Origin of the sequence: Pseudoleptotrichia goodfellowii (assembly GCF_007990505.1) — a bacterium.
Lineage (GTDB): Bacteria > Fusobacteriota > Fusobacteriia > Fusobacteriales > Leptotrichiaceae > Pseudoleptotrichia > Pseudoleptotrichia goodfellowii.
This window is the reverse complement of sequence record NZ_AP019822.1, coordinates 57,672-173,014: the sequence shown is the minus strand read 5'-3', so window position 1 is coordinate 173,014 and position 115,343 is coordinate 57,672. Positions and strand designations below refer to the sequence as shown.

At 32.0% G+C, this 115,343-nt stretch carries 97 protein-coding genes and 2 tRNA genes (2 of these 99 cut by a window edge); 26 read left to right on the top strand and 73 right to left on the bottom strand.

From position 1 onward, the window contains the following. Positions 1 to 1,361, bottom strand: the 5' portion of a protein-coding gene (locus FVE72_RS00770) for an anaerobic ribonucleoside triphosphate reductase (protein ID WP_232049459.1). It extends 763 nt beyond the left edge of the window; 1,361 of the gene's 2,124 nt are visible here — the first part of the coding sequence; its start codon is at positions 1,359 to 1,361; its stop codon lies off the left edge, out of view. A 614-nt stretch (positions 1,362 to 1,975) separates the two neighbouring features. On the opposite strand from FVE72_RS00770, the gene FVE72_RS00765 reads away from it, so the two are divergent. From FVE72_RS00765 to FVE72_RS00745, 5 genes are all read left to right on the top strand, one after another. Continuing rightward, entirely contained in the window at positions 1,976 to 3,028 is a 1,053-nt protein-coding gene (locus tag FVE72_RS00765) for an extracellular solute-binding protein (protein WP_026736877.1), read from the top strand. 31 nt (positions 3,029 to 3,059) lie between these two features. Next, entirely contained in the window at positions 3,060 to 4,742 is a 1,683-nt protein-coding gene (locus FVE72_RS00760) for an ABC transporter permease (protein WP_026736876.1), read from the top strand. 15 nt (positions 4,743 to 4,757) lie between these two features. Next, positions 4,758 to 5,828, top strand: a complete 1,071-nt coding sequence (locus FVE72_RS00755; RefSeq protein ID WP_026736875.1) for an ABC transporter ATP-binding protein — start codon at positions 4,758 to 4,760, stop codon at positions 5,826 to 5,828. Positions 5,829 to 5,953: 125 nt separating this feature from the next. After that, the gene (gene guaA, locus FVE72_RS00750; protein WP_026736874.1) at positions 5,954 to 7,501 is read left to right on the top strand and encodes a glutamine-hydrolyzing GMP synthase; all 1,548 of its coding nucleotides are present in this window, start codon (positions 5,954 to 5,956) and stop codon (positions 7,499 to 7,501) included. Between the two features lie 264 nt (positions 7,502 to 7,765). Next, positions 7,766 to 8,680: a hypothetical protein gene (locus FVE72_RS00745; protein ID WP_146966311.1), complete on the top strand. Its 915-nt coding sequence runs from the start codon at positions 7,766 to 7,768 to the stop codon at positions 8,678 to 8,680. A 700-nt stretch (positions 8,681 to 9,380) separates the two neighbouring features. Here the strand turns inward: FVE72_RS00745 and FVE72_RS00740 are convergent. From FVE72_RS00740 to FVE72_RS00720, 5 genes are all read right to left on the bottom strand, one after another. Then, on the bottom strand, positions 9,381 to 12,407 hold the full coding sequence (locus FVE72_RS00740) for a type I restriction endonuclease subunit R (protein WP_026736872.1): 3,027 nt from the start codon (positions 12,405 to 12,407) through the stop codon (positions 9,381 to 9,383). A gap of 53 nt (positions 12,408 to 12,460) precedes the next feature. After that, on the bottom strand, positions 12,461 to 13,015 hold the full coding sequence (locus FVE72_RS00735; protein ID WP_232049458.1) for a restriction endonuclease subunit S: 555 nt from the start codon (positions 13,013 to 13,015) through the stop codon (positions 12,461 to 12,463). A 56-nt stretch (positions 13,016 to 13,071) separates the two neighbouring features. Beyond that, positions 13,072 to 14,289 (bottom strand): restriction endonuclease subunit S, encoded by a 1,218-nt coding sequence (locus FVE72_RS00730; protein ID WP_146966307.1) that lies wholly within the window; start codon positions 14,287 to 14,289, stop codon positions 13,072 to 13,074. Positions 14,290 to 14,704: 415 nt separating this feature from the next. Next, positions 14,705 to 15,712, bottom strand: coding sequence for a virulence RhuM family protein (gene rhuM, locus FVE72_RS00725; protein WP_026736871.1), 1,008 nt, complete (start codon positions 15,710 to 15,712; stop codon positions 14,705 to 14,707). After that, positions 15,705 to 17,285 carry a type I restriction-modification system subunit M gene (locus FVE72_RS00720; protein ID WP_026736870.1) on the bottom strand — a complete coding sequence of 527 codons (1,581 nt, stop codon included), beginning with the start codon at positions 17,283 to 17,285 and terminating at the stop codon, positions 15,705 to 15,707. Before FVE72_RS00720 ends, rhuM begins: the two co-directional genes overlap by 8 nt. A gap of 140 nt (positions 17,286 to 17,425) precedes the next feature. On the opposite strand from FVE72_RS00720, the gene FVE72_RS11625 reads away from it, so the two are divergent. The 8 genes from FVE72_RS11625 to FVE72_RS00680 all read left to right on the top strand — a co-directional run bounded on the left by FVE72_RS11625 (position 17,426) and on the right by FVE72_RS00680 (position 23,902). Then, positions 17,426 to 17,848 carry an OmpA family protein gene (locus FVE72_RS11625; protein ID WP_026736869.1) on the top strand — a complete coding sequence of 141 codons (423 nt, stop codon included), beginning with the start codon at positions 17,426 to 17,428 and terminating at the stop codon, positions 17,846 to 17,848. Between the two features lie 568 nt (positions 17,849 to 18,416). Further along, on the top strand, positions 18,417 to 18,857 hold the full coding sequence (locus tag FVE72_RS00710) for a VOC family protein (RefSeq protein WP_026736867.1): 441 nt from the start codon (positions 18,417 to 18,419) through the stop codon (positions 18,855 to 18,857). A 27-nt stretch (positions 18,858 to 18,884) separates the two neighbouring features. After that, positions 18,885 to 19,376, top strand: coding sequence for a hypothetical protein (locus FVE72_RS00705; RefSeq protein WP_026736866.1), 492 nt, complete (start codon positions 18,885 to 18,887; stop codon positions 19,374 to 19,376). Positions 19,377 to 19,394: 18 nt separating this feature from the next. Further along, positions 19,395 to 20,327, top strand: coding sequence for a dihydroorotate oxidase (locus FVE72_RS00700; protein ID WP_026736865.1), 933 nt, complete (start codon positions 19,395 to 19,397; stop codon positions 20,325 to 20,327). Positions 20,328 to 20,340: 13 nt separating this feature from the next. Continuing rightward, positions 20,341 to 21,072 (top strand): NAD-dependent protein deacylase, encoded by a 732-nt coding sequence (locus FVE72_RS00695; RefSeq protein ID WP_026736864.1) that lies wholly within the window; start codon positions 20,341 to 20,343, stop codon positions 21,070 to 21,072. A gap of 168 nt (positions 21,073 to 21,240) precedes the next feature. Continuing rightward, positions 21,241 to 22,890, top strand: coding sequence for a signal peptide peptidase SppA (gene sppA / locus FVE72_RS00690; protein WP_026736863.1), 1,650 nt, complete (start codon positions 21,241 to 21,243; stop codon positions 22,888 to 22,890). A 26-nt stretch (positions 22,891 to 22,916) separates the two neighbouring features. Further along, positions 22,917 to 23,387, top strand: a complete 471-nt coding sequence (locus FVE72_RS00685; protein WP_026736862.1) for a low molecular weight protein-tyrosine-phosphatase — start codon at positions 22,917 to 22,919, stop codon at positions 23,385 to 23,387. Continuing rightward, entirely contained in the window at positions 23,387 to 23,902 is a 516-nt protein-coding gene (locus FVE72_RS00680; RefSeq protein ID WP_026736861.1) for a GNAT family N-acetyltransferase, read from the top strand. The genes FVE72_RS00685 and FVE72_RS00680 overlap by 1 nt, the downstream gene beginning before the upstream one ends. A gap of 42 nt (positions 23,903 to 23,944) precedes the next feature. Here the strand turns inward: FVE72_RS00680 and eutJ are convergent, their stop codons facing one another. From eutJ to FVE72_RS00665, 3 genes are all read right to left on the bottom strand, one after another. After that, a complete protein-coding gene (gene eutJ, locus FVE72_RS00675) occupies positions 23,945 to 24,778 on the bottom strand; it encodes an ethanolamine utilization protein EutJ (protein WP_026736860.1) in 834 nt (277 codons plus the stop codon). A 130-nt stretch (positions 24,779 to 24,908) separates the two neighbouring features. Next, positions 24,909 to 26,210, bottom strand: a complete 1,302-nt coding sequence (locus tag FVE72_RS00670) for a type II restriction enzyme (protein ID WP_026736859.1) — start codon at positions 26,208 to 26,210, stop codon at positions 24,909 to 24,911. Then, a complete protein-coding gene (locus tag FVE72_RS00665) occupies positions 26,197 to 27,048 on the bottom strand; it encodes a DNA adenine methylase (protein ID WP_026736858.1) in 852 nt (283 codons plus the stop codon). The genes FVE72_RS00670 and FVE72_RS00665 overlap by 14 nt, the downstream gene beginning before the upstream one ends. 150 nt (positions 27,049 to 27,198) lie before the next feature. Here FVE72_RS00665 and FVE72_RS00660 point away from each other — a divergent pair, with 150 nt between their 5' ends. Further along, complete coding sequence (locus FVE72_RS00660; RefSeq protein WP_026736857.1) at positions 27,199 to 27,948, top strand: TRM11 family SAM-dependent methyltransferase; 750 nt, start codon at positions 27,199 to 27,201, stop codon at positions 27,946 to 27,948. Between the two features lie 56 nt (positions 27,949 to 28,004). Here FVE72_RS00660 and FVE72_RS00655 read toward each other — a convergent pair whose 3' ends face one another. From FVE72_RS00655 to FVE72_RS00550, 22 genes are all read right to left on the bottom strand, one after another. Beyond that, the gene (locus FVE72_RS00655) at positions 28,005 to 30,719 is read right to left on the bottom strand and encodes a glycoside hydrolase family 38 N-terminal domain-containing protein (RefSeq protein WP_051411704.1); all 2,715 of its coding nucleotides are present in this window, start codon (positions 30,717 to 30,719) and stop codon (positions 28,005 to 28,007) included. Next, the gene (locus FVE72_RS00650; protein WP_026736855.1) at positions 30,709 to 31,890 is read right to left on the bottom strand and encodes a PTS fructose transporter subunit IIC; all 1,182 of its coding nucleotides are present in this window, start codon (positions 31,888 to 31,890) and stop codon (positions 30,709 to 30,711) included. Before FVE72_RS00650 ends, FVE72_RS00655 begins: the two co-directional genes overlap by 11 nt. A 69-nt stretch (positions 31,891 to 31,959) precedes the next feature. Then, on the bottom strand, positions 31,960 to 32,268 hold the full coding sequence (locus FVE72_RS00645) for a PTS fructose transporter subunit IIB (RefSeq protein ID WP_081724155.1): 309 nt from the start codon (positions 32,266 to 32,268) through the stop codon (positions 31,960 to 31,962). 13 nt (positions 32,269 to 32,281) lie between these two features. Beyond that, a complete protein-coding gene (locus FVE72_RS00640; RefSeq protein ID WP_026736853.1) occupies positions 32,282 to 32,716 on the bottom strand; it encodes a PTS sugar transporter subunit IIA in 435 nt (144 codons plus the stop codon). After that, on the bottom strand, positions 32,700 to 34,778 hold the full coding sequence (locus FVE72_RS00635; RefSeq protein WP_146966305.1) for a BglG family transcription antiterminator: 2,079 nt from the start codon (positions 34,776 to 34,778) through the stop codon (positions 32,700 to 32,702). The genes FVE72_RS00640 and FVE72_RS00635 overlap by 17 nt, the downstream gene beginning before the upstream one ends. 235 nt (positions 34,779 to 35,013) lie before the next feature. Next, the gene (locus tag FVE72_RS00630) at positions 35,014 to 36,267 is read right to left on the bottom strand and encodes a thioredoxin domain-containing protein (RefSeq protein WP_146966303.1); all 1,254 of its coding nucleotides are present in this window, start codon (positions 36,265 to 36,267) and stop codon (positions 35,014 to 35,016) included. Between the two features lie 21 nt (positions 36,268 to 36,288). After that, complete coding sequence (gene acpS / locus FVE72_RS00625; protein WP_026736850.1) at positions 36,289 to 36,654, bottom strand: holo-ACP synthase; 366 nt, start codon at positions 36,652 to 36,654, stop codon at positions 36,289 to 36,291. A 107-nt stretch (positions 36,655 to 36,761) separates the two neighbouring features. Further along, positions 36,762 to 37,520 carry a TatD family hydrolase gene (locus FVE72_RS00620; protein WP_026736849.1) on the bottom strand — a complete coding sequence of 253 codons (759 nt, stop codon included), beginning with the start codon at positions 37,518 to 37,520 and terminating at the stop codon, positions 36,762 to 36,764. Next, a complete protein-coding gene (locus FVE72_RS00615; protein ID WP_232049512.1) occupies positions 37,507 to 38,196 on the bottom strand; it encodes a hypothetical protein in 690 nt (229 codons plus the stop codon). Before FVE72_RS00615 ends, FVE72_RS00620 begins: the two co-directional genes overlap by 14 nt. Before the next feature lie 338 nt (positions 38,197 to 38,534). Beyond that, complete coding sequence (locus FVE72_RS00610; protein ID WP_026736847.1) at positions 38,535 to 39,014, bottom strand: S-ribosylhomocysteine lyase; 480 nt, start codon at positions 39,012 to 39,014, stop codon at positions 38,535 to 38,537. A gap of 113 nt (positions 39,015 to 39,127) precedes the next feature. Further along, positions 39,128 to 40,057 (bottom strand): D-alanine--D-alanine ligase, encoded by a 930-nt coding sequence (locus FVE72_RS00605; RefSeq protein WP_026736846.1) that lies wholly within the window; start codon positions 40,055 to 40,057, stop codon positions 39,128 to 39,130. A 26-nt stretch (positions 40,058 to 40,083) separates the two neighbouring features. Continuing rightward, on the bottom strand, positions 40,084 to 41,028 hold the full coding sequence (locus FVE72_RS00600; RefSeq protein WP_026736845.1) for an Hsp33 family molecular chaperone HslO: 945 nt from the start codon (positions 41,026 to 41,028) through the stop codon (positions 40,084 to 40,086). A 116-nt stretch (positions 41,029 to 41,144) separates the two neighbouring features. Continuing rightward, positions 41,145 to 41,786 (bottom strand): DUF4878 domain-containing protein, encoded by a 642-nt coding sequence (locus tag FVE72_RS00595; protein WP_026736844.1) that lies wholly within the window; start codon positions 41,784 to 41,786, stop codon positions 41,145 to 41,147. Between the two features lie 142 nt (positions 41,787 to 41,928). Then, a complete protein-coding gene (gene lpxD / locus FVE72_RS00590; protein ID WP_026736843.1) occupies positions 41,929 to 42,933 on the bottom strand; it encodes a UDP-3-O-(3-hydroxymyristoyl)glucosamine N-acyltransferase in 1,005 nt (334 codons plus the stop codon). A gap of 63 nt (positions 42,934 to 42,996) precedes the next feature. Then, entirely contained in the window at positions 42,997 to 45,066 is a 2,070-nt protein-coding gene (locus FVE72_RS00585; protein WP_026736842.1) for a BamA/OMP85 family outer membrane protein, read from the bottom strand. A 15-nt stretch (positions 45,067 to 45,081) separates the two neighbouring features. Further along, positions 45,082 to 49,686 carry a translocation/assembly module TamB domain-containing protein gene (locus FVE72_RS00580; RefSeq protein WP_146966301.1) on the bottom strand — a complete coding sequence of 1,535 codons (4,605 nt, stop codon included), beginning with the start codon at positions 49,684 to 49,686 and terminating at the stop codon, positions 45,082 to 45,084. A gap of 24 nt (positions 49,687 to 49,710) precedes the next feature. Then, complete coding sequence (locus tag FVE72_RS00575; protein ID WP_036055957.1) at positions 49,711 to 50,568, bottom strand: ParB/RepB/Spo0J family partition protein; 858 nt, start codon at positions 50,566 to 50,568, stop codon at positions 49,711 to 49,713. A gap of 240 nt (positions 50,569 to 50,808) precedes the next feature. After that, positions 50,809 to 51,504: a 16S rRNA (guanine(527)-N(7))-methyltransferase RsmG gene (gene rsmG, locus FVE72_RS00570; protein ID WP_172966394.1), complete on the bottom strand. Its 696-nt coding sequence runs from the start codon at positions 51,502 to 51,504 to the stop codon at positions 50,809 to 50,811. 67 nt (positions 51,505 to 51,571) lie between these two features. Beyond that, positions 51,572 to 51,958, bottom strand: coding sequence for a bleomycin resistance protein (locus tag FVE72_RS00565; protein WP_039920262.1), 387 nt, complete (start codon positions 51,956 to 51,958; stop codon positions 51,572 to 51,574). Between the two features lie 116 nt (positions 51,959 to 52,074). Beyond that, a complete protein-coding gene (gene mnmG / locus FVE72_RS00560; protein WP_146966297.1) occupies positions 52,075 to 53,961 on the bottom strand; it encodes a tRNA uridine-5-carboxymethylaminomethyl(34) synthesis enzyme MnmG in 1,887 nt (628 codons plus the stop codon). A gap of 140 nt (positions 53,962 to 54,101) precedes the next feature. Continuing rightward, a complete protein-coding gene (locus FVE72_RS00555) occupies positions 54,102 to 54,764 on the bottom strand; it encodes an NAD(P)H-dependent oxidoreductase (RefSeq protein WP_026736841.1) in 663 nt (220 codons plus the stop codon). Positions 54,765 to 54,798: 34 nt separating this feature from the next. After that, entirely contained in the window at positions 54,799 to 56,391 is a 1,593-nt protein-coding gene (locus FVE72_RS00550; RefSeq protein WP_026736840.1) for a peptide ABC transporter substrate-binding protein, read from the bottom strand. A gap of 141 nt (positions 56,392 to 56,532) precedes the next feature. On the opposite strand from FVE72_RS00550, the gene FVE72_RS00545 reads away from it, so the two are divergent. The 3 genes from FVE72_RS00545 to FVE72_RS00535 all read left to right on the top strand — a co-directional run bounded on the left by FVE72_RS00545 (position 56,533) and on the right by FVE72_RS00535 (position 58,564). Further along, positions 56,533 to 57,183: a 2'-5' RNA ligase family protein gene (locus FVE72_RS00545; RefSeq protein WP_006807947.1), complete on the top strand. Its 651-nt coding sequence runs from the start codon at positions 56,533 to 56,535 to the stop codon at positions 57,181 to 57,183. Positions 57,184 to 57,303: 120 nt separating this feature from the next. Beyond that, positions 57,304 to 58,137, top strand: coding sequence for a DUF4097 family beta strand repeat-containing protein (locus FVE72_RS00540; protein WP_026736839.1), 834 nt, complete (start codon positions 57,304 to 57,306; stop codon positions 58,135 to 58,137). 145 nt (positions 58,138 to 58,282) lie between these two features. Continuing rightward, positions 58,283 to 58,564, top strand: a complete 282-nt coding sequence (locus tag FVE72_RS00535; protein WP_146966294.1) for a hypothetical protein — start codon at positions 58,283 to 58,285, stop codon at positions 58,562 to 58,564. Between the two features lie 101 nt (positions 58,565 to 58,665). Here the strand turns inward: FVE72_RS00535 and FVE72_RS00530 are convergent, their stop codons facing one another. From FVE72_RS00530 to agaB, 7 genes are all read right to left on the bottom strand, one after another. Then, positions 58,666 to 59,607: an ABC transporter ATP-binding protein gene (locus FVE72_RS00530; RefSeq protein ID WP_026736837.1), complete on the bottom strand. Its 942-nt coding sequence runs from the start codon at positions 59,605 to 59,607 to the stop codon at positions 58,666 to 58,668. Position 59,608: 1 nt separating this feature from the next. Continuing rightward, a complete protein-coding gene (locus FVE72_RS00525) occupies positions 59,609 to 60,631 on the bottom strand; it encodes an ABC transporter ATP-binding protein (protein ID WP_006807946.1) in 1,023 nt (340 codons plus the stop codon). 57 nt (positions 60,632 to 60,688) lie between these two features. Continuing rightward, on the bottom strand, positions 60,689 to 61,672 hold the full coding sequence (locus FVE72_RS00520; RefSeq protein WP_006807958.1) for an ABC transporter permease: 984 nt from the start codon (positions 61,670 to 61,672) through the stop codon (positions 60,689 to 60,691). Continuing rightward, positions 61,672 to 62,652 (bottom strand): ABC transporter permease, encoded by a 981-nt coding sequence (locus FVE72_RS00515; protein ID WP_006807964.1) that lies wholly within the window; start codon positions 62,650 to 62,652, stop codon positions 61,672 to 61,674. The genes FVE72_RS00520 and FVE72_RS00515 overlap by 1 nt, the downstream gene beginning before the upstream one ends. Positions 62,653 to 62,911: 259 nt before the next feature. Then, a complete protein-coding gene (gene agaD / locus FVE72_RS00510; RefSeq protein ID WP_026736836.1) occupies positions 62,912 to 63,709 on the bottom strand; it encodes a PTS galactosamine transporter subunit IID in 798 nt (265 codons plus the stop codon). Continuing rightward, positions 63,699 to 64,496 (bottom strand): PTS galactosamine transporter subunit IIC, encoded by a 798-nt coding sequence (gene agaC / locus FVE72_RS00505; RefSeq protein ID WP_026736835.1) that lies wholly within the window; start codon positions 64,494 to 64,496, stop codon positions 63,699 to 63,701. Before agaC ends, agaD begins: the two co-directional genes overlap by 11 nt. 21 nt (positions 64,497 to 64,517) lie before the next feature. Then, positions 64,518 to 65,003: a PTS galactosamine transporter subunit IIB gene (gene agaB / locus FVE72_RS00500; RefSeq protein WP_006807940.1), complete on the bottom strand. Its 486-nt coding sequence runs from the start codon at positions 65,001 to 65,003 to the stop codon at positions 64,518 to 64,520. 213 nt (positions 65,004 to 65,216) lie between these two features. On the opposite strand from agaB, the gene FVE72_RS00495 reads away from it, so the two are divergent. From FVE72_RS00495 to FVE72_RS00480, 4 genes are all read left to right on the top strand, one after another. Next, positions 65,217 to 66,425, top strand: coding sequence for a RepB family plasmid replication initiator protein (locus FVE72_RS00495; RefSeq protein WP_146966292.1), 1,209 nt, complete (start codon positions 65,217 to 65,219; stop codon positions 66,423 to 66,425). Positions 66,426 to 66,560: 135 nt separating this feature from the next. Beyond that, the gene (locus FVE72_RS00490; protein WP_026736834.1) at positions 66,561 to 68,246 is read left to right on the top strand and encodes an ABC transporter ATP-binding protein; all 1,686 of its coding nucleotides are present in this window, start codon (positions 66,561 to 66,563) and stop codon (positions 68,244 to 68,246) included. Positions 68,247 to 68,421: 175 nt separating this feature from the next. Next, positions 68,422 to 70,116, top strand: a complete 1,695-nt coding sequence (locus FVE72_RS00485) for a M3 family oligoendopeptidase (protein ID WP_006807965.1) — start codon at positions 68,422 to 68,424, stop codon at positions 70,114 to 70,116. Positions 70,117 to 70,130: 14 nt separating this feature from the next. Continuing rightward, positions 70,131 to 71,303 (top strand): M20 metallopeptidase family protein, encoded by a 1,173-nt coding sequence (locus FVE72_RS00480; protein WP_026736833.1) that lies wholly within the window; start codon positions 70,131 to 70,133, stop codon positions 71,301 to 71,303. Positions 71,304 to 71,384: 81 nt separating this feature from the next. Here FVE72_RS00480 and FVE72_RS00475 read toward each other — a convergent pair whose 3' ends face one another. Further along, complete coding sequence (locus FVE72_RS00475; RefSeq protein WP_026736832.1) at positions 71,385 to 71,681, bottom strand: YciI family protein; 297 nt, start codon at positions 71,679 to 71,681, stop codon at positions 71,385 to 71,387. A gap of 12 nt (positions 71,682 to 71,693) precedes the next feature. Further along, entirely contained in the window at positions 71,694 to 72,242 is a 549-nt protein-coding gene (locus FVE72_RS00470) for an NAD(P)H-dependent oxidoreductase (RefSeq protein ID WP_026736831.1), read from the bottom strand. A gap of 168 nt (positions 72,243 to 72,410) precedes the next feature. Here FVE72_RS00470 and FVE72_RS00465 point away from each other — a divergent pair, with 168 nt between their 5' ends. From FVE72_RS00465 to epsC, 3 genes are all read left to right on the top strand, one after another. Further along, positions 72,411 to 72,794 carry a winged helix-turn-helix transcriptional regulator gene (locus FVE72_RS00465; RefSeq protein WP_026736830.1) on the top strand — a complete coding sequence of 128 codons (384 nt, stop codon included), beginning with the start codon at positions 72,411 to 72,413 and terminating at the stop codon, positions 72,792 to 72,794. 128 nt (positions 72,795 to 72,922) lie between these two features. Further along, positions 72,923 to 73,834, top strand: a complete 912-nt coding sequence (gene cysK, locus FVE72_RS00460; RefSeq protein ID WP_026736829.1) for a cysteine synthase A — start codon at positions 72,923 to 72,925, stop codon at positions 73,832 to 73,834. A gap of 28 nt (positions 73,835 to 73,862) precedes the next feature. Further along, positions 73,863 to 74,387, top strand: a complete 525-nt coding sequence (gene epsC, locus FVE72_RS00455; RefSeq protein WP_026736828.1) for a serine O-acetyltransferase EpsC — start codon at positions 73,863 to 73,865, stop codon at positions 74,385 to 74,387. 158 nt (positions 74,388 to 74,545) lie between these two features. On the opposite strand, the gene FVE72_RS00450 is transcribed toward epsC, so the two are convergent. From FVE72_RS00450 to FVE72_RS00420, 7 genes are all read right to left on the bottom strand, one after another. After that, entirely contained in the window at positions 74,546 to 75,007 is a 462-nt protein-coding gene (locus tag FVE72_RS00450) for an MliC family protein (RefSeq protein WP_026736827.1), read from the bottom strand. A gap of 154 nt (positions 75,008 to 75,161) precedes the next feature. Next, a complete protein-coding gene (locus FVE72_RS00445) occupies positions 75,162 to 75,731 on the bottom strand; it encodes a hypothetical protein (RefSeq protein ID WP_026736826.1) in 570 nt (189 codons plus the stop codon). Positions 75,732 to 75,787: 56 nt separating this feature from the next. Beyond that, complete coding sequence (locus FVE72_RS00440) at positions 75,788 to 76,201, bottom strand: MazG nucleotide pyrophosphohydrolase domain-containing protein (RefSeq protein ID WP_373920378.1); 414 nt, start codon at positions 76,199 to 76,201, stop codon at positions 75,788 to 75,790. A gap of 349 nt (positions 76,202 to 76,550) precedes the next feature. Beyond that, positions 76,551 to 78,329 (bottom strand): NAD nucleotidase, encoded by a 1,779-nt coding sequence (nadN, locus tag FVE72_RS00435; protein WP_026736825.1) that lies wholly within the window; start codon positions 78,327 to 78,329, stop codon positions 76,551 to 76,553. Between the two features lie 110 nt (positions 78,330 to 78,439). After that, positions 78,440 to 79,663, bottom strand: coding sequence for a phosphoglycerate kinase (locus FVE72_RS00430; protein ID WP_006807916.1), 1,224 nt, complete (start codon positions 79,661 to 79,663; stop codon positions 78,440 to 78,442). Positions 79,664 to 79,905: 242 nt separating this feature from the next. Continuing rightward, the gene (locus tag FVE72_RS00425) at positions 79,906 to 82,311 is read right to left on the bottom strand and encodes a glycyl radical protein (protein WP_026736824.1); all 2,406 of its coding nucleotides are present in this window, start codon (positions 82,309 to 82,311) and stop codon (positions 79,906 to 79,908) included. Between the two features lie 37 nt (positions 82,312 to 82,348). After that, positions 82,349 to 83,137: a glycyl-radical enzyme activating protein gene (locus FVE72_RS00420; RefSeq protein WP_146966602.1), complete on the bottom strand. Its 789-nt coding sequence runs from the start codon at positions 83,135 to 83,137 to the stop codon at positions 82,349 to 82,351. Positions 83,138 to 83,458: 321 nt separating this feature from the next. Here FVE72_RS00420 and FVE72_RS00415 point away from each other — a divergent pair, with 321 nt between their 5' ends. Next, the gene (locus FVE72_RS00415; RefSeq protein WP_026736823.1) at positions 83,459 to 84,175 is read left to right on the top strand and encodes a transaldolase family protein; all 717 of its coding nucleotides are present in this window, start codon (positions 83,459 to 83,461) and stop codon (positions 84,173 to 84,175) included. Between the two features lie 90 nt (positions 84,176 to 84,265). Here FVE72_RS00415 and FVE72_RS00410 read toward each other — a convergent pair whose 3' ends face one another. The 20 genes from FVE72_RS00410 to pckA all read right to left on the bottom strand — a co-directional run bounded on the left by FVE72_RS00410 (position 84,266) and on the right by pckA (position 110,012). Beyond that, positions 84,266 to 85,015 (bottom strand): DeoR/GlpR family DNA-binding transcription regulator, encoded by a 750-nt coding sequence (locus FVE72_RS00410; protein WP_006807935.1) that lies wholly within the window; start codon positions 85,013 to 85,015, stop codon positions 84,266 to 84,268. A 41-nt stretch (positions 85,016 to 85,056) separates the two neighbouring features. After that, the gene (locus FVE72_RS00405) at positions 85,057 to 86,142 is read right to left on the bottom strand and encodes a glycerol dehydrogenase (protein ID WP_026736822.1); all 1,086 of its coding nucleotides are present in this window, start codon (positions 86,140 to 86,142) and stop codon (positions 85,057 to 85,059) included. A 77-nt stretch (positions 86,143 to 86,219) separates the two neighbouring features. Then, positions 86,220 to 88,427 carry a PTS transporter subunit IIABC gene (locus FVE72_RS00400; protein ID WP_026736821.1) on the bottom strand — a complete coding sequence of 736 codons (2,208 nt, stop codon included), beginning with the start codon at positions 88,425 to 88,427 and terminating at the stop codon, positions 86,220 to 86,222. Between the two features lie 305 nt (positions 88,428 to 88,732). Further along, a complete protein-coding gene (locus FVE72_RS00395) occupies positions 88,733 to 89,503 on the bottom strand; it encodes a DeoR/GlpR family DNA-binding transcription regulator (RefSeq protein ID WP_026736820.1) in 771 nt (256 codons plus the stop codon). Between the two features lie 23 nt (positions 89,504 to 89,526). Beyond that, positions 89,527 to 92,595 carry an alpha-amylase family glycosyl hydrolase gene (locus FVE72_RS00390; protein WP_026736819.1) on the bottom strand — a complete coding sequence of 1,023 codons (3,069 nt, stop codon included), beginning with the start codon at positions 92,593 to 92,595 and terminating at the stop codon, positions 89,527 to 89,529. A gap of 63 nt (positions 92,596 to 92,658) precedes the next feature. After that, positions 92,659 to 94,032, bottom strand: coding sequence for an aminopeptidase (locus FVE72_RS00385; RefSeq protein ID WP_146966288.1), 1,374 nt, complete (start codon positions 94,030 to 94,032; stop codon positions 92,659 to 92,661). A gap of 76 nt (positions 94,033 to 94,108) precedes the next feature. Next, positions 94,109 to 94,711 carry a hypothetical protein gene (locus tag FVE72_RS00380; RefSeq protein ID WP_026736818.1) on the bottom strand — a complete coding sequence of 201 codons (603 nt, stop codon included), beginning with the start codon at positions 94,709 to 94,711 and terminating at the stop codon, positions 94,109 to 94,111. 114 nt (positions 94,712 to 94,825) lie between these two features. After that, positions 94,826 to 96,181 (bottom strand): glucose-6-phosphate isomerase, encoded by a 1,356-nt coding sequence (locus tag FVE72_RS00375; protein WP_026736817.1) that lies wholly within the window; start codon positions 96,179 to 96,181, stop codon positions 94,826 to 94,828. Between the two features lie 129 nt (positions 96,182 to 96,310). Beyond that, positions 96,311 to 98,056, bottom strand: coding sequence for an acyltransferase family protein (locus tag FVE72_RS00370; protein WP_146966286.1), 1,746 nt, complete (start codon positions 98,054 to 98,056; stop codon positions 96,311 to 96,313). A gap of 5 nt (positions 98,057 to 98,061) precedes the next feature. Beyond that, entirely contained in the window at positions 98,062 to 99,489 is a 1,428-nt protein-coding gene (locus tag FVE72_RS00365) for an ATP-binding protein (RefSeq protein WP_026736816.1), read from the bottom strand. Positions 99,490 to 99,648: 159 nt separating this feature from the next. After that, a tRNA-Gln gene (locus FVE72_RS00360) sits at positions 99,649 to 99,723 on the bottom strand. 544 nt (positions 99,724 to 100,267) lie between these two features. Beyond that, positions 100,268 to 100,927 (bottom strand): thiamine diphosphokinase, encoded by a 660-nt coding sequence (locus FVE72_RS00355; RefSeq protein WP_026736815.1) that lies wholly within the window; start codon positions 100,925 to 100,927, stop codon positions 100,268 to 100,270. 25 nt (positions 100,928 to 100,952) lie between these two features. Then, complete coding sequence (gene pheT / locus FVE72_RS00350) at positions 100,953 to 103,352, bottom strand: phenylalanine--tRNA ligase subunit beta (RefSeq protein ID WP_026736814.1); 2,400 nt, start codon at positions 103,350 to 103,352, stop codon at positions 100,953 to 100,955. Positions 103,353 to 103,413: 61 nt separating this feature from the next. Continuing rightward, entirely contained in the window at positions 103,414 to 104,430 is a 1,017-nt protein-coding gene (gene pheS, locus FVE72_RS00345; protein ID WP_006807955.1) for a phenylalanine--tRNA ligase subunit alpha, read from the bottom strand. A gap of 343 nt (positions 104,431 to 104,773) precedes the next feature. Beyond that, a tRNA-Ser gene (locus FVE72_RS00340) sits at positions 104,774 to 104,860 on the bottom strand. Between the two features lie 137 nt (positions 104,861 to 104,997). Beyond that, positions 104,998 to 106,116 (bottom strand): sodium ion-translocating decarboxylase subunit beta, encoded by a 1,119-nt coding sequence (locus FVE72_RS00335; RefSeq protein ID WP_026736813.1) that lies wholly within the window; start codon positions 106,114 to 106,116, stop codon positions 104,998 to 105,000. 19 nt (positions 106,117 to 106,135) lie between these two features. Beyond that, a complete protein-coding gene (locus FVE72_RS00330) occupies positions 106,136 to 106,504 on the bottom strand; it encodes a biotin/lipoyl-containing protein (RefSeq protein ID WP_026736812.1) in 369 nt (122 codons plus the stop codon). A 51-nt stretch (positions 106,505 to 106,555) separates the two neighbouring features. Beyond that, a complete protein-coding gene (locus FVE72_RS00325; protein WP_026736811.1) occupies positions 106,556 to 106,888 on the bottom strand; it encodes an OadG family protein in 333 nt (110 codons plus the stop codon). Positions 106,889 to 106,904: 16 nt separating this feature from the next. Continuing rightward, positions 106,905 to 108,287, bottom strand: a complete 1,383-nt coding sequence (locus tag FVE72_RS00320; RefSeq protein WP_026736810.1) for an oxaloacetate decarboxylase subunit alpha — start codon at positions 108,285 to 108,287, stop codon at positions 106,905 to 106,907. Between the two features lie 141 nt (positions 108,288 to 108,428). Then, positions 108,429 to 110,012, bottom strand: coding sequence for a phosphoenolpyruvate carboxykinase (ATP) (pckA, locus tag FVE72_RS00315; protein ID WP_026736809.1), 1,584 nt, complete (start codon positions 110,010 to 110,012; stop codon positions 108,429 to 108,431). Positions 110,013 to 110,217: 205 nt separating this feature from the next. Here pckA and FVE72_RS00310 point away from each other — a divergent pair, with 205 nt between their 5' ends. Continuing rightward, positions 110,218 to 110,940: a biotin--[acetyl-CoA-carboxylase] ligase gene (locus FVE72_RS00310; RefSeq protein ID WP_026736808.1), complete on the top strand. Its 723-nt coding sequence runs from the start codon at positions 110,218 to 110,220 to the stop codon at positions 110,938 to 110,940. Between the two features lie 80 nt (positions 110,941 to 111,020). On the opposite strand, the gene FVE72_RS00305 is transcribed toward FVE72_RS00310, so the two are convergent. The 6 genes from FVE72_RS00305 to FVE72_RS00285 form a co-directional block, all read right to left on the bottom strand. Beyond that, positions 111,021 to 112,310, bottom strand: a complete 1,290-nt coding sequence (locus tag FVE72_RS00305; protein WP_026736807.1) for an autotransporter outer membrane beta-barrel domain-containing protein — start codon at positions 112,308 to 112,310, stop codon at positions 111,021 to 111,023. Between the two features lie 412 nt (positions 112,311 to 112,722). Further along, positions 112,723 to 113,253, bottom strand: a complete 531-nt coding sequence (locus FVE72_RS00300; protein WP_026736806.1) for a hypothetical protein — start codon at positions 113,251 to 113,253, stop codon at positions 112,723 to 112,725. Further along, complete coding sequence (locus tag FVE72_RS00295) at positions 113,254 to 113,895, bottom strand: hypothetical protein (RefSeq protein WP_026736805.1); 642 nt, start codon at positions 113,893 to 113,895, stop codon at positions 113,254 to 113,256. An 83-nt stretch (positions 113,896 to 113,978) separates the two neighbouring features. Continuing rightward, entirely contained in the window at positions 113,979 to 115,037 is a 1,059-nt protein-coding gene (locus tag FVE72_RS00290; RefSeq protein ID WP_258454737.1) for a hemagglutinin repeat-containing protein, read from the bottom strand. After that, positions 115,022 to 115,159 carry a hypothetical protein gene (locus tag FVE72_RS11130; protein ID WP_006807611.1) on the bottom strand — a complete coding sequence of 46 codons (138 nt, stop codon included), beginning with the start codon at positions 115,157 to 115,159 and terminating at the stop codon, positions 115,022 to 115,024. Before FVE72_RS11130 ends, FVE72_RS00290 begins: the two co-directional genes overlap by 16 nt. A 47-nt stretch (positions 115,160 to 115,206) precedes the next feature. Continuing rightward, positions 115,207 to 115,343: the 3' portion of a hypothetical protein gene (locus FVE72_RS00285; RefSeq protein ID WP_232049456.1), read on the bottom strand. The gene runs 379 nt beyond the window's last position; 137 of the gene's 516 nt are visible here — the last part of the coding sequence; its start codon lies beyond the right edge, outside the window; it ends in the stop codon at positions 115,207 to 115,209.

The following is a 115,343-nucleotide window of genomic DNA, read 5'->3' as shown; positions in this document are numbered from 1 at the left end:
TATCTTTCAAGAAGCTGTTCAGCCACAAGATAGGTTTTTTCTTTTACTTTTGATTGAAATTCTTTTTTCAGCATTTCATTTTTTTTATCCTCTTTTTCCTGCTCACTGCCGAAAGTCATCGTGTTTACTACATTTTCTATTTTTTTTCTTGTTTCTATTGCTATTCTCGGAAAATTTATACTTGTAAAAGACAGATTTCCCCGTCCTAAACTGCTTTTTTCTCCGTTCAGATTTTCAAAAACCCTCGTTCGGCAACCCATCGTAGCCACTTCGTATTTGTATTTCATCGGATCGTTAATATCCCATTTTTCATGGCTATTGAATGAAGTGTCCAAAAACAGAAAATTCGGAAACAGTCTTCTGCTTGTAGTTCTGCATGCGAGTAACAACAAGTCGAAATTAGGTGTTTTAAATTTTATTTTTCCATTCAACATATCGTCTATTTTTTCAATATTTTCCATTGCAAATTTATAATCTTCTTCGGAATAGCTCAATCCCTCTTTTACCTTAAAAATCTGTATAGGAAATATCGGAGTTTCTCTTTTTCCCAGTCCGTCTTCGGTAGCTTTTAAAAGTTCACGAATCACCATTCTGCCTTCTTCGGAAAAGTCCGTTCCGTAATTAATCGACGAAAATACTACCTGATTTCCTCCTCTTGAGTGCATTGTATTCAGATTGTGTAAAAATCCTTCCATTGCCTGATAAGTTTCCAATCTTGTATCGTCATAGGCAATTTCAATCAGCCTTTTAATCTGAGTTTTTTCAATATTAAAGTGTTCGGAAATTTTACCTGCAACACTGTCGTCAGGCAATATTGTATGTATATTTTCATTTATGAACGCTTTTACTTTTTTGTTTGTTTCATCTACATAATCGAGAGATAAAAAGCTCAATATTCTGTATCGGAAATGTCTTCTGAATGACTTAAGTACTCCTTTAGCCATATAAAAATCAAATGCAGGTATAGCTTGTCCGCCGTGTTGCTCGTTCTGATTTGTCTGGAAAATTATAGTGGCAAGAGTAGCATATGTACTTATGCTTTTAGCCTCTCTGATGTATCCGTGTTTTGTCTGAAAACCGTGCTCAAACATATCTGCCAGATCATACTGAAGACATGTAGTAGTTTTACTCGGATAATAATCAAGGTCATGTATATGAATTTCTCCTTTTTGGTGAGCCTCTGCAAACTTTGGAGAAATCAAATTTTCCAAGGCATACATTTTGGACACTTCACTTGCAAATCTCATCATCTGCCCTGCCGGAGTCATTGATGACATATTGGCATTTTCATTGTTTATATCATTTTTCTCGACAGTTACTATCCCGTCAATTATATTTTTTAACGTTCCCGATATTTGCATTGGTGTTTCCTCCCGATTTATGTATTTCAATTTTTCCCTTTTATCCCCTCTGTTTTATATTAAATCAAAGTGTTATTTCTCTTCCAAAAACACTATATATTGTTTCTTTTTTTAAATATATCACAATATTTTGTATTTTTCAAGTTTAAAAATTTAGGAATATTAAATAAGCCCGAATCGATTTTCCCGAAAACATTTCCCATTTCTAACAAAAAATAAAGACTAAAAAATAATAGTCCATTTACTAATATTTAATAATCTTTATTTCTTTAATAAATATACATTCCCAAATATCTTCTAAAATTATCCCCGACATTAAAATTTTACTTCGAGAAATACGATACAGAACGTTATAAAAACAACTGTTTGAGCGAGGATTTTTAATCCGAAGCGAGTTTGTTGTTTTTATAGTGGAGTGAGTTATTTCGAGTTAGTAAAATTTTAGTCGGTTGTTTTTTGCTACTTTTTTAAGAAAAAAGTAGATAAAATTTTGGTCGGTTATTTTTTACTAATTTTTTCTTAAAAAAGTAGATAAAAAATTATATTGACTTTTAAAATTATTAAGGTAAAATATATATATAAAGAACATATATTTTTAGAGAGAAGGAAAGAACATGAAAAAGAAATTTTTATTGCTATCATTAGCTTTAGTAATGTTGATTTTAACATCTTGCGGAAAGAAAGGCGACTCGGCTGCCTCTGACGGAAAAAATGCTGAAATAAAAGGAAAAATCGTTATCTATACTTCCATGTATGAAGATATTATTGATAACGTAAAAGAAAAACTGAAAAAAGAATTTCCTAATTTGGAAGTAGAATTTTTCCAAGGCGGAACAGGAACACTTCAATCAAAAATAGTAGCAGAAATGCAGGCAAATAAAATAGGTGCGGATATGCTTATGGTTGCTGAACCTTCATATTCTTTAGAATTAAAAGAAAAAGGTGTTTTACATGCTTACTTATCTAAAAATGCTGAAAACCTTGCATTGGAATATGACAAAGAAGGATACTGGTATCCTGTTCGTATATTAAATATGGTGTTGGCTTACAATCCCGACAAATACAAAAAAGAAGACTTGGCTTTGACTTTTGACGATTTTGCTAAAAAAGAAAGCTTAAAAGGAAAAATTTCCATTCCTGATCCTTTAAAATCAGGAACAGCTTTAGCAGCCGTATCTGCATTGACAGACAAATACGGAGAAGGATATTTTGAAAGTCTGTCCAAACAAAACGCAGTTGTGGAATCCGGATCTGTTGCAGTTACAAAATTGGAAACAGGAGAAGCTGCAGAAATCATGATATTGGAAGAATCCATTTTGAAAAAAAGACAGGAAGAAGGATCAAAACTTGAAGTAATTTATCCTACTGACGGGATAATAGCTATTCCAAGTACAATAATGACTATAAAAGAAGATATGTCGCCTAATAAAAACATAAAAGCGGCTGAAGCTTTGACTGACTGGTTCTTATCTCCTGCAGGACAGGAAGCTATAGTTGAAGGTTGGATGCACTCAGTATTGAAAAATCCTGAAAAAGCACCTTTCGATGCATTGGCTACTCCTGAAATATTAAAAGCGGCTATGCCTATAAATTGGGATAAAACTTACCATGACAGAGAAAATTTACGTCAAATATTTGAAAAACACATAACAAAAGCTAAAAAATAATTAAAACTTAATTTCGGAAAAGAGAGGAAAAATGACAGGCAGAAAAAAATATAACATAGATATAAAATGGATAGTTATACTGGCAGTTGTAGCTTTTTTGGTAATATTTGAAGTTCTTCCCCTATCCTATTTATTAATTCGTTCTTTATTTCCTAAAGGAAGTTTCTCGTTTGAATCATTTAAAAGAGTTTATACTTACGATTTAAACTGGACTGCACTGATAAATACACTCGTCATTTCGGGATTGACAACTGTTTTCGGAGTTGTACTGGCATTCCCGTTAGCATTTTTAGTAGGAAGAACTGACATGTATGGCAAAAAGTTTTTCAGAACTTTGTTTGTTACTACATATATGGTACCTCCTTATGTAGGTGCTATGGCTTGGTTAAGACTGTTGAACCCCAATGCGGGAATTTTAAATAAATTTCTTATGCAGGTTTTCAGTTTATCCAAAGCACCCTTCAATATTTACACAGTTGGAGGAATCGTCTGGGTTCTTACGTGTTTTTATTACCCTTACGCCTTTATAACAATATCAAGAGCAATGGAAAAAATGGATCCGTCATTGGAAGAAGCTTCAAAAATATCGGGAGCTTCTCCTCTTAAAACTTTAATGACGATAACTATACCTATGATGACTCCGAGTATAATAGCGGCAGGACTGCTTGTTTTCGTAGCTTCAGCTTCGGCATTCGGTATTCCTTCGATTATCGGGGCACCGGGACAGATTTACACTGTAACTACACGTATTATTGACTTTGTGCATATTGGTTCCGAAGAAGGACTGAACGACGCAATGGTTTTAGCGGTATTTCTAATGGTAATCGCAAATATCGTTTTGTATATTACGACTTTCGTAATAGGAAAAAGACAATATATAACAATGAGCGGAAAATCTACAAGACCTAATATAGTTGAGCTTGGAAAATGGAGATTACCTATAACAATAATAATTTCAGTTTTCTCGTTTTTCGTAGTAATATTGCCTTTTATAACAGTAGCATTGACTTCTTTCACTGTAAATATGGGAAAACCTTTAGGTCTGTCAAATATGTCTTTAAGTGCGTGGGAAAAAGTATTTTCAAGAGCTTCTATCCTAAGTTCCACTAAAAACAGTATAATAGCAGGACTTGCAGCGGCATTCTTCGGAATTATGATTTCATGTATAATGGCGTACTTATTGCAGAGAACAAACGTAAAAGGAAAAAGAATACCCGATTTCCTTATAACTTTAGGTTCGGGGACACCGAGTGTTACAATAGCTCTGGCACTTATAATATCCATGAGCGGTAAATTCAAAATCAATATTTACAACACTTTGACAATAATGATAATAGCATACATGATAAAATACATGCTTATGGGAATGAGAACGGTAGTTTCGGCAATGAGTCAGGTCCATCCTTCACTGGAAGAAGCGGCTCAAATATCGGGAGCAGACTGGCTCCGTATGCTGAAAGACGTAACTCTTCCTCTAATAGGAGCGAGTATTGTGGCAGGATTTTTCCTTATATTCATGCCGTCGTTCTACGAATTGACAATGTCAACACTGCTTTATTCGTCACAAACGAAAACTATCGGTTATGAATTATATATTTATCAGACTTACCACAGTCAACAGGTAGCGAGTGCTCTTGCGACGGCTATTTTAATCTTCGTAATTGCAGTAAACTATCTTTTAAGCAAACTTACAAAAGGACAATTTTCAATTTAGAGCAGGAGGAAAAATATGGCTTCGGTAACAATAACAGGAGTAACAAAATCATTTGGAAACGTACAGGTTTTACAGGAGTTCAATCAGAAATTTGAAGACGGAGAATTTATAACGCTTTTAGGTCCGTCGGGTTGCGGTAAAACTACTATGTTGAGATTGATAGCAGGTTTTGAAAAACCGAGTAGCGGAGAAGTTTATATAGGAGACAGAATCGTTTCAGGAAAAGACAGCTTTGTATCTCCCGAAAAAAGAGAAATAGGAATGGTATTTCAGTCTTATGCGGTTTGGCCTCATATGAATGTATACAATAATATTGCTTACCCTTTGAAAATAAAAAAGGCAAGTAAAAGCGAAATAGAAGAAAAAGTAAATAAAGCTCTTAAAATAGTCCATTTGGAGCAGTACAAAGACAGATTTCCTTCGGAGTTGTCAGGAGGACAGCAGCAAAGGGTAGCTTTGGGAAGAGCTTTGGTAGCACAGCCCGAAATACTCTTACTGGACGAACCTCTATCCAACCTGGATGCCAAATTAAGAGAAGAAATGAGATACGAAATAAAAGAAATAACTAAAAAACTTAAAATCACAGTTATTTACGTAACTCACGATCAGATAGAAGCAATGACTATGAGCGACAGAATAGTTTTGATTAACAAAGGGGAAATCCAACAAATAGGGACTCCTCAGGAAATTTATTCCCGTCCTAATAATATATTTGTTGCAAACTTTGTCGGAAAAGTCGACTTTATAAAGGGAAAAGTTCAAGACGGAAATATACTTTTAAATGACAGTGACGGTCAGACTTTGCCTAATAAAAGTGACCTGAACGGAAATGTCATAGTGGCTATCCGTCCTGAAAATGTTATTCTTTCCGATGACGGAGAGATAAAAGGAAAAGTATTTTCCAAATTTTACTTGGGAGACTGTAACGACTTGAGAGTGGAAGTAGGTAACGGCAACATTTTAAGAGTTACTGCAAGAGCTTCTACATACGATACTCTGAAAGTCGGAGAAGAAGTAAGATTGAAAGTTCTTGATTACTTCATTTTTGAAGACGACGGAGAAGATAAAACTAAAATAATGACATAATTTGTAAAATCGGGTAAAATCAACATTTTCGGTTATTGCCCGATTTTTTAATTTATATTGATTTATCCCGTAAAATAATATATAATTTATTAAAAATCAATAATTATCATATAAAAAGAGGTGAAATTGTGAAAGAGAAAATTTTAATTGTAGATTTCGGCTCTCAATACAGTCAGCTTATTGCGAGAAGAATCAGAGAAATGGAAGTTTACTGCGAAATTGTACCTGTTATTGACATTGAGAAAATTAAAAGCGGAAAAGAGAAAGTCAGAGGAATAATCTTTTCAGGTGGTCCCGCTTCTGTTTACGAAAAGGACTCTCCTACTGTAGACAAAGCTGTCTTTAATTTGGGAATACCTATACTCGGTATTTGCTACGGAATGCAGCTCATAACTCATCTGAACGGCGGAAAAGTCGAGAAAGCCGAATCACGTGAATTCGGAAAGGCAATATTGGAAGTAATCGACGGACAGAATCCTTTACTTTCGGACATTCCCAAAACTTCAAGTATTTGGATGAGTCACAATGACCATATTACAGTACTTCCCGACGGTTTTGAAATAATCGCTGAAACCGATTCGTCAATCGCCGCTATTACTAACAATAACGGCATTTATGCCTTGCAATTTCACCCGGAAGTTGTTCATTCTGAGTGCGGAACGGAAATAATTTCCAACTTTATATTCAACATCTGCAAATGTGAAAAAAACTGGAAAATCGCAGGATTTATCGAAGAAAAAGCAAAATCGATAAAAGAAACTGTAGGAAATGAACATGTACTACTCGCTCTTTCAGGAGGAGTGGACTCGTCGGTTGCCGCCGTCCTTATAAACAATGCAATAGGAAAACAGCTCACTTGTATGTTTGTGGATACAGGGCTTTTGAGAAAAGATGAAGGCAAGAAAGTCCTCGAATATTACAAAGAACATTTTGATCTCAATATTGTTTTCGTTGATGCCAAAGACAGATTTTTAAATAAACTGAAAGGCGTAGATGAGCCTGAAGCCAAAAGAAAAATCATCGGAAATGAATTTATCCAAGTCTTTAACGAAGAAATCAGAAAACTCAAAGGAAAGGAAGGAGCGAAATTCTTGGCACAGGGGACTATTTATCCTGACGTAATTGAGTCCCAGTCTATAAAGGGCCCTTCGCATACTATAAAATCTCACCACAATGTAGGAGGCTTGCCCGAAGATTTGCAATTTGAGTTGCTCGAACCTTTGAAAGAGCTGTTTAAAGATGAAGTGAGAAAAGTCGGACACGAGTTGGGATTGCCCGACACTATTATAAACAGACATCCGTTTCCGGGACCGGGACTGGGGATAAGAGTTATCGGAGAGGTTACTCCCGACAAAGTAAAAATCTTGCAGGAGGCTGATGACATTTTTATAAACGAACTTATGGCTCAAGGGCTTTATAATAAAGTGGATCAGGCTTTCGTAACCCTACTTCCTGTGAAAACCGTAGGAGTTATGGGCGATCAGCGAACATACGAATATGTGGCTGCTATCCGTTCGGTAAATACTATCGACTTTATGACTGCCACATGGTCAAAACTGCCTTACGAGTTTTTAGAGGACGTGTCGAACAAAATCATAAACAAAGTGAACGGAATCAACAGAATTGTGTATGATATTTCTTCTAAGCCGCCTGGAACTATAGAGTGGGAGTAACACTTTCGACAGCAATTGAAAAAACAATAAAAAGCTTTGAAGAAACGACTTCATCACATGTAGTTATTAATGAATCAAAAGATTTAACTTTTGTGATGACATTATATCTTTCTGGCTTTTGAAGCTATGCAGAATTCAAAAAATAAATATGGAGGATTTATGACTAATATATGGAGATTACAGACAAATACAGCCTCATCAGATGGGCAAAGTATTGCTCCTTTTCTTATAGAAAAAAGAACAGCTGCTATAGGTTGGAGTTTATTGGATAAAGATTTAGAAAGACTTTCAAAAGGAGATAGTCGAAAATTTGAAGAAATAAAAAATAAGAGAAATCTTATTAAAAATTTCAATGATTACGAAAATTTTTATAATAAATATAAAAAACAACTATATAAAGATATAAACTGTGTGAGAAATTTAGCAAATTCTGTAAAATTTGGAGATTTAATTTGGATTAGAGATAGGGGAATTTATTTTTTAGGAAAGGTAAAGGAAAATAGCAAATATAATTACTGTTATGAAGAGGAATATTTAAATAAAGATGCAGCAAACTATATAAACTCAATTGATTGGATTAAAATTGGAGATGAAAGTTCTATTCCTGGAAGTTTAACTACTGCATTTATTAGAGGAAGAACATTACAGAAAATTCATAAAAAAGGTATACCTGAATTTTCCAAACTTGAATATAATAGATTGATAGATGAAAAAAATATAAAAGATAAAAAATACAATTTTGATAATTTTGAAAATGATTGTGAAACTTTTTTTAATTATTTATCTCCTTCTGATTGTGAAGATTTAGTTTGTATGTATTTATTCTATAAAAAAGGATATATTTGTATACCTTCAACTAATAAAAATTCCACAGAGTTATATGAATGTGTTTTATTAAATTATAAAACCGGAAAAACTGCTTATATTCAAGTTAAAAACGGAGAGATTAATTTAGAAACTAAAAACTATGAACATCTTATTAACGATAATAATGAAGTTTATATTTTGACTACTAAAGGAAAAGTTACTTTCTCTAAAGAACAACATAAAAATTACATAAAAGAAATCACATCTGAAAATTTATATCATTTTGTTCAAAATAAAGATTTAAAAATTCAAAACATTATTCCAAAAAATATAAAAAAGTGGATAAATTTTTTATCAAAAAAATCTAGTTAATTTTAACTGGAAAATCTAAAAAAAGACAGCCCCATCAATGTCTTTTTTCTAAGCTCCCACAAAAACCTCAACAATCTTTCTGATTTTTTCTAAAATATTGAATTTTTAGCCTCACGAGCTCTCTGCCTACGGGAAGTCGACGGTAATATATTGTTGAGTTCCGATCCTCATTATTCCACTTACCTTTTATCAATAGACTTTTTAATAAATCTCTTGGAATTCTCTTTCAATTTTTCTTCGTTCACTAACTTATCGATTTTTGCTTCTCTTTCTTTTTTGTATATTTATAAAAAGATTAAAATAATTTTATTTTTTCAAAATTAAAAAAAATCACGGCTTTTATATCATGAAAGTTTTTTACCCCGAAGGGTTGAGGTCTGATGATTAAAATAAATTGTAACTGATTAAAAGAAAAATCAGTACAGCTGCTATTTTAAGCATTGCAGTACCTCTTTATTAAAGAAATATGGCTTTGTGAAGCCAACAAAATTATAACAAAAAAGACTGGAAAACACCAGCCTTTTATGTTCACAAATTTTATTTCTTTAATAAGTTACCCTTTGGGGTTTGCCCTATAGGTACGTATATTATAGCACTTTTTCGAAAAATGTCAACTATTTTAGGCAGTGAGAAAAAAATAATCTCCAAAGTACATAGTTGATTTTATTGAGTTAGTTAATATAATTATTTACTTCTCTTTCTAAACCCCCACAAAAACCTCAACAATCTTTCTAATTTTTTCTAAAACACTAAGTTTTTTAGCCTCGCGAGCTCCCTGCCTACGGGAAGTCGGTGGTAATATACTGTCGAGTTCTGATCCTGCATATTCCACGCATCCTTTATCAATAGACTTTTTAATAAATCTCCTGGAATCATCTTTCAATTTTTCTTCATTCACTAATTCATCAATTTTTGCTTCTCTTTCTTTTTTCGCATATTTATAAAAAGATTCAAGAATATCGCTATTGTTTTTCAGTTCGGATAACTTCGTTTTATTAATAAACTCTATAATAAGCTCCTCTTTAGCCCGTGTCCCAAGGCTCGAACGGATAACTCTCCGAATTTCGGATTTCAAAGATTCTATATCCTCACTTTCTTTAGATTTTTCCAATATCAAAGTCAAAATATAATCTAAATTAATCTCATCCGTTTTCAATAAATCAATCTGAAACTCAACATCGGAAAAATCAATTTGTGAACTGTTACTGCTATTTTCTTGTGATTTTGAATTTAGTATTTCTTCTCTTATATCGACATAGACACTTTTCATATCCTGCATTTGTCTGTCGGATATTCCACTTTCAAAGTTCTCAAATTCATCAAAATTTCTAAGTATATTTTGAGATTTTAAAAGTTCTCCGAACAATTGAACAAATTCTTTTTTATCAGCTTCAAGGACAATTTCTGTAGGCTCAGGGAATTTTTCAATAATTTCTTTACATATATCAGTATATCCTTTGACTGTTTTTCCCGTTTCCTCATCTTTAAATCCGTTAATATATTCCTCATAACTTTTCTCTAAAATAATATTTACACTGTTTTCATCTCCAAACGTCTTTATAGCGTCCTGTGTTGCTTTTTCCAAATTTCTGAAACATACAATATTTCCGAAAGTTTTGACTTTATTCAAAATACGGTTTGTTCTTGAAAAAGCCTGAATTAATCCGTGATATCTCAGATTTTTATCAACAAATAACGTGTTTAAAGTTGGAGCATCAAATCCTGTTAAAAACATTCCGACTACTATTAATAAATCAATTTCTTTATTTTTTACTTTTTTTGACAAATCTTTATAATAATTCTGAAATTCATTTCCGTTAGTTGAAAAATTCGTTTTAAAATATCCGTTATAATCATTTATTACCTTTTCCAAAAACTCTTTTGCAGTGGAATCCAAAGCATTCGGTTCAAAATTTTCTTCAAAAATTTCTCCAATAGCAGTCTGTTCTTCATTAGCAGAAAAACTGTATATTGTAGCTACTTTCAGCCTTTTTTCTTCAGACAAATTTTCCTGCTGTTTTTGAAATTCTTCATAATAAAGTTTCGCCGCTTCTACACTTTGAACTGCAAACATTGCATTAAAGCCACTTAATTGACGTTGCTTCACGCTGTATAATTCATTACGATGAGTCTTAACATCAAAAACTCTTAAAATATGTCTAGTAATCTCGGAAATTCTATCAGGATGAAGCAGCATCTTTCTTTCAAGTTTTTTCAGTTCTTTTTCGTCTGTTTCAGTCTCTGCAGATTTAAACTTCGCACTGATATTATTATAATCAACTTTAAATTTCAGTACTTTCCCGTCACGAATAGCATCTGTAATAACATAACTGTGTAATTGTGCCCCGAATACTCCCGAAGTAGTATCTCCGCCTAATGAATTTTCCGGAAATATCGGTGTACCTGTAAATCCGAACTGATAATAATATTTAAACGCTTTTCTTATATTTTTTTGAGCATCTCCGAACTGAGAACGATGACACTCGTCATAAATAAGAACACAATGTTTACCGTATATTTCATGATTAGGATTTTTCTTCACAAATTCATTTAGCTTTTGAATTGTAGTAACGACTATTTTATTATCCTGTTTTTCTATACTTCTTTTAAGTTCTTTGGTATCTTTACTTCCGTTTACACTGTCAGGCTGAAACTTTTGATACTCCTTCATTGTCTGATAATCCAAATCTTTTCTGTCAACTACAAAAAAGACTTTATCAATATAATCAAGCTCGGTTGCCAGCCTTGCCGTTTTAAATGAAGTAAGTGTCTTCCCCGACCCCGTAGTATGCCAGATAAATCCCCCTGCTTCTGTTTTCCCTGCCTTTTTACTTTCATAGCTCGACTTTATCTTCCACAAAATACGTTCAGTCGCCGCTATTTGATAAGGTCTCATTATAAGCAAAGTATTGCTCGCATCAAATACACAATATTTTGTCAAAACTTCAAGAATTGTACGTCTTTCAAAAAATGTTTTTGTAAAGTCCTCCAAATCTCTAATTACTTTGTTTTTGGCATCTGCCCATTCGCAAGTAAATTCATAATTATTTTTACTTTGAGCTGTCGTATTCGCAAAATATCTGGTATAAGTTCCGTTGGAAATCACAAATATCTGTACATATTTGTATAGTGAATTTTCCGCATTAAAACTTTCCTTACTGTATCTGTGAATTTGATTGAAAGCTTCATGAATATTTACTCCCCGCTTTTTCAATTCTATATGCACAAGGGGCAACCCGTTCACAAGAACAGTTACATCGTAACGATTATTATGTTTTCCTTTCTGATTTATCTGATGTACGACCTGCAAAATATTATTATGGATATTTTCTTTATCTATAATTTTAATATTTTTCAAATGCCCGTCATCAAATATAAAATCATAAATATGATTTTCCTGAATTTTACGTGTTTTTTCAGTCATACCATCATTGGGAGCATCTAAATATTCAACTAAAAAACGTCTCCACTCTTCCTGTGTAAATGTTACTTTATTCAATCTTTCTATTTGAACTTTCAAATTTTTGTATAAATCCTCATTTGAAGTTGCTTCAAGTTTTTCGTAACCCTGCGATACAAGATTTTTTATCATATCATTTTCTAACTGCGTTTCAGTTTGAAAACCCGGTTCCTGTATATGATCATCCTTTTTATAATTAGCTAAAATAATTCCGTTTGTCATCTCAGCAATTGCTGATATATTATACTTTGCTACTTCTTCCGACATGTTTACTCCTTTTTATTTATAAAAATATATTTTTCTGCATTTTATCTTCAAAATTAATTTTCTTTTGGAAAATCCAATAATTTTTCCCTATAATATTCATATTGATTCTGTCTTAATTCTATTTCTTTCGGTAACCCTTGGGATAAATCGTTTATTAAAGTATCGAATTTATCGAGGATTTTCACAACCTTTTCCTGAGTTTCCAATGGAGGGATTGGGATTTCTAATTGTGAATATTTTGATATCCATATTCTCTTATGTTCTGTAACATCAAAATTTATAGTTTTTATATAATGATAACAATATCTAAGATTTACAAATTGGTTTTTAGATTTTAAAATTTTCATTGCTGATGATTTAACCTTAAATTCAAAATCAACCCAATGATTACTAGCTGTAAAATCATCAAATATTATAACAGGATTTTCTTTACTAGCTTTATAAATCCCCTCTATTTCATTGGTGTATCCAAGAATAAATGTTTGACCTGCAGTTAAGACAGGTATTTTAAATTTATTATCATATTGAGTGGAATTTACGATGTACTTTGTAGGTTGTTCATAATCTATTATCTCCCCCAACTTCTTCCACTCTACTTTTTCAAACAAATCAATTTCAATAATCTCTGTCGCTTCTTTTAATAAATTAAAGAAATTATTAGGAATTATTGTGTGTGTGTGTGTGTGTGTGTGTTACCACATTTTTCGTCAAAAGTCAATAGCTTCTCACGATAATATTCATATTGTTTTTGTCTTTGTTCTATTTCTTGTGGCAATAATCCTTTTGTGTCTTTCAATAATTCTTGAAATTTATCCAAAACTTTTACTACTTTATCTTGAATTTCTATCGGTGGTAAAAATATTTTCATATTAACTAAATTATAATTATACATTCTTTTTATAGTCCCTCCACTTGAAGGATTCCAATTAACTATTTGATAATAGTAATATAAATATTTATTCAAAACTTTACTTTCATTATGCGAAAGCCAAACAATATTACTATCCTGAAAATAACAATCTTCACCATCAAAAATAACAGTTCTTCCTATTGTTCCACTTGCAGAAATTAATACTTCTCCTTTTTTGGGATAACTATACTTTTTTTTGTATTCTTCAAAAATTTCTCGTGAAATAAATGAATCTGCTTTTTTTCCAAAAGTCCCTATTTTATAAAAAGGAACTGTTCCCTTTGTAGAAGTTTGTTCTTTTAAAATTCTTTTACACATTTTTATTTCACCAATTTCTCCAAGAGTAGTAACTCTTAATTTGTATTCTTTATCTTCAAATTTATCAATCTTCTCAGAAATCTTATTCAAATACTGTTCACTAAGCAACTTATCTCTATAATAATTGTATTGTTTAGTTCTCGATTGTAATTCAGATTGTAATTCAGATTGTAATTCAGTAACATAATTTGTGAATTTGTCAAGTATTTTTACAATTTTTTCCTGAGTTTCCAATGAAGGAATTGGGATTTCTAAATTTTCTAAAACAGATTTTGCTATACTGGGAATTCCTGCCCCTTCTTGCCTTTCTTGCAGCTTCTCTTGATTCATTTTAAGAAAATGATAAACATATCTTTTTAAGATTTTTTCTCTTGGAATAATAGCATAAGCATGTGCTCCCAACCAAAATCTATTTTCTATAAAATTTACATATCCAGCTGAGGCTCCTCCTTGAGAAATTGTAATTGTATTAGCTTCTTGATTAAACACTTCAATATATCCAGATGGTAATATCCCTCCATTTATCACTGGATATAAAGACTCTTCTAACATATCTCTTTTATTAAATTGCTTTCCTTTTACTATCTCACAAACTTCCCCCAATTTCTTCCACTCCACTTTTTCATTCTTTAATAATTTTTCTATTTTAGTCATTTTTAAGCCTCGCTATATTTTGATTATTATCTTTTTATAAAACAAAATTTTCTTATTTCCAAATTATATTTAAAATATATTCCCAATCTAAAGGAAGTTTTAATCTGCTTGTTTTTATCTTTTTAAAAGCCTCCTGATTATCAGAAAGATCTATTTCCAATCTTTCCAAATATTTCTTAAATTTTCTTTTTAAAGAATCGAAATCCTATTTCAATAAAAATAGTTTTAATATTGCTAATAAACAAAAAACCCTTACGCCTCTCGTAGAATTGTAAGGGTTCTGCTCGCCTCTCGTAGAATTGAGCCTATCACTTACAAATATTATATATAAATTATATATTATTGTCAATAAAAATTTTAACATTTTAAAAAATTGCTTTATTTTTTTATTATTTAATTTTCCAATTTATACATTTTATCGTTTCTCTTTTTCTTTTACCCTCTTCTCAATCTCCTTTATCTCCTTCAAATAATCTTTTTCCACTTGTGAAAGAGTTTTCTGCTGAAATTTCTTATATTCTTCATTTACTTTTTCTTTCATTTTCTGCCTTGTAATTTTACCGTTACCTTCCAGCAAATCCTCGCCCGTAGCTTTTAATATGTTATCCACATGATTTATCCAGTCTTTCATTGTCATCTGTATTTCTCTTTCCGCCTGTCTTTCGGCAAAATCCAAATATCCCGAAACGAGTTGATTAAGACCTCTTAATTCTTTCTCTGAAAGATAGTTTTTCGCAGTTTCTGCCTCTTTTTTTGTTGGCAGATTCCCTTTAAAAGAAGTCAATCCCATAAATTCTTTTTCGGCATCTACTCTATCGTATACCAGTTCACTCGCTGTATTATGATGAATTGCATAATGTATCTTATTTTGCACCGTTGCAAAAAACTTTTTGGCTTCATCGCTCTTTGAATTATAATCAATACTTGTCGCAAATAAATCTAATACCTGACGATAAAATACTTTTTCGCTTGAACGAATATCCCGAATACGTTCTAAGAGCTCTTTAAAATAAGTACCTCCGCCAAATTCTTTTAACCTTTCATCATTCATAGCAAAGCCTTTTATCAAATATTCTTTCAAAATAGTCGAAGCATAATTTCTGAACTGTATTCCACGTGGAGAACGCACACGATAACCTATTGCAAGTATCATATCCAGATTATAATATGCCACCTCTTTAGTTTGTGTTTTTCCTTCTATTGCACCGTGTTGAGTGGTTATCAACTTATAGTTGACAACCACTTTTTTCTCCAATTCTCCGTCATCAAAAATAGCTTTTATATGTTTACTTATATTTTGCTTACTCGTTTGAAAAAGCTCTGCTAACTCCATCTGATTCAGCCAAACAGTATTATTTTCAAGATGAAGCTCTATTTTAGATTTTCCGTCATCTGTATTATAAATAATTATTTCATTACTCATCTTCAAGCTCCTTTACTATTTCATTTATAGAAGCTCTTAAAGCGTCAATTTTTATTACCGTTTCTTCAATCTCTTTATTTAAAACTTTTATATCAATTATTTCCCTTGTATCTTCTTTTTCCACATATGTAGAAACCGAAAGATTGTAGTCATTTTCTTCAATTTCACTCTTGTCTACGTATCTTGAAAAATACTCTTTATCAGACCTGTTTTTAAATTCTTCAACAATATTTTCTATATTTTTCTCTTCCAAAATATTGTTATTTGTTTCTTTCTTAAACTCTTTACTCGCATCTATAAATAACACTTTGTTTTCAGTTTTATTTTTTGCCATAACTAAAATACATGTAGCGATAGATGTTCCAAAAAACAGATTTTCAGGAAGTTGTATAACACAGTCTATAAAGTTATTATCTACAAGATATTTGCGAATAGTCTGTTCCGCTCCTTTACGATAGAAAATGCCCGGAAAGCATACTATAGCTGCCCGTCCTTTACTTGAGAGATAACTTAAAGAATGCATAATAAAAGCATAATCCGCATAAGACTTAGGTGCTAACTTTCCTGCAGGTGCAAAACGCTCATCATTTATAAGTGTAGGATCTCCGTCCCCTATCCATTTAATCGAGTATGGAGGATTGGAAACAATAGCATCAAAGGGTTTCTCTTCGCTATGCAGTGGATTAAGTAGAGTATCTCCTCGCTTAATCGAAAAATTATTATAGTTTATATTATGCAGAAACATATTCATACGGGCAAGGTTAAAGTTGGTCATATTTATTTCCTGTCCGAAAAATCCTTCGTCTATAATATGTTCTTCAAACTGCTTTTTCATTTGCAGTAGTAACGAACCGCTTCCACAAGTCGGATCATACACTTTATTAATACTTGTTTTCCCTTCCATTACAAGTCTTGCCAATAATTTTGAAACCGTTTGAGGAGTAAAAAATTCTCCTCCCGACTTTCCTGCGTTACTTGCATAATTTGAGATCAAATATTCATAAGCATCTCCGAACGCATCTATGTCATTTTCTTCAAATTTCCCGAAGTTTATTTCCGAAATCCCTGTCAAAATATCTGTCAATCTTTTATTTTTCTCGGCAACAGTTCCGCCCAATCGGTTACTTGTAGTGTCTACATCTTCAAATAATCCTTTAATATCATTTTCCGAAGCAAACCCGATTGCACTGGCTTCTATAGATTTAAAAATATTGGCTAAGTCGGTATTCAAATTCTCATTTTTTGCAGCATTTTTTACTACATTTTCAAATAACTGACTCGGCAAAATAAAAAATCCTTTATCTTCCACAGTATTAGGTCTGAAATCTCTTTCAGCTTCTTCATCACTTATTTTTGAGTAATCAAACTCCAAATCTCCCGCCTCATGCTCGGCAGAATTAAAAAAAGTTACCATATTTTCTGAGATAAATCTGTAAAACAGTATGCCTAGTACATACTGTTTAAAATCCCATCCGTCTACAGCTCCACGTACTTCATCTGCAATAGACCATATCTTACGATGTAATTCCGATCTTTGTATTCCTTCTTTAGATTCTTTTGAATTATTCTCCATTTTTCCTCCTGCTTTATTTTATTCATTTTCCATCTTAAATTTTATCATTTAAAAATTTTTTATCTTTCTATTTTTTTAAGTTTTATTCAATATTATACCATAAATTATAGTTACAATAAAGAATACAGCTTATTTTTTTGATGAGAAATCTTCTACTTCTCCACAATTTAAAAGATTTCTTTAAAATTCTGCGTTTAAAAAATATTATCACTGTGGAAATTATAGGTCATACAGACTCTGAAGAAAAGGATAAAGACCGTCTTTCTTTAAAGAGAGCCGAAAATTTTTATAAGTTTTTGAGAGAAAACGGATTGGATGAAAGTATTATTTTAGATAAAATTTCGGCAAAGGGAGACAAAGAACCTGCAGATACTAATAAACTGTATAGGGACGATATAACAACAGAAGAATACAGGTTATTTTTAAAAGTATTTTTTTTGATAATAAATAAAAATTGTCTTAAATTAATAATTTTTTATCATTTTATATTTAAGACAGCCTTTTATATTTCTCACTTTTTATTTCTGTTAAATTATACCATATTTTTTTGTACTTTCATTTAATTTTTTGAAAAGATTTTTTCTTGTAATTACTTTTTATTTCTGCTAATATAAAGATATAAATAAAACTGTTGTTAAAAGGAAAAAATATGAAATTAAATACAGTAATAGCGGGAAAATATGAAGATAAAAGAATTTTTTCCTGTTTTGGAAATTTATATATTCTTACAGGTTTTATGAAATGGAAAAAATTAAATTTCGATTCTTTTAAAAGATATAAAATACTTAAAAAAAATCATGAAGGTAAATTTGTTTATATTAAATTTCACACCGGCGAAGAACTTGCAATTTATATAAACAACCGATTTTACGGATATATAGCAAAGTATTTTAAGAACTATTATCAACAATTGCGAGAGCTTCCTAAAGTTAATTCAAAAAAAAGAATATCAATTTGGAAAATTATAGGTTATATTTTTTGGATATTAATAATCATAGGTATTCTTTTCTGTGCTTTTATATTTGCGATTTCCATTTTAATATTCATGTTTTTTGTGTTTGTTTTTATATTGACTCTGTAAACAATTATTTTCAATTTATCTACTTAATTGCTATTAAAAGGAGCCCCGATATGAATCCTAAAATTGATCATATTCATATAACTGTGAAAGATATTAACCGTGCGGAGAAATTTTATGATAAACTGCTCCCGATTATCGGATTTGATTTATCTCTAAAAGAATATACCGATGTGCCAGAACATGAGTATAAAATTATCGAGTATCATAATAAAAATTTTTCTTTCGGAATTGTGAATGAGCGTCTACAATATGCACATGAAGCTGTTAACCAAAGAAAACCGGGAGCCTTGCACCATTTAGCTTTTCATGTGGAAACTAAAGAAGAGGTTGATATTCTATACCAAAAAATTTTGGAAATTCCGGCAGCTATAGTTCAGCCTCCCCAATATTATATAGAATACTGCAAGGATTATTATGCCTTTTTCTTTAAAGATTCTGAAGGAATTGAATATGAAATAGTAAATTTTCAAAGAAACAAATATTTTTATTAAATAATTAATTTTTAAAGGAGAATTATTATGAAAAAACTTATATTATTATTTTTATTTTTAATCGTAGGCTCATTGTCCTTTTCAGCTTTGGATAAAATTGTAATCGCAATTCCCGATAATGATTATGAACACCTTATAATCACAGGAACTAAAAGTAGAGGAAAATTGGCAAATACACTTTTTGGAGGAAAGAAAGATAAGGATTTCGGAAAAGATTTGTATATCGCTCTTTACAAATCAAATAAACTGACATTTATTATTGAAAAATATGACGGTCCCGCTCTTGCAAATGCTTTAACTTTTTTTGAAAAAGAAAAATTTTACGGAAATATTGAAATAATAGAAATTTCAGCAGTCGAAAATGAAAATATTAAAAAAATAGCAGATAAAAACAAATGGATTTATTCAAGATACAGTAATGTTTCGGATATTGAAGGAACGGTAAAAATACATGGAAATGACACTCCGAAAAGTAAATATATCGGAGAACTTTTACAAGCAAAAAAAGAATTAAAATAGAATCACAGGAGGTTTGCAATGTCATCAACAAAAACAACTATCGGAAATTATGAATTTGAAAATTGCCTTATGAATGCGGCAGGTGTTTACTGTTACGACCGTAATGAACTGGAGCAGATTATAAACTCCGACGCGGGAGCTTTTGTTACAAAAAGTGCCACGTTAAATCCCCGCGAAGGAAATCCTCTTCCCCGTTATTACGACACAAAATTAGGGTGTATAAATTCTATGGGTTTGCCTAATTTGGGGATTGACTATTATTTAGATTATTTACTGGAATTACAGAAAACTCATCCTGATCGTACATTTTTCCTATCTTTGACAGGACTGTCTTCGGAAGAAATTCATACATTGCTGAAAAAAGTTTATGAAAGTGATTTCAACGGATTGACAGAGTTAAATCTTTCCTGTCCCAATGTTCCCGGCAAACCTCAAACAGCTTATGATTTGGAAGCTACGGAAAAATTACTGAATGAAGTATTTGAATATTTCAAAAAGCTTCTGGGAGTTAAACTGCCTCCTTACTTTGATATTGTTCATTTTGACGAAGCTGCCAAAGTTTTCAATAAATTTCCCTTAACATTTGTAAACTGTATTAACAGCATAGGAAACGGTCTTGTAATTAATGACGAGTATGTTGTTATAAAGCCTAAACAGGGATTCGGCGGTATCGGCGGAGAATATATCAAACCCACAGCCCTTGCCAATGTTCATGCCTTTTATCAAAGGCTGAATCCGACTATACAGATTATAGGTACAGGAGGAATACTGACAGGACGGGATGCTTTTGAGCATATTCTTTGCGGTGCGAGTCTCGTTCAGATAGGAACTGCTTTGCAAAAAGAAGGCCCTGAAGTATTTTCAAGAATTACCCGTGAGTTGAAAGAAATAATGGACGAAAAAGGTTACAAAACTCTTAATGATTTTAGAGGAAAATTGAAATATTTATAAATTGGAGAAAGTTATGGATAAAATAAATCAACTTCAAAAAATAATAGATGAAAGTAAAAAAACAGTATTTTTCGGAGGAGCGGGAGTATCTACAGAATCAGGTATTCCCGACTTCAGAAGTGCCGACGGTCTTTACAGCATAAAGATTAACAGACATTTTTCTCCGGAGCAGTTGGTTTCTCACACTATGTACTTGAAATATCCCGAAGAATTTTATCAATTTTACAAAACTCATTTGATTTATCCCGATGCCGAGCCGAATTTTGCCCATTATTATTTGGCAAAACTTGAGCAACAGGAGAAACTTTCTGCAGTAATTACTCAAAATATCGACTGTCTGCATGAAAAGGCGGGAAGCCGAAAAGTATTGAAATTGCATGGTTCAGTTGATAAAAATACTTGTATAGATTGCGGGAAAAAATACAATTTGGAAGAATTTTTGGAATTGTATCACAACGGTATTCCTCACTGTCCCGAATGTAACGGTATTATAAAGCCCGATGTAACACTATATGAAGAAACTCCCGATATGTCGGTCTTTGATGAAGCCATTCGGCATTTATCCCGAGCGGATACTCTTATTATCGGCGGAACTTCCCTTGTTGTCTATCCTGCTGCTTCATTAATACAGTATTTTAGAGGTAAAAATCTCATACTAATTAATAAATCTGAAACTTTTCAGGATAATTATGCAAATTTAGTTATTCATGACCGTATCGGAGAGGTTTTTAAACAATTAAAATAAAATATTTTAAATTAAGACTTATTCCTGTTTTCGACTTCTGTTCCCTGAATTTTCAGCGATTTCCGAATTTCGGGAATTTTTTTAAAATATTGCTTTCTTTATATTGATATATTCCCCCTTTATTTGCTATAATTAAATTACAAACATATATTAAGGGAGGGGAAAATAATGTTTATTTTAAACACGATTATACAGGTATTACTAACTGTAGCCTTATATCTGGTTATAGGTATCATTATTTACAAAAAATTACTGAAAGGTAAAAAGAAAAAGGAAATTTCCAAGAAAGATGCAAAAACGGTTGTTTTCGATGTGTCCGACGTAAAAGAAGATGAAATGGGAGCTGCTGTGGAAATAAACAGTAAAATCTCATATTACGAGGTTTTACAGGGACTGAAAAGTTTAACAACTGATAAAGATGTCAAAAAAATAATAATAGACGTTGATAAATTAAACTTACCGTTAGCAAAATGGGAAGAACTTTCGGAAATTTTTGATGAAATAAGAAAAAGTAAGGAACTTGTTGCAATAGGAACATTTTTCGACGAAAGAAAATACAGATATGCTATGGTTGCAAGTAAAGTCTTTATGCTTAACACAAGACAATCGACCGTCTGTTTCAGAGGATATGAGTATAAAGAGCCTTACTGGAAATCTTTTTTGGCAAAGTTCGGAATAAAAATGAATATTCTCCATATCGGAGATTACAAAGTGGCAGGAGAGAATTACAGTCATGATAAAATGTCTCCTGAGAAAAAACAGTCTATTTTAAATATAAAGGAAAGTTTATTTCGAAATTTTATAAAATCTGTTGAAAATAAAAGGGGAGTTAATATTGAAAACGAAATATTAAACGGAGATTTTATTTTCGTTGGTACGGATAAAGCACTGGAATCAAAATTAATTGACGGAGTAGCTGACTACGAAGAAATCGGGATAAATTATAAAGAAGATACTGTTTCTTTTGAAGATTATCTGTCGATTTATAAAGAGAAAAAGAATAAAAGCAAAGACACGATAGCGATTATAAATATTGAAGGTATTATTGAGCCTAAAAAATCTAACAAAGTCAATATTACATACAAAAATGTCTGTGAAAAACTTGATAAACTTGAAGATATAAAAAATCTGAAAGGTCTTGTTTTAAGAATAAATTCTCCCGGCGGAAGTGCTCTGGAAGCTGAAAAAATACATCAGAAATTAAAAAAATTGGATGTACCGATATATATTTCTATGGGAGATGTCTGTGCCAGCGGTGGATATTATATCGCTTCGGCAGGAAAGAAAATATTTGCCGACAGTATGACTCTTACAGGCTCAATCGGTGTTGTCTTAATGTATCCCGAACTTTCAGAAACTTTAAATAAAATAGATGTCAATATAGAAGGATTTGAAAAAGGTAAAGGATTTGATATTTTTAATATTTTTGAAACATTAAGTGAAGAGTCGAAAGAAAAAATCATTCATACAATGAACGAAGTTTATTCCGAGTTCAAATCTCACGTAATCGCAGCCAGAGGAATGTCCGAAAAAGAGCTGGAAAAAATTGCAGGAGGAAGAGTTTGGTTGGGGAGTGAAGCTGTAAATATCAATCTGATTGATGAAATCGGTTCTCTTGAAAAATCCGTAGAAACTATGGCGAAAGATTTGAAACTCGATAAATATAAAGTGGAGAATCTCAAACTGAAAAAATCTTTGAAAGAAACATTAACAAGCATAAAGACTCCGTTAATATCCGAAGAACTGGAAGACAAAATAAGATTTATGCAAAACAATGTCAATCAGATTTTGTATTATGAAAACGATTTTGAATTATAAATAAAAACAGAAGGAGAATATTTAAAATGGTACAGGTTTTATTTGTCTGCTTAGGAAACATTTGCCGTTCACCTATGGCAGAAGCCGTTTTCAGAAAAATGGTAGATAATGAAGGTTTAAGTCATCAGATTTATATAGATTCGGCTGCTACAAGCTCCTGGGAGCACGGAAATCCTGTTCACAAGGGAACTCGTGAGCGTCTTGCAAAAGAGGGCATCAGCACTGTCGGAATGTACTCCAGAATTTTGAATGATGACGATTTATCGGTTAATTATATTATCGGTATGGATCAGAGCAATATTGAAAATATAGAAAGGTTTTTGAGAAATCGTTATTCGGGAAGACTTCAGCGTTTACTCGAATACGCAGGAGAGGATAGAGATATTCTCGACCCTTGGTATACAGGCGATTTTGATACAACTTATGAAGATGTTGTAAAAGGCTGTGAAGCATTGCTGTCATTTATAAAGAAATATGATTTCAATATGGAGATTTGATGAATAGTGTGATTATAAGACCTGCCGAATTGAAAGATGTAGAAAAAATGGCTTTGGTTCATGTTTCGGCATGGAAGAGTACATATAAAAATATTTTCTCTCAAGATTTTTTAAATAATTTATCGACTGATCTCTGGATAAAAAGATTTAACGATATGATTGTAAATAAAAGGAGTTTTGCCTTTGTTGCCGAATTTGAGAAAAAAATTACCGGCGATATAATTTGGGGAAAAAGTCGTGATAAAAACTTTGATACATTGGGCGAAATTTATGCAATAAATATTTTACCCGATTATCAAAAACGGAACATAGGAAAAACTTTAATATTAAGAGCTCTGTCCGAACTTCAATACAGACATTGCTATAATTCAGTATTTCTGAAAGTAGTCGATAAAAATGAAAATGCACGAAAATTTTACGAACATATGGGATTTAAAGATACAAACATAATTATAAAAGATAAAATAGAAGATTTTTATTTTAATGAGATTGTTTACAGGTATGATTTTGTGTAAATTTAATTAAAACGAGAGCAAATTAAAGCTCTCGTTGTTTTTTTATTTCTGTTTACAACTCAATGCAATTCCCAAAGGAGTAACAAACATAGGGTTTTTAGGTTTTGTTGTTTTTATCCCTGTTTTATTTTCAATAATTTTTTCTATCTCATCAAGACACGTTGTTCCTCCTACAAGACAAATTTCTTCTATTTTGTAGTCTTTTATATGCGTTTCGATTATTGAAGCCACCTTCTCAATTACCGGAACTAAAAGCCCGAAAACTTCGTTATAATTTTTCTTATTTCTTTTAAAGAGTTCCGCTTCTTCAAAAGGCATTCGGTATGCTCCCGCTATTACAAGAGAAAAATGCGTCCCTCCTGTAGGTTCATCGGCAATATACACTACTTTTCCGTCTTTAAACACAGATATTCCTGTAGTCCCTCCTCCTACATCTACAATAACTCCATTTTTAATTTGCAATACTTCGTTGGCTGCTGTGGACTCATCTGAAAGGTATGTTAATTCAAAGCCTGCCGCTTCCACAACATTTTTAACGGCTCCCCCGTCTAATTTGTCAGTTCCAGGAGGAATTGCCGCTGCCGCATAAGTCAATGTAACTCCCAGTTTATTTTCTATTTCCTCTTTAAGTTCTCTTACTATCCTCACCGCTCCCACATAATCCACTACCATTCCGTCTTTTACAACACTAGCATATCTGTATGCCCCTGCAACAGGTCTTTTATTCTCATCCAATACGGCTATAACTACACAAGAGGTCCCCAAATCTACTCCTGTATAATAAAAGGATGATCTTTCTTTTATAGGGTTTTTTACAACTTTTTCAAATTCTTTTACTAATTTATTGCAATAATCGTATGTTATTTTTTTGCTCATCTTCTCTCCTGCTTTTTAAATTTTGTTATATTTTTTAAAATATGTATAAGCATATCATAATTTCGGGATTTGTCAATTATTTTTAATAAATAAAAAATACTTTAAAACTGTGAAATTTACTCATATTCTTTTATTTATAATTTAACCTTGTCAATTCAAATATCCATTTTAACCACCCTAAAACAGAACCTGCTCTTCTTGATATAGTTTCTCTTGATTCACAAATATTTAATTTATACATTTTATTCATTACTTCTTCTTTATCAGGAAATTCCCCTGTTTTAATTATTGTATCAAAAAGTTCATTAAAAATTCGATGCTCTAAAATCAATTCAACTAATTTTAACTGTCTTTCTTTGTAGCTTAATTTAAAAATTTTATTTCCCAATGTTGTTAATTTTCTTAATTTATTTTCTCCTTTTTCAAATAATCCAAGATATTTACCTGCGTTAAAATAATAATCTGATTGTCTTTCTTCAAAATTCATAAGTTCAGCTATTTCAAATTTTGTCATTGGATTTTCATACAAATTTTCTAATAATGATACAACTCTATCCATTGAATCTGCTTGAACAAATGGAGTTTTCACATCATTTTTGTTATCATCTGTTTTTATTTGTAATTTAGACTTCACTTTTTTTAAATCTTCTATTGTTATTTCAGTATCCTGTAAAGAATAATTTTTAGAGTTTACCAATTCAATAGATGAATAATCTTCAAAATTATTAAATCGATATTCAAACAATCTATAAATTTTGTTTGAATAAATAGAAAATACCAATCTAATAGGTTTACTTACTCTATTTTTCCATAATCTATAAGGATAATAAAGTTGTCTTATATGAAAATCTTCATGTATAACATTCTTTGCTTCCATAATAATCACTGAATTCTCATTTTCAAATCCTCCGTCAATTTCACATTGAGCATTATTAACTTCTACTTTCTGTTTTATGTTTTTAAAAGTATTAACTTTAAAATTAAATATACCTGTTCCCATTCTTCCATTAAAAGTCATCACATTTTGACTTGTGTTTAAAAAATCTTCGAGAATACCTGATATTGCTAAAATATTTATTGCATTAGCTTCAGAAGTGATATTGTTTATATCGATCGTTTCATATTCAGGAACTTCTATTTTAGCCATTTTAGTTACACTTTCTTTTAATTCGGGAAGCTTCTCATAAAGACTAAAATTCCCGATAATATATGAATTTCGGCTATCAGGCAACATATTAATTTTGTTATCTTGTAACACTGAAGGTAATGAAGCACTGCTATCCCATTTTGCCATTAATCTCGGTTCTTTAAATTCTTTAATCTGTTCTGCTTTTATATTGTAAAAACCTTTTTTCTTAATTTCTTCTAAAATATTATATTTATTTATTAATTCTTTCCAAGCTTCATTTGCAGTATAATTATTTTTTATCATGGTAAATCAACACCTCATTAATTTCTCCTCTTTTGTTTCCTTTACTATTTATATTTCTTTTTGCCTGAACAGTCTTTATTTTATAACCGTCTTTTTCTCTATACAAATCTCTAATTTCTTCACAATCAGAATTTGATTGTAAAAATGTTATTCCTTTTTTAATAAGCTCATCACATTCATTTTTCAACTCTTTCTGTTCTTGATATGAAAACCCATTTTCTGTATAACCTGTAAAAGAGGAAGAAGATGAAATAGGCATATAAGGAGGATCTAAATATACAAATGCTCCTTTTCTTAAGCCTTTTAAAACTTCTCTATAATCACTATTTCTAATATCTATATCAGAACTTCTGAAATATATTGACATAGCTCTAATAACGGTTTCATTAACAATATTCGGATTTTTATATTTACCGTAAGGAGTATTAAACTGTCCTGCAGAATTTACTCTATATAATCCGTTATAACAAGTTTTATTCAAATAAATTATTCTTGCTGCCTTTTCAATATTTGTTAATTTATTATAATCTATATCTCTATCTTTATTTCTAAGATCATAAAAATAATCTTCGGCATTATTCTTATTGTGTTTTTCCAATTGATTTATAAGTTCTTCCGGAAAATCTTTAACTGTTAAATAAACATTTATCAGTTCTTTATTCAGATCATTGATAATTGCCTTTTTTGGCTGTAATTCAAATAAAACTGCTCCTCCCCCGACAAACGGCTCAACGTATCTTGAATATTTCTTATTTACTAAAGGTATAATTTCAGGTAATAATTGTCTTTTTCCACCAACCCATTTTAAAATAGGGCTGAGCAAAATATTTTTTACCACATTCTTCCTCCTTCCATTATTTTTTTAATATTATATTATATTTTTACAATTTAGTAAAGAAAATAGAAATAAATTAATTTTGAATTTATTATTGATTTAAAAAATAAAATAATGTATAATTTTTAAAAAATATAAAATAAGGTGAGGTATATGGGAAAGAAAAAATTTATAAAAAAGTCAGAACCTGAAAATTTTGAATTGGAGATGAACACTGTTTGGAGTTTTCCTAATAGAGGAAAATGGGGTACTCATGATGCAAAATATCGTGGTAACTGGTCTCCTTATATACCTAGAAATTTATTATTAAGATACTCAAATGAAAATGATTTAATTCTTGATCAATTTGCAGGAGGCGGAACAACATTAGTTGAAGCTAAATTATTAAACAGAAATATTATAGGTATTGATGTTAACGATGAAGCTCTTAATCGTTGTAAAGAAAAATGCAATTTTGAATATGAAAATTCGGGAAAAGTCAAGATTTGTAAAGGGGATGCCAGAAATTTAGATTTTATCTCAAATGAAAGTATTGATTTTATTTGTACTCATCCACCTTATGCAAATATTATTCAATATAGTGAAACTATTGAAAATGATTTATCTCATTTAAAAGTAAAAGATTTTTTAGTTGAAATGAAAAAAGTTGCAGAAGAAAGTTATCGTGTATTGAAAAAAAATAAATTTTGTGCTGTTTTAATGGGAGATATAAGACAAAAAGGACATATTATCCCAATGAGCTTTGAAGTAATGAAAATTTTTGAAAGCGTAGGCTTTAAAACAAAAGAAATTATTATTAAAGAACAACATAATTGTAAAGCTACGGGTTTTTGGAAAACAAATAGTGTAAAATATAATTTTTTATTGATAGCACATGAGTATTTATTTGTATTTAGAAAATAATTCGATATATTTAAAAATTTCTCCTTGATAATTCTGTTTATCAAGAAGAAATTTTCTTACTTCACCCTAACCGTCAAAGCCTGACAAGTTTTGACATTTTTTACTCTTATCCGATTTTTCCCGTCTATTTCTTCATAAGAAAAATCTATTTTATCCATTATCGTTTCCTCATTAAATTTTACTAAATCGACTTTATTAAATTTTTCATTATATATCATTGAAAAGTCAGTTATTTTTACATCGTCAGGATTATAAATTCTTATGATTAAACCGTCTTCTTTTTCAGCTTTTTTGACTGTGCTTAGCACACAATCTTTATTTTCAAATGAAAATAATGAATAACTAAAAGGCGTTGATTGAATTTCAGGTTTATTCATTAAGAAAAAAATATCCACATTTTTAAATTCGGCGGCTTGATAATACTGAAAAGGTGTTAAATATTCCTTAGATAAATTTGTCATATCCGACGCAGAAAATTCATTTTTAGAAATAAAAATTGCAAAATTAAAATTCAGTTTTTTCAGTAATCTTGCGTCAGGAGTAAGATAATCAGCCATTCCCGAAGCTCTTCCCGGTCTGTCCTGCAAATCGGCTTTTCCCATTTCAGGCACTGAACGGAATAAAGTAAGAGCTATCATATCGTACTTTTCTCCTATAACCTGATATTCCCTGACACAATCAGTCATAATACTGACTGTTCCGCATTTATCCGAAAGACTGACAAACGACTGCATAGCCTCTATCGTTCGAGGTTTTTCATTCCAGCCATTTTCTCGCCAATTTTCAACTTCCGGCAAATAAACAGGTCTTTTTATAATCCCGAATTGCTGATCGGCTATAGATTCTTTACTTTCTATTTCAGTCTTAAATAAAACTCTCGTTCTATGTTCTATCGCTTTATTTTCAACTTCAATATCAACCTTTAATAAAAAACTTTCTTTTTCTAAAGATAAAGTAACGAAAAACTCATTTATAACTTCATCTTCATTTTTCTTTCTCATTTTTAGATTATAAGGAATATTCATTTTTAAAGAATATTTTATTTCATGTAATAATGAATTATTTTTTATTTCAAGTACTTCTATAGTTGAATTTTCACTAGTTATAATTCTGTCCTTATAAGGTTCGGAATAATCATAAGTATCTCCTTCATCTCCGGAATTTTCCAAAATCAGAAAACCTTTTCTCTCAAAGTTTTCTTTTTTATTTTTTATAATTATTGAGCCATTTTCACAAACAGTAACTTTTAAATTTTCGTTTTCAACAACATTATTCTTTTCTATACTACTTTTGCTAATTTTCAAACTTTTTTCTCTTATAAATAAAGTCTTATATCCCATAGGATGCAAATTTTTGATATAAATTAAAACTTCAGTCTTATATATTTCCACATTTTCTTTTATCCAACGAGGATTATCATTAGTATTAAAGCCTACTTCAGACTTCATTTTATTTTTTATTCTCTCGGCAAGTTTTTCACTCTTTAATATCTCTATTTCATAGACATTATCATCTGTATCACAAATTTCAAATTCAATAGACGGAGTAAAAATTTCTGCCTTTAATATACCGCTTCTTTCATAAGGTAAAAGATTATAAACTTGAAATTGAAAAATATCCTTTTCGGGAATACTTGACCCTATCTCTCTCATTTTCAACTCAACTAAATTTTCAGTCAATGATTTTACAGTATCGCATCTGTATTCTATACTTTTATTTGTCTTATCAGAATTACACATACCTATACTGTCATGTGCTGCATTTTCAGCCATTAATTTCCATACCTTTTCAAATACTTTATTTTCATATTGAAATCCAAGTTTATACGCTATCGTATTCAAAGGTTCTGCTATATTTACAATATAATTTTCATTTTTATTATTCTTTATTTTTAAATCAGCTCTTGTAGAATAAATAGATTTATGAACTCTGCTAAACTGCCCTGCTGTCATTTCTCCTTTGACTGTGTCATAATGAAAACCGTTATTTTCTGTTTTTTTCATTACTTCATCAATAGTTGACATATAAAAATTACTGTCAGAATGAAGTTTATTAAGTTTTTCTATAATTTCAGGAAGATTTTTTCTGATAGGTCTCTGATCCTCTCCGTTATACAATGTCAAAGTTCCTACAAGTGATCTTCTGTCAGTTTCTTCTTTTAACTTTTTTATTAAATTATTTAAACTGCCTTCTTCTGAAGTAAAATAAACAAAATTACCGTATCTATCCAAATACATATTAAATACTTTGCTTCCATCAGGAGCTTCCCAATAAAATTCATTTTTAAGATAATGATTATCACTAAGCCCTCTTTTAAAAGTATTATAATTTATATCAAATCCGTTAAGAATTTGAGGCATTTGAGCAGACTGCCCGAAAGAATCGGGCATATATCCTGTTTTCATATAATTACCGAAATATTTTGCCCTTTCGATCCCGTAATAAAGATTTCTTATGATAGACTCACCACTTATTACCATTTGATCTGTCTGTGTATACCAAGGACCTATTATAAGCTTACCTTTTGAAACCAGCCTTTTTATTCTTTCTTCATCATAAGGATGAAATTCCAGATAGTCATCTATAATTGACAACTGTGCATCCAGCAAAAAATGTTTAAAATTATCGTTATCCTCTAAAACATCAAATATTTCCTTAAAGTGATTTAAAGAATATATTTTGGAACGAGAAGTGGTAAAATACCACTCTCTATCCCAATGAGTATGAGGAATAACAGGAAAATTATATTTTTTTTCTTTATTAATACTCATCGATTTCCAACTTTCCGTCTTTTATTAATTTATTTCTGTATAAAACATTACATACCGCTATTATAACAGAACCTATAGCTATTCCCAAAATATAAGAATGAAGATTTTTTACAAGAGGCCATGCCCATATTGCAGATTCAGGAAACCATTGTACCGCTCCCAAAGCTATGCCTGAAAATGCTCCTATCACAGATGATACAACATACAATGGTATAGTAAATCCCGGATTTTCCAAAGCAAACGGTATTGCTCCTTCAGAAATTCCCATAAATGCCAAGAAAATTGATGTTTTTCCTGCATCATAAAATTCACTGTTATATACTCTTCTTCCTACAAGTTTTCTGTCTATCAAAGTCGAAAGCCCCAAACCTATTGACGGTGTTACTATAGCTATTGTTCTTGCAGTAATAGGCAGAACCTTTTCTGTTGTAAATCCCAAAGCTACAAAACCTGCTGCTTTATTGACAGGACCTCCTAAGTCGAAAGCTGTAGTTGCAGATAATACAAGAGCATAAGCAAATTGTCCTGCTGCTCCTGCTGCTTCCAACAATGCTCTAATTTGTAAATTTATCCAACCTCCTAACGGAGTTATAACAAATACCATTACTACCATACAAAATAACGAAGCCAATAAAGGAATTAAGAACGTCGACTTAAATGCCAACCAATTTTTCGGTAAATTGATATTTTTATTTAAATATTTAACAAAATACCCTATTATCACAGCAACAATAAATGCTCCTAAAAATCCTGAAGGAACGGGAGTGATTTTATCCCATGCCCCATCTACCATTCCGACAACAGAAATCGGCTTATTTGCTACATATCCTCCTATAAATCCTGCCGCTAATGCAGTTTTCCCACCTATAGAATTAGCGACAAACGCTGCAAACATAGGGATTGCAAAACCAAACAATGTAAATCCGAAACTTTCCATAAGTGAGGCAAGTTTCAATAACTGTAAGTTCATTCCTGTGTATTGGCCTGTTTTTATAGCATCCAAAATAGAAACATTCGGTTCTATTTTAAATATGACATAAGGAATAACCTGTGAAAATGCTCCGATAAGTCCTCCCATTATTAATACGGGTATCATATAGGATATCCCTGTCATAAGATGTTTGTAAAACTCCTGCCAAAAACTGTTTTTTCTTCTTTTTAATTGAGCCATTTCGGTACCTCCTCTTTAAGTCAAGTATTGTTACATACCTGCTGTTTATTTTTTATTTCATTTTTTATACTATAATTCACTTACTATTTCTTCCAGAATTTCTTTTCCCCCACGAATAGCCTCTTTTAAAGTTATTTCATAAGGATCACAATCCTCAAAACGTTCCATGCCCTGTGGTGTAATAGCCAACGCTAAAATAACCGCATCTGCTTCGGTAATGTCTTTTTTTGTCAATTCATTTTGAACTCCGTCCGCTCCCTGAGTTTCTATTTTAATTTCTACTCCTAATTCTTTTGCAGCCTTTTCCAAAGAATCCGCCGCCATAAATGTATGTGCCAGGCCCATCGGACATGCACAAACTGCCACAATTTTTTTCATAATTTCATCTCCTCTATTCTAAAATAATTTTTAATAACTCTTTTTTATCGTTTGTATTTTCCAGTTTTTCCCTAAATTTTCCATCAAGTATTTTTTTCGATAATTTCATCAGAATTTCAATATGCTCTCCTGCCGAAGCTGCAGGAACTCCCAGCAAAAATATATATTTTACTTTTTCTTCAGGATCCCCCCAAAAAATTTCCTTTTTTAATTTGGCAAATACTATTTGTGGAGATTTTATATATTCCGATTTTCCATGAGGAATTGCTACTTTAAACCCTACAACAGTATTTTCAGTTTCCTCCCTTTTCAAAACATCTCTAATAAATTTTTCCTTATCAATTAGATTTTTTTCGAGAATTGTTTCTACCATTTTATTTATTATCAGATTTTTATCTTCAGTTTCTAAATCTAAAACCATATTATTTATATCAATAAAATTTTTCATTTTTACTCTCCTGCTTATTTAAAATTTTTAGATAATCCATTACTTCTTTCGATGTTTTTTTATTTAACAATTCTTTTTCAAAATCGGAATTTTTTAAATATCCATTTAATTCAAGAATAGCCTGTAAATGCTCTTCTGTATGCCGTGAAGCAAGACATATTACAATTTTTACTTCACTGCCGAAAAAATCTATTCCTTCTTTTAACGTTATTAGGGAAAAACCTGTCTTCTTAACATTTTTCAAAAGTTGGCCGTGAGGCAAAATCGTTTTTTCTCCTATTAAAATATATTTACCGTATTGAGCAATTTGATTTTTTAACTCCTCGATGTAATCTTCCTTTACAAGTCCCGAATTAATCATTACCTGTCCTGTAAATTCTATAAGTTCGTTTAAATTTGTGACTTCTGTATTTAACTTAATATTTTCTTCGGACAGCAAATTTACAAAACTTTTTTTGTCATCTTTTTTCTTTTCCGTATCATCATAGATATTTTCTCCGAAATTCTTTATCAGTCTTTTTTTTAATTCTTTTTCATCAGAAATATTTTTTACAAAACTTATCAATTCCGAAAGTTTTATTTTGTTTTTTCTTTCTGTTAATCCATAATTCTTTAATTTTACAATATCATTATTATTCATTATCGGATTGACAGTTATCACATCAATGCCGTCCAAACTGAAATCCAACGTTGATATAATGATATCGGCCTTTTTCAGATAATTATAATTTTCCAGTTGATTAAACGGAATAATATCAATTATATTTACCTGAAACTGATTATTTATATTTTCATATAAAAACCTCGAGCTGCTGTAACCTAAACCGCAAACAATTAATATATCAGGTTCTTTTTTGGACAATACAGACTGACTGTTTCTTGTTACGGCTCTTTGCACCATAATCGTTATAAATGCTGCCTCATCTTCATCAAAAGGTATATTTACAAAATCGGAAATCACTTTTAAACTTAAAGTAGTCTTATTATACAAATCTGAATATTGCTCCTTTACCTCTTTTAATACGCTTTCCGTCAATTTAAATTTATTTTTCATTCTGTAAATTGCGGGCTTTAAATGATTAAGTAATTCTTTTCTTAAAATTATATCTGTAACAAGATTTATTTTTAACTCCTTGCTTAACTCTACTAAAAACTGTTCTATCAGACTTTCCATTAAGACCCAGTTTAAAAAATAAGAATAGTCTGGATTATATGAATATGAACCCAGAAAAAAATCAACAAAATAATAAATATCTTTTTCTTCTATATTTTTTATTTTTTTCAAAATTTCCTGTATTTCAATAAATTCAGTCGTTTTTGAAAGGAATAGCTTATTTTCTACATCTTCTTTTATTTTCAGATTTTTTTCATTTCTTACTACCGAAGTCAAAAGAAATAACTGCAGTGTTTCAAAAGCTTCATCACTTACAGTTTTCCCTGTTTTATTTAAAATTTTCCCAACTAATACTTTAAAAAATTCCATATCATTTTTTGATAAAAATTGCTCTATAATATTTGTATAAGGATTATATTCCGTATTTTTTTCTTTTATGATTTTCAAATATTTTCTCAATATATTTATTATATATTTTCTTATATTTACTTCATTTCCTACAACTTTATATCCTTTGTTACTCATATCAATTGTTAAATTATATTCCCTAACAATATGGTTCACTTCTTTGAGTGAATATCTTATTGTCGTTTTGCTCAAATTATATTTTTTACTGAAATACTGTAAAATAAACTCATTTTTCAATAAAAATACTTCATAAGAAAGTACATTTATTCTCTCTTCTTCGGATAAATAATATTCTTCAATACTAATCTTATAAATGATTTTTTCAATTTCCTTTTTGACATACAAAATTTTTAATTTATTATTATTAATCTCAATAATATTTCTACAATTTTTCTCTTTAAAAAATATGTTCAACTCATCAATATCGTAGCGAATACTTCTTTCGGTCATATTATACAAATCGGCAATATTTCTTATCGTAATTCCATTTTTAGAATTTATCATCAAGTTAATAATTTCAAAATGTCTTTTTTTTACCATATCTTTCTCCCTGTATTAATATAATATATCCTAAATTTCGTTTTTTTCAAGATTTGTAATTTTTCAAATTTTAGTGAAAAGATTTTTCTTTTTGCTTTTATTTGAAATTATATTTAAAAGCAATAAATTTAGAAATAAAAAAAGCCGTAAAAACGGAAAAATCCCATCTTAATACAGCCTTATTTTTTCTAAATCAATAAAATTTGATATTAACAAGTTTTCATTTAAGCATTCTCTAAACAACCAACAAACTCGGCTTCAAGAGCAATATCAATCCCAAAATAACCATTAATATCCCACCAAACAGATTTACCCATTTAGAGTATTTTGTTGTGAGCTGGAGTTTATTTACACTAAGTAATGCAAGACCGAACACTATTATATCGTCTATCATATACCCTATAATATATATAAAAGTGTAAAGCTGTCGCTGCACAAAAGAGATATTGTTTATTTGCAGTATTTTCGTGTAAGTCTGAGGTATTCCCACAGAGCATGCGAACTCTATTACATTTACAGATAATGCAAGTCCGATTATTCCGAGAGCAGTCAATATTGTAAAAGGCTTATTCGCTATATCTTTTATCTGATTGGATATTTTAGCCCGTTTTTTAAAGTCTGTTACTTCGCATGACAATTCATCACCTTTTTTCATATAATTTCTTATAAAGAACAGTCCTCCGATTATACCGACAATACCGACAATCGGTGTGATCCATTTATCAAGCCCGACAAAATCCCACGTATAAAGCCACGCATTAAGTATGAGAAAATACATAACCGCTTCGGCAAGAATAAATAATCCTGCTACTCTGAACATTTTTGTTTTACTTCCCACAGCAATAAGTGCAGTCAAAAATAACACAAGAACCCACATTGCACAAGGATTGAAACCGTCTACAGTTCCTAAAATCAAAGACATCACAGGCAGCGAATAATCAGTCAAATCGATGCTTTTATTTATAAACGGAATATTTACAATTACCTGTTTGGAAGCATCTTTTGTAAATCCCGGTATTTCACAGACTCCGTCCCCTTCACAGACTGCTCCGTTATTACTTATATTTGTATATTTCCCGTTTTTTACATATTCTTCCAAAGAAGGAATTGAGTTTTTTGTCTTCCCGCTATCTATTAGTTTTATAATTTCCTGTCCTGTAGTTTCGGGAGTATTGAATCCCTGTATAATATTTTCATTTATATAAATTACAGGCGTCCCTTTTACGAGTTTCAATTTTGTTGTAACTTCGTCAAAAAAGCTTTTATTTTCTTTATTTTCGTCAATTTTATACTCTACATATTCAAAGTCATTTCTCTCACTTGAAAGCTTCTCTAAAAACCTTTCCAAATTTGCACAATTTTTACAGTCTTTTCTTCCAAAATACTCAATTTTTACCTTATCTACAGCAAAAGATAAACTTCCTACTGTAAATATTAAAGTAAACAATACTATTTTTATTATTTTTTTTTCTAAAATTTTTTTTAACATAACTTTCTCCCAAAATCCGTTTTACTTGTAAATAATTACTGTAGAAACTGCGTATTCTTTACTGTGTGATATACTTATCTGTATTTTCATATCTTTTGCAATATTAAGCAATTCATTATACAGTATAACATCAGGCTTCCCCAATTCGTTATTTAAAATCTCTACATCTTTTAAAGAAAATCCCCTTACTCCTGTTCCCAATGCTTTAGAAACAGCTTCTTTTCCGGCAAATCTCCCTGCAAAACTTGCATAAGGATTTTTCTTTTTTTCTATATACTCTATTTCTTTTTCAGTGTATACTTTTTTCTTAAAAGATTCCGTTCTGTGAAGAGCTTCTTTTATTCTGCTTATTTCTATAATATCGGTACCTATTCCGTATATTTCCATAAATTTCTCCCTTAGACAAAGTATAATCCGTCAAAAATTTTCAAATATTTTATACTTTATCAGCCTTTAATCAAAGTGCAATAATCCCTAAAATTACTTTCTGTTAATTATATACCGTATATTTTTTTTGCGTTTTCCGTAGTAATATTTATTACTTCTTCAACTGATATTTCTTTTATCCTTGCTATTTCTTCAGCTACATATTTTGTATAAACAGGCTCGTTTCTCTTTCCTCTGAAAGGAACAGGTGTTAAATAAGGGCAGTCAGTTTCAAGTACGATTTTATCAAGGGAAAGCTCTTTCACAAGCTCTTTTGTTTTTTTGTTATTTTTAAAAGTTACAGTCCCTCCTACTCCTATGTAATATCTGTCTAGAAAAGGATTTGCAGCTTCATAAGATCCGGGATAGCAATGCAAAATTCCTCCGACATTCTTATATTCCCTCAAAATATCAAGGGTATCCTGAAGTGCTTCTCTCGTATGAATTACAATAGGAAGCTTCACTCTTTCAGCAAGTTCTATCTGCTTTCTGAAACCTTCTTTCTGGACTTCTTCAGGATCCTCCATCCAATGATAATCAAGCCCTATTTCCCCTATTGCTACAACTTTTTTTTCTGTAAAAGCCAGTTTTTCCAATTCTTTTTCTACTTCATCATTGTATTTTTTTATATCTACAGGATGCACTCCTATTACCGCATGAACAAAAGAATATTTATTGGCAAGTTCTATGCTCTTTTTAGAGCTTTCCGGATCAAATCCGATACTGACAATGCCTTCCATCTGTTCTTCTATATTCTTCATGACAGTATCAAAATCCTCTTCAAAACGCTCATCGTATATATGAGTATGCGTATCAATTATTTTCATTATTTCCTTCTTTCATTTTAAGAAATGGAATATCAAAGTTTTCAATATCCAAGGTTTCTTCATCTTTAAGTTCCCATTTCCCGTTTCCTTTTTTAAAAATTGCTTTAGTTTTACTAACTATATATTTAAATTTATCAGTTTCCAATCTTTTAAGCATTTCTTCTCTGGTTACAGATAAAATTATTATATTCAATTTATTTTTTTCTTCAATAGATAATTTTTCGATTTTTTCTTCATCTAATTTATAACCGAATTTTTCCTTTATCTTATCTTCCAATAATTTATTCAACTCTTCTGAAAACATGATATCAAACATATTAGGAACTCTTTCCTCATATGTAACTTCCAATTTGTTTTTTGAATTAAAATTAATTTTTTTTATTTCAATTATTGTTTTTTCAGCAATTTTTTCATTCAGCAAAATATCAGGATAACTAACTTTAAAATTTTCTTTATTAGTTGTCAAATTCCTTGTTTCACTGTATTTTATCATTTTATTTTTTGTTTCATTTCTTTCAATTAAGTTCTGATTTATTTTTTCAATAACATCAAAACTTATATTTTTTATTTCTTCTTGAGTTATTTTAATATTTTTATTTTTCGTAACTTCAAAATTCTCCTTTTTCAGTTCAAATGAAAATGATAACGAAAAAACTGCTAAAAACAAAATTATCATCTTTTTCAATAAAATCATCTCTTTTCCTCAAATTATTCAACTTCAATCCTGTTTTCCCTAAATTTATTCAACAAATTTTTATCTAATTCAACATCTATCGAATTAGAAATATAAATAACTTTATCCAAATTTTTTATTTTTCTAATACAATATCGTATTTTTCTCCTTCTTTCATTTTTTCTATCTGACAACATTCAATTTTTTCTTTGAAAAAGCGATGAATTTAATGTAATAAAAACATCTCATTTTGTTTTTATAATTAAATTCATTGCTTTTGATTTTAGAAAAAATTGAGTTGTTCAGTTTTTTGCCAAGCTTTTTTCAAAAAAAGCTTGATTCTATTCAGGATAATTCAAATTCTCTTCCTTCAAATTATTCAATGTTTCTTCCAAATATTTTTTAGCTTCAAACTTTGCCATAGGTAAATTCTGATCCAAGTAATTTCCGCACTCTATTGCCGTTGCACCGGGAATTGCCCCTTCAAATTCCGCCATAAATTTATACAATTCTTTCATCAAATCAATTATATCTTTTGATTCAAGTTTCCCTTTTAAAATAAGGTAGAATCCTGTTCTGCATCCCATAGGACCGAAATATACAATTTCATTTTTCCAAACAGGATGATTTCTCAAAAATGTCGCTCCCAAATGTTCCATTGTATGTAATTCGGCTATGTTGATTACAGGCTCTCTATTAGGAAGTTTCATTCTTATATCAAAACTTGTTAAATAATTTCCGTTTACTTCATCTATTCTCGATACATAAAGTCCTCTATTAAGTCTTATATGATCCACTTGAAAACTTGCTATTCTTTCCATATTTATCATCCTTTCCTCTTTTCATGAGGGTTCATTGTCGCCCTCATACTCCCGCTACCCGCGTTCTACGCGACTTCGTCGACTCCGAAAATGCGGGGATATTTTCTTATATCTTATTTCCTATCCACTTTCATTGAAGCCTCTATCAATAAATCCAATGTTTCACTGTAACTGTATCCTTTTGAAGCTGTACTTTTGGGAAGCAGGCTCGCAGCAGTCATTCCCGGCAATGTATTCACTTCCATAAAATAAGGCTTATCTCCTACTACCATAAAATCCACTCTGGAAAATCCTTCACATTTCATTGCATAATAGCTGTCATAGGCAAATTTATCAATTTCCTGCTGTATTTCTTTTTCAAATTCAAATACAAATTCTCTTGCTCCTCCGTCAGAATATTTAGACTTATAGTCAAAGTATTCTCCCGCTACAGCTTCTATTTTAAGTGTCGGATATACTTTTCCGTCGATAACGGGAACACTGATTTCAGTACCGCTCAAAACTTCTTCTACAAGAGCTTCCTTATCCATTGTAAATACAAGCTTTAGAGCTTCCTGTAACTGTTCTTCGCTTTCTACGAAGCTTACTCCTATACTCGATCCTCCTGAATTAGGCTTTACGATTATTCTTTTTCCCAATTTTTCGCTTATCGTTTTAAAATCCGCAGTTTCCCCTCTTCTTACACTCAATCCTTTTGCTACTCTCACACCGTATGTAGCTACTATTTTTTTCGTGAGTTCTTTATCCATACAGACAGAACTCGACATCACTCCCGGACCTCCGTAAGCTATTCCGAGACTTTCAAGAATCGCCTGTATCCTTCCGTCCTCTCCAAAAGCTCCATGTAATGCTATATATACAAAATCCAAATTTAAATCTTTCAACTTTTCAAAAACTTCATTTTCAGAATTTATTACAATGTCAAAGACTTCATATTTCTCTCTATTTAAATTTTTAACAATTTCCCTTCCTGTATTCAGAGAAACATCTCTTTCGGTCGACACTCCTCCGCTTATAACTCCTACTTTTAATAATTTAGACATTCTGAACATCCCTTTCGTAATTTATTTTACATATTTTTAAAATCATCTTTTTCAAATGTATATTTTTTACCGCAGAAATGACATTCTACCTGAATTTTTCCTTCTTCTTCAAGTATCTGATTTATTTCTTTTTTTCCTAAAGTAATTATTCCTTTATAAAATTTTTCTTTTGTACAGTTGCATTTATATTCCAATGTTGATTCTTCGAGGATTTCATAATCTTCAACATATTTTTTAACATGAGCTCCGGACATTTCCGCTTCATCTTCAACAGCCGATATATCTTCATATAGAAGTTCGACAATTCTTTCAGGAGAAAATCCTCCCGAAAGAAGTTCAGTAATACTTCTTATTTGTCTTAATTTATCTTCCAGTTTATCTATAAACCTTTCTTCCACTCCCGGAAGCAGCTGAACGACATACCCTCCGGCTTTTTTCACATTACCGTTGGCAGTAAGTTTTACTCCTAAAGTAACTACCGATTTTATCTGCTCGGAAATCAGAAAATAATGAGCCATCGTATCGGCAATATCTTCTCCGTCGAGCTGTGTCAATCCTACAAAAGGCTCTTTTAATCCCATATCTTTTATTACCTGCAAAGTTCCGTTCCCTAAAAATCTCACTTGTCCGGTCTCATCAGTTATAAATTTACCTTTTTCATTTATTATTTTATTCAGTTTTTCTTCTTCCAATGTTCCTGTATATCCTTTTACTTCGCCTTTTTTATTTCCCGTGGCAAGCATACTGCCATAAGGACCGTCTCCCGACACTCTTAAAGTAATCAGATCGTTTTCTCCTTTTAAATCTTTCCCCATAATTGCAGTTATTGTGAGAAGTTTTCCGAATAATGTTGTCGCAACAGGATCTAGATTATGTATATCTTTACTTTCCTGCACAATTTGTGTGGTATCGCAAACAAAAAATCTTGCACATTTACTTGTGCCCCTTATTAATTTTGATTTCTCTTTCATTTTCCATCCTTTTCTTATTTTTTATCAAAAAACTCCCGCATTCTCGTGATCAACACAGTCAAAAAACTGCATAAACGGCGGGAGTATGAGGATAACAACAATCCTCATTTATTGCATTACTTATTATTATCCAACTTCGGCTCGGTCAATTTCTGATCTTTCCCTGCACTCGGTCCTTCCTGACGAACCTGTGTATCATTTTCATCATCAGTATCCGCTCCCAAAGTATTCAAATTGGAGAACGTTGTATTTATTTTCCCGAACAATACATCTATATTTTCAGCTGTTACATTTACTTTGTTTCCTTCTTTTGTTTTTACAACTACAAATTTTGTAGTATTTTTCTGTTTCGGTACATCTTTTGACTCAAGTATTTTTTTAAATTCATCTTCTATATTCGGTGCACTGTTTTCAGAAAATGTATCTTTTAATAATGCCTGATATATCATTAAAAATACTTTCTGAACATCTACATTCTCAACCGAAACTGTAACTATTGTCATATCTCCCTGTTTTTCTTTACCTACTATTTCATATTTGATATTTTCAAATAGAGTTTCAAAAAAAAGCTGCTGCATTTTATTATTATATTCCAATTTCAAATCTTTTCTAAAATCTTTATTTACGGAATATTTTGAAGCTTCATCAAACTTTTTTTCTTTTATATTGTCTATAAATTTTGATACTACAGTTTCAGGTTTTTCACCGCAACTGATCACCAAAATAAACATCAAAACGCCCAATAACAATTTCTTCATTTCCCGGCTCCTATCTTTTATATTTTATTATTTAATTTTACATTATTTAAAATAACAAGTCAAGCATAATTAATTTATAACTGTAATGTCTTTTCCAAACATTTTATATATACATAAAAATTTCAACATTACTTTTACTAAATCAGTCTTTTCCCATTTCTTTTTCAAATTTTCTGAACTTTTTAACCAATTCGGGAACTTTTCCCATTGCCATTTTTATTCTCAAATCTTCCATATGATCTCTCAAAGGATATCCCGACATTTGTTTTCCGTCGGGAACATTATTTGTAACTCCCGATCTTGCAGCAATTACAACATTATTTCCTATTTTCAGATGCCCTGCTACTCCGACCTGTCCTGCAAGAGTAGTATTATTACCTACTTCTACGCTTCCAGAAATACCCGTCTGTGCTACAATAAAGCAATTTTCTCCGATTATATCATTGTGAGCTATGTGGACAAGATTATCTATTTTAGTTCCTTTTTTTATAACCGTATCCCCTATAGTACCTCTGTCTACACAGGTATTTGCACCTATTTCGACTTCTTCTTCTATTATAACTTTTCCTATCTGCTCGATTTTCACATTATTTCCGTTTACTTTTATAAATCCGAATCCGTCCGATCCTATAACTGCCCCTGGCTGTATTATAGATCCGTTTCCTATTTTCGTAAACTCTCTTATTGTAACATTGGAGTAAATAATACAGTTATCTCCTATTTCAGCTCCTTCAAATATGGAAACATTAGGATAGACTACAGTATTTTTACCTATTTTCACATTATGACCGATGTAAGTATTTATCGGAGATATATTTGCACCTTCACTAATTTGTGCAGAATCTTCTCTTGATTTTTCAAAGGGTTTTATCTCGGGTTTAAAATAACTAAGAAGAATAGGCATCAATTCTCTCGGATTATTTTTTACAACTATATAAGTTTTATTTTCGGGCAATCCTTCAACAAAAGGAACAATAACCGCTCCTGCTTTACACTCTTCTATTTTTTTCAACATTTTCTCATCGGCTGCAAAAGTAATTTCATTTTCTTTTGCTTGAAAAAAAGGGGATAGCCCGATAAAACTCAGACTATCATTCCCTTTTATATCACCATTTATTAATTTTGCTACATCTTTAATATTATACATATCGAAACAACTCCTTAAAAACGGTATATTTTACTTTCAACTGTTCAGACTGTGAAATTTATACTAGAATGTCTGACCGAAACTGAAGTAGAATTTTCCTCCTGTTTTCTTTCCGCCTTTTTCTTCAGGATCAAGAGGCCAACCGTAATCAAATCTTAATGGTCCGATAGGTGTGTTTAATCTTACTCCGATTCCTACACCTTTTTTAAGATCCTTAAATCCGTTTGCATCTTTTCTGTTAGGAGAGTATACTTTTTTACCGTTTACAGTAGTAACATTCTGCCATGCATTACCTATATCGAAAAATGCCACTAATTGAATATATTTATTAACTTGTGTTCTGTTTTCTATTGTTGCATGAAATTTATTAAATCCGTCATATTTACCGTAATCATATCCTCTTAATGTTTCGGCTCCTCCTATACTGAATCTCAATGCTTCGGGAGTTCCGCTTCCTGTGGATCCCCAAACTACTCTATATGCCATTACGTTTTTATCTTTGAAGAATGTTCTGTGGTAGCCTCTCAAATCAGCTTCAAACTGACTGTATTTTCTTGAATCTCTTATCAAATCTCCGAATTCATAAGACAATGTAGAATAAATACCTTTAGTCGGTGCGAAAGCATTGTCTCTCGAATCATATACAAGTGTCGGAGAAACTGCTACAAGATTATATTTATCGTTAATTTCTTTAGACCCTAAAATCTCTTTATAATGATCAAATCTTAACGAACCTCTTACAAATATTTTATCATTCAATCCTTTTCCTATAGTCCATCTTGTACCGATTTTTCTAACTTTTTCAACTTCATTTGATGCAGCATCGTCGTCAACACTTTCTTTCCAGTATATGGAGCCTCCGCCCTGAACACGTTCCGTACCTCTTATCCAAGGATCAAATAAACTTAATTCAACAGTTTTATCTCCTTTATTTGATGCTTCTATATTGAAAGCGGCTTCCTGTCCTTTTCCAAGGAAGTTCGAGTCTGAAAGTTTAATTCCTCCTACAAGTCCTACAGATGTACCGTAAGATATACTTCCGTTTATAGTAGTTGTAGGTCTTTCTTCTACAAGAAATTCTACTACTCTCGCATTAGGATCATTTTCTTTTCCGCTTAATACAGGTTCTATTGATGTAAATACACCTGTTCTGTAAAGTTCTCTTATAGTAGCTTCTACATTTTTAGTTTCAAAAACTTCACCCGGTTTTACAGCCTGAGATCTTTCAAACACATAAGGCTTTGTTCTCAAATTAGCTGAAGATTCACTCGTTCTTTCATTATCTTTTTTGGAAGATACTTTTTTAAATGAAACCGAATCCACTATTCCTTCTGTCAATTCTATGTTAATATCCCCCGAAGGACTTACTGCTATTGTTTCTATTCTCGCAAGAGAGTATCCTGCCTGACTGTAATGTCTTATAATTCCGTTTCTGTCCGGATCAAGAAGATTTCCGTTTAACACTTCTCCCTGCTTTAATCCTAAAGCTTTAACCAACTCATCCTGAGTAAATAATGTATTTCCTTTTATTGTAACATTTTGTACTGCCGGATTTTCTTCCACTACATATAATATGGAAATAGTATTGTCTGTTTTTCTGTCAACTTTAGGATCTACACTTGAAAAATATCCCGATTGGAAAATTTTTGCAGCTCCATTTATAGCATCCTGAGGAGTAAAGTATTCTCCCACTTTAACCGGTATATCCTTCAAAAAATCTTCTTTATTAAGAGTTTTTATACCCGATATATCAACACTTGATACTTTAAATTCCGTTTTCACACTCAAATCCTGAGCAGATTCTTCTCTTTGAGCAAGCTCAAGAGCGTTCCCCGCTTCATCTACTTCTATTACAAGATTTACAGTATCTCCTTCAACTTTAGGATATACATTTACATTTGAGATATAGCTCAGTCTTTTCAAAGCCAGATATATGTCACTCAAACTTTTATTCGAATATGTTTCTCCCGATTTTACAGGTAATTTCTCCATAAGAAAGTCTTCGGGCAACTGATTCAAATGTGAAAATTGTATAGTCCCCACTCTCAAATCTTTACCTTCAGCCATTACTAACCCGTTTACCGACAAAAATAGTGCAGCTGTTACTATTAAAGCGTAAATTTTTCTTTTCATTATTTCCTCCCTGAATTATTTAGTTAAAATATCTAATTTCTTTTTACGGAATATTTTTCTTATCAAATCTCTGAATGTATCGGCTCTTGCTGAAAAATCAACACCGACATAGTAATTCATTTCATTTTTTATGTTTTTTATACTTGCACCGTTATTTATGTAATCTTTATTTCTCTTAGTAACCGTTTCTCCTCCGAGTCTTAATTCAAGTCCTTCAGCAACATTATAATTTACCCACGCATTATATCCCAAAGGATTGGAATTATTAGTTTCTTTTTCTTTTGCCTGGAAAGGAAACTTCACTTCAAGATTCCAGAATAATTTATCTTTGTATATATTGTCCTGTATATATAAAGTAGTCGCTCCGCTATATTTTCCTGTACCTTCCGACTTTTTGAAATCGGTTTTTACAGATACATTTGTAAGTCCCAACGTCTCCCCAATTTTATCAGTTACCGGAGAAAAAATCAACTGATTTAATGCAAGATTTAATGCAGAGCCTATTAATGCTGTTTCGGTTTGTGTCGAGCCGTTAGGATTATCGCCTGTTTTTCCTGTTTCGTTAAAAGCGAGCAATGATAAAATTTGTTCCTTTGTAAGACCCGATTCGGATTTAAAAGTCAAATTCGCCTCTTTTAAGTAGCTGTTCATGGAAATTTCTATTCTTTCACCCTTTATATTTGAACTTGCTTCAAAAACTATAAAAGGATTCAATTCCGACATTTTAGCCAACGGATCTGTAAATCTTATTTCCACATTTTTCAAATTAAATTTATTATTATTGAGTACAAACGATCCTTTTTTCAATGTATAACTTCCTAAAAGATTTACATCTCCGGCATCATAGAAAATTCTACTTCCTCCGACTACATCTCCTTTTATATTTTTAAGTAAACTTATATTTGCCACACTTATACTCGGAATATTTAATTTCAAATCTCCCGTTGACTGCAAATTTATATCTACAGTATATTGTTTTACAATTTTATCTATTACTTCTTCTACTATACCTTCCACTATTGTTTTTTCTTTTAATTTCTTTTCCTGAGCTTCGGCAGAAAGGTTTTCGCTTTTATCGCCTCCGAAACTCGGTATTGCTCTTATTTCGCCCGAATTTACAGTCAGATTACCGAATAAATTATTTTCGGTAAATTTAACATCTCCACTTAAAACAAGATCTATATCTTTTCCGTATCTCACTCCTACTCTATTCAAGTCGGCATTTAACTCGAATTTCCCCAACTCGAGCCTTTTAGTTCTCATAAAGTCGGCCGGAACACCAGGAACATCAAGATCTCCTTCGACTTTAAAAGTTCCTCCGTTATATCCTCCGTCAAGACGGTTAATATTAAGTTTTCTGTTCATAACATTTATGTCAGCATTTATATTCTCGACATTTGTAAGTTTATCTTTTGTTTTATAGTAAAAATTATCCAGCAGTATTTTTCCTGTAGTCTGTTCGTTTGAAAACAGAATATCTATATTGGCAATTCCGCTTGCTTTTTCTATATCTTTACCCACTCCTAAAAATGCCAGATTAAAGTCTTTTGCCAAAACGGACATATTATATTTTATCGGCATAAAATCCAGATAACCGTTTACAAGTAAAGGGTTGTTTTCATATTCAAGATAAAACTGTCCGATATTAAGTCCTTTATTATTAGCCTGAATATCTATATCAAGATTATTTACAGGAAAGCCTCCAAGTACCAGCTTTTCAGAATCTATTTTCACATCGGTAAAGAAATCTTCAGGTCTTCCTTTAAAAATAAAGTTTAAATCAATATCTCCGCTATATCCTTTTTCTTTCAAATCCTGAACCGAATCCAAAGTAAATTTCTGATTTTCCAGTTTATAATCTATATCTATATTTTCCAAATCAAACTTAGTATTTGTTTTAAACAGTTCTTCGCCGTTATCTCCGAGAAGTATAAACTCTTCTATATCAAATGTACCGTATTTAAAGAGTTTGTCTACATTTCCGTCAGAATATTCCATTTGAGTTGCAACTTGAGGTAATTTGAATCCCTTATAACTTATATTATCAAAAATTATCTTTCCGGTCAAATCAAATTTGTTCAAATCCCCTTTTAAATTTAAAACCGAAAAAGTTCCGAATGTCAGATCTTTAAATTCAAAGAGTTTAGGTACATCAGGTTCATTTAAATTAAGAGATATATCAGCAAGTCCCGTTTTCAAATCGTATGTCCCCTGAACACTGTTTTCTCTCAATCCGAAATCTCTGAAACTGAGAACACTGTTTTTTATATCTATAATACCTTTTGTATTGCCTATATATTGAGAATTTATAGTTGTTTTTGCAGGATTTAAAGTTATATTTCCCGAAAGATTGTCAAGTTTTCCGTCAAGATTCATTGTCATACTGTCTACATAGACATTGACTTCAGGTTTGGAAGTATTGTAAAGAACATAATCATTTAAATCGGAATTTATATTCATTTTTCCTGTTTTTAAATTATATTGTCCTTTTGCATTTAATTTTCCGTTATGAACATCGACAATATTTAAAATATTATTTCTTATATCCAGCTCTCCTGTAACATTTTTAAATCTCTGGTATCCTAACCACAGTTCTTCCATTGTAGCATTTACGTCTAAGTTTAGACTTAGCAAATTTCTTATTTTTCCCTTAGCGTGCAATTTTTCATACTCTACAATATAACGACCGAAAGGGCTGTATATATTATATGTCCCACCCAAGCTGTCGGTTTTTCCGCTTATATGTGCATTCAACACTATAGGCAGTTTGGCTGTATCAAGACCTTTCAGATCATATCCGTATTGTCTTAATAATTTTGCTGCATCAAAAGTCGATTTTCCTGCAGATGTAATCGTATATGAATGATACATTTCCTTTGTAGTTGTACCTTTGGCATGTATCGTCTGTCCGCCTGTATTTATATCGGCATTTACGTTGTATGCTCCTTTATTTATATCTATTTTTGCATTTATGCTGTCAAAATATTTATTTTGTCCGCCTTTAAGTTTTGCATTTATCATTCCCGATTCCAGTATATTTTTTTCTCCGAAATTAAGCACAAGATTTTTTACATCGGGATTTACTTCGTATGTCTGTCCTCCATATTTTACCGCAACATAATCTTTTCCGTCGGCATTTACAGTCATCAGTTTTTTGGAAGGCTCTATTACAAAATTTCCGTCTATTTTGTTAGAATTGAAATTTCCTGTTATTGTATTGTTTTTATCTATTTTTGCCGTCCCGTTTATTTCGGCAATTTCATAATCGGAACCTCTGTTTGAGATAGTATAATCTCCGTTGCCGTTTTTTTCTTTTACATTATACACGAATTTTTTGCTGCTTACATAATCTTTTATTTTAAAGCCGCCTATAGTTTCGTCAAAATTAAAACTTGTATTTTCAACTGTTAAAATCTGATCTTTATTCATTGTAATTCCGGTTTTAATATCTCTGAAATTATATCCTCCCAGTTTTATACCGGGAGATAAAAATTTACCGTCCAATGTTGTTTCTTTTGTTTTTGTATTTACATCGGCATTCAGATTTCCCGTTACATTTCCTGTAGCTTTTACATCTTTCAGAAGTTTGTATCTTGAAATTTCTTCAAAAGGAGTATTTACGGCATTCAGTTTTATGTTTAATTTTCCTTCGTCAATATCGGCATTCAGTTTAAAAGTCAAAGGATCATTATTAAACATTTTCACGGCATCTACAGTTATAACATTTCCTTTCATATCAATTACAGCGTCTGCATTTTCAATATATCCCTCATAATCATCATAAGAAAGTGTCCCGTTTTTTACTGTGAGCCTTCCTGTGGCTCTTATTTTTTTTTCAGGATTTCCGTCACTCAGGTTAAGAGTTCCGTTGAGCAGTCCTTTTTTTGCTTTTATCATATCCAACGGGACATATTGTCCCAACTGCTCATTTATATTCACATTTTCAAATACAAAGCCCAAATTAAATTCTTTTTTGCTTTTATCTGTATTTTTTTTCGTATCGAACAATGATTTTAAAGATTCAAAATTATTTACAAGCTGCCCCAATTTTATCGATATTTTTTCCTGTCCATCTCCTTTTCCTGCCGCCTCCAAAGAAAACCCTCTCGACTTGGAAACGTCCAGAAATCCCGAAACTTCGGTTAAATCTTTACTTATTTTCTGCTCAAAACTCGTATCACTATAGTGTAAAACAGCATTATGCACATAAATTTTGCCTATTCTGCTCGCTCTGTCTACAGTCTTTTTATTGGGATCCGACGGAGGTAAAATATTAAACATATTAAATTTATTATTTTTATATCTTTCCAAAAAAACTTCTCCGTCATAAGCATCTACTCTCGCCAACCTCGACGGAAGAAGAAGATTTACAGTTGCAGTGGCTTTTTTTGCTTTAATCACGGCATTTCCCGACTGATCTTTTACTACAAGATTGTCAATTTCTATTTTACTGAGTCCTTTGAGTCTCACTTTATCAAATTCTACATTTAATCCGGTACTTTTCAAAATTTTTCCCAGATTATCTTTAAAATTATTCGTAGAAATATAGCCTTTTATTAAAAACAGAGACATTAAAAGCGGTACAAATACTGTCAAAGTTCTTTTCAAATAATTATTCATCCGCTATCCCTCCATTTCTGTTTTTTATTCAAATTCTATATTTAAAAGGCTTATTATTCTCGAAAGATCCTCATAATCAAAAAAATCTATTTCTATTTTTCCTTGTTTCTGCAGATCTCCCTTTATAGAAACTTTTGTTTCAAAAAATTCTCTTAATTTTTCTTCGATAAACACTTTTTCATCATTATTTTCATCATATTTATCATAATTTTCAGTAACTTCTTTGTCATTTAATTTTACAACATTTTCATTATTTTTTTCTTTTTTTTCAGACTTTTTCTCAATTTTTTCCGAATATTTTTTTACAATTTTTTCAACTTCCCTTACAGAATATTTTTTATCGATTATTTTTTTCGCCAGATCGGTTATTTCTTTGGTATCGTTTATTCCTAAAAGTGTTCTGGCGTGTCCGTAGGAAAGTTCTCCTTTTTTTACCATTTCTTTTACTTTTTCGGGAAGTTTTAAAATTCTTGTCTTGTTTGAAATGGATGATCTTGTTTTTCCAAGTTTTTCAGCCAGTTTTTCCTGAGTGTAGCCATATACTTCCATAAGCATAATATACGATTCGGCTTCTTCTACAGGATTAAGATTTTCTCTTTGAATATTTTCAAGAACGGAAAATTCATAGCTTTTGGAATTTCCTGCATTAATCTCCAAAACTTCTATACTTTCCAGACCGAGTTCTCTGCATGCACGAAAACGACGCTCACCTGCGATTATTTCATATTTTCCCGACTCAAGTTTTCTTACGACAATAGGCTGTATCAAACCGTTATTTTTTATAGATTCTTTTAACTCTTCCATTTTTTCATCATCGAAGTATTTTCTCGGCTGATTGGGATTTGTTATTATTTTGTTTATGGGTAATTTCAGTAGTTTCATTTTACTCCTATTCTGTCTTCCTTTTTTAAAAAAAAGGAAGCGAAAAAATTTAGCAACTCATATTTTACATATTCAAAAATGCACGTTCGCTATGAAAACAAAATAGTTGTTTTCATTTTACGCTCACTAACGCATTTTTCACATTGTAAAATATGAATGTTGCAATAATATATCTTTGCCTTTTCTCGACGTTAAAATTTTAGTCGAATATTTTTTGCTACTTTTTTTGAAAAAAGTAGGTCACAAAGGCTTTTTAGCAGGCACCCCTGTCTTTCTAGGATACTTCCCATCTGTCTTTTTCATTTTTTTAATTTCGAGTATTATTCTATCGTCATTGCTCTCCGGAAGATTGAATTTATATACATTTTCCAACTGTGCGTTTAATACTTTTAGAGCATTTCCAGCTTCTTCAATTTCGTTTAAGTTTTGTTTTTGAGGTAAAAACCTCCCGTTTATTTTCAGAAAAGGTATCATATATTCAAGAATAATTCTCAAATTGGCGACCCCTCTGCAAAGAGCCGTATCAAAACTTTCTCTTTTATTTTTTATAAGTTCTTCGGCTCTTTCAGAGCTGGTTTTTACATTTTTTAAATATAGCTTTTCTATAACTTCATTTATAAATTCAACTTTTTTTCTGACAGAGTCCACAAGTAAAAATTCTTTTTCAGGATAATATATGGAAAGAACAAGTCCCGGAAATCCCGCTCCGGTTCCTACATCTATAAATTTTTTTTCATCTTCTTTTATTATTTTTGTCAATAGCAGGCTGTCAATAAAATGTTTTTCCATAATTTCTTTTTTATCTCTGATTGCTGTCAAATTCATAACTTTATTTTTTTCATATAAAAACTCTAAAAATCGAAGCATTTTTTCGATTTTATCCTCTTCTGCTTCAATTTCAGTTTCTGCAAGCAAATTTTCGAAATGATCTTTTATTTCTTTCATTTGTATTTTTCTCCATTTATTAAGTTTTACAGAGCATTCTCATCTACATGACTGTAATCTAGTCGGTAATTCTGATATAATATCCGTCCGGATCCAATATTGAAAATTCTGTAGGGGTTAATATCTGATCGTTTACTCTGAAATATCTTTTTTCAATATCTCTCTTAATAGGATAATTTTTTTCTTTCAGTTTTTTATATATTTTTTCGACATTTTCCACACCGAATGAAAAATTCACTCCGTTTCCGAATGGATATTTCATCATGCTCAATTCCTCATCTGTACCTTGTTCCAACATTAACTGAATTTCATTCAATGATAAAAAAACAAATTTATCCTCTTCTCTTTCATACTCTATTTTAAATCCTAAATGATTTATATAGAATTCTTTAGATTTCTCAATATCGGATACTACCATCTCGGGTATTAAATCATTATATTTCATATCATTTCTCCATAAATTCATATTTCTTTTTTCAATTTTACAAGTTATTCTGTACTGCAAATTCAAAATTCCGACATTTTTACATAAAAAACGTCAATAAACTTTCGTGTGGAATCCTATTTCAAAACTCCCTCAAGATACATAAGCAGTACCGAAATATCTGCAGGCGTTACTCCCGATATTCTTGAAGCCTGACCGACGTTATAAGGTCTCTTTTCTTCCAATCTCTGTTTTGCTTCACGTGTAATCCCTTTCATAACACCGTAATCAAAATTCTTCGGTATTTTTTTATCATCGAGCTTTTTCTGTCTGTCCATTATCTGTTTTGCTTTTGCTATATAGCCCTCGTATTTTACCTGAACTTCTATCTGATATTCGGTTTCTTCGTCAAAAGAAAGATTCGACACATTTTCTATAATTTCGGCAATATATTTTATATCCTGATAAGTTACTTTCGGACGTCTTAATATTTCTTTCAATGTCGTACCGCTTTTCAGCGATTCGTAATATTTATCAAGTATTTCAACCAATCTTCCATTACTCGTTCCGAGCTTTATATTTTCAAGCTTTTCTATAGTTTCCGAAACATTTTTCTTTTTTTCTTCTATTTTATCATAATATTTTTTATCTAAAAGTCCTATTTTATAGGCTTTTTCCGACAATCTTATATCGGCATTGTCCTCTCTTAAAATAAGTCTGAATTCAGACCTTGCCGTAAACATTCTGTAAGGTTCTATCAGCTCTTTATTTATAAGGTCATCAATCATCGTACCTATATAAGAGCTTTCTCTGTCAAGAATAAAGGGGGCTTCTTCTTTTATTTTCAAGGCAGCATTTATTCCCGCTATTATTCCCTGAGCGGCAGCTTCTTCATAACCGCTCGTTCCGTTTATCTGCCCTGCAAGATACAGACCTTTTACTTTTTTTGTTTCAAGGGTATAATCAAGCTCTCCCGGATCTACAATATCATATTCTACAGCATACCCGTATCGCATTATATGAGCATTTTCAAGCCCTTCTATTGTATTTACTATTTTTTGCTGATATTCGGCAGGATAGCTCGTAGACAGTCCGCTTATATACACTTCCGCTGTATCAAAGCCCTCAGGCTCCAAAAACAGATGATGACTGTCCTTTTCATGGAACTTCACCACTTTGTCTTCTATGGACGGGCAATATCTAGGTCCGGTACTGCTTATACTCCCGTTATACATAGGGGCTTTATCAAGATTATCAAGTATTATTTTATGTGCTTTTAAATTTGTTCTCGTCAGATAACATGATAATTGAGGTTTTTCAAGCACCTCTTCATCAGGCGTCCTCATGGAAAATTTCAAAGGAACTCCCTTTTCTCCGGGCTGCTCTTCAAGTTTTGACACGTCAAGCGTTCTTATATCTATTCTCGGAGGTGTTCCCGTTTTAAATCTGTCCATTTTAAATCCCAGACTTTTCAAAGAATCTGTCAACTCTTCAGAAGAAAACTCTCCCATTCTTCCGCCTTTTATTCTTTTTTCCCCTATATACATAAGTCCTCTTAAAAATGTTCCTGTCGCAGTAATTACAGCTTTCGCTTTAAATTCAAGTCCTGTTTTCGTCTTTATTCCTTTTATTTCTCCGTTTTCGACTGTAAATTCCGTTACTATGTCCTGTATTATATCCAGGTTCTCCTGATTTTCAAGAGTTTTTTTCATTTCTTTTGCATATATTTTCCTGTCGGACTGAGCTCTTAAAGATCTTACTGCCGGTCCTTTTTTTGTATTTAATATTCTCATCTGGACAAAACTTTTATCCATATTACGTCCCATTTCACCGCCGAGTGCGTCTACTTCTTTTACCAAATGGCTTTTTGCCGGTCCTCCTACTGAAGGATTGCACGACATTACGCCTATATTATCAAGAGTTATTGTAAAAACAGCCGTTTTCATACCCAATCTCGCCGAAGCAAGTGAAGCCTCTATTCCTGCGTGTCCTGCTCCTATTACAATAACGTCGTACTCTCTCATTTGCTTTTTTCTCCTTAATTTATTACAGTTTTTGTCTTTTATATTATACAGTATTAATCGTTTTTTTTCAATTAAAAATAAGGAACTGCAACCTTTTATTCGGTTTACAGTTCCTTGCTGATTTTATCATTCTCTGTTTTTTATTCAATAACTTCAAACACTTCTGAAAGTTGCTGTCTTATTTTTACAGGCTGCTCTTCATCACGATATCCGAAACTTACCATATAGGACATTCCGTATTCATCAGTATTTAAAAGTCCTTTTTCACTTAAATATTTCTCAGCCTTATCTTTTTCAAATCCTTCGATAGCACAACTGTCTATTCCCAAAAAGGCAGCAGTAGTCATCATATTGCCGAGAGCTATATAAGTCTGTTTTGAAGCCCAGTCAAATAATACTCTTTCATTTTCAAGAAGTTTAAATTGATTTTTCTGAAAGTCATGAAATTCCTCTTTTATAATATTTTCGACTTCTCCGGAAACTTTTTTTACATCTCTCAGCATATGTGCCATATGTTTACTGTCTGCAGTAACTCCTTTTTTTGCCAACACTATCACTATATGACTTGCTCCGTTCAGGCTGTTTATGCCCCCCCATGCAAATTCTTTAAAATCTTCTTTCATTTTTTCGTTTTTCAACAATAAAAATTTCCAAGGCTCCAGTCCGAAAGAACTCGGCGACAGTCTTGCCGATTCTATAATAGTTGCAAAATCCTCATCGCTTACTTTTTTATCTTTATTGAATTTTTTACAGGCATATCTGTAATTAAATGCTTCCAATATTTCTTTGTTTTTCTCTTTCATTTTTGCCTCCCGAATCTCTGCTTAAAATTATTTTTTATTTTTCTATTACCAAATTGTTAAAGTTAAATTCTCCGCCTATAGCAACAAATCCCAATCCTTTTACTTTAGGATCCACAAGGTATGTTTTCTTTCTTTGGAATAATATTCCCACAGGTACTTCTTCGGAAATTATTTTTTCCATTTCTATCATAGCAGGTATTCTTACTTTAGGATCTGCAGTGCTTTTAGCTATGTTCACAAGTGCATCATATTTTGCATTGGTAAAATCTCCACGATTGTTCGGATTTTTACTGTCAAACAAATCAAGATAAGTTATAGGATCCAAAAAATCTCCTGTCCAGTTATGTATTGTTATAGCGTAATCTCTTTTTTTAGATCTTGCAACTCTTTCTTTTCCTGTCATTCCGCTTAGTTTAAACTCTACTCCGAGATTTTTTCTTAAACTTTCCTGTATATATTCGGCAATTAATTTTACGTTTCCACTGTCTCCGAATATTATTTCCGTATCAGGAAATTTTGAAAGTCCTTCTTCTTTAAGTCCTTCAGCTAACAGTTTTTTAGCTTCTTCGACATTGAACGCAGGAGCAACTGTAGGCACTTCTTCGGAAAAGTCTTTTTCAAGTCCTTTTATTCCTATTCCTGCCGGAACAAATTTTTCCGTATATCTTTCGGAATTTTCCAAAATATTTTCTACAAGTTCTTTTCTGTTTATTGCCATAACGATTGCTTTTCTTATTTTCGCATTATTTAAAGGTTTTACTTTAGTATTGAACAGTAAATACCACACTCCTCCGTCATTGGCACTTACCAGTCTCGGATCATTGTTCATTTCTTTTACTTGTTGATAAGTTATCTTTGTAACATCCAACTCTTTGTTTTTGAATGCACTGAATGAAGCGTTCGTATCTTCGGTAAATTTCAATACTATTTTATCAACTTTTACATTAGCCGCATCCCAATAATCAGGATTTTTTTCCAATACGGCATCTTTTCCAGATTTCCACGATTTCAAGATATAAGGCCCTGAAGATATTGTTTTATCAGCTTCAGTAAAGTATTTTTCCCCTGTTTCCTTGTAAAATTTCTCATTTAAAGGCATGTACGCTTTAAATGTAAGCAAATCATCAAAATAAGGAGTAGGCTTGCTCAATTCCACTTCCAATGTTTCATTATCAATAACTTTTATACCCACCTGATCGGCAGTTGCTTTTCCTCCGTTAAATTCTTCGGCATTTTTTATCATAAACAGCATGTTTGCATTTCCTGCAGCTGTTTTAGGGTCCAACGCTCTTATCCATCCTGCTCTGAAATCATTAGCAGTAATCGGATCTCCGTTTGACCATTTTAAACCTTTTCTCAAATGAAAAGTCCATTTCAAACCGTCAGGACTGACATCCCATTTTTCAGCTAATCCTTCTACGGATTTTCCGTCTTTGTCTTTTCTCAGTAACCCCTGCATTATAAGGTCGTCTACCGTTCCACCTGAAATTCCTGTTGTCAACTGAGGATCTATAGAATCAGGCGAAGATCCTGAATTTAAAACAAGTGTACTTCCTTTTCCCGTCTTACTTCCCCCGCAAGACAGAACAAATATTACTATTGTCAATATTAACAATATTTTTTTCATAATTCTCTCCTTCACTTTTTATTTTTATGTTTTATTATACTCTATATTTGAATAAATTTCTATCAAATTTATTCTTTTATTTTTCATTTTTTGAGGTATAATATTAATAATCAAAAAAATAATCAATTTTAGGAGGTTTTTATGAAAAAATTTTTATTGTTAATTTTCATGACATTAGGTTTAAATATCTTTGCCAATGTAAATTACAACGTTTTTGTGACATTGGACAATGCTGCAAAACAAAATGTGGAAAGTATTTCTGCAGGACTTAAAAACGAAGGGATAGACAGTCTTTATTCCAAAGGTTATGTCATTCATATGACCCTTTATCTGACTGAATACAAACCTGAAGCTTTGAAAAAAATAAAAGAAATTGTAAATAAAATAGGAAAAGAAACAAGACCTTTTGACGTAAATTTTTACAGACTTAGAAAAACAGGCGGAAACTGGTTTATGCTTGATGCTGAAAACAATGACACTATACAGGGCTTGGCAGATGAAATAACTGTAAGTCTTAACAAATATCGTGCAAAAGATGCACACGTTCCCGACTGGGCAAAATCCATACCGGAAAAAGTAAAATCATTTAATTTATACGGTTCTCCCAATGTTTTCACAAGTTTTGATCCTCATATAACTTTGCTTACTCCTGAAGATCCGGCTAAAATAGATGCTTTTGTTTCAAAATATACTTTCAAGCCTTTTAAAGCGAGAGTTACAGGAATAGGAATAGCTCAAGTTGATGATTTGGGACAGGCTAAAAACGTTATTTATTCTGTTAAATTTAAATAAAATCAATTTTATGAGGCGTCTCTTGGAGTAAATATATAATGGCTCATATCGATTATAGTACAGAAAAAGCAAGGATTTTCTTATCTAGCATGCAATGATATAAGCTTAAAAGGAGAAACCATGTTCAAAAAGAGATTGAATATTTTAATACTTGTATTGATAGTAATCACATTATTTTCAGCGGTAATTTTAACTCCGATATTTATTTTTAAGAAAAATATTTTTACATCCGATACACGTAGCAGAAAAACTTTTACTAAAGAGATAAACTCAAATGAAATCAAAAATTTATCAATAAATACCGATGTTGCAAATTTACATATTAAAAAGCATAACAAAGAAAATTTTTATATTGAATATTATGCTTATAAAAATTCAAAATTCAGTGTTGAGGAAAATTCTTTAACCGAATTAAAGATAGAAACTTTGTCTAAACAGAATAACTCTCAAAATGTCTATATGAAAGTATATTGTCCTGTAAGTTTTAAAGGAAATCTGAAAGTAAAAAATGATGTCGGAAGCATTGAAATAGATGGAAACTACCAAAATTTGAATACTGTAAATAATGTAGGTACTATGTCTGTGAAAGGAAATTATACTTCTGTTGTACTGCAAAGTGATTTAGGCGATATTTCAGGAGACTTCAGTGCGGATTCTTTTGATATTTCAGGAAATACCGGTGATATAGATATAAAACTTTTAAAAATATCTGAAGGAATCTATAACATTAAAAGCGACATGGGAGATATTTCTCTAACACTTCCGAAAGATCCTGATATCAATCTGACTGCAAACACAAAGATTGGAGATATACATGTTAATAAGGGCTTTATCAAAAGTCTAAGCTCCTATAATATTAAAAACAGTAATAATGAGTTAATAATTAAAAACAAAAAAGGAAAAGCAAATATCAACATTAACAGTAATTCATCAGGAGATATTAAAATAAAGTAGAGTACAGGCAAATAATGAATTTAACATCCGGAAAGGAATGAAAAGCACAATGAAACAGTTAATAAATAACCCTTTTTTCTATAGCTGTATCGTTTTCACACTGTTATTCAGTACTTGCTTAACCCCCGGAATTATTGCGATTATTTTGCTGATTAAACAGAATATTAGAAAGAAAACAAACGGAGCTTTTCACATTGAAAACGGTTTTCTTTACACACATGAGATTATTTCCAAAAAAATTTTCATATCAGAAATTAAAAATATAAAGATTGATTATTCGATTTTCCGCGGAAGAAAATATATCATTCGGATTACAACGATTCACAATAAAACGGCAGGAATTATGATTACTCACAATATAGACGATGAATTTAAAAGATTTAAGAAAGAATTAAAGGAAAACGGATATGAAATAAAAGATAACTGAAACTGTAAATCAGCATTCTATAATTTACACAATGATATTATTAAATATGATCATATTTTTAAGGGCTGTACCAATTTCCAAGACAGCCCTTTTTTTATTATTTATATTAACTTATGTTCTTCCAAAAAAGAAGTTTCCACAAAATGTCCCGGCTTGTATTCTGTAAGTTCGGGTTTTTCAGGTATTTTATTTATATCCGATATGTCTCCTACAGGATCTCTTAAGTAATCCTCTTCCATTACGACTTTTTCTCTTTTATTGTATGTAGGGTCGGCTACAGGCACCGCCGACAGTAATGATTTTGTGTAACTGTGTATCGGATCATTGTAAACTGCATCAGGCTCTCCCAGTTCCACTACTTTCCCTCTATACATTACAGCTACTCTGTCGGAAATATATTTAACCATAGACAGATCATGTGCGATGAATAACAGTGTCAAATTTCTTTCTTTTTGCAAATCTTTTAAAAGATTTACAACCTGTGCCTGAATAGACACATCAAGGGCCGAAATCGGCTCGTCGCATATAAGAACTTCAGGGTCTACAGCCAAAGCCCTCGCTATTCCTATCCTTTGTCTTTGTCCCCCCGAAAATTCATGGGGAAATCTGCTTGCATGCTCCCTGTTAAGTCCTACTATTTCCAGTAAATTATAAACTTTTTCCATTCTTTCTTTTTTTGATGATGCCAGTTTATGTATGTCTATTCCCTCGGCAATAATATCTCCTACAGTCATTCTCGGATTTAGAGAAGCCTGAGGATCCTGAAATATCATCTGTACTTTTTTTGTAAACTCCTTTGTTTTATAATCATCGGTCGATCTTCCGTCCAGTATTATTTTCCCCGCAGTTTTAGGATAAAGTATACTTAACGTTCTTCCGAGAGTTGTTTTTCCCGATCCTGATTCTCCTACCAGACTTAGAACTTCTCCTTTATAAACATCCATAGTTACATTGTCTACCGCTTTAAGAACTTGCCTTTTTTTCATCGGAAAATATTTTTTCAGATTTATTATTTCTATCATTTTTTCTTTGGTATTTGACATACTATTTTCCTCCTTTTTCTTTTTCAAAAGGAGATTTTATTTCAGGAGCTCCTTTTACATAAAGCCATGATTTCACAAAATGTCCATTTCCCAAGTCTATCATAGGCGGCTTTTTCTCATAATCTATTTTCATCGCATATTCGGATCTCGGTGCAAAAGGATCTCCCACAGGAGGATTTAATAAATCGGGAGGTGTTCCCGGTATTGAGGAAAGTCTTTCGTTACTTGCCATATCCAGCCTCGGCAACGATTTTAACAGTCCCCATGTATAAGGATGTTTAGGATTTTTAAACAGCTCTTTTACAGGTGCTTCTTCCAGCTTTTCTCCCGCATACATAACTACAACTCTGTCGGAAGTTTCGGCAACTACTCCCAAATCGTGTGTAATAAGTATTACACCTATATTTAATTCTTTTTTCAATTCATTTATCAAATCCAGTATTTGTGCCTGTATCGTAACATCAAGTGCCGTTGTAGGCTCGTCACATATGAGTAAATCAGGCTCACATGACAAAGCAATAGCAATGACCGCTCTTTGCCGCATCCCTCCCGAATACTCGTGAGGATACTGCTTAAATCTTTCTTCAGGTTTAGGTATTCCTACTTTTCTCAACATTTCCACAGCCTGTTTTTCAGCTTCCTTTTTACTCACTTTTTTATGAATGAGAATGCCCTCCATTATCTGCTTTCCGACTCTTATTGAAGGATTCAGAGAAGTCATAGGATCCTGAAATATCATTCCTATTTTTCCCCCTCTCAACTGTCTCATTCTCTCGTCGGAAACTTTTACGAGATCCTCTCCGTCAAATAATATCTCACCGCTTTTTATTTCTCCCGGCGGCATAGGTATGAGCCTCATAACAGTCTGAACCGTAACGGATTTTCCCGATCCTGATTCTCCCACTATCGCGAGGGTTTCCCCTCTGCTCACTGAAAAGCTTATATTTCTCAATGCTTTTACTTCTCCTGCATATGTATTAAAAGAAACGCTTAAATCTTTTACTTCCAATATTTTTTCATTCATTTATTTTTCTCCCGATTCGATTTTAAATTAAATAAATTTATTTTCCGGATTAATTTTTTAAGATCTCAACTTAGGATTTAACGCATCATTAATAGCATCTCCCACTATATTAAACGACAAAGTTATGAGGGAAATAACTACAGCCGGTATAATAAACAGATACGGATAAGACACCATATTGGCATTACCGTCGTATACAAGATTTCCTAAAGATGCCTGAGGAATAGGAACTCCAAGACCTATAAAACTTAAAAATGCCTCTGTAAATATAATATTGGGTATATCCGTTGTAAGTCTTATTATTATCACACTCAATGTATTGGGAATCAAGTGCTTCAGCGTAATCCACACAAAATTTCCTCCGAGAGATTTTGATGCCAGAACAAATTCATTCTGCTTTATTTTAAGAACTTCTCCTCTCACAAGAAGTGAATAATTCAGCCATCTCGTTAAAGACATTGCTATTATAATAGTTTTTATGCTGTTTCCCATAACAACCATAAGCAGTATAATATAAATCATTGAAGGTATAGTCATTATAACTTCCACTATTCTTGTCATTATCACGTCAACTATTCCGCCTAAGTACCCTGATATTGCACCGTAAATTGTTCCGAAAATTACGCATATTATAGCAGTTATTACTGATAATTCCACAGAAACTCTTATACCTTGAGAAAGCCTCGCAAATAAATCTCTTCCCAAAGCATCGGTCCCGAGATAATGCCCTTTTTTAAATCCCTGAAAAGGATTTAAAAATTTTTCGGGTAAATTCTGATCACTGTATAAAAACTTTGTCATTTTTTGACCGAATATAGCCAAAAATATAAAGATTAACATTATTCCCAAAAATGTCAAAGCCAGTTTATTTTTTTTAAATCTTCTCCAACCGTCCTGCCAAAAAGTCAAACTCGGCTTATAAATTACTTCGCTTTGAGCGGTGTCAGCTCCCACTATTTGAAACTCCGATGCAGGAATAAAGCCGGTATTTTCAATATCATTTTTTAATACCGTATCTTTTTCAAATTGAGTATTTTCCATTATACTTCCGCTCCTTTCCCGAGTTTTATTTTAGGATCTACCAACACATAAACTATATCTGTTATTATCATCATTAATATTAAAAATGCCGCATAAAAGATAGTTACTCCCAATACCATTGTATAATCTCTCTCATTTATACTGTCTATATAATATTTGCCGAGTCCCGGTATAGTAAACATATTTTCAATTACAAAAGAACCTGTCAAAACCGCAGCAATAGTCGGACCCATTACAGTAACTACAGGAAGTATGGCATTTCTCAAAGCGTGTTTCCACACTATATTTGACGGTTTTACGCCTTTTGCCACTGCAAGTCTTATATAATCCTGCCCCATTACTTCTATCATTTTTTCTCTTAAAAGTCTTGCTATCAAGGCTACTGTATAAAGCCCCAAAGCTACTACAGGTAATATCCTTTTACTCGGCTCGTCCCATCCCGATATTTTAATTCTTAAAAATTCGGGTAAAAATCTGTTTTCAATGAGAACATTATTATGAATGTCCACAAAATATCTCTGCATCAGTCCCGCCATTACAAAGCTGGGTACGGATATTCCGATGACAGCTATTATCATTGCCAACTTGTCCTGATATTTTCCTCTGTTTAAAGCGGCGATTATTCCTAAAGGTATTCCTGTAATCAATGCAAATAATACAGCTCTCATTCCCAAATCGGCAGATGTAGGAAAACTGTCGGCTATAATTTCATTAACAGTTCTTCCTCTTTCTTTCATGGACAGTCCGAGATCTCCTTTTGTAACATTTTTTAAATATTCCACATACTGAACTCCCAACGGCTTATCCAGGTGATATTTTGCCATAAGGTTTTCTTTAATCTGAGGTGAAACTTCTTTTTCACTCTGAAACGGATCTCCCGGCAGCAAATGAAGTAAAAAAAATGTTATAGTTATTACAAGCCATAATGTAACAAGTCCCATTAATATTCTATTTACTAAAAATTTTAAAACATTATTCATTTTTTTCCCTTTCCGTGTTTAATCTCATATTATATTATTATATTACTATTTTGTTCATTTTTGCAAGTTATTAGAGAACATTTGTATATATTTTTATTATAATTGTATATATTAAATATAATTTTTAAAATTCGGACATTTTAAAATATCTAAGTAACTGATAATTTAAAGATACAGAAAGGGTATTCAAAAATTATGCTCCAATAAAAAATATGTACCGAAAAAATTTTTCTTTCAGTACATATTCAATTACTGTTTATTATAAAATCCCGAAAAACGAACTTACTATTGTCAATACAAAAGTGATTACTATTAATGTAACAGGATTTATTTTTTTATATCTCATCAGATAAAACATTAAAAATGTATAACACAAAGGCAATAAATTAGGAATTATTTTATCAAAGAAATCCTGCTGTAAGGATATGGAATGTTCTTTGTTTATAGGTATTTTAGTTAAAACTTCAATATGAACATAAGAAGCTATCAGTCCGCCTATAACCGTCATTCCCAATATAGTCGAAGATTTTGTAATGAGTCTTGTTACATCTTTTAATGTACTTATAGCCTTAACTCCTGTATGATAACCTAATTTTACTGTATAAAGTCTGGATAAAAAAATCAGAATATACACTATAAAAAACAATACAGGTCCGATTATACTTCCCTGAGAAGCTATAGATGCCGATATTCCTCCGACTATAGGCAATATAGTAAACCAGAAAAGTGCATCTCCTATTCCTGCCAAAGGTCCGAAAAGTGCCACTTTCAATCCGTTTATCAGATTTCTGTCTTCTTTCTTTTCTTCCAATGACAATAACAATCCCATCAAAAACGTAACAATCGGCGGCGAAGTGTTTATAAATGTGGAATTATCCACCATTGCTTTTGCCAAACCTTCTTTGTCATTTTTATAAATTTTTTCCAATGCAGGAAGCATTGAATGTGTCCACCCTATTCCCTGCATTCTCTCATAATTAAACGCCGATTGGAGTAAACTCGAATGAAATGCGAGTTTTTTCAAATCATCGTTAGTCAATATTCTTTTAGATTCCATCTTCCTCTTCCTCCCTTTCTACCATTTTAAATGCTTTCATTTTTTCTTCGTTCTGTTTTTCTTCAAAAAATTTATATCCTGCTATTGCAAGACCTATTAATGCTACAGGAAGTAAATTTGAGAAATTCAGAAAAGTTGCTACAAGAAATCCGATTATTAAATAAGGGAAATATTCTATTTTGAACATTATTTTTAACAACATTCCGAATCCTATTGCAGGTAAAATTCCTCCCGCTATTTCAAATCCGTGAGCAAGCCATTCAGGCATAGAATTTACCAATATTCTCATAGGCTCCTGTGCCATATAAGCACATAAAAACACTATTATTCCGTATGATAATGCTACTATTGATATTGTAATCATTGACAACTTTCTGTATGATTTTATATCGGCTTCAGCTGCATATTTATCAAATTTAGCAACAAAAAGTGAAAATGTGGAATAATAAAACAGAATAATATACTGCATTAAAAAACTGAACGGCAACGACAATCCTATCGTCGTTTTAACGTCAGCTCCTGTTGTGTAAGACAGCACTACTGTCATAATTGCCGCTAAAATAGGGTTAGGCGGCTGAGTTCCCCCTGCAGGAGTTAATCCTGCAAAAGCCAATTCTACCAAACCTGCAGCCAAAACTCCCGTTTTTATATCTCCCAAAATTATCCCCGACAATGTTCCGACAATAATAGGTCTGAATATGAAAAGCACTTCCAGATAAAAGTCGACTCCTACTATGATCGCCATAATTGCCAGTAATAATCCCTGAACCAAAGTAATTTGATGCATTTTTCATTCCTCCTGTCATTATTATGAATTTATAAAGTTATCTATCGGTATTTTCGTATCATCAGGAACATCCTGAATAAAAATATCAATTCCTTTTTCTTTTAAATATTTCAAATCTTCCATATCTTTATCATCAACATATACTTTTTTTGTTATTTGTCTTTTTCCCGGCGATGAATGCATATTTCCCACATTCAGCTTATCTACAGGAACTCCTCCGTCAACGAGTTTTCTCACAATTTCAGGTGTTTTGCAAACTATAAATATTTTTTGCCGATCCGAAGCCTTATGAATTACGGATATTGTTTTTTCAACAGTAAAAAATCTTATATCCGCTCCCGAACTTTCCGCAGTCATTTTCATCAGTTGTTGCTGTACATCATCATTTGCAGCTTCATCATCTACAACTACTATCAGATTGGCTCCTGTACTTTTAGTCCATGTTATGCCTACCTGCCCGTGAACAAGTCTATTGTCAATCCTTGTTAATAATATATTCAATCCCATTTTCTTATTGCTCCTTTCAGTTTTTTGTTATTACAGTATCCCCTGTATTTTCTTCTATGTCAAATTTTTAAGAATTTTCGTCAGCAGATTTTAAATTCAAATTTCCGTATATCCTTTTTCCTTATTATATGGTATATTAAAAGCAGGTCTTCTAAAAATCATTCAATTTTTTCGTTAGCGATTTTTATTTTGTATAAGAAAGGAAAAGTGTACATGGAAAAAATTTTTGATAAAAATCAGATATTTCTGTCTTTTAACAAGCAACTCAGCAAAAATGAAAATATTATTTTCAAGCTTTTTGCAGAACATATTATTTCAAACAATATTTCGTATATTGAACTTTCTTTTAAAAAACTCAATACTCTTTTAAAACTTGATCAGGACAACAATATAAAAAATTTCTTTGAGAACTTTATGAAGAAAAAAATTATATATAAATACAATAAATTCAATTTTGTAAAAATCGAAGGACATTTATACATTATTTCCTCTTATAAAATTATAGACGAAAGATTCGTTATTTCTTTTTCCGAAGATTTTTTCAATATTTTCAATAAAGATTTTAACGATTTCAAGACTTATAAATTTAATTCTTTACTGCAATTTGACAGTGTTGTTAAAAGAAATTTTTTTATGATGCTTATTCAAAAAGATATTATAAATAATTTCCTCGATATTTCTCTCGAAGAACTTAAAAATATTTTGGAAATTGAAAATAATTATTCACGTTTTTATGATTTTGAAAAATATATTCTCATTCCTGTAATTAAAGAAATAAATTATATTCAAAACATTAAAATTCAATATGAAAAACTCAAAATCAGAGAAAATGGCAAAATTATCGGATTACGGCTTTTCACAAAAGATAAACTTGATATCCAAATTCATGAGCAGGCACAAATCCTTATGAAAGAAATTGAAACCAATGTACAAAATTACTATGAAATTCAGAAATTTTTAAAAAAATATATTCAGTTAAAAGGTATTGATTATGTAAAGAAAAACATTTATTATTCAAAACTTCACTCTAAAAATAAATTTGATCTGTTTCTTATAGAAAGCATGAAATATGATTATTTTAGCAGAAGATTTAAAAATAAACTTAAAAATGACTATAAATTAATCTTTTTTCTGGACAAAGTTTTTAAAAATACTCAACATTTGCGGGAAACTTTCTTTCAAATTTTAAAAGATTCCCGATTCCTTCATCTTTCAGATATCGGACCTGTTTTGGAAGAAACTCTTGATTTTATAAATCGAAAAAGTGATAAACTGATTAAAAACTTTATTCCCTTTTATAATGAATTTATTATTAACCTTGAAAACACCAACGAATGCAAATATGAAGACAATATTTTTGTAATTTTTATAGAATTTAACGGGATATACGACAGCCATATTTATATATTTCAAAAAGTATAATTGTCTTAGCACACTTTATTCGAAATAATCTCTTGATAATTTCAACAATATGAGGTATTATTAAATAAACTTTAAAAACATAAAACTCGCCGAAGAAAAAGCTTCGGAATTAAACACGAAAGGATTCTGATCCATATGAAAACCGTTTGGAAAAAACATATAAAAGACATTCTTATTTTATCGGTATTTTTATTATTGGACATATTCGGAGAGATTTATACGGCAATATTATTCGGTCAGATAATAGACAGTGCAAGTTCCAGAAATCTTTCCGTTATGACTTTTTTGATTATTAAAACTTTAATTTTTACAATAGGTGTTGTTATAATATTCTGGTTATATCAGGTTTATATGAAAAAATTTATCTATTTAATGGTAAGAGATACAAAAACCAAAGTTTTTTCGGATATTCAGAATATGAGTATTAATCAGTTTTTTAAAGAGGAAACGGGGAACAAAATCTCTTTGTTGACAAATGATATGTCAATTTTAGAAAAAGACTATTTTCAAAGTATTGTTCTTGTAGTAAGATCTGTAATTTTATTTATTTTTTCTATAATGACTGTTTTTATAAAATCTTATCAGATAGGTATTTTTCTTTTAACATTGACACTGATTTCATTTTTCCTGCCTAAATTTTTTGAAAGGAAGTTAAGTTCCTACAAAAAGGAATATTCAGATGCCCAATCTGAATACACTGCGAGAATTTCCGAATATTTGAACGGATTTGATACTATAAAGTCTTTTAACATAACTGAAACTGTAAAAAATATATTCTTTAATAATGCGGATAATATAGTAAAAACAGGAACTATTTACGAAAAACATTATAATTTTGTAAGAGCCGTTTCCATATTTCTCGGAAGCCTTACATTTATGGGCGGATTTCTGCTCGGAGGATATCTCGCTGCAAAAGGGATTATTTCCTTAGGAACGATGGTCGTGTGCATTCAGCTTACAAATCATATTACAAACCCTGTTTATACTTTTGTGGACAGACTGAGTTCTTTTAAATCGGTATCAAAAATATTGGAAAAAATCGAAAATCTTTCTTCAGGTTTTGAAAAAAATATAAATGTAAATAAAATATGTAAAAATTTAAAAGAAAATATAAATCTGAAATCAGTAAATTTTTCCTATGAAAATAAAGAAATTTTAAAAAATATCAGCTACACTTTTGAAAAAAACAAAAAATATGCAATCGTGGGTCTTTCAGGTTCGGGAAAATCGACGATTTTAAAACTTTTATCGGGAAAAACAAAGGCAACATCAGGAAATATAACCATTGACAATACAAATATAAACGATTTATCCGAAGATTCTATCTTAAGCCTTTATTCCTACATAAGTCAAAATGTATTTTTATTTAAGGGAAGTATTTTCGATAATGTTACTTTATACAATGATTATCCCAAAGAAAAAGTAGAAAATATTCTGAAAAAAGTCGGATTGGAAAAATTTACAAAAGAAATGGATAATCCCGATTTTGTAGGAGAAAACGGAGTAAATCTTTCAGGCGGAGAAAAGCAGCGGATTTCCATAGCAAGAGCATTAATAAGAGAAACGGATATACTTGTAGCTGATGAAATACTCTCCAACCTTGATAACGAAACTGCATTAAAGATAGAAAAAGAATTATTGAATTTGAAAAATATTACTTTGATTTCCGTAACTCACAGATTATTTGAAGAAACTCTTACAAATTTTGATGAGATTATAGTATTGAATGAAGGCTGTATCGTTGAAAAAGGTACTTTTAATGAGCTTATTGAGAAAAAATCTTTTTTTTACAAAATATACAGACTAAAAGAAAACTCATAAATTTCACATTGTAATATCCCTGTAAATTATGTATAATGAAGTTAAATAATGACAGAAAGGAGACACAAAGATACTTTTTATTCCCGTATTATCGAAGTTGACACAAAAAAAGGTCGCAGATAATGGAAATATAAGGGCGATACACCCTTACAAAAGACATCTTTGTATATATTTTATGAATTTTAATGATTACAAATATGAGCGTGTCAATATTGACACTACAAAAGAACAGTTCGGAAGTTTGATCGGAAAGTTTACAAATGCTTCAAATGTTGAAGAACAGTGTAAATACATGGACGAAATCATCAAACTCAGAAATCACGTGGAAACTATGTCTACTCTTGTTTCAGTTCGTCACAGCATAGACACTGTAGATGAATTTTATGACAAAGAAAATGACTATTACGATGAAAACGGTCCTGTTTTACAAAGTTTCGTAATGGATTTTTACAAAGCTTTGACTACTTCAAAATTCAGAAAAGAATTGGAAGAAAAATACGGGAAATTCCTGTTTGACTTGGCTGAATGTTCACTGAAAACATTTGACGAAAAAGTTATTCCTGATTTGCAGGAAGAAAACAAACTTGTCAGCAAATATCAAAAATTAATAGCAAGTGCAAAAATTGAATTTGACGGAGGAGAAAAAAATCTTTCGGAAATGGTGCCTTATGCCCAATCAAAAGACAGAAACATAAGAAAAGATGCAGCTAAAAAAGTGGCTCAATTTTTCAGTGAAAACAAAAACGAATTTGACGATATTTACGATAAACTGGTAAAAGTGAGAAACGGAATTGCTCACAAATTAGGCTTTAAAAACTACATTGAACTGGCATATGCTTTAATGTCGAGACTTGAATACAATGCTGCCGACGTAGCAGGATACAGAAAACAGGTTCTTGAAAATATCGTTCCCGTTCATTCGGAATTGAGAAAAAGACAGGCAAAAAGACTCGGTCTTGATAAATTAACATTTTATGACGAACCTATAAAATTCAACTCGGGAAATGCAGATCCTCACGGTGAGCCTGAATGGATTTTAAATCATGGAAAAACAATGTATCATGAACTTTCCAAAGAAACAGACGAATTTTTCACTTTTATGACTGAAAACAATCTTCTGGATCTGCTTTCCAAAAAAGGAAAAATGAGCGGAGGATACTGCACATATATTCCTGATTATAAATCTCCGTTTATATTTGCAAACTTTAACGGAACAGCCCATGACGTGGACGTCCTTACTCACGAAGCAGGGCACGCTTTTCAGGTTTATGAAAGCAGAAAATACGAAGTACCTGAATATTTATGGCCGTCTTACGAGGCTTGTGAAATTCACTCTATGAGTATGGAGTTTTTAACATGGCCTTGGATGAAACTGTTCTTTGAAAATGATACGGATAAATACAAATTCATTCATCTTTCCGAATCGCTTTTATTCATTCCTTACGGAGTTACAGTAGACGAATTTCAACATTGGGTATATGAAAATCCTGAAGCTACTCCTGAACAAAGAAGAAATCAATGGATTGAAATCGAGAAAAAATACTTGCCTACAAGAGATTACGGAGAAATCGACGAGCTGAAAGAAGGTATTTTCTGGTTCAGACAAGGACATATTTTTGCGAGTCCTTTCTATTACATAGACTATACTCTTGCTCAGGTATGTGCTTTCCAATTTTTGATAAAATCAGTAGAAGACAGAGAAAACGCTTGGAAAGAATACTTGGCACTATGTAGACTCGGAGGAAGCAAACCTTTCTTTGAATTAATGAAAGCTGCAAACTTGAAAAATCCTTTCACTGAAGGAACTTTATCTTCGGTTATTCCTAAAATCAGGGAAATTTTAAATGGTTTTAATGATACGGAAATGTAATTAAGGAGATAAAAATGGAAACTAAAAATTCGGTAAATAATATAATGAAAGATGTCGTTGAGTGGAGAAGATATCTCCACAGACATCCCGAAACAGGTTTTGACCTCGAAAATACAGTTCGTTTTGTTTGTGAAAAACTGGATGAAATGGGAATCGAATACGAAACGAACGTCGGAAGTAAATGTTCGATTATAGCCCATATTAATAAGGGAAAAAGCGGTAAATGTATCGCACTCAGAGCGGATATGGATGCTCTGCCTGTAAAAGAGATTACAAATCTTGAGTTCAGCTCGGAAAACGATAATATGCACGCTTGCGGTCATGATGCTCATACTGCGGGATTACTGGGTGTATGTAAATTATTAAAAGAAAGAGAAAACGAACTGAACGGATCAGTAAAGTTCATATTCCAGCCTGCCGAAGAAATCGGTACAGGAGCCATAGGAATTATTGAAAAAGGTGTTTTGGACAATGTCGATGAAATTATAGGTCTTCACGTAGGGAACATTTATCCCGAAGGTGCAAAAGGCAATCTGGTATTTAAAAAGGGACCGATGATGGCATCTATGGACAAGTTCATTATTAAAGTCAAAGGACAGGGATCTCACGGTGCTTATCCGAATTTATCCAAAGATCCTGTAGTTACCGCAAGCCATATAGTTGCAGGGATTCAGGAAATACTCGGTAGAGAAATCAATCCCGTCGAGCCTGCCGTTGTAACAATAGGTACTATTCACGGAGGAAGTGCCTTTAACATTATTCCTGAAACTGTAGAACTTACAGGAACAGCAAGAGCCGTTAACAATGAAACAAGAGAATATCTCCACAAAAGAATCGGCGAAATAGCTTCAAATATTGCAGCTGCTTTCAGATGTGAAACGGAATACGAGTTTTTTTATCAGCCTCCGCCACTAATCAATGACGAAAATGTAACAATAAAAGTTATGGAAGTTGCGAAAAAACTGTATCCCGGGACTGTAAAAGAAATGAAAGCCCCTGTAATGGGAGGAGAAGACTTTGCGTGGTATCTGAAAAAAATACCGGGTACTTTTTTCTTCCTTCATAATCCTCTTGAAATTGACGGTAAAGTCTGGCCTCATCACAATCCGAGATTTGCCATAGACGAAGATTACCTTGACAGAGGAATAGCAGTTATGACTGAATACGTTTCGGAATTTTTGAAATAAGAATATTTGGATATATAAGGACAGTAAAAGGGACTGTCTCAAAAAGTAATTTTTTTGAAATAGTCCCTGATACAGTCCTTTTTATTTTGAAATCAAAAAATCAGAAAACTTTTCATCATATATTTTTGCTTCAAATTCTATTATTTCATAGTCTGCTATTTCTTCTGTATAAAAAGGATCTTCATACATAATTTTCTTTGCTTCTTCAAGATTGTCGGAGTTGAATAATATTATTCCTCCCATCTCGGGAAAAAACCTACGTCCCGAACAGATAAATTTTCCTTTTTTATAGTATTTATCCAGATATTCAAGATGACTTTCCAATACTTTATTTACTTCTTCCAAAGACTTTTTATATTTTAAATTTGCTATAAACATATCTATCTCCTTTTATTTCCGATTTCCTGTTTTTTGAATATGTGCAATATATTCTTTTACGTTTTTCTCTATTTCTTCTTCAGTAGGACCTTTCACGTTAGGAGATACTGCAAAAACACTGAAACATGGCAAATATTCAGCTTTTGCATAATTTATCGCAGCCTCGAAAGGTATAAACAACTCATCAAGAGTAAATTTATTTTCTCCTCCGTGAGTATAATATTCTTTTCTTCCTCCTGTAGTTACGGCTAACCCCATTTTCTTGCCTTTCAGTTTATTTCCTTCAGGACCGTATGCCCAGTTATATTCAAAAACATCATCAAACCATTTTTTTAATAACGGAGGACAACTGAACCAGTACAAAGGAAACTGAAAAATAATATGATCATATTTTTCAATCAGCTCCTGCTCTTTTTTCACATTTATATTCCAATCGGGATATTCTTTATACAGCTCATGAATTTCTATTTCATCGGGATATTTTAAAAGCTCCTCTTTCCATCTTTTGTTTGCTTTGGAGTTTTCCATATCCGGATGTACTAAAATTACCAATGTTTTCATAATCATTTTCCTTTCTTCAAAATTTTTATAAATCATTATAAACTTAAAATTTTTCTTTGTAAATACACACAATAAAGTTACCATATACTTACCTCAAGGTAACTACTGGACTTAATAAATAATATATGTAATAATGTTTATAAATTCAATTATTACAGGAGATAAACTATGAAACAGTATATTTTAGGCATTGAAGCAACTATTGAAATATTCGGCGGAAAATGGAAAGCTCTTATTGTCTATATGCTTATGCTCGGAACTAAAAGAACGGGAGAATTACAGCGACTGATTCCCGGTATTTCTCAGAAAGTTCTCATTGAGCAGCTTCGGGAACTGGAAAAAGACGGCATTATAGAAAGACGTACTTATGATGAAATGCCGCCAAAAGTGGAATATTATCTGACAGAATACGGAAATACTTTTTCGGAAATTCTCTATGCTATGTGCTATTGGGGCAGAGAAAATATTAAATTAAGACGTGAAAGAGGCGAAAATGTTATGCTGCTTGATAAAAAAGAAGCATTAAAATTAAAGAAGAAAGAATTACTCTGACATATACTCCTTATCTATATTTTGAATATTTATTACACTTGTATTTTAAAATTTTTAATGATACAATTTTTCATACAAATAATTGTAACAGATTAACATAAAATTTTATTTTACAAGGAGGAAGTCAAATGATTTATGAAAACATTTTGGAGCTTATCGGAAATACACCTGTAGTAAAACTCAATCTTGAGAAAGAAGAAAATATTGCAGATGTGTACATCAAACTTGAAAAATACAATCTCGGAGGGAGTGTAAAAGACCGTGCTGCATTGGGGATAATAGAAGCGGCTGAAAAAGACGGTAAATTGCAAAAAGGCGGAACCATTGTAGAGCCTACTTCGGGAAACACGGGGATTCCTCTTGCACTGATAGGAAAACTCAAAGGATACAAAGTCATTATTATAATGCCTGATACTGCAAGTGTGGAAAGAAGAGACATTATCAAAGCACTCGGAGCGGAACTTATTCTGACTGACGGGGCTAAAGGAATGAAAGGCTCTATCGCTGAAGCTGAAAGAATAGTCGCAGAAAATCCGGGATATTTCCTACCGCAACAGTTTGAAAATCCTGCAAATCCTCAAAAACACTATGATACTACTGCAAATGAGATTTTAGCGGACTTTCCTGTGTTAGATGCTTTCGTCGCAGGAATAGGTACTGCAGGAACTTTGGTCGGAGTAGCAAAAAAACTGAAAGAAGAAAGACCCAACACAAAAATATTCGGTGTCGAGCCTGTAAAATCTCCTGTAATTTTTGGAGGAGAGCCGGGAAAACACGTTATTCAGGGAATCGGAGCTGGATTTATTCCTAAAAACTATGACGGAAGTGTTGTTGACGAGATAATTCAGGTTACAGACGAAGAGGTATTGGAATACGGATTGAGAGCTTCCAGAGAAGACGGACTTTTCCTTGGAATCTCTTCGGGAGCGGCTATAGCGGCAGCATATAAAGTGGCAAAACAACTCGGAAAAGATAAAAAAGTTCTTGCTGTTGCCCCTGACGGAGGAGAAAAATATCTTTCGGTAGCACTTTATAAATAGTAACAATTAATTGGAGAAATACATCAGAATGAGTAAAATATTTAAATGGCTGAAAAGCGAAATTAATAATATAAAGGAAAAAGATCCTGCTGTGAAAAGTAAAATTGAAGTACTGCTTTATCCTTCTTTTTACGCAGTTATAAATCATAGAATAAGTAATTTTTTATACAGAAAAAAGCTGTTTTTTTTAGCAAGGTTTATTTCCCAGTCTTCACGATTTTTCACGGGTATTGAAATACATTCGGGAGCAACTTTGGGAGAAAGAATTTTTTTCGATCACGGTATGGGAATAGTCATAGGAGAAACTGCAATTATAGGAAATGACTGTGTTATTTTTCACGGTGTTACTCTGGGCGGAGTAAATTCCTCAAAGACAAAAAGGCATCCCACATTGAAAAATAATGTCATTGTAGGAACAGGAGCAAAAATCCTCGGGAATATCACTATCGGAGAAAATGTAAAAATAGGAGCAAATTCAGTCGTGTTAAAAGACATTCCCGATAACGCCGTTGCTGTGGGAATGCCTGCCCGAGTTAAAAAAAGGACTCTGTAGATTATTTTATGTGGCATATTTAAAACAATAAAAAATCGGAATTATCTTAAAACAAAAAATATTTTTCTAAATCCTGTATCATCTACAGGAAAGGCAAAAAATAATTATTTTCTCTGCCTTTGGATTTTAAGATAACTCCGTATTTTTTATTTATATTATTATTCCGCTTTACAACTTACGTCTTTTGCTTTGGCAGATGTTTTATAAACAGCTTCATCTCCTTTCATGTGGATAGAAAGCCCTTTAGCATCTTTATAAAGCTCACCGCTTGCAGCTTTGGCTCTTTTCAATTCGTAAGTTCCTTTGCTGTTAGTTAAACTCACTGAATCAGTAGCCGAATTATATTCCACCATTACAGTTTCTTTCCCGCAAGTAAAAGTTTTTTTATTACTGTCAGCTGTTGTCTGTGTTTCCGAAGTCATTGTATCATTTTGCATCATGTTTGTGTCTGTACTTTTATTCGCAGTCATATCAGAAGATACAGTACTTTCACTCACAGTTACAGGTACAGAACTTTCTTTATCCATAGTTGCCGCTGTTTTATTGCTTCCTCCTGAAGCACAGCTCACTGCCAATAAAGCTCCGATTATTCCCGCCATAACTTTTTTGTTTATTTTCATAATCAAAATCACCTCTTCTCATAAATTTTTTCAACAGATAATTTATATCTTTTTTTTCTTTTTTCTATTTTTGTATTTTCATATATATTTTATAAACTTCTCTTATAAAAAATTTAGTTTGAAGAGAAATTAAAAAATATTATTAAATTTCTTCTTAAAAATTGTCTTTATATAAAATTCTGCTGTGATCATAGACATCATAAATTATCAATGTCAATTTCCCCGGTGAAGGATTTACCGACCTTATTTTATTTGCAATTTTTGTTCCTATTGTTCTTATTTCATCAGGTGATATATGTTCTCTCGGATAGAGATTTATATCTATTCCTCTGGCATAAGTTGCCGCTTCAATACTTAATACTCTGTTATGTTCTTTTCTTACACTCTCTAAAATATCATAATATTCCCTTACAGAAGAATCAACAGTTACAACTATTCCGCTTGCTTCATCCGCCTTTAGATAAAGCGTATAAGTTACCCCGTTTTTTTCGGCTTCTATTTCTTTTACTTCTTCTTCCATTGTTTTATCGGTAGTTTTTCTCATGTTGGATTTTTGTGTGTATCCTTCTTTTTTCAAATAATTCAGAATGGCCTTTTCTTCGTTAAATTTTCCCTCTATTTCTACTTTAGGCAAAACTTTTACGACCGTTTTTTTTACCGTTGCCCCGTATCCTGTTACTGCAGACAGCATTAACAGTAAAAAAACTGCTCCCTTTTTCCTCATTTTCTTTTTCTCCTCATAAAATTTTATTTCAAAATTCGGTATTTATAATCAGAATGTTAAACTTTTTCTTTTATTTTTCTATATTTTTCTCTGCCTTCTTCTATTGTAAATTCTCTTTTATATTTAACTATATTTACTTTGTCTTTAATATAAAAAATATCTTCCAAATCAATACCGTAATCATTTGCTATTGCGGCAATATAATAAAAAATATCAAAAAGTTCTTCTTCTATAGTACCTTTTATATTTCCCCCGTCATATCGGATATTTTTTCTTACATTTTCCGCAAGTTCCCCAAATTCCTCAATTAATTTTAATATAAGTCTTCGACTGTTTTCTTTTTTATCTTCGGGATTTTTTCCGATCTCTTCATCTTTCAAACTTCCCTGTTCTATATGTTTTATTAAAAACTGAAATTCTTTTATTGTCATATCTTCTTTCAATTCTTTTTTTTCGGACAAATATATCATCTCCTTTATTTAAAAATATTTGTCATTTCACGATGTGTATTTTACATCCTATTCTTTAAAATTTCCTTTAAAATAATATATAATTATCAGTAAAAAATTTATGAGAACTTTCTACATCTGTACTTTTATTTACAAAAGTAAAAACAGAAAAGCAGAAGAGTCCGTTTCATTATAGAAATAATATTTCAAAAACTTCCCGAATATTACAGCTCATACAAAAATACAGACTGCAATAACGGTAATTCAAAGTTTATTATCATTCTTTTTGAAATTTCCCCTTCTGTTTTTCATAAAGTCAAAAAATCAATATATTATTTTGAATGTTCTTTTTATATTTACAAATTTCAAATTAGTATTTAAAGATTACATTTGAAGAATCAGGTTTTGCTATTTCTCCTTTTTCTTTCAAGTATTCTATAAATGCTGTTTCCACACCTAAGTGAGTATCAACACCCGGTCTTTGTTCGTTTACTTTTCCGAATGTAGTATATCCGTCTTTTCCTTTTGCTACATATGAGTTTGTTCCTACATTATACATTTTTTTCATGTCTATCGGTACCCATTTATTTGCTTTTACGTCAAATACTTCGACTTTTTTAACTCTTGTTCCCAATTGTCCGACTTTAGTAGCTTCAAATCTGATACCTGCACCGTAAGGGAATGCTCCCGAAGATCCTCCGCTAAGAGCAAAGTCTAACGAATCTTCTATAACCTGTTTGATTTCCGCACCACTCATATTCAATATATAAATAGTATTGGAAGTAAACGGTAATAATGTGTAAGCATTGTCATAAGAGAAGTCTCCCGGACTTAAATTCATTCTTATTCCTCCTGAATTTAATATTACAAGGTCGATTTCTCCTGTACCCATATTTCTCAATTTATGTAAAACTGTTTCGGAAACAAGTCTTGTAGCTATAGATCCTTGAGGATTTTTATCATTAGGTATTCTGTTTGCAGATCCTCCCGGTATTTCCTCTTTAATTTTACCTATCATTTTTTTACCTAAAGCATTTTTCTCAGCTTTATATCTTTCAAGAACTTTTTTGGAATTAGCTTCTTCTTTTACAAATTTGATATCTTTTCTGCTGTTTACATATTTTATAACATCTTCTTTTTCTTTTCCTTCAAGTTTGTAAACTTCACCTTTATCATTTTTTCTTTCAAAAAGGTCGTCTCCTATTATGATTGTAGGATTTGCTTTTAATTCTGTAATTACACCTTTTTCATCGAATTTTGCTTTCAAGTTTCCTACAAGATAAGAATAACTCCATGCTTCAGCTACATAAACAGGCTCTCCTGCAGGCGACATTATTTTTTTAGGATATTCAGCAACAGGTTTTAAGCCGTATTCTTTAAACTCTTCTCCTAAAAGATAGTGAGTATCTCCTGTTATTATAACGTCGATTCCTGAAACTTTTTCAGCCATTTCAAGGTTTCTTTCATACCCTGCATGAGACAGGAATATAATTTTATTGATTCCTTTTGCCTGAAGTTCTTCAACTACTTTTTTGGCAGTTTCTATTTCATCCAAAAATTTAATATCTTTTCCCGGACTTGAAGATCTTACAGTTTTTCCTACTACGTCTATTCCTACGATAGCAACGTCCTGTCCTCCGATTTTTTTGATTACATAAGGTACCCATTTACCTTCAAGGATACTTCCTTTATCAGGCACTACATTTGCAGAAATTGTAGGTATTTTCAATTCATCAAGGAAATCTTTAAGCACTTTATTTCCGTCATCAAATTCATGATTTCCCAATGTAAATAAATCAAATTTTCCCGCATTCATAAGTGCTGCATCGGCTTTTCCTTTAAACAAAGTATAATACAATGTTCCTGACAAAGCATCTCCGCCATGCAATACAAGGTTATTTTTACCTGTTTTCATAAGTTCGTTTATTCTCTGGTTTATTCTTGGAAATCCTCCGATATGAACCGTTGTTTTTTTACCGTCCAAAACCAAATCCATTTTTTCTTCTTCCAAATGAGAATGGTGATCGTTTATGTGAATAATATTCACTTCAAGAGGTCTTGATTTTTGGACAGCTCCTTTCTTTACAGCTTTTGCATTAGCGGTAAGACTCATAGCTGCGATAAGCCCTATCACAAGTAATTTTTTCATAGTTCCTCCTTAAAATTGCATATTAATGACTGTTAATTTTTTGTCATTTCTTATTATTAAGTATACCTTGATTTTTTAAAAAAGCCAGAAAAAATTTTTATATTTTTATTTTAATGCCCGCAGCAGCATGATTTTTTCTCGGATATTGCAGCTACTCCCGGTAATTCTTTTCCTTCAAGATACTCAAGAGAAGCTCCTCCTCCTGTAGAAATATGAGAGAATTTTTCAGCATACCCTAACTGAATTGCTGCAGCTGCCGAATCTCCTCCTCCGATTATTGTTTTTGCATCGCTTAAATTTGCTATTGCTTCACAAACACCGATTGTTCCTTTAGCAAAGTTAGGCATTTCAAATACTCCCATAGGCCCGTTCCATACTACTGTTTTTGCTCCGTTTAATTTTTCTTTAAATAATGCGATAGATTTTTCTCCTATATCAAGTCCCATCCATCCGTCTTCAATATCATCTACTGAAACTGTTTTAAATTCAGTATCATTTTTAAATTCTTTCGCTACAACTGTATCTATAGGCAATACAAGTTCCACGCCTTTTGTTTTCGCTTTTTCAATCAACGATTTTGCAAGTTCCACTTTATCTTCTTCAAGCAATGAAGCTCCTGTATTTTTTCCTTGTGCTTTAAGGAAAGTAAACATCATTCCTCCACCGATTATTACTTTGTCGGCTTTATCCAACAAGTTTTCGATTACTCCTATTTTATCGGAAACTTTTGCTCCTCCCAAAATAGCAACCAAAGGTCTTACAGGATTATCTACAGCCCCTCCGATAAAGTCTATTTCTTTTTCAACTAAAAATCCTACTGCGGATTCTTTAAGGTTTGAAGCAATTCCTACATTTGAAGCATGTGCTCTGTGTGCAGTACCGAATGCATCATTTACAAATACATCTCCTAAAGATGCCCAGTATTTTCCTAATTCAGGATCATTTTTAGATTCTTTTTTACCGTCAAGATCTTCAAATCTTGTGTTTTCAAACATTAAAATTTCCCCGTCTTTTAATTCGTTAATTGCAGCTTCCAATTTTGCCCCTCTTGTTTCAGGAATGAATTTTACAGGTTTTCCTAAAACTTCTTCAAGTCTTTTCGCAACAGGTGCCAAAGTTTTTGACACTTTATCTTCTTCGGCTTTAACTTTTCCCAAATGCGAAAATGCAATAACTTTTCCTCCGTTTTCCAAAATGTACTTTAAAGTCGGTAATGCTGCGATAATTCTGTTATCATCAGTGATTACTCCGTCTTTTATAGGTACGTTAAAATCTACTCTTACCAATACTTTTTTACCTTTTACATCCAAATCTTTTAATGTTTTTTTAGCCATTGCTTCCTCCTAAAATAAAATTATTTTTTTCTCTATTTGTTAAATTATATCACTGTTTAAGTGTATTTTCAAGATATATTTGAAATTTTGGGAAGTTTACAGATACAAAACAATCAGAACTGCAAACAAAAGAACATATACTTTCAAACTTTTCAGTTTTTTAGTATATGTTCTGAAATTTTTAAATTACTTTAATATATCTTCACTATTACTACAATTTTACAAATCAATCTTAAATATTATTATAATCTTTGCTCTGTTCTGGAAATAATATCGCATTGTGTAGTTTTATCAAGTGTTACAAATTGTGCACAATAACCTGCAACTCTTACAATTATATCTCTATGTTTTTCAGGCTCTACCTGTGCTTCTTTTAAAGTATCACTTGAAATAATATTAAACTGAATATGCCATCCTTTTGAAGCAATAAAGGATTTTATTACATCAACAAACTTTTCAAACTGTACAGGAGTTCGTACCAATTCAGGAGAATATTTCTGATTTAATAATTGCCCTCCTGTAATCATCATAGTCGGTAATTTATTTACAGAATTTAATACTGCTGTAGGTCCGTTTGTATCAGTTCCTTGTGTAGGGGAACCTCCTTCAGCTGCAGGAGTATATGCCTTTCTTCCGTCAGGTGTAGCACCGCTCACAGTTCCCATCGGTACATTTGAAGATATTCCCGAAGTAGAAACTCCGTAACCTCCGTTTTTCGGTCCTCTTCCATATCTTGTATTATGATATTTCTGTATTTCATTAATGTATGACCAGTAAACTTTTTCGGCAAACTCATCCACTTCATCTATATCATTTCCGTATTTAGGTACTTCCAATAATATTTTTCTTATTCTTTCCCCTTCTTCCCCTGCGTAATCGTTTTGCAACGCATTATAAACTTCTTCCCTTGTCAATATTTTGTTATCATACACTACAGTTTTTAAAGCATACAATGAATTTGCAGCATTTGCAATACCTACCTGCAATCCTGAAACTATATCGTAAACAGCTCCTCCTTCTTTTGCAGTAAGTCCTCTTTCTATACATGAATCAACCAGGCTTGATAACAATATATCCGGAAATTCTTCTAAATGAGTATCGGCAAGTGCATCAAGTGCAACAGTAAGCTTTGTATAATGTTTAATATGATTTTCCCAAGCTTTCCACAAGTCGTCATAAGTTTCAAAATCTGTAAGTTTTCCTTGTCCTTTAAGCATTTGCAATCCTGTTCTGTTATCATAACCGTCATTTAAAACAAGTTCTGTTGCTTTTACAAGATTTAAAAATGTCATTCCTGTACATCTGTAACCCCATTTTCCCGGAACAGCTACTTCTACACATCCCACCATTGTATAATTATAGGCATCTCTAAAATCCACTCCTTTATTTAATAATGCAGGTATAATTATTTCATCAGTATGCATTGCAGGCATTCCGAATCCTGTAGCTGCTACAGAAGCACATTCTCTTATAAATTTTTCAGGAGAATTTGCATGGTATCTGACTGCCAGATTAGGTTGTGTAAGTTTGTTTTCTCCCACACTTTCAAGAATCAGATAACTCAATTCATTTGTACAGTCTTTTCCGTTAGGTTTGGAACCTCCCAAAGTAACATTCTGATAAGTCGGATAACCTGCTCCATAGCCTGAATGGGAAGTTGATCTCACTTTTATTACAGAATAAAGTTTTACCCATAAGCATTGCAGCATTTCTTTTGCAAATTCTCTATCTGTATTTCCTTCAAGAACATCTTTTTTATACAAAGAATATAAATACTGGTCTACTCTTCCCAAAGATGCAGAATGCCCGTTACTTTCAATTTGTATTACCAAATGAACGAACCATATTGCCTGTACCCCTTCCCAAAATGTTTTCGCAGGATTTTCAGGTACATTCATACAATTTTCATATATTTGAAGTAATTCTTTTTTTCTTGTGTCGTCTTTTTCAGTTTGAGCCAATTTTAATGCCAAGTCCGCATATCTATGAGCAAAATTTATTACCGCTTCTGCAACAATTTCAACCGATTTCAGAAAATCAACTTTATTATATCCTCCGTATACTGTTATATCCACTTTTTCTCTGGATTCTCTTGCTTCTTCTATTATTCCTCTTAATCCTTTTTCCAAAACTTTTTCAAATGAAGGTACTATATGCCCGTCCCCTGATGTCATATTTCCTTCTCCGTGGATTATTTTTACAGTTCCCGCCTCTTTAATTTCTTTAGGCATTTGAGCATGGGCTTTATCTTTTAATGTTTTACCTTTCCACCATTCACATATTTCAAGCATTTCCGGGATTTCTTCTTCAGGTATACGAAATTTATCTCCGTCCCTTGAATCAAAATTTCCTTTTTCTTTCAATTCATCTGCAATCCAGTCTACTGCATATTCAGGAAAAAACGGTGCAGTTCTTTCATCTACGGACTGATTTCCGACAATCAGTTCACCGTCTTTAATGTATATAGTCATATTTTCCAGTATTTCTTTTACTGCATAAGCTCTCACAATATATTTGGATTTTCCTGCATGTTCTTTATATGCTTTAGTCAACAGTCTTCCCCTTTCCACACTTACACCCGGAAACTTTGATAATGCAGATTCTCTAAGTTTCTTTACTCTTTCACTTTTTAAAACATATTCTTTCATATGCCTTTCCTCCTCTAAATTTTATTTGAATTTTTTATTAATTATTTATTCTGGCTCTTATTCCCACACCTCTCATAAGTTCTATTACATGCTCCAACTCTTCTTTTGTATGCTTTTCTAAAGTCTTCATAGGATAAGGTCTTCTTAATTTTCTGTATTTTTCAACTCCCATCGTATGGTAAGGAAGAACATCTACATCTATTAAATTTATTTTTTTTAAAAACTTTGCTGTTTCTTCAACATTAACATCATCGTCATTTACTCCTTTAATCAACGGAAACCGCATAATTATATTTTTGTGCCATTTGGATAATTTTTCCAAATTTTCCAGTATCAGTTCATTTGAAACGGCAGTGTATTCTTTGTGCTTTTGACTATTCATATGCTTTATATCAAACAAAACCGTATCAGTCAGCTTTGCCAATTTTTCAAATTCTTTATAATTTCCGTATCCTGTGGTTTCTATTGCTGTATTTATATATTCTTCTTTTAATTTTTCAAACAATTTTATAGCAAATTCTACATTTACAAGTATTTCTCCACCGCTTAAGGTTACACCGCCACCGGAATTACGATAAAATTTTTCATCTTTCATAACAATATCAAAAATTTCATTTAATGTCATCAGCTTGGCTACTTTAGGGTATTCTCCCGTAATAGGTGAAATTTCCTTTTCATTATAGAAAACTTCATTTTCAATTTTTTGTGTTTCAGGATTTGAACACCATTTACATCTTAGAGGACAACCTTTAAAATAAACGACGGTTCTTATTCCGGGACCGTCAAATGTAGCACATCTCTCTATTGCAGTAACAAGAGCCTCCATAGCAATCATTTCTCTCCTATTTATTTTTCGATTCAATTTTATTTCGTTTTGTTTCTATATATTTCATATTATATCATTTTTATGTAATTGTCAATATATTTTTTTATTTTTTACTCAAAAATTTGAAATATTTTATTAGACTTTTCAGTAAAAATATGATAAAATCAATTTATAAAAAAACAAAACAATACGAAAACAAAATTATTCATTTTATTTTTTCATTTTAAAACATCATACAGTTTTTAAATTAAACACATATTTCAGGAAAGGAGAAAAGAGCTGACTTAAAATAAAAATAAAGACAACTCTTTAAATTAAATTATGGAATATTTTTTAGACACAGCCGATATAAATAAAATTAAGAAAATCAATGAAATTTTCCCTATAGCGGGAGTAACTACAAATCCGTCAATTATAGCAAAGGAAAAGAGAGATTTTAAACTCATTATAAATGATATTTATGATATTATAGGAAAAGATAAAATACTTCATGCACAGGTTGCGGGAAATACAGCAGATATTATTATAAAAGAAGTTAACCGTTTAAGAGATTTATTCGGAGAAAACTTTTATACGAAAATTCCGGTTACTCCCGAAGGAATAAAAGCAATGAAAACATTATCAAAAGACGGGCATAAAATAACAGCAACAGGTATTCTTTCTTCTCAACAGATAATAATGGCTGCTGAAGCCGGAGCGGAGTATATGGCACCTTATATAAACAGATCGGATGATATAGGGGAAAGCGGTATAGAAATAGTTAAAGATGCCTACAGAATACTTACAATTAATAAAAAAAGCGAAGAAGAATGTTTAAAAAAATATAAAAGAATATTTGAACCGAAAATATTGGGAGCTTCCTTTAAAAATGTAAGACAGGTACATGAAACAATGCTGGCAGGAGCAAAATCCGTAACTGTTTCTCCCGATGTATTTGAAAGACTTATATACCATCCTTATACCGATTGGAGCATGGATAAATTTAATTCCGACTGGGAAGAAATATACGGTAATAAAAATTTACTCGATTTACTATAAATCAATATTTTAATAAGAATTTCAAAAAGGCTGTCTCAAATTAGAAATTTCTTCTATTTGAAGCAGCCTGTTTAAATGCTTATAATTTTTTTATATACATTCTATTCCTATCTTTTCATATTCCTCCAATATTCCGGAAGATACTCTTTTATCTGTTATAATAGTCGTAATATCTTTCATATCACATACCTTATACGGCATAATCACATTAAATTTGTTCGGTATAATAAGTGTTACAACTCTGCCTGAAGATTTTATAAATTGACGTTTTACACTTATTTCCTTTTCATAAGGACTCGTTACTCCCATTAAAGGATGAATTGCGTAAGCTCCCATAAAACAAATATCAGGATAATATTCTTTTAACTGCTGAACTGCCGAATCACCTACATTAGTCATAATTTTTCTGAAAAGATTTCCTCCTATCATCACGACTTCTATATTTTTATGATTACAAAGCTCACCTGCTATAGACAAACTGTTTGTGATTACTGTTAATTTTAAATTTACGGGAATAGCTCTGGCTAACTGTAAATTAGTTGTACTTCCGTCTATTGCTACCAATTGACCGTTTTTCAGTAAATTTACTCCTTTTAATGCCAGTTCATACTTTAATTCAGGTTCAAAATTTTCTCTTTCGGTATAATTTAAAGCATATCTGTTTAAAGGTAAAGCTCCTCCGAAAACTTTTTTCAGCAACAGTCTGTTATCCATTTCCGTTAAATCTCTTCTTATAGTATCTTCGGAAACTCCTAAATCAACAGCCAACTCGCCTACTACAACTTTGCCTTTATTATTTAATTTCATTAAAATTAAATCCTGTCTTTCTTTTTTGAGCATTCTATCATCCTTACTTAAAACAAATTTTCAAAAGGATTATATCATTTTCCCAATTTATCTGCAACCAATATAGCCGCATAAACATCGTCAGCCGTTACTTCAAAAGGCATATTGTGTATTGTTTCACCCGGTACTGTTGCAGCTTCGGCAACTTTATAAAGTCTTTCAATTGAAACATTTTCAAGTCCGAGTTCTTTCAATGTTGTAGGCAATCCCACACTTTTACACAACTCTACCACTTCATTTATTTCTTCAAGAGATCTGTTTTCCAAAACCAGCTGAACAATAGTTCCGAATGCCACTTTTTCTCCATGATACATGTGATGACCTTCTTCCAATATTGTAAGACCGTTATGTATAGCATGTGCTCCTGCAAGTCCTCCACTTTCAAATCCTATTCCGCTTAAATATGTATTTGCTTCTATTATATTTTCTACTGCTTTGGAACATACTTTATTCTCTACTGCTATTTTGGCTTTCAATCCGTCCTCAAACAGTGTATTTAAACATAATTCCGCTATGGCAAGTGCCGCTTTTGTAGCTTTTCCTCCTGCAATAGAAGTAGCATTTGAATCTACACAGGCTTTAGCCTCAAAATATGTCGAAAGTGCATCTCCTATCCCTGCTACGAGCAATCTTACAGGTGCGTTTACTATTACTTCCGTATCCATTATAACCATATCCGGATTTGATTTTAAAAATAAGTATTTTTCAAATTCTCCCGCAGGTGTGTATATTACGGATAAAGCACTGCACGGTGCATCAGTTGATGCTATTGTAGGAACTATAAGTACAGGAATATTTTCATAATATGATATAGCTTTTGCCGCATCCAGAGTTTTTCCTCCTCCGATTCCGAGCATTACATCACAATTTTTTTCTTTCAATATTTTAATATTTCTGTCTATTTCATTTTGGGAACATTCTCCGCCGAAAACTTCTATATGATAAGGAATATTTTCTTTTTCAAAACTTTCCGTAATTTTGTTTTTGAAATTGTCAAATACAAATTTATCCACAAGAATATAAGCAACCTTATCTCCTTTTATTTTATAGTATTTTGCCAAATTTTCCAGTTCTTTCGCCCCTTGGATATATTTCCCGGGGGAATTAATAATTTTACTCACACAAATCACTCTCCTCTTGTTATTTTTTTATTTTGCTTTTGCGTTTTAATTATATCACTATTTTCAAATTTAGCAAGTTATTTTTTTATTATGAAGATTATTGCTTCTTCCCCTGCTTCAACATTTCCTTCTTTTTCTACCTGTATATTGTATCTTGCTTTATCTACATTCAGGAATGTTACAGGCGAAACCAGAGAAAATCCTGATTCTGTTATTATTTTTTTGTCTATTTCCCCGATTTTTTCTCCTTTTTTTACTTCATCTCCGACTTTTTTAAATAATTTTATTCCTTTTCCGTTTAATCCTACCGTACCAAGTCCTACATGCACTAAAATATTATGTTTATAATTGTCCTCTATAATAAATGCATGCTCGGTATCATAAATATTTATTATTTTCCCGTTTGTAGGAGCAAGAATTTCATTTCCTTCTATTTCTATTGCAAAACCGTCTCCTAAAACTTTTGTATTAAATATTTTATCGTTTATATTTTCAACATCGAAAATTTTACCTTTAAACGGTGCAACTATTTTATTTATTTCTTCCAAAGATTCATAATCTTCCAAAATACAGTCTTCACACAGACTTAACACTTTCAAATCTACATTTTTTATTGATTTTTCTTCTGCAAAAGAAGCTTCCATACCGTGTTCTTTAATTTTATCAATATATTCTGTCAGATTACTTTTTATTACCGATACCGTAGGACCGTAAACGACCTGTATTCCATTGCCTTTTTTAATAATTCCCATTGCTCCTGTCTGTTTTAAAATTCCGTCATTTACCAAGTCCATATTATATACCTGCATTCTCAGCCTTGTCGCACAACATGTGACATCCCCGAAGTTATCCAGTCCTCCTAAACCGTTTATAATCGCTTGAGATACAGTATCTTCAAGAACAACACCTTTTTTTCTTTCATCTCTCATTGTATTGTAATCATTTTTCGTATAAAGTTTAACTTCTTCAGTATCATCTTCTCTTCCCGGAGTTTTTAAGTTCCATTTCAAAATTACAAACTTAAAAAAGAAATAATAAACCGCAAAGTACAATACAAACACAGGTAATATCATAAGCCAGTTTGTTTTGGAATTGCCCGGTAATATTCCGAACAAAGTAAGATCTATCAACCCGCATGAAAATGTAGTTCCTATGGCTATTTTCAAAATACTCATCAATGCAAAAGAAAGTCCAGCAAAAATACAGTGTATTACAAACACAAAAGGAGCAACAAATAAAAATGTAAATTCTATAGGCTCTGTAATTCCTGTTAAAAAGCTTGTTAATGCTGCCGAAAACAGCAATCCTCCGACAATTTTTCTTTTTTCAGGTTTTGCACAATGATACATAGCAAGTGCTGCTCCCGGAAGACCTGCCATCATAAACGAATATTTTCCTGTCATAAATTTCGCAGCTTCTATACTGAAATGTTTTGTATTCGGTGAAGCCAATTCAGCAAAGAAAATATTTTGTGCTCCGTACTGCATTACACCGTCTACGACTGCACTTCCGCCCAGACCTGTCTGCCAGAACGGAATATACCATATATGATGCAGTCCGAAAGGAATAAGTATTCTCTCCATAAATCCGAATATGAATATTCCCACATCACCGGTTGACATAACAACACTTCCTATTGCATATATTCCTTGTTGAATAAAAGGCCAGATAAGGAAAGAAACAGCCCCTACAATTATATATGAAAATGTACAGACAATAGGTACAAATCTTACTCCTGAAAAAAATGAAATTGCTGCAGGTAATTTTGTTTTGTAAAATTTATTATGTAAAAATGCAACACCCAAACCGGTTATAATTCCCCCAAAAACTCCCATTTCTAAAGTTTGAATACCTAAAACCGTTCCTATCGCTCCGTTTAATACTTTTTCGGAAATTTCTCCCGAAGGTGATATTGTCCCGTTAAATACTAATAATGTTTTTATTGTAGTATGCATTATTATAAATGAAAGTCCTGCCGAAAGAACGGCTACTCCTCTTTCTTTTTTAGCCATTCCGAAAGCAACTGCCATAGCAAATATTAACGGAAGATTGGCAAATACAGCTAATCCTACATTATTCATAATTGTCAATACATAATTTAAAAATGTTCCCTGTGCCAGTAATTTTTCCAAATGATAATAAGCTATTGTTTTTTCATTTGTAAATGATGCTCCCAATCCCAGTAGCAATCCTGCTACCGGCAAAATTGAAACCGGCAAAAAAAATGCTCTTCCGATTGTTTGTAATGTTAAAAAAATTCGACTTTCTTTTTTAATTTTTTCCATAACAACCTCCAAATAAAATTATAATATTAAAATAACCTTTCTAAAACAAAACTTATTTTTTATTTCGTTTCATTTCATTTTATTTTTTCAATTCTATTATAACTCTATTTTTTGCAAAGTCAAGTATTTTTTTGCGGTTTTTTGCATTTTTTTTGAAAATGAACTTAAAAATATATACTTAAAATCTATAAATACCTATACTTTCAAGTTTTTATAAATCATAAAAAATAAAAAGGCAATAAGCCCTAATTTATCTTTAATATAGAGCCTTTGCCTTTAATATAACTTAAAAATCCGATGAATTCTTACAATAGATCCGTATCATCTTCAGAAAGTTTTTTTCTTATATCATTTGAATATTCCACTTTATTTTTTTCAGTTATTATTCCTGTAAATTCCTTTAGATTGGAGAAATTAAAACTCCCTGTTTCATTTATTTTTTTAGATTCCGTTACGAGAAAATTTTGTCCTGAAATATCCATAATCTTCCTTTTGGTATTTCCGTCATTTGCATCAAAATTCATTACTCTGCCTGTATCTATATCGATTCCTGCACAGCCGATAAAAGCCTTATCTGCATTATATCTTGAAATATTGTTTATTGCTTCCGAACCTATAATACCGCCTATTTCCTTATGATAATCCCCTCCCGCTATAATTATTTCTATTTGGGAATTTTTATTAAAAAGTGCAGCAATACTCGGCATATTCGTTATTATTTTAAGAGATTTATCTATCTTTGAAAGACGTTCTGCAGCCATATAATTAATACTTGAAACATCAAAAAAAATCACTTCTTTTTCTTTTATATGCGAAATTATTTTCTCCGCTATTTTTTCTTTTTGCTTTGTTCTGTTTATTATTCTGTCTTCAAGAGCAATAGTATGAACCAGCTCTTTAAGAAGAATTGCACCTCCGTGAGTTCTTCTGAGTTTTCCCTCTATTTCAAGTCTTTTCAAATCTTTTCTTATAATAACTTCGGAAACTTTAAATTTATGAGCCAAGTCATTTACTTTTACCTTTTTTTCCTTTGACAAAATTTCCAGTATTTTTTCCAATCTTTCATCTAAAAACATATTTTTTTCTCCATTTTTGCAATTTAATACCTGAACATTTTCATTCCGTTTACATTACTCCCGTTAATCCAACGTTTTAGAATTGTTCCCTGTTTTGCTTTCAATTCTATTTTCATTTTTCCTGTAGAACTTGTTTTTACAATATTTCCTCTTATCAAATCCATATATTTTTCATTCGGGTAATCGGTCTGTATTTCTATACCGGCACAGTCATTGAAAGAATTATTTATGGCCGTAATTATAGAACGTCCTTCATTTGCCCTTTCATAAGCTATGATTTCTCTTTCGTTATCCGCAACAAGTTCTTTAAATTTACCGTAAACAAGCACTCTGTTTTCCCGTCTTATTTTTATCAGTTTTTTATACCATTGGTAAAGGTCATTATCACGTATTTGAGGATATTCCTCTCCCTGATTTATATATGACGGATTTTTTTCATTATCGTACATAAATTCTTCCCAAAGCATAGGCTTTCTGCAATAAGGGTCCGTTGCTCCCCACATTCCCACTTCATCGCCGTAAAACAGCATCGGTGCTCCTATGTACGTCATCTGAAATATTGATATAAGTTTTAATATATCTTTCGGTTTAATCTCACTGTCTCTCCAGTTTACAGTCGTATTCGGATGATAATTTGATGCAAGATCGGGCCTTATCCCGTTATATCCTTTCTCCAGCTGTTTTCCCTCTTCGAGATTTCTTCCTATTCCGTCATTTACTATTCTCGAATAAAGTCTGTCGGTATCATGAGAACCGTTTAAATTCTGCGATGCCTGTAATGACTGAAAAGGATACCATGTTCTTTTTTCCCTCAATTCATTGAAAAAGTCCGTAGCTTTGAGCTTATATTTATCGCCGCCTTCTTTACTCTGATTTATAAAAAATCCTATAACCGTTTTCAGCCATTCGTAATTCATTACCGTATCAAATTTATTTCCTCCGTTTATATCTCCCGAAGCATTTCCCCATAATTCCGCAGTAATATATGAATCAGGCTTGCTCTCTTTTACCACTTCTCTCCATTCGAGCCAGAAATTCTGATTTTCAAGGCAGTTCGGCACATCCAGTCTCCAGCCGTCTATCCCGTCATCTTCCTGCCAGTTTTCTTTTGTTTCTCCGTCAGGTCCGTACATCCATTTTCTCGTTATGTTGAAAATGTATTCTTTATACTGCTGATTAAAAGTGTTAAATTCAGGAAGAGAGTTAAATCCTGCCCAAGCGTTGTATTTTATTCTTTTTTTATTTTCAATCATCGTTTCATAAGCCTGTTCGTCCGACATACTATCGGTTACAGGAACATACTGACTGAAATCGTTAAATTTATACCATTCTTTATATTCGGAATTTTCTCCGTCAGCCATTACCATATTAAAAGTCCAGTGTCTGTCACTACTGTGATTAAACACTCCGTCAAATATAACTCTTATACCGTTTTTATGAAACTCTTTTATTAAATCAGCCATTATAAGGTCAGATTCTGTCCACACCCATGTAGACGGATCGGCAGTTTCTCCGAAACCGTTTTTTCCTTTATTTTCTCCTTTGAGATTTACTTCAAGCAGTTTCAGTTCACTGCTGTTTACAGCATTTTTTCCTAAGACATCAATATATGATTTATTTCCGTATTTGTTGTTTTTGCCTATTTCAACATCATGCTTTTCTCCGCTCGTTCTTATTGTTCCGAAGTCAGGCGATATATGTCTGAAATCATTTGCTCCGTATTTGTGGTTCTGGTAAGAGAAAAATACAGGATTCAGCCATACGGCATTTATTCCCAGATCTTTTAAATAAGGAATTTTTTTCTTTATCCCTTCCAAATCTCCTCCGTACATTCTCGCATATTTCAAACTGTAGTTTATTCCCTGCTCGCCTAATTTTTCCCATGTAACCTGCTTGCTGAAATCGGCAGTCCATCTGTTTCTGTCAAATTTCCCATATAAATTGTTGTTTTTATTCCATTTATATTTTTCGATAAATCCGTTTTCGTGAAGCTCGTTTATTTTATAGGCTTCCGGTCCAAACTCATTGAAAACAGGGTCATTATAAGGGTTTCCGTTATAAAATCTGTCAGGAAAAATATTATACCAGACTGCTTCTTTGGACCATTCGGGAATACTGAATATTTCTATATCATCACGGGATGTTCTTATAGATATTCTTTTTGGCTTTTTATAACTCAAATCGCCGTTAAAATAAGCCTTTACTCCTCCGTCTTCAAGTACGAAAAAATACGATATTTTCTCTATTTTTCTCCCGAAATCAATTATTCTTTTAAAATAATCAAATCCGTTGGTATTATCCTTAAATCTTTCAAGTTCGTATATCATCTCGTAATTGTCTTCTTCATGAAGTACTATACTTATAAAAGCTCTTTCTACATCATTTGCCTGAGTCCTTATCGTAAATTCATACTCTCTGTCCGAAAGTTTATTAAAATACCTCAAGCTTTTGTAATTGTGAACTATCGCTTTCAAATCGATATTTTTATCAATAGCTTCGTATGAAAATTTACCCGTTCCTATATCTCCTGCATGAAACAAAGCTCCGTTTTCTCCGATTATGAGCTTTTTATTTTCATTTTCAGGATACCATTTCCCGTCAATGAGATATTTATACTCATAGACACCTTCAGGAATCGCCAAAACTACTTCATATATTGTTCCGTCCATATGATGAACAGGCTCTTCTTCAGGTGTCCAGTCATTGAAATTTCCCGATATTTCTATTGTATCGGCTTTTTCCAGTCCGAAATCCCCTATATCCAGTCTCATTCTGAAAAATTTCTTTTTGGACAGCACAAACAGCTTTTTATTAGGAATATATGACACAAGAATATCAATACCGTTTTGAAATCCCGTTATGGACTTTGGCGGAATATTTTCCTCTGCAACCGCTTCAAAGTCTGTTGCAAAAGGAGCAGTATGATTATAAGTAATTCCATATACAGTTCCCTTTTCATCTTCCAGCTCGAAGAAATAACTTCCTGCTTCTATATTGCTCCATTTATATATGTATGTACCGTTTTTTATCTGTTTTAACGTTTTTTTTGCATAAAATTTATTATTTTTATATATTAAAATACTGCAATTCATAATTTTCTCCCTGTTCCTCTCCTGAGTACCACTAATCAGAAAAAAATTATGATACTCTCTTCTTTATTTTAAATCAAAAAATACTCTGTATGCTCTGTATGTTTCATATAAATCAGCCTTAGACGATATTTCAAATAACGAATGCATAGATAAAACAGCAGGTCCCGCATCTACAGTTTTTATACCGTAATGAGCAAGATATTTTGCTACTGTTCCTCCTCCTCCTTCATCGACTTTACCGAATCCGCCGGCTTGATATTTTATTTTATTTTTTTCAAATAACTGTCTTATTTCCTGTAAATATTCAGCATCGGCATCATTGGCGGAAACTTTTCCACGACTTCCCGTATATTTTGCAAAAGCAAGCCCGTAGGACAGTCTTGCCACATTTTCCCCGTCGTGAACTGCTTTAAACACAGGATTCATTGCCGCAGTTACATCTGATGACAAAGCTTTTGAGTTCCACAATGTTTCTCTCAAAATCTGATCATTATAGTTTTTCTCAGTCATTGAAAGCATTTTTCCTATAATAAGTTCGGGCAAAGTGGCTTTCAAACTTGTGGAACCTTCACTTCCCACTTCTTCCTTATCAGTCAGATAAACCATTGCCGTTTTTTCAGGATTTTTCACTTCATAAATTGCTCTCAAAGAAGTATAAGCACATATTCTGTCATCCTGTCCATATCCGCCTATCATACTTCTGTCAAGACCTACATCCCTTAATTTTCCTGCAGGTACTATTTCCAGTTCCGCTGTGAAAAAGTCGTCTTCTTCTATTCCGTAATCTTTTTTCAGCTTATCCATTATCATCTGTTTAGTCTGTTGCTTTACATTTTTATCATTTACAGGCATATTTCCGAATAAGAGTTTGAGTTCTTCTCCCTGAATAGTTTCTCTTGCCTTTCTGTCATCCTGTATTTTATGAGCCAAATGAGGAAGCAGATCAGGAACACTGAATACAGGATCATTTTCGTCTTCTCCTATAGCAAGAGTTACTTTCTTGCCGTCTTTCAGATAAACTACCCCGTGTAATGCCAAAGGAGTGGCAGCCCATTGATATTTTTTAATTCCTCCGTAATAATGAGTGTTCAAAAGTGCAAACTCTTCATCTTCTTTTATAGGATTAGGTTTTAAATCCAGTCTTGGCGAATCCACATGTGAAACTATCATATTAATTCCGCTTTTTATGTCTTTTCCGATTATTACCGCAACTATATTTTTATCTCTGTTGTTATAATAAACTTTATCGCCTTTTTTCAGCGTCTTTTTCTTATTTATATCCGTAAATCCGTTCTCAATAAGTTCCTTTTCCGTTATTGCCACAAATTCTCTTTCTGTTTTTGCTACATTAAGATAGCTCTTGTATTCTTCGGCAAATTTAAAAATCTGTTTTTTTTCTTTTTCACTGTAACTTTTCCATAAATTTTCCCTTGTCATAGTACATCTCACCTTTCTTTTTGAGTTTATCATTTTACATCATTTTATATAATTTTTCAAGAACAGTTTTCCCGAACTAATCTTCCGAAACGAATATATAAGGATCTTTATTTTTCGCCATTTGTCTGACACTTATGTCGAAGTTTACCATTGTATCGAAAATACTGCTGTAAAGCTCCAAGTCTCTCAGAATATTTCCGTCAAACCATTCTTTTATTTTATTATAATGTTTATGTCTTTCGTGTATAAATTCGGTTTCTTTTTCCCAACTTTTGTTTTTTATTATTCCTTCAAGTTTTTTAAAATCTTCCGTCGACTTCTTTATAATCTCCTCGGATAATTTCCCGCTTCCCGTTATTCTTATTTCCTGAAATTCATTTACCGTATTTTCAACAGCTGATTTATCAAAAATTTCTTTTTTTACTTCTTTGTAAAGTTTATTAATCGTATTTCTCACTTTGATAAAATCTTCATGAGTAACAATTCCCATATTATACTCGGCAAAAAATGTTCCGAAGTCTTTATATACTTGTGCATAATCTTTTATTTTTTCTGGAAACAGGCTCTTTTCCGAACCAATTTTTTCTTTCTCCCGATCATTACCTTCGCTTACTTTTTCCCAAAGATTTTTTATTTCAGTCATATCTTTATTCATTTTCTCTATTAATGCTTTTTCCATCAGGCTCCTTCCGATTTATTCCGAAAATTTAAAAAACAAAAGAACTGTTTTTATAACGGGAAAATCTTCCGTTAAAATTTCTCCATTTAAAACAGCCTTTTGTCTTTATAATTTTTATTTCATATTTTTCAGTTTTTCTTCGAGTTTTTTACCTTCTTCTTCATATCCCGGTTTACCTAACAGAGCGAACATATTTTTTTTATATGCTTCCACTCCCGGCTGATCGAAAGGATTCACACCCAATAAATATCCGCTTACTCCGCATGCTTTTTCAAAGAAATAAAAAGCATAACCTAAATGATAAGGTGTAACTTCAGGTATATTTACAGTCAGATTCGGAACACTTCCGTCAATATGTGCCAATATAACTCCGTCTGTCGCCTTTTTATTTACATAATCCAATGTTTTTCCCGCTATAAAGTTAAGTCCGTCAAGATTGTCCTTATCACTTTCTATTGTATATTCTGATTCGGGAGACCCTATAGAAACTACCGTTTCAAACATTGTTCTTTTTCCTTCCTGAATATACTGTCCAAGCGAATGCAAATCAGCAGAAAAATCTACCGATGACGGATAAAGTCCTTTTCCGTCTTTTCCTTCGGATTCACCGAATAACTGTTTCCACCATTCGGAAAAATAATGTAATCTCGGCTCATAATTCACAAGAATTTCCACATCTTTTCCTTTTCTATGCAAAATATTTCTTATTGCCGCATACTGTAAAGTCTGATTTTCTTCAAAAGATCCGTTAGAGTAGTCATTCATGGCATCTTTTGCTCCCGCCATAAGTTCATCTATATTTATCCCTGCAGCAGCTATCGGAAGTAATCCTACTGCCGTTAAAACGGAAAATCTTCCTCCGACATTGTCAGGTACTGTAAATGTTTCATATCCTTCAGTAGTTGCAAGAGTTTTCAATGCTCCTTTAGATTTATCCGTAGTAGCGTAAATTCTTTTTGCAGCTTCTTCTTTTCCATATTTTTCTTCAAGGAGTTTTTTAAACACTCTGAAAGCTATTGCCGGCTCTGTAGTAGTTCCCGATTTGGAAATCACATTTACCGAAAAATCTCTGTTTCCCAATAAATCTATTAAATGATTCAAATATGTACTGCTCATATTTGTTCCCGCAAAATAGATTTCAGGAGTTTTTCTTTTTTCTTTAGGCAAATTATTATAAAAACTGTGAGATAAAAACTCTATTGCGGCTTTTGCTCCTAAATAAGAGCCTCCTATCCCTATTACAATTAAAACTTCCGAGTCGTTTTTTATTTTTTCTGCAGCTTTTTTTATTCTTCCAAATTCTTCTTTGTCATAATCTTCAGGTAATGAAATCCATCCTAAAAAGTCATTTCCCGCTCCGCTTTTTTTTGTCAGAACTTCGTTCGCAAGTTCCGTATAAGGTTTAATTTGATCCAGTTCAGCTTCATTAAAAAAGTTTTTCGCAAACTGATAACTAAAATTCAATTTCATAATAATTAACTCCATTTCTTATAAAATCTTTATTTTTAATATTTCTATATATTCAGTATACCAAAAATAAAAGTGTTTTTCAAATATTTCTTTAACTCTTTCCTTTTTTATTAAAAAAGGAAATAAAAACTACTTATTTTTACTTACTGCAGAATATACAAGATTAACATATTTTTTAGCAGCTGCGGGCTTAGGATGTACTCCGTCTTTATAAAAATATTCTTTTTCTCCTTTAGCATAAGAATACCAGTCTATAATCTTTACATTCCCGTAGTTTTTGGCAATATTGGCTATTTCTCTGTTTACTCTTTTTTCCCAAGGTCGTGCCACTACCGAATTTACAAAATACACATCGTGTCCTTCAAGTATTGCCATTGCTTTTTTTGCATCTTCATCTAAAATCGGACCGTTTGTTCCCAATGCTATTACAACTGTTTTCCCGAGTTTTCCCGAATTTTTAAATTCAGTCAGTAATCCCGCCAATTCTGAAAATTGCCTACCGATTTTCACGTCAATTATCGCATTAGGATATTTCTTCTCAAGTTCAGGCTTTGTCATTTCAAGGACCGAATCTCCTATAAACAGGATATTTCTGTCGTCAATATTTTCCGTTTTCTGCTTTTCTTCTTCCGATTTTTTTTCTTCCTTTTTCTCATCCGTCTTTTCAGTTTTTTCTTCTGTTTCTGTTACAGTCTCTTTTTCAATTTCTTTGACAGTTTCTTCTTTTATCTGTGCCTGTACTGTTTTCATTTCTTCCAAATCTTTATTTTTATACAAAGGAGCGAAAAGCAAAAGCATTATAATAATTCCCGGCATTGCATAATTCGGCACTTTTAAATTTTTCTTTTCAAAAATAAAATAACTTATTTCGGAAATTACTATTAAAATCAGTATTTCAAGGATAAATTGACTTAAAAAACCGACTTTTGACCATTTGAAAATTTCTCTCATAAATATCATCAAAGGATATTGCCATAAATAATAATGATACTCACGTCTTCCAAGCAACGACAAAACTTTCTTCATTCCTGATAAAAAAGGAATTTGTAATTTTCTCAATTTTATTTTTGTAAACAGTACTGCCGAAAATGCCGATAAAACACTTATAAAATATAATAAACCGTAATATCCGAGAGGATTTTTATAATCAACAGTTAAAGCAAATATCACCGAAAGAAAAATTCCTGACATTCCTGCCAAAAGGACTTTTATCTTTTCGGATTCTTTGCTTATTTCCCTTTTATTGTAAAACATTGCAACGGCAGCTCCGACAAAAAAAGTAAAAGCTCTTGTGTCCGTACCGTAATATATTCTCGAAATATCGGCACCTTTATAATATTTATAACCCATTAATAACGCCGACAAAACACTTATTCCAAAAAAAATAATCCCTATAAGCTCATCTTTCAGCTTGAATTTTTTCAACCCTTTCAAAATAAAAGGGAAAAAAACATACATTTGTATTTGAAAAGATAATGCCCATATATGAGTCAGCGGCAAAATTATATTATAGCTGTCAAAATACGATATTCCCGAGATTATCTGATGAATATTATTGAGTCCTATTACAGAAAAAAATGCACTGTTTTTATACTTTTCTTCCAGACCTCCGTTCATAATGATTAAAACTATTGTCGAAACAAGTATTACCGTAAGAAGGGCAGGATAAATTTTCGACATTCTTCTTTTTATGACATTAAAGCACGAAAAATCTCTCGATAATAACGAACTTGTAAATAAGTATCCACTTAATGCAAAAAATATAATAACTCCTACATACATTCCTTTATATGTAAACCAGTGATACAAGCAAATCATAATAAGAGCTGCAGCCCTTAAGACATCTATTTCCTCTATTCTTCTGTTTTTTTTCATATGTTTTAATTCTCCCTGTCTTTTTCAGCTTTTACTCTCCATTTTCCTTTTTTCAAGCCTTCTTCTCTCATAATTTTTTTATCCGATTTCAATTTATTGATATCTCTCTGAACAGTTCTTTCACTTACTTCCAATATATTGCTTAATTTTTTTGCAGTTATATCTGGATTCTTAGACATTTCCCGTAGAATTCTTTTATATCTGTCATTTATTTTAACGACATCTTTTACGACATCTTTTACGACATCTTTTACGACATCTTTTACGACATCTTTTACGACATAATTCAAATTCTTCAAAATTACCCAGAAATCTTTATTTGTAGACTTAAATTCAACATTTTTATCTTCAGAATAATTTACTGCATTATAATAATCTGATAATATTTTTTTAAGTCCGCTTCCCCTTCTTTCCATAAGGTTCATTCTGTTAAATAAATCTGCAATAACAGGATTTCTTCTTTTGGAAGGAATATTTTTAATATCGGAATTCTGAACAGTGCTTCCGTCAGGCATTCCTCCGGGAGAATATATCTCCATTCTGTCATCAAACATATCAATATGAATTTCACTGCCAAGTTCAGTATAATCTCTATGAATCAAAGCATTTACAATTGCTTCCTGTACTGCCCTTTCAGGATAGTCCGGCATTTCAATTCTGGTATCTTTTGCTTTTTTCCATTTTTTCTTTGAATTATTTTTTATAAAATCTATCGAATTTTCCAACAATAAGAGTAAGCTCCCCTTAAATTCTTTATCATCCAATGCTTCGTCACGTCCCGAAGCTTTATCCAATCCGTTCCATCTTGTACAGAAAACTCTGGAATGCCTGATTGAAGGCATATCCGAAAAAAGAATACCTGCATTTGTAAGTGATTTGTCATTATTCAGCAGTCCAAATGAAACAAAATCAGACTCTTCAAATTCATTTCCCGTTTTTAAATAATATACGGACCTTAATTTACTGAAAGACATATTGTCTATTTTTATATTCGTATTTAAAGAATCATATGTCATATTCATTCCTTTAAGTATTAATTGCTTTAAATCAGAATTTTTGGCTGTTACACTTTCATTTCCTATTCTTACATATGCAATACGATTACCGCTGTCCACAAAATAATACGGAGTTTCTTTCCCTTCATTTACATAAAGAAAAATGTAATTTTTACCTTCTTCACTAATATTTTCCATTCTTATTTCAGGAACAGGTTCTATCTTTGATTTAATAATTTCACTGATATATTCGCCGTCTTTTTTATAATCTTTCAGACCTTTAAGTTCGTCTTTATCCGAAATTCCGAAAATTAAAACTCCACCTGTCCCGTTTGCAAAAGCACTCACCGTTTTCAGCCAACTTTTCGGTTTATTTTTTTCAACCGCCTCTTTTTTCTCACATAAAGAATCTTCAGCAACATATTCCGATAACTTCATATAATTATCATTCCTTTCGCTTTAATAAAGTACAAAATGAGAATGATTCCCTCACCCTTTAATCACTAAAAATTATAACAAAAGCTTGAATAAATTACAATATAGAAAAAACTGCCGTTTTTATTCGGCAGTTTATATAATAACCATTTAATTTTAAAGTGGCTGGGCTGAATGGATTCGAACCATTGCATGCTGGAGTCAAAGTCCAGTGCCTTACCGCTTGGCGACAGCCCAATCTTAAATTTATCCTGATATTCACATCAAGACAAGTGATATTATATATAAATTTTGTTTTTTTGTCAAGACTTTTTATTAAAATTTTTCATAAAACTCAAATAGCTCAAATGAAAAAACATCGGATTTAATATTCAACTTCAAATATTAATCTACATTACAAAACAGCTTACATTTAACTTTTCAATAAATGTAAGCTGTTCTTTTCAACATGTCTTTACAACATGACTATACTTTATCTTTTTTACATTTGCAAATGAAAAACACGAAATATATCCTTTATTTTTTTCGCTTTTTTCTTTATTTTCTTTTTTATTTGAGCTTCGGTTTTTTAGTACATTTTCTTTTTTAATCTTTTTAATATAAACTTTTTATCTTTGTTTCTATGTAACATAATATTTATTTTTTTAAATAATTATTCTTTTGGACATTTTCTTATTCCGCAATATTTACCAGTACCTGCTTGTGATGCCGACCATAAAGCAAAGCAAGAATTTAGCATCATTACAGACAATACTACTAATACTATAAATTTTATATTATTTTAATCTTCAGTTACATTTTTTCTCAAAATTACTATCATTTTCCCTCTTGTAAAACTCACACTGCACACTTCTTTTTCAATGATATTACTCACAAGTCGTGAAGATTTTCTTTCTACATTCACACTATCCAGTTCATACTTAAACCCTTTTAATGTCAAATTTCCTATAATATTATCAAGGGGAATAATTGAAAAACCGTAACCTTTTTTATTATTCAAAGAAAAAGAACTTTCAGTATAAAATATTTCTTCGTTTTCAGTTAAAATTTTAATATTTTTATATTTTTCCATAAGAAAAATATTATTGAGAGTCAAATCAATTCTTTTTCCTAAAGCACCGAGTATACTCATAGAATCAAATTTAAAATCGCCATCCTTTTCAAGCTCTTCGACTTTCTGCAAAATCAGCTCAAAGTCGGTATAATCTTTTTCGGGATTATATTTCACAATATTTACACCTTGCTTTTTATAGTCCTCTAAAATTTTGGCATTTACAGAATCTAAATCACCGATAATATACAACGGCTTTTTATTGTATTTATGTGCAGAATTTGCTCCACCATCTGCACATAAACAGATCGTATTTTCATCAAATAAATCATCTATAAATTGCTGTGAATATGTATACTCTCCGTTCAAAAAAATTACACACTTTCTCATTCGGGATTCCTCTCATTTTTTGTGACTATTGTCTTAATTCAGCCATATAATCTTTTTTGACTTTATTCAATATTTTTTCCATAATATCATTTATTTCTTTTTCTTCAAGAGTTTTGGAATTATCTCTTAAAAGCACACTTATAGCTACACTTTTTTTACCCGGCTCTACTCCAAGCCCTCTGTATATGTCGAACAATTCCACTTTCTCGACTTTTTTATCTATTTTTTCAACTGTTTTTAAAACATCTCCGACTAAAACATTTTCATTCATAACCAATGCTATATCTCTCGGTACAGCCGGATATTTTACCGGCCCCTGATAAACAAAAGGCTTTCTTATATATTTTTTAATCAAATCAATATTGAACTCTCCTACAAGCACTGATTTTCTGTTTAAATCAAAATTTTCCAATACATCAGGATGAATTTCTCCGAAACTTCCTACACATTCGTTTCCTACAAATACATCTGCAGATCTTCCCGGATGAAATTCCGTTTGAACCGATCTTTTTATGGAATAATTTTTAAATTTCAATTTTGAAAATACTTCCTCTACAATACCTTTCAAATCATAAAAATCATAAGGTACAGGCTTAGGATTCCACAAAGTTTTATCTTTTTCCCCTGCAAGAATAATTCCTAACTTTATTTCTTCTTTTGCCAATTCTTCGGCTTTTTCAAAAGTTCTGCTCACCTCGAAAAATCTTATATCCGAAACATTTCTGTTTATATTTTCTTTGACATTTTTTATCAAACTGTAAAGTAAAGTCGGTCTCATAGTAACAAAATCTTCAGTTATCGGGTTGGAAATATCTATCAGTTTATCTCCCTTAACTCCTGTAAATTTTATTTTTTCAAGCCCGTCTTTAGGTATAAAACTGTAATTTATCACTTCTTTTAATCCTGTACTTGCAGCTATATTTTTCACAGTGTCTGTAAGTTTTGTCGTATCAAGAGTGGAGCTTTCATTTATATTTACTTTCGGTAAAACATTTTCTATATTGTCAAAACCGTACATTCTGATTACTTCTTCAAAATAATCCTGTTCCAGTTCTAAATCTCCTCTGTAAGAAGGAGCTGTAAGCTCAAGATTTTCCCCTTTATCGACTACTTTTATTTCAAGACCTTCAAGTATTTTTATAACTTCTTCTTTCAGTATAACTTTTCCGACAAATCTGTGAAGTCTTTCAAGATTAAGTCCTGTAGTTCTGTTTTCATGTGGAACGGGATATTGCTCTGCATATCCGCTTAAAATCTCTCCTCCTGCTACTTCCTGTATCAGATTTGCCAGTCTGTTTATTACATTCACGGCATTTTCAACGTCTATTCCTCTTTCAAATCTGTACGAAGAATCACTGAATAATGTCAATCTTCTCGAAGTTTTTCTCACATTTTGAGGATTGAAATGAGCAACTTCAAGCAATACATTTTTTGTACTGTCGGTAACCTGAGAATCAAAACCTCCCATTACTCCGCCTACAGCCAGTATTTTTTTACTGTCGGCTATTACAATATCCTCGTTTTCGAGCTTTCTTTCCTGATCGTCAAGAGTAACAAGTACATCTCCTTTGTTTGCAGTTTTTACAATTATTTCATTTCCTTCGATTTTATCCAAATCAAACACGTGATTAGGATGATTCATCTCCATTAAAATAAAGTTTGAAACATCTACTATGTTATTTATACTTCTTAACCCTACAGCTTCTATTCTTTCTTTAAGCCATTTCGGACTTTCTTTTACTGTTACACCTTTTAATATTCTTGTTACATATCTTCGGGATAAATCGCTGTCCTCTATCTTAACTTTTATATTATCAGATGTTTTTTCCTGTATTTCTTTATTTATAGCTGTTTCAGGATATTTCAATTCTTTTCCGTAATATGCTGCAAGTTCCCTTGCTATCCCTATATGCGACAGGCAGTCAGGTCTGTTGGGAGTTATTTCCAACTCGAATACTGTGTCATTTATTCCTAAGTATTCTTTTAAAGGAGTTCCCACAGGAGCATCTTCAGGCAATATTATAATTCCGTCTTTATCGCTTCCTATACCCAGTTCGTCTTCCGAACAGAGCATTCCGTTTGATTCTTCTCCTCTTATTTTTCCTTTTTTTATTGTAAAGTCTTCTCTTAATTTAGCTCCCACCTGTGCAAGTGCAACTTTATCTCCTGTCTTATGATTTGTAGCACCGCACACTATTTGAAGTATTTCTTTTCCGTTATCCACTTTACAAAGGGTCAAACTGTCGGCATTAGGATGTTTTTTTACTTCGATTAAATGTCCTACTACAACATTATCAAGATTATCCCCCTTTATTTCGATTTTCTCGACTTCCTGTCCGATCATCGTAAGAGCCTTTTCCAATTCTCCTACTTCTTTTCCTTCCAAATCTATATATTGCTTTAACCAATTTAAAGAAATCAGCATTTTTCCTCCTAGTTTTTTAATCCGTTATTTATTAAAACCAAATTTTATATTTCAAACACTTCTAAAACTGATCCAAAAATCTCACATCATTTTCAAAAAATGCTCTCAAATCGTCAATTCCGTATTTTAACATTGTAATTCTTTCAAGTCCCAATCCGAAAGCAAATCCTTGATATTTTTGAGGATCTATTCCTACTCCCTGAAGGACTTTGGGATTTACCATTCCGCTTCCGAGTATTTCAAGCCAGCCTGTTCCTTTACATACTCTGCAGCCCGCTCCTCTACATACACCGCATTCTACGTCCATTTCTGCCGACGGCTCTGTAAACGGAAAGAAGTGTGGTCTGAATCTTACATTTCTTTCTTTTCCGAATATTTTTTTTACAATATTTTCCAAAATTGCTTTAAAGTTTGAAAAAGATACATCTTCCCCGATCATAAGTCCTTCCATTTGATGAAACATAGGCGTATGCGACACATCATAATCAGGTCTGTATACTTTCCCTATAGAAACCATTCTGAAAGGAGGTTTTCTGTCAAGCATATATCTTATCTGCATTCCTGATGTCTGCGTTCTTAAAAGAACATCATTTTGAATATAAAACGTATCGGACAGTTCTCTTGAAGGGTGAGTTTCCGGTATGTTCAACGCATCAAAATTATATTTTGTATACTCGATTTCAGGCCCGTCCACTATATCAAATCCCATATCCGAAACTATTTCTTTTATTTCTGCAACAGTTTTCGTCAAAGGATGAAGCGAACCTTCATCGGCCTTTCTTCCCGGCAGTGTTATATCTATTGTTTCATTTTTCAATCTTTCCTGTTTCGCTTTTTCTTTAAGTGTATTTAATTTCTCATCAAATTTATCCTGTAAAACCGTTTTCAATTCATTAGTAACTTTACCGAATTCAGCTCTTTTTTCAGCTGCAATATCAGCCATTCCTTTCATTATAGTTGTAAATTCTCCTTTTTTCCCGAGAATTTTCACTTTTAAATCATTCAATTCTTCAAGATTCCCGACATTATTAAGTGTTTCCAGTACTTCTTCTTTCAAACGGGATAATTTCTCCAACATGTTTCCTCCTTATTAATATCACTCTTTCATTTGTCCGACATTTTTGACTTTTGTGATTTTATTATGATTATATCATAAAATACTATTATTTTCTATATTGCCTTTTTATTGTTGCTGATAATTACATAACAGTTTCAATAGTTTATATAATATTCAGATTTTTCGTATATTGAAAATTTTCAAAAGAAATATTATTATTTTATATTTAAAATAACGACTGTACAACTTAATAATTTCAGCAAGAAAACTAATTTTGAGAAAATTTAAAAGAGCTGCATTAATACAAAACTTGAATAAAATACAACTCTTTTATTATTTATAAAACTCTTTATATTCTTCCAAATGGCGGAAGTAGAGGGACTCGAACCCACAAGACGTTTAACCGTCCACAGCTTTCCAAGCTGCTGCCCTACCATTAGGCGATACTTCCGCATAACATTCACAAAAATTATTATACTAAACTTGGACTTAAAAGTCAATGGACTTTTTACCAATCACTTAAATTTACTGATTTGAATCAATAATCATTTATAAAATATCTGAAAATAACAGTTTTTAAAAGTTTTTTTACTTAAATATAATGAGTAATACTCCTGCAGCAACTGCAGACCCTATTACTCCTGCAACATTAGGTCCCATTGCATGCATAAGCAGAAAATTGCTCGGATTTTCTTCCTGTCCTACTTTTTGTACTACTCTCGCAGCCATAGGTACGGCTGAAACTCCTGCTGCTCCTATCATAGGATTTACTTTTCCTCCTGACAGTCTGCACATAAGTTTTCCGAAAAGCACACCGCCTACTGTCCCGAAAGCAAAAGCGAATAATCCCAATGCCAATATTTTAAGTGTAGTAACATTTAAAAATGTCTGAGCATTGGCAGTGGCTCCTACAGTAGTTCCGAGAACTATTGTTATACAGTAAAGCATCGCTCCTTTTACATGTTCCACAAGGTTTCCCACTACTCCCGATTCTTTTATAAGATTTCCCAGCATAAGCATCCCTATTAGAGGAACTGCTGACGGTATAAGCAATGTTACTACTATCGTTACCGCAATAGGAAATAATATTTTCTCGGTTTTACTCACTTCTCTTAACTGCACCATTTTTATTTTTCTTTCTTCTTTTGTAGTAAGCAGTTTTATTATAGGAGGCTGTATAATAGGTACTAACGCCATATATGAATAAGCTGCCACTGCTATAGGACCCAATAAATCCGGTGCCAGTTTTGTAGTCAGATATATTGCCGTAGGACCGTCAGCTCCTCCTATTATTCCTATGGAAGCTGCTTCTCTTCCTGTAAGCCCCAGAAGTATCGCTCCCGTAAATGCCAAAAATATCCCGAGCTGTGCCGCAGCTCCCAACAAAAGACTTTTAGGATTTGCTATTAAAGGTCCGAAATCCGTACTTGCACCTATTGCCAAAAATATTAACGGCGGATATATTCCGAATTTTACTCCCTGATACAAATAATAAAGTAGTCCTCCCGGCTCCATAAGCCCTTCCTTAGGCACTCCCGGCAGATTTACAAGCAGCATTCCGAAAGATATAGGTAACAGCAGATAAGGCTCGTATCCTCTTTTTATTGCCAGATACAATAAAACTAATGCCACTATTATCATTATAAACTGTTGCCATGTAAGCATTGACAGTCCTGTTGTACTATAAAGGGTTTTCAGTAACTCCATTTTCTTCTCCTTTCCCTACCTAAGATAAGCTGACCATTAATGTTCCGGTTTCCACAGTATCTCCTTTTGATACATGTATTCCTGCTACTGTGCCGTCTACAGGTGCTACTATAGGATTTTCCATTTTCATGGCTTCCAGTACTATGAGAGTTTCTCCTGCTTTTACTTTTTGCCCTGCAGACACATCAACACTCACTACAAGTCCCTGCATAGGTGCTTCTACTTTGGTATTTCCTTCGGATACCTGCGGTTTTACTGTTTCTTTAGGCTTTTCTTCTTTCACTTCCTTAGCCGACTCCGCTTCTATCTTTCCTTCTTTTTCACTTACAGCTTCCACTTCAACTTCATAAACTTTTTCTCCGATTTTTATTTTATACACTTTTATCATAAGTATTCTCCTCGTAAAAATATATTTTATTTTGTCTTTGTCTGATTTTTTTTATCTTATTTCTCTTATGGATTTTATTCTTATATAAGCATTTTCAATTTCTCCTGCGGCTTCCATCACTGCCACACTCACTGCTGCGAGCATTTTATCATCTTTTATATCTTCAGGCTTCAACTTTCTGCTTTCCCGCAATGAAACGGCAGGATTATCTTCTATAGAAGATTTTTCTATTTTAACTTCTTTTTTTTCAGACGGCACATATTTTAAAAACGACAGAATAAAAGAAATCAAAACCAACACTAAAAACACTATAAGCATACTTATTATTGTTATCCATAACGAATCTCCCAATGATATAGGAGAATCTCCGTATATTATTCTCATTTACTTCCCCTTTCTCTTAAAATATCACATTTATAGTCTGCACTTTTACTTCTTTTTCGGGATTATTTCTTTTTTCAAAATAAGTTCTTGCTACCTGAGGAAACATAGCATAAGTCAGTACATCTTCTTCATTTCTGATAAGATCCTCTGCTTCTTTTTTGATTTCCTCGTATTCATTTTTCAAAAGATCGGCAGGTCTGCCTGTAAATACTTCTTCATCTCCGATTATTCTCTTTTTCATTTCTTCGGAAACAGGTACCGGAGATTTTCCGTATTTTCCTCTTACATAATCTTTTATTTCTTTAGGTATCATTTTATATCTTTCTCCGGTCAACACATTAAACACCGCCTGAGTCCCGGTCATTTGACTTAGAGGTGTTACAAGAGGAGGATATCCCAGATCCGCTCTTACTTTAGGTATTTCCCTTAATACATCTTCGTATTTATGTTCCGCTTTCTGCTCTTTTAACTGGGAAAGCATATTTGAAAGCATTCCTCCCGGCAACTGATATTCCACTATATTAGGCTCCGTAAACAATGCCTGCGGTTTCAATGTTCCTTTATCGAGATATTTTTTTCTTATCGGTTTGAAATATTCGGCTATTTCTTTTAATATCTCAAGATTTATTTCCGTATCATATTCCGTACCTGCAAGAGTTCTCACTAAAGACTCGGTAGTAGGTTGGGAAGTTCCTCCCGATAGAGGGGATATTGCCGTATCAACTATGTCCACGCCGGCTTCTATGGATTTCAGATTGGTCATAGCTCCCAATCCCGCAGTATTATGAGTGTGAACTTCTATCGACACATTTATTACTTTTTTCAATTCTTTTACAAGCTCGTAAGCCCTGTAAGGAAGAAGTATCCCCGCCATATCTTTTATCGCTATGGAATCTGCTCCCATTTCCTGCATTTCCATTGCAAGATTTTTATAATATTCTATCGTATGTACGGGACTTATCGTATAACATATGGCAAGCTGACTGTGTCCTCCGTATTTTTTAGTGCTTTCCGATGCCTGTCTTATATTTCTCACATCATTTAAAGCATCGAATATTCTTATTATATCTATTCCGTTTTTTATGGATTTTTCCACAAATTTATCTACTATGTCATCGGCATAATGTCTGTATCCTAAAAGATTCTGTCCTCTCAAAAGCATTTGAAGTTTTGTATTTTTTGCTCTTTTTCTTATTTCTCTAAGTCTTTCCCAAGGATCTTCGTTCAAAAATCTTATCGCCGAGTCAAAAGTCGCTCCTCCCCATACTTCGAGGGAATAATAACCGGCTTTATCCATTTTTTCCACTATCGGAAGTATCTCAGCCGTTGTAAGTCTTGTAGCCATTAATGACTGATGCCCGTCCCTTAATGATGTTTCGGTTATTTTTACTTTACCCAAGGTTTTCGCCTCCTTATTTGATATTATCCATTCCTTTTTTCACTAAATCTGTTTCTTTTTAGCGGTAGTCATAATATATTTATAACTACCGTCCAATATAAATTTTTATTACTTTTTCAGGCAGTATTTTTGAAATGAATATTATGCTTTAGGTCCTGCATTTACTATGTTTTCAGGCATATTAGGATATTTATTTTCAAAGTTTTCTTTAAACATTTTAGCCAACTTTTTAGCATAAACATCGTATGCCTCTTTATTATCCCATGTGTCCGCAGGATTCATGATTTCACTCGGAACACCCGGACATGATTGAGGTACATCTACATTGAAAGTTTCGTCGTGTATATATTCTACCGAATCAAGCTCTCCGTTTAATGCAGCTGTTACCATAGCTCTTGTATATTTAAGATTCATACGTTTACCGATACCGTAAGGTCCTCCTGACCATCCTGTATTGATTAAATATACCTTGGTATTGTATCTTTCGATTTTTTCTCCGAGCATTTTTGCGTAAACTGAAGGATCCAAAGGCATAAACGGTTCTCCAAAGCAAGTAGAGAATGTAGGTTGAGGCTCGGTAACACCACGTTCTGTTCCTGCAAGTTTTGAAGTAAATCCTGTAATAAAATGATACATTGCCGCATTCTGATCAAGTCTTGATATCGGCGGAAGCACTCCGAAAGCATCTGCAGTAAGGAATATGACTACCGACGGTATTCCTCCCACACCCGGAATTTGTGCGTTATCTATATAATTAATAGGATATCCTACACGAGTATTTTCAGTAAGAGTTCTGTCTTTAAAATCAAGTTCTCTTGTATTGGAATCCATTATAACGTTTTCTACAAGACTTCCGAATTTTATTGCATGAAAAATTTCAGGCTCGTATTTTTCCTTTAAATCTATACACTTTGCGTAACATCCGCCTTCAAAGTTGAAAATTCCGTGATTGGACCAGCCGTGTTCGTCATCTCCTATAAGTTTTCGGTTAGGATCTGTAGACAATGTAGTTTTACCCGTTCCGGACAATCCGAAGAAAATAGCTGTTTTCCCTGTTACAGGATCTATATTTGCCGAGCAGTGCATCGGAAGAACATCCTGTTTAGGCATCAGATAATTCATTACACAAAATACGCTTTTTTTGATTTCTCCTGAATATTGCGAACCGCATATAATTCCTATTTTTGCTTCATAATCGAGAATAATGGCAGCTTCCGAATGAGTTCCGTCAATTTTCGGATTACATTTAAAGCCCGGTGCCGCAATAATTGTAAAGTCCTGCATATGATAATTTGCAAGTTCTTCAGCTGTAGGTCTTATTAATAATTGATGTATAAAAAGATTCTGACTGGCGAGTTCATTTATAATTCTGAATTTTTTTCTGCAAACGGGGTCGGCTCCTGCCAATCCATCAAAAATAAAAATTTCTCTGTTTTGAAGATAAGAAATAAGTTTTCCGTAAATAGCATTAAATTTTTCTTTTTCAATAGGTCTGTTCACTTTTCCCCATGCAATAGAATCGTGAATACCCGGAGTATCTACTATAAATTTATCCTCAGGAGAACGTCCTGTATACTTTCCTGTCGTTACTACTAAAGCTCCTGTCTTTGATAATTTTCCTTCTCCTTTACTGACGGCAATTTCAACAAGTTCGGTCGAAGACAGATTTCGATGAACTTTTCCTGTATTGATAATTCCCAATTTTTCGAGTCCGTATGTTCTCATGATATTACCTCCACTTTGAAATATTTTAAAATTATTATTTATAAAATTAAATTTTATTTATTTTTGTTCGTAGTGGCTATATTGTTTTATATAATTATACTATCATTTTTCCAAAAAGCAAATTTTAAAACGAATTTTTATTGAAATTTTTATTGTTATCATATAAAATTATATTATAAAAACTGCAATTTAAAGGAGAAACAGTATGAAAATTTATAAATTTGAAACTCTCACATCCACAAACGAATACATGAAAAAAAATTCTGATAAATTCGGGAATTTTGATATTGTAATTGCTGAAACTCAGACAGAAGGGAAAGCTCGTCGTGAAAATGTCTGGTTTTCCGATAAGGGAATGGCTCTTTTTACTTTTCTTGTGAAAAAAGAAGGAGATTTTGATGACACTGAATATTTAAAATTGCCTTTGATTGCAGGGCTTTCTGTTATAAAGGGACTAAACAGGCTGGAAAAACTTGGCTATATGTTTAAATGGACCAATGACATTTATCTTGACGGAAAAAAATTGTGCGGTATTTTGTCCGAAAGAAGCGGAGATAATTTTTATATAGGTATCGGCATAAACATTAATAATCATTTACCTGAAAACCTTAAAAACATTGCAGTATCTCTTTCGGAAAAAACCGGAAAACAGTATAATATTACCGAAACAGCTCTTTTTATCGTAGAAGAGTTTAAAACTTTATATGCTGATTTTATTAACGGACTGTGGAATGAAATACTTTCGGAAATCAATTTGAGAAATTTTCTGAAAAATAAAAAAATCAGTATAAAAAGCGGTAAAAATCTTAAGTCGGGAATTGCACAAAATATAAATAATGACGGGGAAATCGAAGTTTTGATTAATAATGAACTTCATTCTTTTTCGTTCGGAGAAATTATGAGCGAAAAAATTATGATTGAAAAGTAAAAAGACACCTTTCATACGTTTCCATAATCAAAGTGTCCTGTTATAAAATTAATTAAGATTATTAGCTATTTACTTCGGAATTAGAATTCTCCTCCGAATCCTACTTTAAATACACTGTTTTTATCATCATTTAACTCATAAGCTGTTGTTATATTGAATTTAGAAAATTTATATTTCAATCCCAATCCTAATTTCATTCCTCCATCATAATCCAACCCTTCTATTTTTCTTCCGCCTTTTACATCTCTGTCTCTATGATAAGATTTATTGTTAAATCTGTGTTCATATTCTACATTTCCAAATAAATCAACTGCTGATCCTAATGCAACTTGTCCGTATACTCCTAAATTTGCATTTCCACTTGTTCCTCTAGCTTTTGAAGCATTTAATTTATCTATTGCACTTTCTTCAACTCTTGTTACTCCCAATCCTACATAAGGTTTTACATAACCTATATTTCCACTGAATTTAGATCCTAATCTTGTTTGGAAGTCAATAATATTTGAATTAAATTTAACTCCTTCAATAATTACTTTATCCTTATTTTCATATTTATGACTATTATGAGAATATGTCAATACACTTGCCAAATCAACATTTTCAGTAAAATTATATTTTCCACTTAACATAAACTGGTAAGAATCTAAGTTTTCTTTTATACCGTCAAATGTTTCTTTATATTTTACTTTTGATTTTTGATATCCAAATCCTCCTCCTAATGTGAAGTTTCCGAAATTCTTAGTTCCTATTAATGCTACTCCGTTGCTTTTTGAATCGTATTTTATAACTTGAGAATTATCAGTATAACGTCCTACTCCTCCAATATATTGAATATCTAACCCTGTTCCATTATTATTCTGTGCATCTTCCAAACTTTTAAATCCACTTGAAGTTATATTTTTAGTCAATTCCAAATCAACTTTTGATCTAGGTATATAAACTTTCGCAGATGGTGTCCCTGGTGTTGGAACCGGAGTTGGTGTAGGGGTAGGCGTTGGAGTAGGTGTCGGTGTTGGACTAGGAGTAGGTGCTGTATTGAATGTTGTATCATTTCCTGTTACCTGATTTGTAAAATTAAAAGTATTTCCTCCTGCTATTGTTCCAATTACAGTACCTCTTGAATTTACTACTTTAAAATTTGCTCCAGGTGATACAGTTACAGATGTTCCCGAAGTAATTTTATCAGTAGGATTTAATGTTAAAGTAAAATCTCCTGCATTAATTGTAAAATTTCCTGAAAATGTTCCTGCAGATGTGCTTATAGAACCTCCTGAATAACTTGCACCACTACCTGTACTAACACCACTGAAAGATAATGAATATGCATTTACACTTGCAATCAATGCTCCTAATAATAGTAATTTTTTCATTTTTACCTCCAAAATATCATTTTTTAAAAATTTTCTTTCAACTTTATTTATTTGATTAATTATTATACCTTATTTTTCCTTAAAAGTCAACTTGAATTTTTTAAGTTATTTTATATCTAAAATTTTATTTAATGTTATTATAAACAAAAAACAAACCCTAAAACCCAATTTTTAAATAACCAAAATTTTCATTTATTTTTATCTTACTGTTTTTTCTAAAGCATATACTTCTTTTTTTCACTTTTATTATAGAATATTTACTTGAATTAAATTAATGACCCGGATAACAATCTAATCCTAACTGACAAGTAGGAATACAAGAACTTAATACTAATACAAGTCCTATAATTAATAACAATAAAAATATTTTTCTTTTCATCTTTAATTCTTCCTTTCTATATAAAATAATTTTCTATCTGCTTTTCATTACTTTTACTATGGCTTCACATATAGGGACAGCTTTCCTAGAACCTATTTCTTCCGCTTCACAAGCTATATATAATCCAGGTTTTATCTCTATCATAACTGACACTTCATCCAACAATGAGATTCCAATTTTATATCTTTTATTTTCTTCTGAAAATACATAAGACTCCCCTTTTCTTTTCCCATAATCTTTCATTTTTTCTATCGATTCTTCTATCAAAAACACTTGAGTCCCAGTTTTTGTTACTTCATCATATAAATATTTTCTTTTTTTACCGAACAATTCATCTGTAGTTGCTGATTTTCCATATTTAAAAATCATATTCTCAGGCATTTTTATATTGTATCCTGATATTTGTGCTACTACTTTTCTTCTTCCCAATATATCTTTCTCTGTAAATTCTGCTCCGTAGTCCGAATATCCTTTTTTAGGAATCGGTCCTGTTAATTGGGACATATCTGTTATACATGATGACAGTATTATCAAGCTTAATATTAAAATTATATTCTTTTTCATTTATCTCACCCTTCTTCTCAAATTTGCAACCATATCATCTATTGATTGTGTTGCATTTCTTTTAGTATTACCATTTATATGCAAATCTTCTACTCTTCTATTCTCAGGTATTCTCTCTCTTTCTCTCCATTGGGCTCCAAGGTTTTCTATAAATTCATCAAATAAAATATTTGTCCTAAAATCTATTATTTGTTCTGTAGTTACTACAGGACCGTATTTCATTTTGTCAAACATAACATTTTGTCTTTCTGCTCTTATTTTATTGATTTCTTCTTTTATTTCATCCATTGATTTTCCTGAATTTAACTGTTCCAATTCTCTGGCTACAAATTCTCTATCCTCATACATATATCTTCCGTGATAATTCATCGCATAACCTGTAAATTGCTTATACTTTTTAAACCCATGAGCCTGACTTATACTTGATATTTCCTCCGGAGTATACTTCTCTTTCTTTTTTAAAGTCAGCATCGGATACACCTGATCTCTTAACATTGACGGTCCTATAAACGATATCTTCGATGACAAAGCATCTCTTTTGGTTCTTGGCTTTTGATCAAAATCTCTTGTTTCGGATACTATTCCTTTTAATCCCATCAGTTTTCCTCTTTCACTACCTACAGGATCTAGTGTATTTATCATTGATACTCCGTTTGTAAAGTGTAATTTTCCTGTTAATGCATCAAATGCTTTTGGAGCTATCGGTGTTCCTGTATGATATAACGTTATATTACCATTCTCTGTACATTTACATCTTTTAGCATCTCTTCTGCTCTCGTTATATCTCTGTTTACTCCCACTTCTATAGGTTTTCCTGAATTTACTGTTCCATTCCCTATTGTTGCTCTTGTCACTTTTTCTCTTTTGTGTCCTTCTACTCCTACTCCGTATGTTTCATCTACTCTGTTTGGGACTTCTTTTACATTATCTCCGGTTTTATTCTTTCCTTTTTTATTATTTAAAACTAATTCTGTATTATTATCTCTTGATCTTTGGTTTATTTCTATATTTCCATTTAAGTTTATCATTTTATCATGACTTTCTATATCCTGTGTTCTTAAACTTCCATATGATAATGTCAAATTTCCTTTGTCTTTTCCATTCTCATCTATATTGGCTATTATCCCTCCTATCAGTGCCAATTCTTTCCCTACTTTTACATCTGCACTCTCTGTTCCGATTATTCCGCTTTGTTCAGCTACCCATGCCTTATCTTTTCTTCCGTAATTGCCTCCCAAACTTCCGTTATGTCTGTTGTCAGGCTTTCCATCTTGACCTTTTCCTTTTTGCATACTGTAGCCTACATTCACTCCTATCTGTTTCATCTCCTCTTTATCCTGTAAACTTTCTACCAACAGATTTTCTCTTATATCCGCTTCTACATGTTTGCCTACTGCTCTGCCTCCTCTTATTTCCATATTGTCAGCTTTTATTTTCAGTTTATTGCCTGCCTGTATTTGCGTATTATTATACATTGTGCCTTCTGATTTCATCGTACCGTAATTTGCTCCCGCCGATACTCCTTCTGCTCCCCATAATGTTATTCCTAAGTTTGCTCCTATGCTTCTTGATTTTGCACTGTATCTGTCTGCCGATGCTTCCAGTTTTATCTTCTTGGCATCCATTTCTAAGTCATTTTCCGCTCTTATAAAACTTCCGTTTATTTCAAGCTCCTGACTCTTTAACAATATATCCTGTCCTGCTCTCATATTTGTTGTTACATTTTTCAAATACTGACTCGCACTTTTTGTTGTGTCGAAACTTACATTTAATCTTTTAAAAATTTATCCACTTTTGAAAAAGTGGACAAAACTTCCAACTCAAATTTCTCTACCCTCAAAAATACTCCGTTCGTTTGAAAAATCATAAACTCACTTCGCTCAAACAATGATTTTTCATCACTCACTCCCGTATTTTTTCGTAGAGAAATTTGAATGTCGGATTTAATTATATTTACTGGCTTTTCATTACTTTTACTATAGCTTCACATGGTCGAGTCCCTACGTAGTTTCTATTATTAGAGTTACAAGCTACATATAAATTAGACTTTATTTTTACAACAACTCCCGATGAACGCCCTGAGAAATCCA

Bases quoted from the DNA above. Each gene is read 5' to 3' on its own strand.
- FVE72_RS00765 (WP_026736877.1), top strand. From the start codon at position 1,976: ATGAAAAAGAAATTTTTATTGCTATCATTAGCTTTAGTAATGTTGATT.
- FVE72_RS00760 (WP_026736876.1), top strand. From the start codon at position 3,060: ATGACAGGCAGAAAAAAATATAACATAGATATAAAATGGATAGTTATA.
- FVE72_RS00755 (WP_026736875.1), top strand. From the start codon at position 4,758: ATGGCTTCGGTAACAATAACAGGAGTAACAAAATCATTTGGAAACGTA.
- FVE72_RS00740 (WP_026736872.1), bottom strand. From the start codon at position 12,407: ATGTCGGAAGAAGTAGCAAAGTATAATATATCAGCAATTGCTGAGATG.
- FVE72_RS00730 (WP_146966307.1), bottom strand. From the start codon at position 14,289: ATGACTAAAATAGAAAAATTATTAAAGAATGAAAAAGTGGAGTGGAAG.
- rhuM (WP_026736871.1), bottom strand. From the start codon at position 15,712: ATGAGTAATGAAATAATTATTTATAATACAGATGACGGAAAATCTAAA.
- FVE72_RS00720 (WP_026736870.1), bottom strand. From the start codon at position 17,285: ATGGAGAATAATTCAAAAGAATCTAAAGAAGGAATACAAAGATCGGAA.
- FVE72_RS11625 (WP_026736869.1), top strand. From the start codon at position 17,426: ATGAGAAATCTTCTACTTCTCCACAATTTAAAAGATTTCTTTAAAATT.
- FVE72_RS00710 (WP_026736867.1), top strand. From the start codon at position 18,417: ATGAATCCTAAAATTGATCATATTCATATAACTGTGAAAGATATTAAC.
- FVE72_RS00705 (WP_026736866.1), top strand. From the start codon at position 18,885: ATGAAAAAACTTATATTATTATTTTTATTTTTAATCGTAGGCTCATTG.
- FVE72_RS00700 (WP_026736865.1), top strand. From the start codon at position 19,395: ATGTCATCAACAAAAACAACTATCGGAAATTATGAATTTGAAAATTGC.
- FVE72_RS00695 (WP_026736864.1), top strand. From the start codon at position 20,341: ATGGATAAAATAAATCAACTTCAAAAAATAATAGATGAAAGTAAAAAA.
- sppA (WP_026736863.1), top strand. From the start codon at position 21,241: ATGTTTATTTTAAACACGATTATACAGGTATTACTAACTGTAGCCTTA.
- FVE72_RS00685 (WP_026736862.1), top strand. From the start codon at position 22,917: ATGGTACAGGTTTTATTTGTCTGCTTAGGAAACATTTGCCGTTCACCT.
- FVE72_RS00680 (WP_026736861.1), top strand. From the start codon at position 23,387: ATGAATAGTGTGATTATAAGACCTGCCGAATTGAAAGATGTAGAAAAA.
- eutJ (WP_026736860.1), bottom strand. From the start codon at position 24,778: ATGAGCAAAAAAATAACATACGATTATTGCAATAAATTAGTAAAAGAA.
- FVE72_RS00670 (WP_026736859.1), bottom strand. From the start codon at position 26,210: ATGATAAAAAATAATTATACTGCAAATGAAGCTTGGAAAGAATTAATA.
- FVE72_RS00660 (WP_026736857.1), top strand. From the start codon at position 27,199: ATGGGAAAGAAAAAATTTATAAAAAAGTCAGAACCTGAAAATTTTGAA.
- FVE72_RS00655 (WP_051411704.1), bottom strand. From the start codon at position 30,719: ATGAGTATTAATAAAGAAAAAAAATATAATTTTCCTGTTATTCCTCAT.
- FVE72_RS00650 (WP_026736855.1), bottom strand. From the start codon at position 31,890: ATGGCTCAATTAAAAAGAAGAAAAAACAGTTTTTGGCAGGAGTTTTAC.
- FVE72_RS00645 (WP_081724155.1), bottom strand. From the start codon at position 32,268: ATGAAAAAAATTGTGGCAGTTTGTGCATGTCCGATGGGCCTGGCACAT.
- FVE72_RS00640 (WP_026736853.1), bottom strand. From the start codon at position 32,716: ATGAAAAATTTTATTGATATAAATAATATGGTTTTAGATTTAGAAACT.
- FVE72_RS00635 (WP_146966305.1), bottom strand. From the start codon at position 34,778: ATGGTAAAAAAAAGACATTTTGAAATTATTAACTTGATGATAAATTCT.
- FVE72_RS00630 (WP_146966303.1), bottom strand. From the start codon at position 36,267: ATGTTAAAAAAAATTTTAGAAAAAAAAATAATAAAAATAGTATTGTTT.
- acpS (WP_026736850.1), bottom strand. From the start codon at position 36,654: ATGGAAATATACGGAATAGGTACCGATATTATAGAAATAAGCAGAATA.
- FVE72_RS00620 (WP_026736849.1), bottom strand. From the start codon at position 37,520: ATGAAAATAATTGATACGCATACTCATATATACGATGAGCGTTTTGAA.
- FVE72_RS00615 (WP_232049512.1), bottom strand. From the start codon at position 38,196: ATGATAATTTTGTTTTTAGCAGTTTTTTCGTTATCATTTTCATTTGAA.
- FVE72_RS00610 (WP_026736847.1), bottom strand. From the start codon at position 39,014: ATGGAAAGAATAGCAAGTTTTCAAGTGGATCATATAAGACTTAATAGA.
- FVE72_RS00605 (WP_026736846.1), bottom strand. From the start codon at position 40,057: ATGTCTAAATTATTAAAAGTAGGAGTTATAAGCGGAGGAGTGTCGACC.
- FVE72_RS00600 (WP_026736845.1), bottom strand. From the start codon at position 41,028: ATGAAAGAGAAATCAAAATTAATAAGGGGCACAAGTAAATGTGCAAGA.
- FVE72_RS00595 (WP_026736844.1), bottom strand. From the start codon at position 41,786: ATGAAGAAATTGTTATTGGGCGTTTTGATGTTTATTTTGGTGATCAGT.
- lpxD (WP_026736843.1), bottom strand. From the start codon at position 42,933: ATGTATAATATTAAAGATGTAGCAAAATTAATAAATGGTGATATAAAA.
- FVE72_RS00585 (WP_026736842.1), bottom strand. From the start codon at position 45,066: ATGAAAAGAAAAATTTACGCTTTAATAGTAACAGCTGCACTATTTTTG.
- FVE72_RS00580 (WP_146966301.1), bottom strand. From the start codon at position 49,686: ATGAATAATTATTTGAAAAGAACTTTGACAGTATTTGTACCGCTTTTA.
- FVE72_RS00575 (WP_036055957.1), bottom strand. From the start codon at position 50,568: ATGAAACTACTGAAATTACCCATAAACAAAATAATAACAAATCCCAAT.
- FVE72_RS00565 (WP_039920262.1), bottom strand. From the start codon at position 51,958: ATGAAATATAATGATTTAATACCCGAGATGGTAGTATCCGATATTGAG.
- mnmG (WP_146966297.1), bottom strand. From the start codon at position 53,961: ATGAGAGAGTACGACGTTATTGTAATAGGAGCAGGACACGCAGGAATA.
- FVE72_RS00555 (WP_026736841.1), bottom strand. From the start codon at position 54,764: ATGAAAGAGAAAAACAAAGAAATATTGGAAGCATTTAATTACAGATAT.
- FVE72_RS00550 (WP_026736840.1), bottom strand. From the start codon at position 56,391: ATGAAAAAAATATTGTTAATATTGACAATAGTAATATTTGTTCTGTCT.
- FVE72_RS00545 (WP_006807947.1), top strand. From the start codon at position 56,533: ATGAAAAAATTTTTATTGTTAATTTTCATGACATTAGGTTTAAATATC.
- FVE72_RS00540 (WP_026736839.1), top strand. From the start codon at position 57,304: ATGTTCAAAAAGAGATTGAATATTTTAATACTTGTATTGATAGTAATC.
- FVE72_RS00530 (WP_026736837.1), bottom strand. From the start codon at position 59,607: ATGTCAAATACCAAAGAAAAAATGATAGAAATAATAAATCTGAAAAAA.
- FVE72_RS00525 (WP_006807946.1), bottom strand. From the start codon at position 60,631: ATGAATGAAAAAATATTGGAAGTAAAAGATTTAAGCGTTTCTTTTAAT.
- FVE72_RS00520 (WP_006807958.1), bottom strand. From the start codon at position 61,672: ATGGAAAATACTCAATTTGAAAAAGATACGGTATTAAAAAATGATATT.
- FVE72_RS00515 (WP_006807964.1), bottom strand. From the start codon at position 62,652: ATGAATAATGTTTTAAAATTTTTAGTAAATAGAATATTAATGGGACTT.
- agaD (WP_026736836.1), bottom strand. From the start codon at position 63,709: ATGGAATCTAAAAGAATATTGACTAACGATGATTTGAAAAAACTCGCA.
- agaC (WP_026736835.1), bottom strand. From the start codon at position 64,496: ATGCATCAAATTACTTTGGTTCAGGGATTATTACTGGCAATTATGGCG.
- agaB (WP_006807940.1), bottom strand. From the start codon at position 65,003: ATGGGATTGAATATATTATTAACAAGGATTGACAATAGACTTGTTCAC.
- FVE72_RS00495 (WP_146966292.1), top strand. From the start codon at position 65,217: ATGGAAAAAATTTTTGATAAAAATCAGATATTTCTGTCTTTTAACAAG.
- FVE72_RS00490 (WP_026736834.1), top strand. From the start codon at position 66,561: ATGAAAACCGTTTGGAAAAAACATATAAAAGACATTCTTATTTTATCG.
- FVE72_RS00485 (WP_006807965.1), top strand. From the start codon at position 68,422: ATGAATTTTAATGATTACAAATATGAGCGTGTCAATATTGACACTACA.
- FVE72_RS00480 (WP_026736833.1), top strand. From the start codon at position 70,131: ATGGAAACTAAAAATTCGGTAAATAATATAATGAAAGATGTCGTTGAG.
- FVE72_RS00475 (WP_026736832.1), bottom strand. From the start codon at position 71,681: ATGTTTATAGCAAATTTAAAATATAAAAAGTCTTTGGAAGAAGTAAAT.
- FVE72_RS00470 (WP_026736831.1), bottom strand. From the start codon at position 72,242: ATGAAAACATTGGTAATTTTAGTACATCCGGATATGGAAAACTCCAAA.
- FVE72_RS00465 (WP_026736830.1), top strand. From the start codon at position 72,411: ATGAAACAGTATATTTTAGGCATTGAAGCAACTATTGAAATATTCGGC.
- cysK (WP_026736829.1), top strand. From the start codon at position 72,923: ATGATTTATGAAAACATTTTGGAGCTTATCGGAAATACACCTGTAGTA.
- epsC (WP_026736828.1), top strand. From the start codon at position 73,863: ATGAGTAAAATATTTAAATGGCTGAAAAGCGAAATTAATAATATAAAG.
- FVE72_RS00450 (WP_026736827.1), bottom strand. From the start codon at position 75,007: ATGAAAATAAACAAAAAAGTTATGGCGGGAATAATCGGAGCTTTATTG.
- FVE72_RS00445 (WP_026736826.1), bottom strand. From the start codon at position 75,731: ATGAGGAAAAAGGGAGCAGTTTTTTTACTGTTAATGCTGTCTGCAGTA.
- FVE72_RS00440 (WP_373920378.1), bottom strand. From the start codon at position 76,201: ATGATATATTTGTCCGAAAAAAAAGAATTGAAAGAAGATATGACAATA.
- nadN (WP_026736825.1), bottom strand. From the start codon at position 78,329: ATGAAAAAATTACTTGTGATAGGGCTTATCGCAGCTATGAGTCTTACC.
- FVE72_RS00430 (WP_006807916.1), bottom strand. From the start codon at position 79,663: ATGGCTAAAAAAACATTAAAAGATTTGGATGTAAAAGGTAAAAAAGTA.
- FVE72_RS00425 (WP_026736824.1), bottom strand. From the start codon at position 82,311: ATGAAAGAATATGTTTTAAAAAGTGAAAGAGTAAAGAAACTTAGAGAA.
- FVE72_RS00420 (WP_146966602.1), bottom strand. From the start codon at position 83,137: ATGGAGGCTCTTGTTACTGCAATAGAGAGATGTGCTACATTTGACGGT.
- FVE72_RS00415 (WP_026736823.1), top strand. From the start codon at position 83,459: ATGGAATATTTTTTAGACACAGCCGATATAAATAAAATTAAGAAAATC.
- FVE72_RS00410 (WP_006807935.1), bottom strand. From the start codon at position 85,015: ATGCTCAAAAAAGAAAGACAGGATTTAATTTTAATGAAATTAAATAAT.
- FVE72_RS00400 (WP_026736821.1), bottom strand. From the start codon at position 88,427: ATGGAAAAAATTAAAAAAGAAAGTCGAATTTTTTTAACATTACAAACA.
- FVE72_RS00395 (WP_026736820.1), bottom strand. From the start codon at position 89,503: ATGTTTTTAGATGAAAGATTGGAAAAAATACTGGAAATTTTGTCAAAG.
- FVE72_RS00390 (WP_026736819.1), bottom strand. From the start codon at position 92,595: ATGAATTGCAGTATTTTAATATATAAAAATAATAAATTTTATGCAAAA.
- FVE72_RS00385 (WP_146966288.1), bottom strand. From the start codon at position 94,032: ATGACAAGGGAAAATTTATGGAAAAGTTACAGTGAAAAAGAAAAAAAA.
- FVE72_RS00380 (WP_026736818.1), bottom strand. From the start codon at position 94,711: ATGGAAAAAGCATTAATAGAGAAAATGAATAAAGATATGACTGAAATA.
- FVE72_RS00375 (WP_026736817.1), bottom strand. From the start codon at position 96,181: ATGAAATTGAATTTTAGTTATCAGTTTGCGAAAAACTTTTTTAATGAA.
- FVE72_RS00370 (WP_146966286.1), bottom strand. From the start codon at position 98,056: ATGAAAAAAAACAGAAGAATAGAGGAAATAGATGTCTTAAGGGCTGCA.
- FVE72_RS00365 (WP_026736816.1), bottom strand. From the start codon at position 99,489: ATGAAGTTATCGGAATATGTTGCTGAAGATTCTTTATGTGAGAAAAAA.
- FVE72_RS00355 (WP_026736815.1), bottom strand. From the start codon at position 100,927: ATGAGAAAGTGTGTAATTTTTTTGAACGGAGAGTATACATATTCACAG.
- pheT (WP_026736814.1), bottom strand. From the start codon at position 103,352: ATGCTGATTTCTTTAAATTGGTTAAAGCAATATATAGATTTGGAAGGA.
- pheS (WP_006807955.1), bottom strand. From the start codon at position 104,430: ATGTTGGAGAAATTATCCCGTTTGAAAGAAGAAGTACTGGAAACACTT.
- FVE72_RS00335 (WP_026736813.1), bottom strand. From the start codon at position 106,116: ATGGAGTTACTGAAAACCCTTTATAGTACAACAGGACTGTCAATGCTT.
- FVE72_RS00330 (WP_026736812.1), bottom strand. From the start codon at position 106,504: ATGATAAAAGTGTATAAAATAAAAATCGGAGAAAAAGTTTATGAAGTT.
- FVE72_RS00325 (WP_026736811.1), bottom strand. From the start codon at position 106,888: ATGAGAATAATATACGGAGATTCTCCTATATCATTGGGAGATTCGTTA.
- pckA (WP_026736809.1), bottom strand. From the start codon at position 110,012: ATGAGAACATACGGACTCGAAAAATTGGGAATTATCAATACAGGAAAA.
- FVE72_RS00310 (WP_026736808.1), top strand. From the start codon at position 110,218: ATGAAAATTTATAAATTTGAAACTCTCACATCCACAAACGAATACATG.
- FVE72_RS00305 (WP_026736807.1), bottom strand. From the start codon at position 112,310: ATGAAAAAATTACTATTATTAGGAGCATTGATTGCAAGTGTAAATGCA.
- FVE72_RS00300 (WP_026736806.1), bottom strand. From the start codon at position 113,253: ATGAAAAAGAATATAATTTTAATATTAAGCTTGATAATACTGTCATCA.
- FVE72_RS00295 (WP_026736805.1), bottom strand. From the start codon at position 113,895: ATGATAAATACACTAGATCCTGTAGGTAGTGAAAGAGGAAAACTGATG.